Source organism: Cedecea colo (genome assembly GCF_011808225.1).
Lineage (GTDB): Bacteria > Pseudomonadota > Gammaproteobacteria > Enterobacterales > Enterobacteriaceae > Dryocola > Dryocola colo.
In genome coordinates this window covers 576,559-691,060 of sequence record NZ_SOYS01000001.1, presented here as the reverse complement: position 1 = coordinate 691,060, position 114,502 = coordinate 576,559, and the positions used below count along the sequence as shown (strand labels likewise).

General features: G+C 54.4%; 108 protein-coding genes and 6 pseudogenes (2 of these 114 running past the window's edge). 58 read left to right on the top strand and 56 right to left on the bottom strand.

All coding sequences use genetic code 11. The annotated features are described in order from the left end of the window. Window positions 1-365, bottom strand: partial view of a pyruvate:ferredoxin (flavodoxin) oxidoreductase gene (nifJ, locus tag E2L00_RS03120; protein WP_167606836.1) — the start only. 3,166 nt of this gene lie to the left of the window's left edge; 365 of the gene's 3,531 nt are visible here — the first part of the coding sequence; the start codon lies at window positions 363-365; its stop codon lies off the left edge, out of view. 279 nt (window positions 366-644) lie between these two features. On the opposite strand from nifJ, the gene E2L00_RS03115 reads away from it, so the two are divergent. Then, window positions 645-929 (top strand): putative hemolysin, encoded by a 285-nt coding sequence (locus E2L00_RS03115; RefSeq protein ID WP_167606833.1) that lies wholly within the window; start codon window positions 645-647, stop codon window positions 927-929. 5 nt (window positions 930-934) lie between these two features. Here the strand turns inward: E2L00_RS03115 and hslJ are convergent, their stop codons facing one another. Next, window positions 935-1,360, bottom strand: a complete 426-nt coding sequence (gene hslJ, locus E2L00_RS03110) for a heat shock protein HslJ (RefSeq protein ID WP_167606830.1) — start codon at window positions 1,358-1,360, stop codon at window positions 935-937. Window positions 1,361-1,472: 112 nt separating this feature from the next. Continuing rightward, complete coding sequence (locus E2L00_RS03105; protein ID WP_167606828.1) at window positions 1,473-2,462, bottom strand: 2-hydroxyacid dehydrogenase; 990 nt, start codon at window positions 2,460-2,462, stop codon at window positions 1,473-1,475. 213 nt (window positions 2,463-2,675) lie between these two features. Here E2L00_RS03105 and E2L00_RS03100 point away from each other — a divergent pair, with 213 nt between their 5' ends. The 3 genes from E2L00_RS03100 to E2L00_RS03090 are packed head-to-tail and all read left to right on the top strand — an operon-like array spanning window position 2,676 to window position 5,843. After that, entirely contained in the window at window positions 2,676-5,318 is a 2,643-nt protein-coding gene (locus E2L00_RS03100; RefSeq protein ID WP_167606825.1) for a YdbH family protein, read from the top strand. Next, on the top strand, window positions 5,315-5,506 hold the full coding sequence (locus E2L00_RS03095) for a YnbE family lipoprotein (RefSeq protein WP_167606822.1): 192 nt from the start codon (window positions 5,315-5,317) through the stop codon (window positions 5,504-5,506). The genes E2L00_RS03100 and E2L00_RS03095 overlap by 4 nt, the downstream gene beginning before the upstream one ends. Window positions 5,507-5,519: 13 nt before the next feature. Further along, on the top strand, window positions 5,520-5,843 hold the full coding sequence (locus tag E2L00_RS03090) for a YdbL family probable chaperone protein (RefSeq protein WP_167606819.1): 324 nt from the start codon (window positions 5,520-5,522) through the stop codon (window positions 5,841-5,843). Between the two features lie 40 nt (window positions 5,844-5,883). Here E2L00_RS03090 and E2L00_RS03085 read toward each other — a convergent pair whose 3' ends face one another. Both E2L00_RS03085 and ydfG read right to left on the bottom strand, forming a co-directional pair. Next, window positions 5,884-6,570, bottom strand: a complete 687-nt coding sequence (locus E2L00_RS03085) for a GntR family transcriptional regulator (RefSeq protein ID WP_167606816.1) — start codon at window positions 6,568-6,570, stop codon at window positions 5,884-5,886. Between the two features lie 93 nt (window positions 6,571-6,663). Then, complete coding sequence (gene ydfG, locus E2L00_RS03080) at window positions 6,664-7,413, bottom strand: bifunctional NADP-dependent 3-hydroxy acid dehydrogenase/3-hydroxypropionate dehydrogenase YdfG (RefSeq protein WP_167606813.1); 750 nt, start codon at window positions 7,411-7,413, stop codon at window positions 6,664-6,666. A gap of 199 nt (window positions 7,414-7,612) precedes the next feature. Here ydfG and dcp point away from each other — a divergent pair, with 199 nt between their 5' ends. After that, entirely contained in the window at window positions 7,613-9,658 is a 2,046-nt protein-coding gene (gene dcp / locus E2L00_RS03075) for a peptidyl-dipeptidase Dcp (RefSeq protein ID WP_167606810.1), read from the top strand. 200 nt (window positions 9,659-9,858) lie between these two features. On the opposite strand, the gene E2L00_RS03070 is transcribed toward dcp, so the two are convergent. Next, window positions 9,859-10,221 carry a hypothetical protein gene (locus E2L00_RS03070; RefSeq protein WP_167606807.1) on the bottom strand — a complete coding sequence of 121 codons (363 nt, stop codon included), beginning with the start codon at window positions 10,219-10,221 and terminating at the stop codon, window positions 9,859-9,861. Between the two features lie 445 nt (window positions 10,222-10,666). Between E2L00_RS03070 and E2L00_RS03065 the strand changes: the two genes are divergently transcribed. Further along, window positions 10,667-10,939 (top strand): hypothetical protein, encoded by a 273-nt coding sequence (locus E2L00_RS03065; protein WP_167606805.1) that lies wholly within the window; start codon window positions 10,667-10,669, stop codon window positions 10,937-10,939. 358 nt (window positions 10,940-11,297) lie between these two features. Next, window positions 11,298-11,717: an SGNH/GDSL hydrolase family protein gene (locus E2L00_RS03060; protein ID WP_167606802.1), complete on the top strand. Its 420-nt coding sequence runs from the start codon at window positions 11,298-11,300 to the stop codon at window positions 11,715-11,717. A 341-nt stretch (window positions 11,718-12,058) separates the two neighbouring features. Here the strand turns inward: E2L00_RS03060 and E2L00_RS03055 are convergent, their stop codons facing one another. Genes E2L00_RS03055 through E2L00_RS03045 form a run of 3 tightly spaced genes read right to left on the bottom strand, consistent with a single transcriptional unit; the run spans window position 12,059 to window position 18,565 of the window. Further along, a complete protein-coding gene (locus tag E2L00_RS03055) occupies window positions 12,059-14,230 on the bottom strand; it encodes a virulence factor SrfC family protein (protein ID WP_167606799.1) in 2,172 nt (723 codons plus the stop codon). Next, window positions 14,227-17,199, bottom strand: a complete 2,973-nt coding sequence (locus E2L00_RS03050) for a virulence factor SrfB (RefSeq protein WP_167607547.1) — start codon at window positions 17,197-17,199, stop codon at window positions 14,227-14,229. Before E2L00_RS03050 ends, E2L00_RS03055 begins: the two co-directional genes overlap by 4 nt. Window positions 17,200-17,203: 4 nt before the next feature. Continuing rightward, on the bottom strand, window positions 17,204-18,565 hold the full coding sequence (locus E2L00_RS03045; RefSeq protein WP_167606796.1) for an SrfA family protein: 1,362 nt from the start codon (window positions 18,563-18,565) through the stop codon (window positions 17,204-17,206). 194 nt (window positions 18,566-18,759) lie between these two features. Here E2L00_RS03045 and E2L00_RS03040 point away from each other — a divergent pair, with 194 nt between their 5' ends. The 7 genes from E2L00_RS03040 (at window position 18,760) to E2L00_RS03010 (ending at window position 24,600) form a co-directional block, all read left to right on the top strand. After that, window positions 18,760-19,488 (top strand): glutamine amidotransferase, encoded by a 729-nt coding sequence (locus tag E2L00_RS03040; RefSeq protein ID WP_167606792.1) that lies wholly within the window; start codon window positions 18,760-18,762, stop codon window positions 19,486-19,488. A gap of 143 nt (window positions 19,489-19,631) precedes the next feature. Then, window positions 19,632-21,374, top strand: coding sequence for a cytochrome c biogenesis protein DipZ (locus tag E2L00_RS03035; protein WP_167606789.1), 1,743 nt, complete (start codon window positions 19,632-19,634; stop codon window positions 21,372-21,374). A gap of 193 nt (window positions 21,375-21,567) precedes the next feature. Beyond that, the gene (locus E2L00_RS03030; protein WP_167606786.1) at window positions 21,568-23,166 is read left to right on the top strand and encodes an ABC transporter substrate-binding protein; all 1,599 of its coding nucleotides are present in this window, start codon (window positions 21,568-21,570) and stop codon (window positions 23,164-23,166) included. Between the two features lie 81 nt (window positions 23,167-23,247). Next, entirely contained in the window at window positions 23,248-23,481 is a 234-nt protein-coding gene (locus tag E2L00_RS03025; protein ID WP_167606783.1) for a DUF2526 family protein, read from the top strand. Window positions 23,482-23,496: 15 nt separating this feature from the next. Beyond that, on the top strand, window positions 23,497-23,586 hold the full coding sequence (locus E2L00_RS21910; RefSeq protein ID WP_167606780.1) for an NAD(P)-binding domain-containing protein: 90 nt from the start codon (window positions 23,497-23,499) through the stop codon (window positions 23,584-23,586). Window positions 23,587-23,947: 361 nt separating this feature from the next. Continuing rightward, window positions 23,948-24,178 carry a type II toxin-antitoxin system VapB family antitoxin gene (gene vapB, locus E2L00_RS03015; RefSeq protein ID WP_167606777.1) on the top strand — a complete coding sequence of 77 codons (231 nt, stop codon included), beginning with the start codon at window positions 23,948-23,950 and terminating at the stop codon, window positions 24,176-24,178. Window positions 24,179-24,201: 23 nt separating this feature from the next. Next, window positions 24,202-24,600: a type II toxin-antitoxin system VapC family toxin gene (locus E2L00_RS03010; protein ID WP_167606775.1), complete on the top strand. Its 399-nt coding sequence runs from the start codon at window positions 24,202-24,204 to the stop codon at window positions 24,598-24,600. A 262-nt stretch (window positions 24,601-24,862) separates the two neighbouring features. On the opposite strand, the gene E2L00_RS03005 is transcribed toward E2L00_RS03010, so the two are convergent. The 3 genes from E2L00_RS03005 to E2L00_RS02995 form a co-directional block, all read right to left on the bottom strand. Then, on the bottom strand, window positions 24,863-26,509 hold the full coding sequence (locus E2L00_RS03005) for an HNH endonuclease (protein ID WP_167606772.1): 1,647 nt from the start codon (window positions 26,507-26,509) through the stop codon (window positions 24,863-24,865). A gap of 56 nt (window positions 26,510-26,565) precedes the next feature. Further along, a complete protein-coding gene (locus tag E2L00_RS03000; protein WP_167606769.1) occupies window positions 26,566-29,553 on the bottom strand; it encodes an MAC/perforin domain-containing protein in 2,988 nt (995 codons plus the stop codon). Window positions 29,554-29,624: 71 nt separating this feature from the next. Next, complete coding sequence (locus E2L00_RS02995; RefSeq protein WP_338031882.1) at window positions 29,625-33,035, bottom strand: autotransporter domain-containing protein; 3,411 nt, start codon at window positions 33,033-33,035, stop codon at window positions 29,625-29,627. A gap of 550 nt (window positions 33,036-33,585) precedes the next feature. On the opposite strand from E2L00_RS02995, the gene E2L00_RS02990 reads away from it, so the two are divergent. Beyond that, window positions 33,586-34,428, top strand: a complete 843-nt coding sequence (locus E2L00_RS02990; protein ID WP_167607545.1) for an NAD(P)-binding domain-containing protein — start codon at window positions 33,586-33,588, stop codon at window positions 34,426-34,428. Between the two features lie 25 nt (window positions 34,429-34,453). Here E2L00_RS02990 and E2L00_RS02985 read toward each other — a convergent pair whose 3' ends face one another. After that, window positions 34,454-34,636: a hypothetical protein gene (locus tag E2L00_RS02985; RefSeq protein ID WP_167606762.1), complete on the bottom strand. Its 183-nt coding sequence runs from the start codon at window positions 34,634-34,636 to the stop codon at window positions 34,454-34,456. Between the two features lie 27 nt (window positions 34,637-34,663). On the opposite strand from E2L00_RS02985, the gene atzF reads away from it, so the two are divergent. From atzF to eamA, 11 genes and pseudogenes are all read left to right on the top strand, one after another. Then, the gene (gene atzF / locus E2L00_RS02980; RefSeq protein ID WP_167606759.1) at window positions 34,664-36,460 is read left to right on the top strand and encodes an allophanate hydrolase; all 1,797 of its coding nucleotides are present in this window, start codon (window positions 34,664-34,666) and stop codon (window positions 36,458-36,460) included. Between the two features lie 9 nt (window positions 36,461-36,469). Further along, the gene (uca, locus tag E2L00_RS02975; RefSeq protein WP_167606757.1) at window positions 36,470-40,090 is read left to right on the top strand and encodes an urea carboxylase; all 3,621 of its coding nucleotides are present in this window, start codon (window positions 36,470-36,472) and stop codon (window positions 40,088-40,090) included. A 100-nt stretch (window positions 40,091-40,190) separates the two neighbouring features. Next, the gene (locus E2L00_RS02970) at window positions 40,191-40,877 is read left to right on the top strand and encodes a GntR family transcriptional regulator (RefSeq protein ID WP_167606754.1); all 687 of its coding nucleotides are present in this window, start codon (window positions 40,191-40,193) and stop codon (window positions 40,875-40,877) included. Between the two features lie 19 nt (window positions 40,878-40,896). Next, the gene (urtA, locus tag E2L00_RS02965; protein WP_167606751.1) at window positions 40,897-42,168 is read left to right on the top strand and encodes an urea ABC transporter substrate-binding protein; all 1,272 of its coding nucleotides are present in this window, start codon (window positions 40,897-40,899) and stop codon (window positions 42,166-42,168) included. A gap of 155 nt (window positions 42,169-42,323) precedes the next feature. Next, window positions 42,324-43,889 (top strand): urea ABC transporter permease subunit UrtB, encoded by a 1,566-nt coding sequence (gene urtB / locus E2L00_RS02960; protein WP_167606748.1) that lies wholly within the window; start codon window positions 42,324-42,326, stop codon window positions 43,887-43,889. Continuing rightward, a complete protein-coding gene (gene urtC, locus E2L00_RS02955) occupies window positions 43,889-44,962 on the top strand; it encodes an urea ABC transporter permease subunit UrtC (RefSeq protein WP_167606745.1) in 1,074 nt (357 codons plus the stop codon). The genes urtB and urtC overlap by 1 nt, the downstream gene beginning before the upstream one ends. Beyond that, window positions 44,962-45,759 carry an urea ABC transporter ATP-binding protein UrtD gene (gene urtD / locus E2L00_RS02950; RefSeq protein WP_167606742.1) on the top strand — a complete coding sequence of 266 codons (798 nt, stop codon included), beginning with the start codon at window positions 44,962-44,964 and terminating at the stop codon, window positions 45,757-45,759. The genes urtC and urtD overlap by 1 nt, the downstream gene beginning before the upstream one ends. 184 nt (window positions 45,760-45,943) lie before the next feature. Then, window positions 45,944-46,642: an urea ABC transporter ATP-binding subunit UrtE gene (urtE, locus tag E2L00_RS02945; RefSeq protein WP_167606739.1), complete on the top strand. Its 699-nt coding sequence runs from the start codon at window positions 45,944-45,946 to the stop codon at window positions 46,640-46,642. Between the two features lie 48 nt (window positions 46,643-46,690). Next, window positions 46,691-47,440: pseudogene (locus tag E2L00_RS21520) on the top strand (GNAT family N-acetyltransferase); the annotation flags it as partial. Between the two features lie 33 nt (window positions 47,441-47,473). Beyond that, window positions 47,474-47,920 carry a GNAT family N-acetyltransferase gene (locus E2L00_RS21515; RefSeq protein WP_338031889.1) on the top strand — a complete coding sequence of 149 codons (447 nt, stop codon included), beginning with the start codon at window positions 47,474-47,476 and terminating at the stop codon, window positions 47,918-47,920. Window positions 47,921-48,199: 279 nt separating this feature from the next. Further along, window positions 48,200-49,093 (top strand): O-acetylserine/cysteine exporter, encoded by an 894-nt coding sequence (eamA, locus tag E2L00_RS02935; protein WP_167606733.1) that lies wholly within the window; start codon window positions 48,200-48,202, stop codon window positions 49,091-49,093. A gap of 38 nt (window positions 49,094-49,131) precedes the next feature. Here eamA and marB read toward each other — a convergent pair whose 3' ends face one another. Genes marB through marR form a run of 3 tightly spaced genes read right to left on the bottom strand, consistent with a single transcriptional unit; the run spans window position 49,132 to window position 50,219 of the window. After that, complete coding sequence (gene marB, locus E2L00_RS02930; protein ID WP_167606730.1) at window positions 49,132-49,338, bottom strand: multiple antibiotic resistance regulatory protein MarB; 207 nt, start codon at window positions 49,336-49,338, stop codon at window positions 49,132-49,134. 51 nt (window positions 49,339-49,389) lie between these two features. Then, window positions 49,390-49,764 (bottom strand): MDR efflux pump AcrAB transcriptional activator MarA, encoded by a 375-nt coding sequence (gene marA, locus E2L00_RS02925; RefSeq protein ID WP_167606727.1) that lies wholly within the window; start codon window positions 49,762-49,764, stop codon window positions 49,390-49,392. Window positions 49,765-49,784: 20 nt separating this feature from the next. Next, window positions 49,785-50,219, bottom strand: a complete 435-nt coding sequence (marR, locus tag E2L00_RS02920) for a multiple antibiotic resistance transcriptional regulator MarR (RefSeq protein ID WP_167607542.1) — start codon at window positions 50,217-50,219, stop codon at window positions 49,785-49,787. A gap of 220 nt (window positions 50,220-50,439) precedes the next feature. Here marR and E2L00_RS02915 point away from each other — a divergent pair, with 220 nt between their 5' ends. After that, entirely contained in the window at window positions 50,440-51,108 is a 669-nt protein-coding gene (locus tag E2L00_RS02915) for a MarC family NAAT transporter (protein WP_167606724.1), read from the top strand. 9 nt (window positions 51,109-51,117) lie between these two features. Beyond that, window positions 51,118-51,357 (top strand): DUF2164 domain-containing protein, encoded by a 240-nt coding sequence (locus E2L00_RS02910; protein ID WP_167606721.1) that lies wholly within the window; start codon window positions 51,118-51,120, stop codon window positions 51,355-51,357. A 296-nt stretch (window positions 51,358-51,653) separates the two neighbouring features. Here the strand turns inward: E2L00_RS02910 and E2L00_RS02905 are convergent, their stop codons facing one another. Then, window positions 51,654-52,850 (bottom strand): sugar transporter, encoded by a 1,197-nt coding sequence (locus E2L00_RS02905; protein ID WP_167606718.1) that lies wholly within the window; start codon window positions 52,848-52,850, stop codon window positions 51,654-51,656. 200 nt (window positions 52,851-53,050) lie between these two features. On the opposite strand from E2L00_RS02905, the gene E2L00_RS02900 reads away from it, so the two are divergent. Beyond that, window positions 53,051-53,842, top strand: coding sequence for a PhzF family phenazine biosynthesis protein (locus tag E2L00_RS02900; RefSeq protein WP_167606715.1), 792 nt, complete (start codon window positions 53,051-53,053; stop codon window positions 53,840-53,842). A 114-nt stretch (window positions 53,843-53,956) separates the two neighbouring features. Then, window positions 53,957-54,430, top strand: a complete 474-nt coding sequence (locus tag E2L00_RS02895) for a GNAT family N-acetyltransferase (RefSeq protein WP_167606713.1) — start codon at window positions 53,957-53,959, stop codon at window positions 54,428-54,430. Between the two features lie 7 nt (window positions 54,431-54,437). Here the strand turns inward: E2L00_RS02895 and ptrR are convergent, their stop codons facing one another. Next, window positions 54,438-55,319, bottom strand: a complete 882-nt coding sequence (gene ptrR, locus E2L00_RS02890) for a putrescine utilization regulator PtrR (protein WP_167606710.1) — start codon at window positions 55,317-55,319, stop codon at window positions 54,438-54,440. A gap of 102 nt (window positions 55,320-55,421) precedes the next feature. Here ptrR and E2L00_RS02885 point away from each other — a divergent pair, with 102 nt between their 5' ends. The 9 genes from E2L00_RS02885 (at window position 55,422) to E2L00_RS02845 (ending at window position 65,382) form a co-directional block, all read left to right on the top strand. After that, on the top strand, window positions 55,422-56,813 hold the full coding sequence (locus tag E2L00_RS02885; RefSeq protein ID WP_167606708.1) for an aldehyde dehydrogenase family protein: 1,392 nt from the start codon (window positions 55,422-55,424) through the stop codon (window positions 56,811-56,813). A gap of 99 nt (window positions 56,814-56,912) precedes the next feature. Continuing rightward, window positions 56,913-58,535 (top strand): methyl-accepting chemotaxis protein, encoded by a 1,623-nt coding sequence (locus tag E2L00_RS02880; protein WP_167606706.1) that lies wholly within the window; start codon window positions 56,913-56,915, stop codon window positions 58,533-58,535. 105 nt (window positions 58,536-58,640) lie between these two features. Next, window positions 58,641-59,147 (top strand): DUF1003 domain-containing protein, encoded by a 507-nt coding sequence (locus E2L00_RS02875; protein WP_167606704.1) that lies wholly within the window; start codon window positions 58,641-58,643, stop codon window positions 59,145-59,147. A 275-nt stretch (window positions 59,148-59,422) separates the two neighbouring features. Further along, window positions 59,423-60,202, top strand: coding sequence for an IclR family transcriptional regulator (locus E2L00_RS02870; protein WP_167606701.1), 780 nt, complete (start codon window positions 59,423-59,425; stop codon window positions 60,200-60,202). Between the two features lie 22 nt (window positions 60,203-60,224). Then, window positions 60,225-61,430, top strand: a complete 1,206-nt coding sequence (gene rhmD, locus E2L00_RS02865; RefSeq protein WP_167606699.1) for an L-rhamnonate dehydratase — start codon at window positions 60,225-60,227, stop codon at window positions 61,428-61,430. Window positions 61,431-61,516: 86 nt separating this feature from the next. Beyond that, window positions 61,517-62,803 (top strand): MFS transporter, encoded by a 1,287-nt coding sequence (locus tag E2L00_RS02860; RefSeq protein ID WP_167606696.1) that lies wholly within the window; start codon window positions 61,517-61,519, stop codon window positions 62,801-62,803. A gap of 15 nt (window positions 62,804-62,818) precedes the next feature. Further along, complete coding sequence (gene yfaU / locus E2L00_RS02855; RefSeq protein ID WP_167606694.1) at window positions 62,819-63,622, top strand: 2-keto-3-deoxy-L-rhamnonate aldolase; 804 nt, start codon at window positions 62,819-62,821, stop codon at window positions 63,620-63,622. 119 nt (window positions 63,623-63,741) lie between these two features. Continuing rightward, window positions 63,742-64,266, top strand: coding sequence for a GNAT family N-acetyltransferase (locus tag E2L00_RS02850; protein ID WP_167606692.1), 525 nt, complete (start codon window positions 63,742-63,744; stop codon window positions 64,264-64,266). Window positions 64,267-64,446: 180 nt separating this feature from the next. Beyond that, complete coding sequence (locus tag E2L00_RS02845; protein ID WP_167606689.1) at window positions 64,447-65,382, top strand: zinc-dependent alcohol dehydrogenase family protein; 936 nt, start codon at window positions 64,447-64,449, stop codon at window positions 65,380-65,382. Between the two features lie 42 nt (window positions 65,383-65,424). Here the strand turns inward: E2L00_RS02845 and dsbG are convergent, their stop codons facing one another. From dsbG to E2L00_RS02830, 3 genes are all read right to left on the bottom strand, one after another. Then, on the bottom strand, window positions 65,425-66,192 hold the full coding sequence (dsbG, locus tag E2L00_RS02840) for a thiol:disulfide interchange protein DsbG (RefSeq protein ID WP_167606688.1): 768 nt from the start codon (window positions 66,190-66,192) through the stop codon (window positions 65,425-65,427). Between the two features lie 18 nt (window positions 66,193-66,210). Next, window positions 66,211-67,185, bottom strand: coding sequence for an MDR family oxidoreductase (locus tag E2L00_RS02835; RefSeq protein WP_167606686.1), 975 nt, complete (start codon window positions 67,183-67,185; stop codon window positions 66,211-66,213). 126 nt (window positions 67,186-67,311) lie between these two features. Continuing rightward, a complete protein-coding gene (locus E2L00_RS02830; RefSeq protein ID WP_420808825.1) occupies window positions 67,312-67,848 on the bottom strand; it encodes a TetR/AcrR family transcriptional regulator in 537 nt (178 codons plus the stop codon). A gap of 139 nt (window positions 67,849-67,987) precedes the next feature. Between E2L00_RS02830 and E2L00_RS02825 the strand changes: the two genes are divergently transcribed. The 6 genes and pseudogenes from E2L00_RS02825 to E2L00_RS21905 all read left to right on the top strand — a co-directional run. After that, window positions 67,988-68,482 (top strand): GNAT family N-acetyltransferase, encoded by a 495-nt coding sequence (locus E2L00_RS02825; protein WP_167606685.1) that lies wholly within the window; start codon window positions 67,988-67,990, stop codon window positions 68,480-68,482. A gap of 115 nt (window positions 68,483-68,597) precedes the next feature. Beyond that, window positions 68,598-68,882: a VF530 family protein gene (locus tag E2L00_RS02820; protein WP_167606683.1), complete on the top strand. Its 285-nt coding sequence runs from the start codon at window positions 68,598-68,600 to the stop codon at window positions 68,880-68,882. Between the two features lie 135 nt (window positions 68,883-69,017). Next, a complete protein-coding gene (locus tag E2L00_RS02815) occupies window positions 69,018-69,365 on the top strand; it encodes a hypothetical protein (protein ID WP_167606682.1) in 348 nt (115 codons plus the stop codon). A gap of 95 nt (window positions 69,366-69,460) precedes the next feature. Continuing rightward, window positions 69,461-69,745 (top strand): type II toxin-antitoxin system TacA family antitoxin, encoded by a 285-nt coding sequence (locus E2L00_RS02810; RefSeq protein ID WP_167606680.1) that lies wholly within the window; start codon window positions 69,461-69,463, stop codon window positions 69,743-69,745. Further along, window positions 69,736-70,218, top strand: coding sequence for a GNAT family N-acetyltransferase (locus E2L00_RS02805; RefSeq protein WP_167606677.1), 483 nt, complete (start codon window positions 69,736-69,738; stop codon window positions 70,216-70,218). Before E2L00_RS02810 ends, E2L00_RS02805 begins: the two co-directional genes overlap by 10 nt. Window positions 70,219-70,269: 51 nt before the next feature. Then, a pseudogene (locus E2L00_RS21905) lies at window positions 70,270-70,500 on the top strand (type II secretion system protein GspD); the annotation flags it as partial. On the opposite strand, the gene E2L00_RS02800 reads toward E2L00_RS21905, so the two are convergent. Together E2L00_RS02800 and E2L00_RS02795 are read right to left on the bottom strand one after the other, a co-directional pair. Beyond that, complete coding sequence (locus E2L00_RS02800) at window positions 70,492-70,989, bottom strand: HXXEE domain-containing protein (RefSeq protein ID WP_420808829.1); 498 nt, start codon at window positions 70,987-70,989, stop codon at window positions 70,492-70,494. The pseudogene E2L00_RS21905 and the gene E2L00_RS02800 sit on opposite strands and share 9 nt — an antisense overlap. A 239-nt stretch (window positions 70,990-71,228) precedes the next feature. Beyond that, window positions 71,229-71,366 (bottom strand): annotated as a pseudogene (locus E2L00_RS02795) (GntR family transcriptional regulator); the annotation flags it as partial. A gap of 70 nt (window positions 71,367-71,436) precedes the next feature. Between E2L00_RS02795 and parS the strand changes: the two are divergent. After that, on the top strand, window positions 71,437-71,880 hold the full coding sequence (gene parS / locus E2L00_RS02790) for a type II RES/Xre toxin-antitoxin system antitoxin (RefSeq protein WP_167606672.1): 444 nt from the start codon (window positions 71,437-71,439) through the stop codon (window positions 71,878-71,880). Continuing rightward, window positions 71,877-72,344 carry an RES family NAD+ phosphorylase gene (locus E2L00_RS02785; protein ID WP_167606669.1) on the top strand — a complete coding sequence of 156 codons (468 nt, stop codon included), beginning with the start codon at window positions 71,877-71,879 and terminating at the stop codon, window positions 72,342-72,344. Before parS ends, E2L00_RS02785 begins: the two co-directional genes overlap by 4 nt. A 349-nt stretch (window positions 72,345-72,693) precedes the next feature. Here E2L00_RS02785 and E2L00_RS02780 read toward each other — a convergent pair. From E2L00_RS02780 to pgaA, 7 genes and pseudogenes are all read right to left on the bottom strand, one after another. Further along, a pseudogene (locus E2L00_RS02780) lies at window positions 72,694-73,482 on the bottom strand (ISNCY family transposase); the annotation flags it as partial. A gap of 433 nt (window positions 73,483-73,915) precedes the next feature. Further along, window positions 73,916-75,220 (bottom strand): PQQ-dependent sugar dehydrogenase, encoded by a 1,305-nt coding sequence (locus E2L00_RS02775; protein WP_167606666.1) that lies wholly within the window; start codon window positions 75,218-75,220, stop codon window positions 73,916-73,918. A gap of 12 nt (window positions 75,221-75,232) precedes the next feature. After that, window positions 75,233-75,658: a DUF2231 domain-containing protein gene (locus tag E2L00_RS02770; protein WP_167606663.1), complete on the bottom strand. Its 426-nt coding sequence runs from the start codon at window positions 75,656-75,658 to the stop codon at window positions 75,233-75,235. A 100-nt stretch (window positions 75,659-75,758) separates the two neighbouring features. Continuing rightward, the gene (gene pgaD, locus E2L00_RS02765; protein ID WP_167606660.1) at window positions 75,759-76,283 is read right to left on the bottom strand and encodes a poly-beta-1,6-N-acetyl-D-glucosamine biosynthesis protein PgaD; all 525 of its coding nucleotides are present in this window, start codon (window positions 76,281-76,283) and stop codon (window positions 75,759-75,761) included. Then, window positions 76,280-77,614 carry a poly-beta-1,6-N-acetyl-D-glucosamine synthase gene (gene pgaC / locus E2L00_RS02760; protein WP_167606657.1) on the bottom strand — a complete coding sequence of 445 codons (1,335 nt, stop codon included), beginning with the start codon at window positions 77,612-77,614 and terminating at the stop codon, window positions 76,280-76,282. Before pgaC ends, pgaD begins: the two co-directional genes overlap by 4 nt. Further along, the gene (gene pgaB / locus E2L00_RS02755; protein ID WP_167606654.1) at window positions 77,611-79,626 is read right to left on the bottom strand and encodes a poly-beta-1,6-N-acetyl-D-glucosamine N-deacetylase PgaB; all 2,016 of its coding nucleotides are present in this window, start codon (window positions 79,624-79,626) and stop codon (window positions 77,611-77,613) included. Before pgaB ends, pgaC begins: the two co-directional genes overlap by 4 nt. Window positions 79,627-79,635: 9 nt before the next feature. Continuing rightward, window positions 79,636-82,098 (bottom strand): poly-beta-1,6 N-acetyl-D-glucosamine export porin PgaA, encoded by a 2,463-nt coding sequence (gene pgaA, locus E2L00_RS02750; protein WP_167606651.1) that lies wholly within the window; start codon window positions 82,096-82,098, stop codon window positions 79,636-79,638. Between the two features lie 520 nt (window positions 82,099-82,618). Between pgaA and tyrP the strand changes: the two genes are divergently transcribed. Continuing rightward, a complete protein-coding gene (tyrP, locus tag E2L00_RS02745) occupies window positions 82,619-83,830 on the top strand; it encodes a tyrosine transporter TyrP (protein WP_167606648.1) in 1,212 nt (403 codons plus the stop codon). 48 nt (window positions 83,831-83,878) lie between these two features. Here the strand turns inward: tyrP and E2L00_RS02740 are convergent, their stop codons facing one another. The 12 genes and pseudogenes from E2L00_RS02740 to E2L00_RS02680 form a co-directional block, all read right to left on the bottom strand. Continuing rightward, window positions 83,879-84,775 (bottom strand): transporter substrate-binding domain-containing protein, encoded by an 897-nt coding sequence (locus E2L00_RS02740; RefSeq protein WP_167606645.1) that lies wholly within the window; start codon window positions 84,773-84,775, stop codon window positions 83,879-83,881. A 9-nt stretch (window positions 84,776-84,784) separates the two neighbouring features. After that, window positions 84,785-85,564, bottom strand: coding sequence for an amino acid ABC transporter ATP-binding protein (locus tag E2L00_RS02735; RefSeq protein WP_167606642.1), 780 nt, complete (start codon window positions 85,562-85,564; stop codon window positions 84,785-84,787). Further along, entirely contained in the window at window positions 85,548-86,474 is a 927-nt protein-coding gene (locus E2L00_RS02730) for an amino acid ABC transporter permease (RefSeq protein ID WP_167606639.1), read from the bottom strand. Before E2L00_RS02730 ends, E2L00_RS02735 begins: the two co-directional genes overlap by 17 nt. Before the next feature lie 9 nt (window positions 86,475-86,483). Next, the gene (locus E2L00_RS02725; RefSeq protein WP_167606636.1) at window positions 86,484-86,993 is read right to left on the bottom strand and encodes a GNAT family N-acetyltransferase; all 510 of its coding nucleotides are present in this window, start codon (window positions 86,991-86,993) and stop codon (window positions 86,484-86,486) included. A 10-nt stretch (window positions 86,994-87,003) separates the two neighbouring features. Continuing rightward, window positions 87,004-89,276 (bottom strand): annotated as a pseudogene (locus E2L00_RS21505) (NtaA/DmoA family FMN-dependent monooxygenase). A 65-nt stretch (window positions 89,277-89,341) separates the two neighbouring features. After that, window positions 89,342-90,463 carry an amidohydrolase gene (locus tag E2L00_RS02710; RefSeq protein ID WP_167606627.1) on the bottom strand — a complete coding sequence of 374 codons (1,122 nt, stop codon included), beginning with the start codon at window positions 90,461-90,463 and terminating at the stop codon, window positions 89,342-89,344. Between the two features lie 10 nt (window positions 90,464-90,473). Continuing rightward, on the bottom strand, window positions 90,474-91,502 hold the full coding sequence (locus E2L00_RS02705) for an MsnO8 family LLM class oxidoreductase (RefSeq protein WP_167606624.1): 1,029 nt from the start codon (window positions 91,500-91,502) through the stop codon (window positions 90,474-90,476). A 121-nt stretch (window positions 91,503-91,623) separates the two neighbouring features. Beyond that, complete coding sequence (locus E2L00_RS02700; RefSeq protein ID WP_167606621.1) at window positions 91,624-92,889, bottom strand: type II toxin-antitoxin system HipA family toxin; 1,266 nt, start codon at window positions 92,887-92,889, stop codon at window positions 91,624-91,626. Beyond that, window positions 92,886-93,221, bottom strand: coding sequence for a helix-turn-helix domain-containing protein (locus tag E2L00_RS02695; protein WP_167606618.1), 336 nt, complete (start codon window positions 93,219-93,221; stop codon window positions 92,886-92,888). The genes E2L00_RS02700 and E2L00_RS02695 overlap by 4 nt, the downstream gene beginning before the upstream one ends. A gap of 328 nt (window positions 93,222-93,549) precedes the next feature. Continuing rightward, window positions 93,550-95,220, bottom strand: coding sequence for a methyl-accepting chemotaxis protein (gene tsr, locus E2L00_RS02690; protein WP_167606615.1), 1,671 nt, complete (start codon window positions 95,218-95,220; stop codon window positions 93,550-93,552). Window positions 95,221-95,349: 129 nt separating this feature from the next. Further along, complete coding sequence (locus E2L00_RS02685) at window positions 95,350-95,922, bottom strand: PadR family transcriptional regulator (protein ID WP_167606612.1); 573 nt, start codon at window positions 95,920-95,922, stop codon at window positions 95,350-95,352. 10 nt (window positions 95,923-95,932) lie between these two features. Beyond that, a complete protein-coding gene (locus tag E2L00_RS02680; RefSeq protein WP_167606609.1) occupies window positions 95,933-96,697 on the bottom strand; it encodes a siderophore-interacting protein in 765 nt (254 codons plus the stop codon). Between the two features lie 268 nt (window positions 96,698-96,965). On the opposite strand from E2L00_RS02680, the gene E2L00_RS02675 reads away from it, so the two are divergent. Further along, the gene (locus E2L00_RS02675; RefSeq protein ID WP_167606606.1) at window positions 96,966-97,181 is read left to right on the top strand and encodes an HP1242/YdcH family protein; all 216 of its coding nucleotides are present in this window, start codon (window positions 96,966-96,968) and stop codon (window positions 97,179-97,181) included. A gap of 78 nt (window positions 97,182-97,259) precedes the next feature. On the opposite strand, the gene yqfB is transcribed toward E2L00_RS02675, so the two are convergent. Continuing rightward, window positions 97,260-97,574: a N(4)-acetylcytidine aminohydrolase gene (gene yqfB / locus E2L00_RS02670; RefSeq protein WP_167606602.1), complete on the bottom strand. Its 315-nt coding sequence runs from the start codon at window positions 97,572-97,574 to the stop codon at window positions 97,260-97,262. Between the two features lie 65 nt (window positions 97,575-97,639). Between yqfB and E2L00_RS02665 the strand changes: the two are divergent. Next, window positions 97,640-97,944 (top strand): annotated as a pseudogene (locus E2L00_RS02665) (Rrf2 family transcriptional regulator); the annotation flags it as partial. 199 nt (window positions 97,945-98,143) lie between these two features. Here E2L00_RS02665 and E2L00_RS02660 read toward each other — a convergent pair. The 6 genes from E2L00_RS02660 to ydcS all read right to left on the bottom strand — a co-directional run bounded on the left by E2L00_RS02660 (window position 98,144) and on the right by ydcS (window position 103,802). Next, window positions 98,144-98,317, bottom strand: coding sequence for a GhoT/OrtT family toxin (locus tag E2L00_RS02660; protein WP_167606596.1), 174 nt, complete (start codon window positions 98,315-98,317; stop codon window positions 98,144-98,146). Window positions 98,318-98,443: 126 nt separating this feature from the next. Continuing rightward, a complete protein-coding gene (gene patD / locus E2L00_RS02655) occupies window positions 98,444-99,868 on the bottom strand; it encodes an aminobutyraldehyde dehydrogenase (RefSeq protein ID WP_167606592.1) in 1,425 nt (474 codons plus the stop codon). Window positions 99,869-99,886: 18 nt separating this feature from the next. Next, window positions 99,887-100,693, bottom strand: coding sequence for an ABC transporter permease (locus E2L00_RS02650; protein ID WP_167606589.1), 807 nt, complete (start codon window positions 100,691-100,693; stop codon window positions 99,887-99,889). Then, window positions 100,683-101,585, bottom strand: coding sequence for an ABC transporter permease (locus tag E2L00_RS02645; protein WP_420808828.1), 903 nt, complete (start codon window positions 101,583-101,585; stop codon window positions 100,683-100,685). Before E2L00_RS02645 ends, E2L00_RS02650 begins: the two co-directional genes overlap by 11 nt. Before the next feature lie 43 nt (window positions 101,586-101,628). Beyond that, window positions 101,629-102,642 (bottom strand): ABC transporter ATP-binding protein, encoded by a 1,014-nt coding sequence (locus E2L00_RS02640; protein WP_167606586.1) that lies wholly within the window; start codon window positions 102,640-102,642, stop codon window positions 101,629-101,631. 14 nt (window positions 102,643-102,656) lie between these two features. Then, on the bottom strand, window positions 102,657-103,802 hold the full coding sequence (ydcS, locus tag E2L00_RS02635; protein WP_167606583.1) for a putative ABC transporter substrate-binding protein YdcS: 1,146 nt from the start codon (window positions 103,800-103,802) through the stop codon (window positions 102,657-102,659). Between the two features lie 302 nt (window positions 103,803-104,104). On the opposite strand from ydcS, the gene E2L00_RS02630 reads away from it, so the two are divergent. Further along, window positions 104,105-104,491: a VOC family protein gene (locus E2L00_RS02630; protein WP_167606580.1), complete on the top strand. Its 387-nt coding sequence runs from the start codon at window positions 104,105-104,107 to the stop codon at window positions 104,489-104,491. A 42-nt stretch (window positions 104,492-104,533) separates the two neighbouring features. Beyond that, window positions 104,534-104,962, top strand: coding sequence for a TOBE domain-containing protein (locus E2L00_RS02625; protein WP_167606577.1), 429 nt, complete (start codon window positions 104,534-104,536; stop codon window positions 104,960-104,962). A 27-nt stretch (window positions 104,963-104,989) separates the two neighbouring features. Here the strand turns inward: E2L00_RS02625 and E2L00_RS02620 are convergent, their stop codons facing one another. After that, window positions 104,990-106,402: an aminotransferase-like domain-containing protein gene (locus tag E2L00_RS02620; protein WP_167606574.1), complete on the bottom strand. Its 1,413-nt coding sequence runs from the start codon at window positions 106,400-106,402 to the stop codon at window positions 104,990-104,992. Between the two features lie 146 nt (window positions 106,403-106,548). Here E2L00_RS02620 and E2L00_RS02615 point away from each other — a divergent pair, with 146 nt between their 5' ends. From E2L00_RS02615 to E2L00_RS02600, 5 genes are read left to right on the top strand one after another with little or no spacing between them, the layout of a single operon-like run. Next, window positions 106,549-107,943, top strand: a complete 1,395-nt coding sequence (locus E2L00_RS02615; protein WP_167606571.1) for a cytochrome ubiquinol oxidase subunit I — start codon at window positions 106,549-106,551, stop codon at window positions 107,941-107,943. Continuing rightward, on the top strand, window positions 107,943-108,956 hold the full coding sequence (gene cydB, locus E2L00_RS02610; protein WP_167606567.1) for a cytochrome d ubiquinol oxidase subunit II: 1,014 nt from the start codon (window positions 107,943-107,945) through the stop codon (window positions 108,954-108,956). Before E2L00_RS02615 ends, cydB begins: the two co-directional genes overlap by 1 nt. Window positions 108,957-108,961: 5 nt before the next feature. Further along, on the top strand, window positions 108,962-109,084 hold the full coding sequence (locus tag E2L00_RS21900) for a DUF2474 domain-containing protein (protein WP_167607537.1): 123 nt from the start codon (window positions 108,962-108,964) through the stop codon (window positions 109,082-109,084). Further along, window positions 109,081-109,293, top strand: coding sequence for a hypothetical protein (locus E2L00_RS21500; RefSeq protein ID WP_236127670.1), 213 nt, complete (start codon window positions 109,081-109,083; stop codon window positions 109,291-109,293). The genes E2L00_RS21900 and E2L00_RS21500 overlap by 4 nt, the downstream gene beginning before the upstream one ends. Beyond that, window positions 109,290-109,619, top strand: coding sequence for an SMR family transporter (locus E2L00_RS02600; RefSeq protein ID WP_167606564.1), 330 nt, complete (start codon window positions 109,290-109,292; stop codon window positions 109,617-109,619). The genes E2L00_RS21500 and E2L00_RS02600 overlap by 4 nt, the downstream gene beginning before the upstream one ends. A gap of 38 nt (window positions 109,620-109,657) precedes the next feature. Here the strand turns inward: E2L00_RS02600 and E2L00_RS02595 are convergent, their stop codons facing one another. From E2L00_RS02595 to cybB, 5 genes are all read right to left on the bottom strand, one after another. Then, the gene (locus E2L00_RS02595; protein ID WP_167606561.1) at window positions 109,658-110,776 is read right to left on the bottom strand and encodes an S-(hydroxymethyl)glutathione dehydrogenase/class III alcohol dehydrogenase; all 1,119 of its coding nucleotides are present in this window, start codon (window positions 110,774-110,776) and stop codon (window positions 109,658-109,660) included. A gap of 32 nt (window positions 110,777-110,808) precedes the next feature. Further along, on the bottom strand, window positions 110,809-111,084 hold the full coding sequence (locus tag E2L00_RS02590; RefSeq protein ID WP_167606558.1) for a metal/formaldehyde-sensitive transcriptional repressor: 276 nt from the start codon (window positions 111,082-111,084) through the stop codon (window positions 110,809-110,811). 339 nt (window positions 111,085-111,423) lie between these two features. Beyond that, a complete protein-coding gene (locus E2L00_RS02585) occupies window positions 111,424-111,963 on the bottom strand; it encodes a hypothetical protein (RefSeq protein WP_167606555.1) in 540 nt (179 codons plus the stop codon). Window positions 111,964-112,032: 69 nt separating this feature from the next. Beyond that, the gene (locus tag E2L00_RS02580; RefSeq protein ID WP_167606552.1) at window positions 112,033-112,566 is read right to left on the bottom strand and encodes a hypothetical protein; all 534 of its coding nucleotides are present in this window, start codon (window positions 112,564-112,566) and stop codon (window positions 112,033-112,035) included. A 142-nt stretch (window positions 112,567-112,708) separates the two neighbouring features. Further along, complete coding sequence (cybB, locus tag E2L00_RS02575; protein WP_167606549.1) at window positions 112,709-113,245, bottom strand: cytochrome b561; 537 nt, start codon at window positions 113,243-113,245, stop codon at window positions 112,709-112,711. Window positions 113,246-113,436: 191 nt separating this feature from the next. Between cybB and gap the strand changes: the two genes are divergently transcribed. Continuing rightward, a complete protein-coding gene (gap, locus tag E2L00_RS02570) occupies window positions 113,437-114,438 on the top strand; it encodes a type I glyceraldehyde-3-phosphate dehydrogenase (protein WP_167606546.1) in 1,002 nt (333 codons plus the stop codon). Window positions 114,439-114,490: 52 nt separating this feature from the next. Here gap and E2L00_RS02565 read toward each other — a convergent pair whose 3' ends face one another. After that, window positions 114,491-114,502: the 3' portion of an ABC transporter ATP-binding protein gene (locus E2L00_RS02565; RefSeq protein WP_167606543.1), read on the bottom strand. 1,047 nt of this gene lie beyond the right edge of the window; 12 of the gene's 1,059 nt are visible here — the last part of the coding sequence; the start codon falls outside the window, past its right edge; it ends in the stop codon at window positions 114,491-114,493.

Here is a 114,502-nt window from a genome sequence, read left to right as displayed (position 1 = left end):
TCGCCAAAAATAGAGAGCGCGTGTGTAGCCACGGTGCGGGCGGCCACGTGCAGAACAAACGGCGTTAGCTGCCCGGCCAGCTTGTAGAGCGTGGGGATCATCAGCAGCAAACCCTGCGATGAGGTAAATGAAGTGGAAAGGGCGCCGGTTTGCAGCGCGCCGTGCACGGTGGCGATTGCCCCGGCTTCCGACTGCATTTCTACCACGCGAGGCGTATCGCCCCAGACGTTCTTGCGGCCATCGCCGGACCAGGCATCCGCCTGCTCGGCCATGGTTGAACTCGGTGTTATCGGGTAGATGGCAATAACTTCACTGGCGCGAAACGCCACGGAGGCGACCGCACCATTGCCGTCGATAGTGATCATAATTGACCCTTACAAAGCGCTAAAATAAAAGGCTCGCATTACGGCGGCGGCCCTGAATAATGCTTTAAGTTTAGCAAAGGCCAGAAAGCGCGATTTTCGCTTTTGTGTGCTCGCCGTTGCCCGCGCGCAGGGTGGCTGGTGGGAATTATCTGAAGTTTTATGCCAAACAGTGATCCATTTCGCAAAAACAAACACTTTTTCTTGCTCGCGGCTCTCGACGTAGCGCGGAGATGGCGCTTATGATTCCTGGGGTTTGCAACGTTCAGGGGGAGAAGAGTAATGCGCGCTGCGTTTTTAGCCGGGTGTGCCGCTTTGTTGTTATCGACAACGCTTTTATCGGCATGCAGTAATAATGAACCACCTCAACAAGCCACTGCCGCGCATGTCCAGCCGGGAATGAGAGCTGCTATGTCAAATCAGGGACAGGCGAGCTGCGCCATGATTGGTGGAACGCTGAGCGTTGCTCGTCAGCTTGACGGGTCGGCAGTCGGGATGTGTGCTATGCCCAACGGCAAACGCTGCAGTGAAAACGCGCTTGCCGCCGGATCCTGCGGAACCTTCTAACGGAATCAGTTGCCCAGATCGGCCAGTTTATACACTAACGTATGCTGGCTGGTTTTCAGCGTTAACTGCTGCTGTGCCAGCTCAACCTTCGCGCCTGCGGTCAGCATATCGTTGATCGTGCGATCGAGCTCGTTAAGCTGCGGTTCAGCACACAGCATCATGGTCATTCCCAGGCCTTTCGCCTTCAGGATATTGTCGGCAAGCGTTGCCTGGCCCATAAAGCGGTTACACATGCTGCCGGCGATATGCATATTTTCCCCGAAGCTCAGCTCCGGCATACGCCTGATCCCTTCCAGGGGCTTACCGTCCACGCTTTGTAAAATATAGCGATGATGCTGCAAATCTTGTGCGGTAACGGTTCCCGTAGCAGCGGATTGCGCGCAACCAGCCAGAACCGTTGCTGCCAGCATCAGCGAAGCTAATTTTTTCATTCCTTCTCCCTAAGTTATTTATTACATCAATGCGTTGTCGCCACTTTGGCAAAAAGTACATCAGGCTGCGGTAAGGATAACCTTACAAGCTAAGCGCTATCCGCCGTAAGCATTAATTGACCTGATTAGCACAAGGTTCGCCGCTTTCAAGCTGGCGCAAATTTTCAAGCGTCGTTTCGGAAATACTGGTCAATGCTTCGGCCGTCAGGAACGCCTGGTGTCCGGTAAACAGCACGTTGTGGCAGGCGGAAAGGCGACGAAATACGTCATCCTGAATGACGTCGTTAGATTTATCTTCAAAGAACAGATCGCGTTCGTTCTCGTACACGTCCATGCCCAGCGCGCCAATTTTCTGCGTCTTCAGCGCTTCGATAGCGGCCTGAGAATCGATTAAGCCGCCGCGGCTGGTATTCACGATCGTCACGCCGTCTTTCATCTGGCTAAAGGCGGTGCGGTTGAGCAAATGGTAATTTTCCGGCGTCAGCGGGCAGTGCAGGGAAATAACGTCGGCCTGCGAGAAGAGCGTCGGCAGATCGACATATTCTACGCCCATATCCAGCGCCGCCGCGCTTGGGTAAGGATCAAACGCCAGCAGGCGCATACCAAACCCTTTCAGGATACGCAGCGCCGCAAGGCCAATTTTACCGGTGCCGATGACGCCTGCGGTTTTACCGAACATGGTAAAACCCGTTAACCCTTCAAGCGAGAAGTTAGCATCACGGGTGCGCTGATAGGCCCGGTGTATGCGACGATTCAGACACATCATCATACCGATGGCATGCTCGGCTACCGCTTCCGGAGAATAGGCCGGCACGCGCACAACGGGCAGGTCCAGCTCTTTCGCCGCCTCTATATCCACGTTGTTAAAGCCCGCACAGCGCAGGGCAATAAACTTCACGCCCAGTTTTTTCAGCTCTTCGAGCACCGGACGGCTGCCATCGTCATTAACGAAAATACATACGCCATCGCAGTCATGGGCGGTTTTGGCGGTTTTTTCCGTTAACAGGAAGTCATAAAATTCAATATCAAAGCCATATTTCTGGTTAACATTCTCCAGATACTTTTTGTCGTACTGTTTTGTGCTATACACCGCCAGTTTCATAAGACTTTTCTCCAGAATAATTTAACGTAAAATTACCATGCTTAAAATTTTCTTACCATTATTAAAAATAAGTTTTGATAAGCGCGAGAGGCCCGCCGGTTATCGCTCATCTAAGCTTAGTCGATGGCGTTGACTTCACGCCCGGCCCGAATCATGACAGAATCATTGCATATTTCGGCATAAATTGTCGCTGAATCAGGATATTAACCGCCCATGAAGGGTAAATATAAAGCTATTATTGCCCTCGCGCTGATACTTATCTTGCTCCCGCTGACGCTGCTGTTGACCATCGCCAACTGGCTGCCGACGCTTGCCGGCATCTGGCTTCCGCAGGGCACGCGAATTGCCATGGAGGCCAGCCCGCGCCTGAGCCGCGGGGCGATTATTATTCCCGATCTTCGCTATCTGGCCGGGGAGTGCGAACTGGCAAACCTGAAAAACGCCAGGCTAAGTCATCCGAGCCGCTGGCGGCTGCATGTGAATGAACTCACCCTTAATCCTGACTGCATCAGTAAAATACCTGCCGATAATTCCAGCCCAGCCGCGCCGCGCACGCTTGCCCAATGGCAGTCCATGCTGCCCTATACGCTGCTGACTATTGATAAAGTGAACGTCACGCCGTGGCAACGGTTTGCCGGTGGGTTGCGTGTCTCGCTGACGCCAGCCCGGCAAGAGGTGCATTACGCCGGTCCGCTATTAACCCTTGATGCAAATCTGCAAGGCCAGAAGCTTGAGCTACAGCAACTTAAAATCAGCGCGTTCGAAGGCATGGATCCGATTGAGCTGGTCGGCACAATCACGCTTGCGCTGGTGCCGAACGGTTTGCCGGAGCAGGGACGCATCACCACCGCGCTGCGCATTCCACAGGATCCTGCGCCTGTTAACGCAGTGCTTGACTGGTATGAAGACGAGGGCGCTTTAACGCTGCGCAAATCAGATGGTGACGAACCGCTGGTTTCGTTGCCCTGGACCATCAGCCAGAAGATCTTCGAAATCAACGGCGGACATTGGTACTGGCCTTATCAAGGATTGCCGTTGCGTGGCGGCATCGCCCTGCGCGTGGACGACTGGCAGCAGGGGCTGGAAAACGCCACGTTTAGCGGACGCATGAATGTGGTAACCCAGGGCCGCGCCGGCAAGGGCAACGCGGTGCTGAACATCGGGCCGGGCAAACTGAGCATGACAAACAGCGCTTTGCCGCTACAGCTAACGGGCGAAGCTAAACAGGATGCGCTCGTTTTCTATGCGGTACTGCCCGGCGAGTTAAGCGGCGTCCTGACCGATCCGCAGCTGCTGTTCAGGCCAGGCGCGCTGCTGCGCTCCCGTGGCCGGGCAATTGATTCGCTGGATATCGACGAAATCCGCTGGCCGCTGGCTGGCGTGCGCCTCACGCAGCAGGGTGTAGACGGGCGTTTACAGGCCATTATCCGCGCTCACGAAAATAAAATGGGCAACGTTGTCTTACACCTTGATGGCAAAGCCGACAATTTCCTCCCCGATGCCGGACGGTGGCAGTGGCGTTATTGGGGCAACGGAGCGTTCACACCGATGAACGCTCGCTGGGATGTGAGCGGCAAAGGCGAGTGGCGCGACAACGTTATTGAACTGACCGCGCTTTCGACGGGGTTCGACAAGCTCCAGTACGGCTCGATGCTGATGGACAAGCCGCGTCTGGTGCTGGAAAAACCCATTCACTGGCAGCGCGCAGAAGGTCGTTCCTCCTTTACCGGCGCCCTGTCGCTGGATGCCGGTAGCACGACGTTTACCGGCGGCAGCACCTTGCCTGCCTCCACGCTGAAATTTAGCGTTAACGGCGAAGATCCCTCTTCGTTTCAGTTTAAGGGCGATCTCCATGCCGGTAAGATTGGCCCGGTGCGCGTGACGGGCCGCTGGGATGGCGAACGTCTGCGCGGTAACGCCTGGTGGCCGGAACAGACGTTAACCGTTTTCCAGCCGCTGATCCCGCCGGACTGGAAGATGGATCTGAAAGGCGGCAATCTTTATGCACAAATCGCTTTTTCCGCCGCGAGCGGGCAAGGCTTCGAAGCCGGCGGGCACGGCGTAGTGAAGGGTGGGAGCGCATGGCTGCCGGATAACCAGATCAACGGCGTCGATTTTGTTCTGCCGTTCCGCTTTAGCGAGTCGACCTGGCACCTGGGAACGCATGGCCCGGTTACGTTACGTATCGGAGAAGTAAAAAACCAGGTGAGCGCGCAAAACGTTACCGCCGACCTTGAAGGCTGGTATCCGTGGAGCGACACGCGGCCTCTGGCGCTAAGCAACGTGAGCGTTGATATACTGGGCGGCAAAATTCTCATGCAGCAGCTCCGTATGCCGCAGCGGGACGCCGCGTTGCTTCGGCTACAGAATATTTCTTCGAGTGAGTTAATCACGGCAATCAATCCCAAACAGTTTACGATGTCCGGGCGCGTTACCGGCGCGCTGCCGCTGTGGCTTAACCATCCGCAATGGATTATCAAAGATGGCTGGCTCACCAACCCGGGTCCGCTGACGTTTCGCATGGATAAAGATATGGCCGACGCCATCGTTGCCAATAATATGGCGGCGGGCGCGGCCATAAACTGGCTGCGCTACATGGAGATCGCGCATTCGTGGACGAAAATTAACTTAGATAATCTGGGCGTGATGACAATGAGCGCCAGCGTAACGGGGATAAGCCACGTGGAGGGCAAGAAAAACACCGTTAATCTCAACTATACCCATCAGGAAAACCTTTTTACGCTGTGGCGGAGTTTACGCTTTGGCGATAATTTACAGGCCTGGCTGGAACAACACGCCGCACTGCCGGAGGCGCGCTGTCAGACATCCGGCAAAGCATGTGAGGAAAGACAATGAAAATATTTATCGCCGCAGGACTGGCGGCCGGAACGCTGGTGCTTTCGGGCTGTACGCCGCGCATTGAAGTTGCCGCGCCGAAAGAACCCATCACCATCAACATGAACGTGAAAATCGAGCATGAAATTCATATCAAGGTGGATAAGGATGTGGAAAATCTGCTTAAAAGCCGCAGCGACCTGTTCTGATGAGGGGTGACTAATGAAAACCGTAATCAAAGGCGCGCTGATTTGCATCCTGATGTTCAGCCAGCCGCTGTGGGCCATAACGCTGAACGAGGCTCGTCAGCAGGGGCGGGTAGGGGAAACGCTGAGCGGCTACATCGCGCCCGTCAGGCAGGATAAAGAAACGCTGGCGCTGGTGAAAAGCATCAACGAGGCAAGGGCGTCGCGTTATCAGCAACTGGCCGACAGCAATAATATTTCCGTGGATGAAGTCGCGAAGCTTGCCGGGCAAAAGCTGGTAACGCGTGCGCAGCCGGGCGAGTACGTGCGCGGCATCAACGGGCAGTGGATGAGAAAATAATCAGGCCCACGCTGAAATCGCCAGCATGGGCGAGCCTGCTTTACTCTTCGCTAAACCAGTCGCTGTTTTCCTGGCGGATCAACAGAATTGACTGGCTAATCTCATGCAGATGGCGGTGCATGGCCTGATCCACAGCATCTTCATCGTGTTTCCTGAGCGCTTCAAAAATAGCGTAGTGCTGCGCCAGCAGCATTTCCGGCGGGGAAACATGATCGAGACTCATATAGCGCACGCGGTCCATCGTCGCTTTGATGTTTTCAATGGTATCCCAGGCCAGGCGGCAATCGGCCACCAGCGCCAGTTGCTCATGAAACTCATCATCGAGCTGGAAAAAATCGTCCAGTTGGTTACGTTCAATGGCAACGCGCTGCTGATTTAAGAGCTGCTCAAGCATATACAGGTGGCTTTCTGTCGCCATGCTTGCGGCCCGCTTTACCACGGCGCGTTCAATAGCCTCGCGAAGAAAACAGCCATTCTTCACATGATTGACGGAAATCTTATTCACGTACGTGCCGCGCTGGGGACGAATCTGTACCAGCCCCGTTTCCGCAAGCTTAATAAAAGCTTCCCGCACGGGCTGACGGGAAACGTCAAAACGAACGGAAACTTCTTTTTCAGAAAGCGGGGTGCCGGGCGGAATTAAACAGCGGACGATGTCGCGGCGCAGAATACGATAAATTTGCTGGTTAACGGGCAGCCCAGGATTGAGAACCGAAGATGAAGGCATGACTTTATTTCTTATTTAGAAAACCTATGCAAATTTAACACTTATTTGCGAAATCTCCCATACCCGGACAGCCCGCCGGGCAGGGAAAGGGCGTTATTCTTCGCGGTATACGCTAAGCCCGGCAAAGGTCTGGCTCACCGGCATCATTTCAAGCGTGTTGATATTGACGTGTTTTGGCAACGTCGCCACCCACCAGACGGCTTCCGTTATATCTTCCGGCGTCAGCGCGTTGGCATTTTCGTAGGTTTTATCCGCTTTGCCGTCGTCGCCTTTAAAGCGCACGTTAGAAAACTCGGTGCCGCCTACCAGACCCGGTTCGATATCGGTCACGCGAACGGCCGTTTTATGCAGGTCGGTGCGCAGATTCAGGCTGAACTGGCGTACAAACGCCTTGGTTGCGCCATAAACGTTGCCACCGGCATACGGCCAGCTTCCGGCGGTAGAGCCGATATTGATAATATGCCCACGGTTGCGTTCCACCATGCCCGGCAGAACGGCGCGGGTCATATATACCAGGCCTTTATTATTGGTGTCGATCATCGTTTCCCAGTCGTCGGGATCGGCCTTATGCGCCGGCTCCATGCCCAGCGCCAGACCTGCGTTATTCACCAGGATATCAATATCACGCCATTCGGCAGGAAGCTGCTCCATTGCCTGTTCGATGGCGGCGCGGTTACGCACATCGAGCTGTAGCGTCAGGATGCTGTCACCCAGCTCCTTTTTCAGCTCCAGCAGACGCTCCTGGCGACGGCCGGTTGCAATCACTTTATGACCATGCTGTACAAAACGACGGGTGATGCTTTCGCCAAAGCCAGCGGTGGCACCGGTTACCATAATAATCATGTCACTGTTCCTCAACGCTTTTACGTCGTAATACCTTAGCATGCCGGGAAGGGCTTACGATAACTGAAGTTGTAAGAGTCGCACAGAGCGCTGTCCCATATCAGAAGATGACGCTCCCGCTTATCCGCCCTACAATCAATAAATCACGATTCGTCAGGGGACTTTTCCCTTCTTGTTGACCTTATTTCAGGAGCACAGGATGTTGTCAGACAATCCGTTTTACCACGTCAGTTTATTGCCGTACCAGGCTCCGCGTTTCGATCAAATCAACGACGACCATTATCGCCCGGCGTTTGATGAAGCAAAGCGTCGCAAACTCGGCGAAGTGGCGCTTATCACGCAGAATCTCGACGCGCCAGGCTTTGAAAATACTTTCCTCGCGCTGGAGCAAACCGGGCAAATGCTCTCCCGCGTCACCAGCGTCTTTTTTGCTATGACGGCGGCGCATACCAACGATTATCTGCAACAGCTTGATGAAGAGTTTGCCAGCGAACTGGCAGAACTTGCCGATGAGATCCGCCTGAACGAAGCGCTTTTTGCACGTATCGACACGGTATATCAGCAGCGCAACACGCTGGATCTGGATGCCGAATCCCTGCGCCTGGTGGAGGTTATCTGGCAGCAGTTCAAGCTGGCGGGGGCCACCTTAAATAACGAACAAAAAACTCGCCTGAAGCAGCTTAATAAAGAAGCGGCGCAGTTAAGCAGCCAGTTTAATCATCGCCTGCACGCGGCGGGTAAAGCGGCCGGACTGGTGCTGGATCATGCGCATCAGCTTGAGGGCTTAAGCAGCAGCGAAATCGCCGCGGCTAAACAGGCCGCAGTGGATAAAGGCTTTGCCGATCGCTGGTTGATTCCACTGCTGAACTTCACGCAGCAACCCGCGCTGCAATCACTAACCGACCGTCAAACGCGTGAAGATTTGTTTAACGCAGGCTGGGAGCGCACGCAGAAAAACGATAGCAACGATACTCGCGCTATTGTCGCAAGGCTTGCGGTTTTGCGTGCGGAACAGGCGCAGCTGCTGGGCTTTGAAAATTACGCGGCCTGGAAAATTGCCGATCAGATGGCGAAAACGCCGGACGCCGCCCTTACTTTTATGCGCAACATCGTGCCTGCGGCAACGGCCCGCGCGCAACGCGAACTGGGCGATACCCAGCAGATTATCGACGAGCAGAAGGGCGGATTTGAGGTAAAAGCCTGGGACTGGGCATTTTACGCCGAGCAGGTTCGGCGTGCAAAATATGATCTCGACGAAGCGCAGATCAAGCCTTACTTTGAACTCAACAGCGTGCTGGATAACGGTATGTTCTGGACGGCAAGCAAGCTGTTTGGCCTGAGTTTTGCCGAGCGGTTTGATATCCCGACTTACCATCCCGACGTGCGCGTATGGGAAATTTTCGATCAAGACGGGCGCGGCATGGCGCTGTTCTACGGCGACTATTTTGCCCGCGACAGCAAAGGCGGCGGCGCATGGATGGGGAATTTTGTCGAGCAATCGACCCTGTTTGCAAACGATCCCGTTATTTACAACGTCTGCAACTATGTAAAACCGGCGGCCGGTGAACCGGCGCTGATTTCGTGGGATGACGTGGTGACGCTGTTCCATGAATTTGGCCATACGCTACACGGCCTGTTTGCCACGCAGCGTTACGCCACGCTTTCCGGCACCAACACGCCGCGCGATTTTGTTGAGTTCCCGTCGCAAATCAATGAACACTGGGCGCGCCAGCCAGAAGTCTTCGCCAACTATGCCCGCCACTACCAGACGGGCGAACCCATGCCTGAGCAACTGCGTGAAAAACTTTTCACGGCAGCCCAGTTTAATAAAGGCTATGACATGACGGAGCTGCTCGCCGCAGCATTGCTGGATATGAACTGGCACAGCCTTGCGCCGGGAGCGGACGTGGTCGATGTGGTGCAATTCGAAACTAACGCGCTGGAAAAAGAGAAGATTAATCTACCGCAGGTGCCCCCTCGTTACCGCAGCAGTTACTTCGCGCATATTTTCGGCGGCGGCTATGCGGCAGGTTACTACGCCTACATCTGGACGCAAATGCTGGCTGACGACGGCTACCAGTGGTTTGTGGAGCAGGGCGGGTTAACGTCGCAAAACGGGCAGAAATTCCGTGAAGCGATTTTATCACGCGGAAACAGCAGCGATCTGGCTCAGCTTTATCGTGACTGGCGCGGCCACGATCCTTACAGCGAACCGATGCTGAAAAATCGTGGTTTAAGCGAATAATTATTAAGGGTGATGTTGGTCAGAAATATTAAATTTACATTCTGAGCGCCATCGCCCTAAACATAATGCTATTATTTCACAACGCAGGTCAGTTTATACTGTGGTGCCAGCACGTAATTTCAGGTCGTAACCATTGTTCAAAAATTTGCACTACCATTTTATTATATAACTGACTAACGGGCATAACGTATGCATTTAGGCTAACTGACCCGGCCCTGAAAGATGAAACTCTTAAGCAACACTGTTAATTCAGCAGGATCACGAAAAAGCACAGACTGATAGTCTGTGCTCTCTTCAGCATCATTAGTGGTTTTTACCACCCAACTCTCTTCCCCTCGACCCAGGTCCATTCCCACTGTAACTACCGCTTCCTGAACCCATAGAGCCACCCCAGATACCACTTGCAATAGAACCGCTACCATAAGGGTTGTTATGATATGCTGAAACAGTTCTATCCAAAAGAGACGGACTGCCCCTATCATTGCCACTATTGCCACCGGAACGAGAACCGCCATTTTCTGCTGACCGGTGACCACTTCCATCCTTATCAGCCCAACCACCATAGACCTCATTAAACTGACTGCTTAAAATCTCTTTCATAATCTATTTTTCTTATATCTATTACCTGTTCCATTAATATTTTTAAGCTCGATTATGTGCGCACTTTTATTTTATACGCTAAGGCGTGAGTCACTTAAAAACATAAAATCTATATTCTGCTACACTGGTCACGAAATAAAAGTTTGATTTCCCTTCTTTAGTGTGATTATTCTTTAGACAGGATGTATAGTACCATAAAGAATTATTAACTATTCTTGAACAGGATTTAGCAAGCCATGTACAGGCATTAACCGATGAGAGTAAACACTGCTTGTGCCGCTTTATTAAAACTTGTCTGCCAGCTAACTGACTGCAATGCACACAATATTCTTTAATATTTAAAATATGATAGCATCTGATGAGTAAGGACGTTCTGGATTGAGGGGTAGTATTTATGAGGGACAAGGTATGAATAACTACATCGTTTTTATTAAAGACAAAAAATCAAAAGTGATCATAGCGGATCGGGTAACACGCGCGCTTACCAGCGAACTGAAAAGCAAGGGGTTTGCTAAATATCCCTATATAATAGCAGCGGATAATGAAAAAGATGCCGTGCAGAAATTAAATAAAGAGGGCAAGGAACATCTTAATGCCCTGTCTGAATATTCCGGCAATGTCTTCTTCTACTGTGCCATTTTAGTTGTCGGTTTGGTTATAGCGTTTATCCTCTCACGCTGATCCGTGTTTGGTAATAACAACCGAAGCATCACTTAACCGGTTAGTTAAACTTTACTCACTGGTTTATTCAGACTTTATCATTGGCGAAGAGCGGCTCCGTCGCGTCACTTTTTTAAGGTGTTAAACGCTTACTGGCGAAGTATCTTTACTGAACTTGTAGGCCATAACGGATTTTGTGAGTGGAAAAATCCTGCCCTGGCGCTTTCCGCCATGCAGCTATGCCCTCTGGTGTATCAAGACGGCTCTTCCTCGACCATGGTCGCTGGCAATAACTATCCGGAACTCAATCTTTCACCCCATTCATGAAGTTATAGAAAAAGAGTTTAATAACCATTAAATTATTAAGTGGAGTTAGTTTATGTCTCTTTATGTTGGTTCAAGTTTTTTACCAGCTTGCATCAGTAGTCAGACAATACATAAGATACATTTGTCTGATACTTGCCCGACACTGAGCTTATGGGAAAAAATTAAAGATTTTTTCTTTAATAATCATCATAATCAGGCAATAGATTGCCTTTTTAAGCTTTGCCATCCTCACCCGGACATATCCAAACAGGAAGTGGATGACCTGTTTTTTCAGCTTCGAGAACTGGCGGCACCAGGGTACAAAAATAATTTTATTGTTGAAGGAAACAGTTCGTTAGAAAAGTGTTATTACCGTATCACAAATAAAAATGGAGACGATATTTTGTCAGTTTTTCATGGGAATATAAGAGTCAATGGTTCTGAATCTTCATGGGATCAGGCAATGTGCTTACCCCGAACCGTCTTCCCTTAGAATAATGACTGAAAGCATGTTATGGTGTATTTAATCGTTATGGACGAAAAAGTCCCGTTCATATCCTCAACATGTCAGCTCCATGGGCGGTAAAGTCCGTTTCTCTTGATGAAAACAGGGAGCGCTTTAAGCTGGAGTGTTATTCCATTATGGAAAGCTGAATACGAGTTTCTAAACCATGCTTTTAAAATCAGAGATTACAAGACCCATCAAGGTACAGGCCTGCACGCCGTGAGCGAGGAATTTGCTCACATTCGCCCGGCTAGCTACCGGCGAATATCATTTCGCCTACCCCGAGGAACATAGGGTGCAAAAGATACCGCCGGGCAATTGTGCTTCGGTTAAATTTCGGCCTGGTCAGCGCCCAACAGCTTGCGCAGCTTCTCCCGATGCAGGTCGCTAATATCATGCGGATGGCGATAGCCGATGTTCTCAATCGCGCGGGCATATAACGCCACCAGCCAGTCGTAAACGTAGCTTGCATTGCCGCGAGCAGGCGTTTCACTCAGCTTAGTCAGGCGCTTAGACGCTTGTGCCTGAGCTGCTGGGGCAAATACCGTTGCACCTTTGTTAACGCGGCTGGCCGGGCGAGCGGACTGCGGCACGCTGGCGTAGCCGAGCCAGTTGACGAAATCGCCTAATACGTTGCTGGCGCAGGTGATTTCCTGGGCCATACTCCCGTCGCCGGATTGCAGCGACGCATTAAGCAAGGCCGGTAAATTCAGACGATAGCTGGCGACAATCAGCAGATCGCAAAGCGCATGGAGCTGGGGAATATCCAGCCCAAAGAGCTGTGCTACCTCCGGTCTTTGCGCAAGGCCTCGCAGATGCGTAACCCATAGCTGATGCACTTCAAGCGCATAGCTTACGGGATTAACGTCGGGCAGATCCTCACCTGCATCGTCGGCAAACAGATCGATATCCAGCTGGAAGCCCGCCGGCTTTTTGGTTAGCTGCTGATGGTGGCGCTGCCAGCATTGCTGCAGGGCATGGCGCTCCGGCACCAGATTTGCCAGCAGTTCGCCGTGTAGCGCGGCGTTTGCCTGTAGGGCACGAACCAGACCTTCGGCCCGCTGGCGAGCCGCGTCGGGCGCGATATTGTGTGCGGTACTGAACCGCTGGAACATCTCAAGGGTTTGCGCTTTAAGCGCGCTTTGTAGCAACGCGGTGCGTTGGACGCGACGTTCGCTGTTCATGGCATCGGTTAGCCATTCCAGCAGGCGATGCATATTGCGGCTGTCCAGCGCCTGTAACGTTCCCCAGCGTTTTCCCGCCTGGCCGATTAAACGCTGCACGCCATCGTCCACGCTCACACCCTGGGTAAAACGGGCATCGAATGGGGTAATCGTCCAGATCAAACCTGGCAAAGTAGCCTGGGCGCCTTGGGTGTTATCCACCCAGCGGGCAAGGCGTTTACCGGCGGTTTTTACCTCTGCACGCTCGGTTGCGGCGTTGCAGACCAGCAGCGTATCTGGCTCCAGACGGTCACTGTAGTAATCGATTTGCGCCAGCGGAATATCGATGATATCCACGTTGCTGAACGCGGGGGTATTGCTTAACGTCAGGCAAACTTCCGCGCAAAGCGCCAGCAAATCCTGCTGCGCCAGGCTAACGGGCGAGCCCGTCTCGTCGTTGAACAGCGGGCAGAGCATCACATCAGCCTGCAATTCCGGCTCATCGGGCGTCGCCGGGATCAGAAAACCTTCGGCAGGAAGCAGGAAGGTGTCAACCAGCAAGCTGGCCGGCGCGAGGAAGCGGGTCGTTTCGCCAATATGATGCAGCGTATCGCTCAGATGCTGCCACTGAGCCGTTAAAGCAGCGTCATCTCCCCACAGCATGGCCAACAGCGAAACGCGATCGGCTGGCGTTAACCAGGGGATCAGATCGGCCATCTGCTGCCAGAGCGCGTCGTCGAGATGGTGCTGACGACGAACCTGCGCATGATAACAGCGCGCAATGTCGGAGACCTGCTGGCTGGACATTCCCGCTATAACCTGTGCCTGGCGTCGGGTTTGCAGCTCGGCAAGGCGTGCGGCAATCACGCTGGATTGCGCGATACGTGGTTCAGGCTGGGCGTGATATTCGCGAATTATCCGCTGCGCCACGTCGCTTTCGCTAAACAAAGTCAGCAGCAGCGGGAAATTCTCGCTAACCGGGGTATCTTTAGCGGTAAAACGAACGGCAAGCGTAGTAGCGGAATGACCCGGATTAATATGCGTCAGGTAATCCAGCGTTTTTTCACCGAGCGTAATCTCAATGCGCCCGGCATGATTCGCCAGCAGCGCGCTGAGTAAATGCTGTTTACCGGCAGCGGAACGCCCGTATAACCCCAGCGTTAACGGTTGATCAGACAGCGCATCAAGCTGATGCTGACGGCGCTGCAACGGCAATAACCGCGCCAGCAGGCTATCGGCTTCGTTTTCCAGCAACGGTGCATGAGCGCGGGTATCCTGAATCCAGTTCGCAAGATTATGCAGCACGATTTTTTGTTGACTCACGGTTGGCTGACTCATTTTTGATAGACGCTCCCGCTGTCAATCCAGTAATGGCTTGCGCCGCTGTAGCTGCCGGCGAGGGTATTAAGTTTAAAACTTAGCTGGTTGAGCGGCACTTTGCTGCCGTCCTGCAACCAGGCTTCCGCTAACACGAAAGCATTGGCGTCGCGCGTTTGCTGCAGGCGTACGTTCAGCACGCCGTCGCCCGCGATGGATTTCGCAAGGGATGCCGAGTTAATCGCCAGCGTATAAAGCGGCGTGGCGGGCCAGCGGGCGTTGTCCAGCTGTCGGAAACCGAGGCAGGCATTGCCGCGTAGCGGGAAGTGCAGACGGGTATCCAGCGTGGCTTTCGGATTATCGAGATCGATATCGCGATACCAGACGTTTTCTTCGCTCAGCACGTTATTGCCGTCGAGCATCCCGAGGTAGCGCACGGTGGAATAGGCCTGAATATCAGCAGCCTTAAAGTTAAAGCCGGGCAGGCGTAAATCCATCGCCAGGCTGCACAGCATAGCGCCGACGGCGGCGGTAGATTTTGGATTGCCAATGCGGCCCTGCTGGCTGAACGGATACCATTCGTGGGTCTGGTAGTTATCAAGCCAGACGATACGGTTCACCGGCACCGGCTGGAGATGGCGCAATAAAGCCTGCACGCCGGGCAAACAGGCAGGACGGCCGGTGACCAGTAAAACGTCGCAGCAGTAGTGGCTGATGACTTCGCACAGCGCCTGTAGCGGCGCGGTGAGGGTAAATTGCCCGGCCATCAGCGCTTCTTGCAAAGCAGCAAGCTCCACCTGAATCGGTACGCTGAACAGATCGAACGCCGGTGCGTCAGCGGGCAGTGCATGCTGCACGGCCTGCTGGACATAGTTAATGACGTTATCCGTCGGGCGTTTTGGTAACAGCTCGCCAAAGGTGGCTTCAAGCGTCGCCTGACGATCGTCCGGATCGCTGTTTTCCCAGTAGTTCAGCACGGCGTGGCCGAGCGGGATAAACAGCTGCAACGCAGTTTGCTGACGCAATGTGCCGCGAGTGTCCATGCGGCCCGACTCGCCAAACAGCGTGGTCATCAGTCCGGTAACGTCAGCCACGCCCGCCTGGTGAATTTTCGCCTGCAAAGCAGGCAGCACGCAGCGTTGAATTACATCCAGCAGAATGTCATCACCCGCTACTTTGAATCCTTCGCGGAACAGCAGACGTGGCGCAATCTTCACGTTGCTGCCCACGCCGTCATCGAGCTGATACTGCGTGATTGCCATGTCCGTCGTGCCGCCGCCAATATCGATAGAGGCAACGCGCAGGGTTTTGCCCTCTGGCTCATCGTTGCTAAGCATTCGATCCGGGCGAGCCAAACGACGGAAGAACGTCCCGCTTTGTCCGGCGTAATTCACTATCGCTTCGTTATACAGCCAGACGAGCTGCCCGCAGGTGGCTTCGTCCCATTCCATATGTACGCTGGGCACCGGCACCACGCTTTTCTCTTTGTCGCGCTCAAGCGTAAAACCTTCATCCGCCGGATGCCATTCCATCGCTTTCCATACCAGACCCACGGCTTCGCGCATCCTCTGGCTGAACAATTCGCGTTCCTGTTTTGGCATGGCGGAAGGCAGGGTAAGGATCAGATTGCGTAGCTGGCGAGGGGCGTTAAGGTGGCCCATGCTCTGGCGCGAACCGACGCTGTTAATTTGCATCAGCGCCTGTGCCAGCAGCTCGCATAGCATCAGCGTCATCAACGAACTGCGGCTGTACTGCGGTGAGAAGACGGGCAAGCGTTCATCCATCGGCAGGCCATACAATGGCTGGCCGTCGTCGTTCATCAGATTCATCAGCGGGAAGGCGGTAGCGAGCGGTTCGCGCTGGGTTTTTACGCCCATCTGGCTAAAGCGCCAGTCCTGACTTGCCGGCGTTTCATCCCACAGATAGCGACGCGGGCTGGAAATGCCGCTCGCGCCTTCCGTGCCAAGACGTTCGCTCGCCATTCGACGCGCTTCGCTGCCCACGCGGGCAATCGACGGCCAGACGAACGCGTCATCCCGGCCGCTTTCCACGGAAAAATGCTGCTTGCCGAATTTGGCTTCTGAGAACTCAAGGCGGCTGGTAAACATCGCCTCGTTGATAAACTGCGGTTCGCTCAGGGAGCGGATTTGCAGTTCTGCCGTCTGGCGCAGGCCATCGTTGGCTTCGCCATGGTCTTCGATAAGCACGCCGCAGGTATGGGTGTTGCCCACGTCCAGCACCAGATCTACCGGGATAGCGGGGGATTGCAGGGTGGCGGCGACTATTTTCACTTCCGGCACGGCAAGCTGGGCGCCCAGCATCTCAAGAATATTAAGATAGTGTCCCTGATATTCGAACATCTTCATCGCGGTGGCAATTTCACGTTCGGTACGTGATTCATGGCGCGTGACGTAGTGCGTGAACACCTCGCGCAGCCAGCCGTCTACCCAGGTCTGGTCGAGGAAATCATGGATTTCCTGGTTCTGCCAGGCAAGCGCAAACCGGGCGCCGTTACGGACATCGTTTTGCGTCGGCGCAAGATGGGTAGCGGCGGCGTCATCCGCATAAATTTTGGTATCCAGCGCGATGCTTACGCGCACCGTATTCCCGGCGGGATCCGGTGTTTCAAGACAGCGGATCTGCACCCGCGCCCAGTTATCCGGCCCGCCGACAAAAGTACGCGGCGGGTTAAAGCGCTGAAACGGCAGCGGCAGCCAGGTTTTATCCAGCACCTTCAGCGAGTGGCCGAGGGTAAGGGTGCTTTCCGGCTTCACGACTTCCGGCGCGCCGCCTTCGTCGTCAGGCAGGGTAAATCTGCCGGGCACCACGTCATAATCAAGACGCAGCAGCGGGCCGTTAGCGGTTTTACGCACAAAACGCCCGGTGTGCGGCGCGTTTGGTTGTGGGGCGAGGCCAAAATCCAGGAACTGGATGCCGCTGTCTTTGATGAGCGTAACGCTCGGCTTGTAGTGGAACAGGTTGGCAAGCATCAGGTTAGTCACTCACTTTTTTAAACGTTACCGGCACCACCGTGTCGTTTTTGTAGCGTCCGCTGCACTCGGCCACGCCTTTATCGCCCGGCTTGCAGGAAATCTCCGGCATCGGATAGCGTGAACCATCGCTGCAACGAGCGCTGCCGCGCGTTTTGATCATTAATATGCCGGACGAATGCAGGCCGGAGAAAACATCGACCTTACAGGCAATATTATCGCCGTGGACCAGGCGCGCGGTGCCTTTATTGTTGGCAATCTGATAGCGCAGGCTCGGCGGCTTGCCGGTAATCGGATCGTTGACATCAATCAGCACGCGCCATGTGCCGTTGAGGAATTTTGTCGACCCAATTTTTATCGCCTCGGCAGGCAGAATGAGCGCATTTTTCGCCACGCCCGCTGGTGCAGCCGGGGCTGATTCAGGAACCGGCGGCTTCACTACGGCGGCTTCGGTTAACGGTAGCGTTGATTTTTCAACGACGGCAACAGGCGCGGCGGCCACGATCTGAACGGCGGCAGGCTTAATCGACTGTGGTTCAGGCGCCGCTTTCGCTACGGCTAAAGGTGGCTGAGCAGGGGCCGATAAAAATTTATAGGCAACAGGTGTGGCAATAAGCGCCAGCGCAGCGGCGGCGACCGGCAGGAGCCAGAGACGCGACGTTGACTTCGTGGCGGCGACCGGCTGCGGCGCAGGAGCAGGTTCGGCGATTATCGTTTCTGGTTGCGGGGTAACGACGCGAGGCTGAGCGGTATAAACTAGCGGTTCGTCCGGCTCGCTAAGGGCCGTTTCTTTTACCGCAACAGGTTCTTCTGCCATCTCAGGCTCAGCTTTTGGCTGCGGCGGTTGCGGTTGCGCAATGAAGGCAATCGTCGGTTCCGGCGCTTCAGTCACGCGCAGGCAATCCAGCACATCTTCGCGCGCGTCCTGGTTGAGATTGACAAAGCCCCAGAAGGTGATGACCGGTTTGCCATCCACCAGATAAACATGCTGGCTGCCGGGAAATTGCAGGGCATTTGCGAGCAGCGAGCCAAACAGTTGAATGGCGGTTTTTTCCGCCTGCTGGCAGCGCTGGATAAGCGTCGCGACGTTCGCCTGGCAATTATCCAGGTAGCGCAGCGCTTTTTTACGCTGTTCGCTGCTTGCGGCGGCCCAGCTCAGCACGCTGCCTTCAAACGGCGCATACCAGTCTACCCGGTCGCCTTCGTCGTTGGGCTGTGGAATGGCGAGGCTGTCCGCCACCGCATGCTGTTTACGCAGGCGTAAGGTTTCGCGTATCTGTAAAGCCGAGTCGAACACTGCCTGTCCGTTTTCGCCCAGCGCCAGGAAATCATCCAGGCATCCGCTGCGCAATAATGTTTTTGCCACGTCTGTCATCCCGCTGTTAACGACTCATTTCGAGCCATCTTCACGTATTACATTCTACCGACTCCTGCATTAAGCAAACGGCGGAAGAGACGACAAATATTTCTAATCATTGGGGGATTGCGGTTAAGTCATTGGGTGAGCGGCGGGTTTTGTGCTACTCATAAATCTCTCTTCGAGGTAAAGGATGGGAAGATATGCCGGAACAACTGCCGTTATTACTGGTTCAGATGGGGCATCCGCCAGAGGATGTGCGTACTGCGGTGGGCGAACAGCCGCAGTGGTTCTTTGCAGCGCTTGGCGAGGTTGGACCTGTACAGGTTGTTTGCCCGTTTGAAGGCGAACCGCTGCCGGTCGTCGGCACATTCCGCGCGGCGGTGATCACCGGCTCCTGGGCAATGGTAACGGACCATGCGCAGTGGAGTGAGCGAACCGCTGAGTGGACGCGGGAAGCCGTGCTTGCCGGAGTGCCCGTGCTCGGCGTGTGTTACGGGCATCAGCTTATGGCCTACGCGCTGGGCGGCGTGGTGGATTATCATCCGCAGGGAAGCGAAGTGGGGCAGATTGCCGTTATGCTTAATGCCGCAGCACGGCGTGACCCGCTATTGCACGACCTGCCTGATACGTTCGACAGCTTCCTTAGCCACGAACAAAGCGTGATTACGCCGCCGCCAGGCGCAGTTGTGCTTGGCGCATCCGGCCACGATCCGCATCAAATCATTCGTTATTCCCCAACGGCGCTGTCGGTGCAGTTCCATCCGGAATTTACCGCAGCGGTGATGAGCAGAATTATCACCAGCCGCAGCGAAAGGATCGCCATGATGGGAAAAGATCGTGACGTGCTGCTCGCCAGGGTAAGCGATACGCCTGTTTCACGGTCAATTTTGCAGAAGTTTGTGGCGAATACTGCCGGTAATGCGGGCTGAAATGACGGATCGATACGTTTGATGGCCTGCCTTACAGATAACCTGTCACGAAATTGTTAACTTTCCGGGAGGATTCGGTAAGCAAAACCTGTCTATCTTCATAGCAGATGAATAAACCTTGCGGGCTATCCGGGACGCTGACTATGTTAGTGATAATTCTTGCTTATCTTGGTGGTCTGCTGACTATCGCCAGCCCGTGCATTTTACCGGTGCTGCCTTTCGTCTTTGCCCGTTCCGACCAGCCCTTTGCGCGCACGGGCCTGCCGCTGCTGACTGGCATGGCGTTAACCTTTACATTGTTTGCCACCCTCGCCGCCGTTGGCGGCGGCTGGGTGGTTGCGGCTAACCAGTATGGCCGCTACGCCGCGCTGGCTCTGATGGCGCTCTTTGGCATCACCTTGCTGTTCCCGCAGGTCGCCGAACGGGTGATGCGCCCGCTGGTGTCGGCAGGCAATGCGCTTTCCAACCGGATAGCCGCCGGTCGTCCAGCGGGCGCGGGCAGCTCCTTTTTACTGGGAATTGCCACCGGCCTGCTTTGGGCTCCCTGCGCGGGGCCGATTCTTGGCCTGGTGCTGACCGGCGCTGCGTTACAGGGTGCCAGTACCGGCTCCACTTTACTGCTGCTGGCCTATGCCGCCGGGGCCGTCACCTCTTTAGCGCTGGCGTTGTTGATAGGCGGAAAAGTATTCACGGCTATGAAGCGTTCGCTCGGCGTGGGGGAATGGATCCGCCGCGCCCTGGGAGCCGCCATGTTACTTGGCGTGGCGGCCATCGCTCTGGGACTCGATACGGGCGTGCTGGCGCGGCTTTCTACGGTATCTACCGGCGGCATTGAGCAGTCGCTGTTGCACAAACTGGCCCCTCATAAAGCGCCGGACGCACAGGCTCCTGCGGCGGCGTCTGCAAGCGATTCGGCTGTAAACCTCTCCGATCGGGGAAGGATGCCGCCGTTAACCGGTGCCGTACAGTGGCTGAACTCGCCGCCTCTGAGCGCGCAAGCCCTGCGGGGTAAAGTCGTGCTGGTCGATTTCTGGACCTACTCCTGCATCAACTGCCTGCGCGCCTTACCCTATGTGAAAGCCTGGGCGGAAAAATATCACGACCGGGGTCTGGTGGTGATAGGCGTGCATGCCCCGGAATTTGCTTTCGAACGCGACGTTGGCAATGTGGCGAAAGCGGCGAAAAAACTCGGCATTACTTACCCGATTGCCATCGATAACGAGTATAAAATCTGGCGCGCCTTTGATAACCAGTACTGGCCTGCCCACTACTTTATCGACGCCAGAGGAGATATTCGCTACCAGCATTTTGGCGAAGGGGAATATGACCAGTCCGAACGCGTTATTCAGCAGCTGCTGCGTGAAGCCGGGGCGAAGGACGTCAGCGGCAATCTGAGCGCCGTTTCAGCGTCGGGCGTGGAACAGGCGGCGAGCGGCATGGACGACATCTCACCGGAAACCTATCTGGGCTACGGACGAGCAGAGAATTTTGCCTCCGGCAAGGTTACCGGCGACAGGCCAGCGGATTACAGCAGGCCGGTGGCGCTGCCGCTGAACGCGTGGGGACTGGAAGGGCGCTGGACTATCGGCATGGAGAACGTCACGCTTAATCACGCCGGGGGGAAAATCCTTTATCAATTCCACGCTCGCGATCTTCATCTCGTACTTGGTCCAACAAACGGCAAGCCCGTTCATTTTAAAGTGCTGCTGGACGGCAAAGCGCCGGGGAAAATGCACGGCACGGATAGTGATGCCGCGGGTAACGGAACGGTGAGCGAACAGCGGCTGTATCAGCTGATTCGTCAGTTTGACGGCCGCGGCGAACATACCTTCAGCATTGAGTTCGCAGAAGCCGGTGTGAAAGCGTATGCCTTCACGTTTGGCTAACAGAAGCTAACAAGCCGTGCAAGCGCCAGGATAGCGCTTTATGCGGAGACTGCCGCACATTTAAGCAAATTCAGCTAAAAATGAATAACATGATAGCCGTTTGTTATTTGCCGCAGGCGTGCTGGTGTGCTGTTATTAAGACTCAAAATAATAAGTATGCAAACCACCCGGCAAGCAAATAAAAGGCAAAAATATGTCCACAGGGAAAACACTTCTCGGGCTGCTGCTTAGCACCCTGCTACCCGCAGGCGCTGCGACGGCGGCCGCCAGTAATACGATTGTTTACTGCTCCGAAGCCTCTCCGGAATCCTTCAACCCACAAATCGCCAGTTCTGGCCCAACGTTTGTTGCCAGCTCGCAAACGCTGTATAACCGCCTGGTCGATTTTAACAAAAGCGATAATATGCCGGTGCCGTCGCTGGCGACCGAGTGGAAAATCAGCCCGGACGGGAAAACCTACACCTTTACCCTGCGCAAGGGCGTGAAGTTCAACAGCAACAAATATTTCAAGCCAACGCGTGATTTCAACGCCGATGACGTTATCTTCTCCGTGATGCGCCAGAAAGACGCTAATCATCCGTATCACAAAGTGTCGCAGGCCAGCTACGAATACTTCAACGATGTCGGCCTCGACAAGCTGATAACCGACGTGAAAAAAATCGACGACTACCATGTCCAGTTTACGCTGAGCGAGCCGAATGCCGCGTTCCTCGCCGACTGGGGTATGGACTTCGCCTCGATTTTATCAGCGGAATACGCGGATGCGATGCTGAAAAAGGGCACGCCTGAACGGGTGGACACCCAGCCAATCGGCACCGGACCTTATGTGTTGCAGGAATATAAGGTGGATTCGCTGATCCGCTACGTGGCGAACCCAAATTACTGGAACGGTGAAGTGCCGACCAAACATCTGATCTTCTCGATCACGCCAAACGTGCAGACGCGTCTGGCAAAATTGCAGAAGAACGAATGCCAGATTATCCCTGCGCCAAGTCCGGTGCAGTTTGACGCAATTAAGGCTAACAAAGATCTCGCGCTGCATGCCATTGATGGCCTGAGCGTTGGCTATCTGGCATTTAACACCGCCAAAAAACCGTTTGATAACGTGCTGGTGCGCCAGGCGCTGAACTATGCGGTGGACAAAAAATCCATTATCAACGCCGTCTTTATGGGTTCCGGAACGGTAGCGAAATCACCGATTCCGCCGACCATGATGGGCTATAACAAAGATCTGAAGGATTATGCTTACGATCCTGAAAAAGCCAAAGCGCTGCTGAAACAGGCAGGCCTGGAAAAAGGTTTCGACACCGATTTGTGGTCCATGCCGGTACAGCGTCCGTACAACCCGAACTCGCGACGCATCGCCGAAATGATTCAGGCAGACTGGGCGAAAGTGGGCGTGAAAGCCAAAATTGTCACTTTCGAGTGGGGCGAATATCTCTCCGGGATGCGTAAAGGCGAGCACGCTTCAGCGCTGTTCGGCTGGATGTCTGATAACGGCGATCCGGATAACTTTGCGGATACCCTGTTAGGCTGCGGCAGCATCGAAAGCGGCTCTAACGTCTCCCGCTGGTGCGACAAGCGGTACGATGCGCTGACGCAGAAAGCGAAACTAACCAGCGATCCGGCCGCGCGCGCCAAACTTTACGAGCAGGCGCAGGAGATTTTCTACCAGCAGGCTCCATGGATCCCGCTGGCGAACGGCAAAACCTTCTATGCCACGCGCAGCAACGTAACGGGGTACAGCGTCAGCCTCAGCGGCAGCGACTTCTCAAAAGCTAAGCTGAACTAAAACCCGCTGGATGGCGCTGCGTTTATCTACCCTAATCCGGGGCCAGGTAAATGAAACGCCATCCACCAAAAGGAGAAACTCATGGCACATCTGGACGACGTCATCACTCGCGTAGACGCAACCATCAATAAAAACGTCATCGAATATATGAACGAACTGCTGATCGAACTGAGTGACGATGCGCAACTGAGCCGCGAAGATCGTTACACCCAGCAACAGCGCCTGCGTAACGCTATTGCGCACAAAGGCCAGCATCAAAGAGAAGAGGCGGAAGAACGCCGCCAGGCCCTGACTAAAGGCGGCACCATTTTGTAATAAACGGGAGTTAGTATGCGTATCGGATTTATCGGGCTGGGTGGCATGGGTCAGCCAATGGCCGAAAACCTGCTTAAAGGGGTCCGCTTGGAAAACGGAAAATAAACCACGCTAAGACTACTTTTTAGCCAAAGTGATTTTATTTGTCTCCCGAACGCCGGGGCTACGGCGTTTCTGTGTCCTAAACCGAGCGATTATGTACACCATGTCGGAAAGTAAGCAAAACCTTTAACGGACACTCAGATCGTTCCGTACATCCCTTACAGTCAGGGGCTCTCGCTCAATGGAACGAAATCAACCGTTAAGCTCAAGACGCTTAACGTAGGACAATTTCCTTTTTCCAAGCGGCTCCCAAGAAGAGAGAAAAAATAGGTTTTAAATATACATATGCATATGCTTAACATATGCTGATACTATATCCATGTGGGAAGCATTCCCCGGTACACACAGTATTTGAGGTAAAACCATGCGCACTGTATCTATTTTTAAAAACGGCAATAACCGCGCCATACGTCTGCCACGCGATCTGGATTTTGATGGCGTCAGTGAGCTTGAGATTATCCGGGAAGGCGACAGCATCATCCTGCGGCCGGTCCGGCCGGCTTGGGGCTCGTTTGCGGAACTGGAGAAAGCCGATGCGGATTTTATGGCAGAGCGTGAGGACGTTGTCAGCGACGAAGGAAGATTTGACCTGTGAAAAAGACCCGCGAACGAATTTACATGCTCGACACCTGCATCTGCTCGTTCATCATGCGTGAGCAGCCGGAGGCCGTGCTAAAGCGCCTGGAGCAGGAAGTGCTGCGCAGCCACCGCATTGTGGTGTCAGCCATTACCTATGCGGAAATGCGTTTCGGCGCCACCGGCCCGAAGGCCTCCCCGCGTCATATTGCGCTGGTTGACGCGTTTTGCGCCCGCCTCGATGCCATCCTGCCGTGGGATCGTGCCGCGGTGGACGCAACCACCAACATCAAAGTGGCACTGCGACAGGCCGGGACACCGATAGGCCCGAACGACACGGCGATCGCCGGTCATGCGATTGCGGCCGGCGCCATTCTGGTGACCAATAATACGCGGGAATTTGAGCGGGTTCCGGGGCTGGCGCTGGAAGACTGGGTATAATAATCCCAGGCATTAATTGCAGGATATTAAAAGAATGAATGAACTGAAAATTGATAATCCGGCTCAGCGGCTGCTGGACATTCTGTAAGAGGGTAAATCATATTCACCTAATGAGAACTGTCGCACGGTATGGGTCTTGCTTCTGCAGGCCCAGAAAAATAATGAGCAGCATCTTCTTTCCCGGCTTGCCCGGGTCACGCAGAAAATCTTCAGGGGGGTATTCCACTCGCTCAGCCAAATTTCTGATTCTGTCAGTCCCGAACTAATTTTTTAAATTCAGCTTAAACCTGTTAAAGTTTTTGTTAAAATCTTCCGGCAACCAGAACTCGCTTAATGATTTGGACAGAACACCTATTTTCTCAATGACGCCCGCTGTGTCAGCCTCGTCTGCTTGATTTTTAATGTGTTCTCGCAGGACGTAAGCCTGCATGCCTTTAGCTATCTCCAGCGGGGCGGAAGAATGGGTAAAACTCGGAATTATCAGATTTTCCAGCCCTGTTTTTCTTTCCGATGCCTGTCTGTATCTGATACGTCCATCGAGAAAATCCATGGTGAGTATCTTTTTACTTTTGTTATTATTGCATCCCTGACAGACTGCCAGCAGGTTCTGACTCAGATGGTAACCTTCATCTTTCAATTCAGCGTCTATATGGTCTATCTGGAAAGAACTCGCAGGGTAAAAACCCAGGCAATAAAGACAGCAATGAACCAGAAGGAATTTATCACGTTTAAACACCTGCTTTGATGAAATGAATTTTCGGAGATTTTTCCCTTTCAGATATGGAGCATCACCGCTTTCTTTTTTGAGGGTAAGCGGTTTTTCTGGGGTCACATCCGCAATATCTTTATTTTTTCTACCTCTTAAATCATAGTCATACATATATTCCTCGTCAGCGGCATCTTCATCTTTGTCGCCGCCTTCCTCAGCCAGGTTTACCAGGGGTAAAGATGCGTTCTCGGGTGGCATTGTGCCTGCATCAGCGTCTAGCACAACCTGTTCCTGGTTCATTATTTTTTGTTCTTTTGGCATATTCATCAGAATACGTTCAACCGTTTTAAGTACGGATGCGAGGCTGAGGCTGTCGAATTGCACCGGACCTAGATATTTTTGATGCGAAAGAATGGCAGAGTCCAAAGTTATACTTGTTAATTTATTCTTGCTTTCATTAACCAGATATTTTGTAAAGCGTAATATACTTTCGAATTCGACAGTGGCTTCCTTATCATCAATTTTATGATAGCCGTTTAAGGCGGAAGGTGGTGAAGTAGCCTGATTGACGCTTATTTTCTCTGAAAGCCAGATGACAGCATCATTCAGGTTTACTTCTTTTTCACCGATAAAAAATGACGTCCAGATTTTATCCCTCTTTAGAATCCCCCCCAGTGATTCGGGAGTGACTGCGATATTTTGCGGATCCCAGTAGAATCCTCTTATGCAATATATAGCTTGATAAGCGGGAAGTGTATTCAGAATATCCTCGACTATCTTCAGGGACTTTCTGAACATTACCGGATCAGCCCCGGCTGCTTCAAAATTATCTATAGCCTGATTGATTCTGACCGTGTCAAGCTTGTTACCCTTCGATGCGTTGCAGCTATTGCAGCAGAGACAAAAGTTTTCTGGATTATATATACCATTGTCCAGCAAAGTATCGATATCCATATTGATATTTTTCAGGAAAAGATAACGTGCATACGTTTTAAACGGAATAATGTGATCGACAGCGGCATGCTCGTAATTAATGTGCTTATTGCAGTACGGGCATGCCGGCGCCTCGCCTGTCTTTTCATAGAAGAAGGCAAGCTTTTCCAGTAACCCTTTTCTTTCATCAACAGAAAACCCTTTTTTTGGATTTTTGTCTTCATTGAATTCATTTATTTTAAACAGGTAATTCAGAAGCAAACGCATGGGTGTCCTCTTGACTGAAAAAGTCAGTGACAGCCCTGGGGCTGTCACTACGGAAACTATTTCTTCAGCAGCAGCTTTGGCGCAATGCGCGCCTCAGTCTCGTTATAATCAAGTCCAAGACCGACGATGGCAGACCCACTGCTCCTCATTATTTCTTTGCCTACCGACACATAGCCCGGCTTCCACAGTCTGAGGGTGCTGGTATCGGAGTGTGCACCGATCCAGTCGCTTTCTTTCCGCGATTTATATTCAAAGCAGAGGACGTTTTTCACGCCCGGGCGGATGGACAGGCGCAGCGAGTATATGGGCCAGTCGGGCAGGTAAACCATGGCGGTCTCAACGTACACCGGTGACAGGTCCTTAAACAGCTGATTATCGTTGTCGGGGGCGCCCAGGTGTTGAATATTTTCTTCCCCTCCGGCCGCCCTCTGCGTTTTTAACCGCATCTGTAAGGCCCAGCCCTCGCCAAACCCCAATCCTCCCACGTTAAACATTTTCCGATCTACAGCGTAGAGGCTGATTTCACGTATGTACCCGTTAATGACCAACTCCCTTGAGTCCACCGTGAACACTTCCTCTTTCCCTGCAAATGCCTGACCGGTCAGCATGTAATATCCCGCGTCACTGACGACCTGGTTTTCTGAAATTTCCTCTATTTCCCACGCGGTATGGGTATCAGGTTTCTGTTCGGAAAGGAACACGGGCTGGCTTTGGTCAAACGGAAGGCTCAGTGACATCATCTTGTCTGCAAGCGGCCCGCTCGCAGGCATCAGATGATGGTTGACATCATTTTTCCAGCGCTGGGTCAGCAACGCATCATATGTCGTGGCGGTAAGATAAGGGGACTCGGCAATATCCGTCGAAGACAGATAGATATCCTTTCCTGTTGCAGTTTTCAGACAGGAGATAATATTTCCCACTGCGTCTTTTTGCCACAGCTGATGCAGCTCACCTCTGTAGGGTTGCCCACAGACAGTATAACGTTTCCCGTCTATCAGCTCTTTCTGGTTTGCCCCCTCCAGAACTGATAGCGCCAGCATCTTGTCCCTACCTGTAAACCGGACCCTGCTTTCAGCGATAACCGGCGGCCTGGCGGCAGTGACCTCTTTTTCCGAGAACTCCTGCAGGGTCCACAGTTGCGTCAGATCCGACCCCGGCTTCTGTTTTGTCAGGATCAGTTTTTCACTGCTGTCTGCCGTCAGAACAAACCGGTTTTCAGTATCCGATAAAGCGGTATTGATAATCTCACCCGCTTCTGTGCATTGCCACTGCTGAAGGGGTGAGGAGCCTGCTTTTTTTACCAGGACTTCATAGCCTGAATCTTTCTTTAACGGGCCGGCGGTTAGGGCAAAAGCAATATCTTCTCGCCGGCCTGTCGCCCCGGGTTTTACCTTGAGGTAGCTGATGATTTGCCCTTCTGCTGTCAGATGCCACATCTGCACCTGACTGAGGGAAGGGTGAGACAGCAGGGCTGCATCCCCCTGCCGCGGGGGAGTCAGCCCCAGCGATACCGCGGCTGGCTTGGCAAGACTCTGAATACCAAAATAAATCTCCCGCGCTTTTGAACCCGCTCTTTTTGCATATTCTCCAAAGAATAAAAACGAGGCATCCTCTTCATTCAGCAGAGAACGTTTATCACTGGCGCGCGAAAATTTTTCAAGCACGCTCCATGCCTCATCTCTGAGCGCATCCGGCAGCAGGCTGACGGTGGGTACTAAATTTTCACGCTGAATGGCAGACCAGCGGCGATAATCCGCCAGAGAATCCGCCCACAGGCTGGCATTCTGAACCGTAGAGCCCTCCCCTCCGACCGCCTGAAAAATAATGCGCTGAGCTTCCATTGCCGTTTCATCTGAGGCGGACATCTGGGCAGACTTTTCATATTTGAAACCCGCGTCGCCGCTGGCAACCGGGTGAGAGAAACTGGCTTTGACAGCTACCGCAAAACGCTCGGTCAGGTCGGTGGTCTGTTCTTCCGTCGTAAGCTGCTTCTCCTCGGTCGCATACAGGCGCCCCCCCACCCGGGTATTTACCGGCACAAAATGACCGAACGTATCGAGAACCTTTTTCAGCCGTCTGAACCGAGCTTCCAACGCCTCGTCGGCCTTCCGATCCATCAGGTCTGCGTCTGTTCCTGTCAGCACCTCGTCTTTGGCCGACTCCGATGAGTCTGGAACAGACATTCTCAGGGCGGCCCGGCAGGCCCTGATAAATGCGTGGCTGGCACACACTTCTGAATCATCGAAGGATAATTCGATCATGGGCAGATAAAAACTGGCCGTCGTGTACTGCGTCCTGTTTATTCCCCCGCTGGTGACACGACTCTGGCTCGCCGATCCGTACTCGGATCCAACCGCAGCGCTTTTAATCGCACCCATCGCGACATTCAGCGATAAGCTGAGATTGGTCACCCCGTTTTTCTGCATCTGATGGACGGATTCATTGCTGGTATGGTTATTTTCAAAATAACCTGAGAGGTTAGGTCGGCGGTAAAACAGCGTGGCGGGAACGCTCTCACGGTCCTCATCAGCCACGGGCGACAGATCGTCAGGACGCTTCAGGACTTCGCGAAACCCGGACTCCACGGTATTCGCCGAGTTCTGGTCAATGACCACCCCCCGGTAAAACCCGATACGATCCAGCAGGTCATTTCGCTGCGCGGTATTCAGGTCGTAAAAATCGTGCAGGGGGTTCAGGGTCACGCCCGTTGCATTCATCAGGGCAATGGCATCCCGGCTGGAGAAATTTCTGTCTCGTGAGGCCAGCTCCTTCATTTCCTCAAACAGTTTCGTACTCAGATCTGGCGTACTGACCCGGACAGCATTCAGTAGCGCGGATCGCCTGTCGGCAGTCTCTCTTTCGTCAGCCTTTTTGCGTTCTTCCGCGTCTCTCTCCGCTTTACTGAGCCTTATCATCTCATCACTGTTTTGTAATCTGGCCAGCCTCTCCTCTGGAGTTCTGCCATTACTGTCTTTATGCGGAATATAAGCGGTAATATCTGGCTTACGGTTTTCTCCGTCATTGCTGTCTTTTTCCGGCACCATCTTACTGAACTCCCTCTGGAAGTGATGAAATTGCGTGATGCAGGACCGGTGGGAGCCTGCTTGTCCGGTCGTCACAAACCGATATTGACCCGGATCATCACCATCTGTTCGCGGGTACGCCGGGCGTCCAGCCCCAGCGTGCCCTGATAGGCAATGCCCGGTGTGATGTTGTACGGCAGAAGAAAATCAATGCCGGTGCCGACCGTCATCGCCTGCCGGCTCGCCTCCGTCAGCGCCACGCGCCAGGTGTCGTCAGCGGTATCCGCATAACCGACCCGCGCGGTGCCGGTGTCGCTGAGCGTCTGCGCATACTCAATGCGCCCCTGCAGGCGCAAAACGCCCCAGCGGGCCGGCACAGTGCGTTCGCCACGCAGTCCGGCGGACGTCACGACCTGCGCAACCGCCTGTGGTGCGTAGGCAAGACTGTACGCACCGGCTCCCGACTCGCTGAATCCCGCCAGCCACGTGCGGGTGTACTGCAGACGGCCGTAGGGTGAAACCAGGCTGTCGGGCGCACGAAATTCATAACCCGAGGTCAGCGACGTAAAGACCTGACGCCCCGATCGGGAACCGCGGGCCACAGCGTCGGAATCGGTTACTGCACGTCGGCTGTCAAAGTTCAGCGAGCCGTGTCCCAGCAAACCGTCTACAAAGAAGGAACCCGGGTGATAGCTGCCGTAAAGGGCGGCGCTGAGCGCGCGCCCGTTCGTGCGGGTGCCGTTGTCACCAATGTCGCTGACGTCGCGGCCGAAGCCAATGCCCGCTCCGCCGGTAAAGGTTCCGGTAAAGCGGAAGTCGGCCCCGGTGGTGACGCCCACGGTGGTGTGACTGAAGCGCACCCCGTCCGCCTTGTCGCCGCCAAAATCAACATAGCCCCCGGTCCAGTACGACAGCCGTCGCGCCTGCTGTCCGGCGGCGAAAGGCAGTTCGGGAGCGTCAGGCCGGCCCTGTAGGTCATTCAGGCCCGATTTTTTCTGCTGCCAGGCCGTTGTCCACATATTCCGATCAGCGTCGCGCTCAGGCCCGGAGGAAGGCATGGAAAAGTGGACGCCGGTCATGTCAGAAGGCAGGTCATCCCCGCGATGCAGCTGCTCCAGGCGGTCGCTGAAGTTACGCAGCTGCGCGCGGGAAAAATTCTGTGCGGCCTGATACTGCGCGCTCACCAGTCCGATGACGTCAGCATCCTTCGAAGGGTCGGGGCGCGCGGTAATAGTCAGGGTTACCCGGGCCGGTGACGTTGAGCCGGCGGCGCTGGTCAGAACATATCGGAGCGTGAGGGTTCCGCTGGCCTGCGCGGCGGCGGTGAACAGCAGCTGATAGTCGGCACCGGAAGCCTGGACTGCTGCCTTACCCAGACTGCTGTCCGGCTGCTCCTGCAGCCGGGCGCCGGTGAACGGACCGCCGGTCGCCCCGCCGGTCAGGCTGACAGTGACCGACTGCCCGGCGGCAACCGTGGCGGCGTGGTCAGCCGCGGACGGTGCCTCCGCGCCAGTTTCCAGCGAATATGCCGCCTGCAGAGCTTTGCCGGTGGCATCGGTCACCAGAACGCTGAATGTACTTCTTCCGCTGACCAGAGGGGTTCCCGAAAGCTCGCCGTCGGTAAAAGTCAGTCCACGCGGCAGGGCGCCGCTCAGCTGCCAGCGATAGGGCGCGGTGCCGCCCGTGACGCTGAGGGCCTGAGAGTATGCCTGCCCGGCTTTCCCCTCAGGCAGGGCGCCGCCCGCGGGCTGGAGCTGCAGAGCGGCAGGTGCGGCGGCGCTGACGGCCAGCGAGTAGCTGGCCGTGCCGCTGCTGCCCTGGCTGTCAGCGGCGGTGACCTGGAAGCTGTAACTGCCCGCCGCAGACGGCGTTCCGGCCAGCACACCCGTTGCCGTGTTCAGCGTGAGACCGGCGGGCAGGGTGGTGGCACTGAATGTATAGGGTGCGCTGCCGCCCGAGGCTCCCAGCGTCTGGCTCCAGCTACTGCCCGCCGTGGCCGCAGGCAGTGCGCCACTGCCGGGTGACAGCGTCAGCAGCACCGGCGTCACGGTAAGCGACACGCGGGCGCTGGCGGAGGTGCCGCTACCGTTGGTGGCAGTATAAGTAAAACCGTCGCTGCCCGCATAACCAGTGGCCGGGGTGTAGGACACCGTCACACCCGAGACGGCCAGGCTGCCGTGAGCCGGCGGGCTCACGATGCTGACCGAGCTGGCCGTCCCGCCGGAGAGACTGAGCGTGACTGGATTGTTGCTGCTGTTGGCAACCACGGTAGCAGTGCTGTCGCTGGCCACCGGCGAGGCGGCGCTCACGACCAGCGTATAGCTGGCGCTGCCGGTAGCACCGTTAGCATCCGTTGCGGTTACCTGGAAGCTGTAGCTGCCTGCGGCAGAGGGTGTTCCGGACAGCGTGCCAGTAGTTGCGTCGAGGGTTATCCCGGCGGGCAGTGCGGTGACGGACCAGGTCCAGGGCGAGGTGCCGCCGGAGACCGTCAGACTCTGTGACCAGGCGCTCCCCACGGTGGCAGCGGTGAGTGCGCCTGATGCCGGAGTAATCGCCAGAACCGGAGGAGTGACGGTCAGAGACACGGTGGCATCGGCAGAGGTGCCTCCGCTGTTAGACGCATTCCAGATAAAACTGTCGCTGCCGGAATAACCGGCCGCGGGCGTATAAATAACCGTGGTTCCACTGATCACGGCGCTGCCGTGAGCCGGAGTGGAGACAAGCGTCACTGACGTTGCCGCTCCGCCACTCAGGGAGAGCGAAATGACGTTGTTCGTACTGTTAGCGGCAACGGTGGCGGTGCTGCCTGACGAAACCGGGACGGCTTCCGCACGGGTGACGCTGAGCGTATACGCCCGGGTCGTACCGTCCTGCGCCGTGACGACGACGGAAATACTGGTCGTGCTGCCGGATGCCAGGCTGACGGTCTGGGACGCCGAGCCGGATGTCACGGCGGTGCCGTCCACGGTGACGGTGGCGTGGCTCTCAGTGACAACGGGCGTTACCGTGACGGATGAAACGCTGCTGGCGACAGAGGCGCTGTAACTGCTGGTTGAGGCGCTGAACGACGGTGAGAGCGTGCCTGACGAAAGCGAGAGGCCGGAAAGGGTGGCATCGCCGGAGGCCACCGATGCGCTGGTGCAGTTGAACACCAGATTGCTAATCTGGCCGTTCGACGTCTTGGCCCGCAGGGCGACGCCGTTAGCCTCCAGGCTGCCTGACGGTACGGTGATGGTGACCGTCTGAGCGTTGCTACTGGTGGCGTCGTCGGCGGCATTATAGGTCTGGAAACTGCTGAGGTTGTAACGCGCGATGCTTACGCTGTCGGCGATCGACGCGTTCCCGCCGTATGCCGCACCGCTGTCGGTAAAACTCAGTGTCAGGGCATCACCGGCCGCAAAGTCAGACGCCGGGTAGCTGTTTGGGCTGAAGGAAAGGCTGGAAGATCCCGACAGGGCATTTACTGCGGCGCAGCCACTGGACAGGGCGAAGGCGGCTGGCACAGAGCAAAATATTACAAAAGCAGTCGTCAGGCCGACAGTTATCCGCCCGAAAAAATTGGCACAGCCCATGGTTCACCCGGAAGCATTTTGCTAGATTGTTTTAAGATTTATCCTATTGGGTAAATTATCATGAGATATTTCTTTCACAAATACTGCCTGATGAAAGTAAGCGTTTACGCCCCATTCCTGCGCATGAACAGTTAAATCCCCTTAATTTTACGCATGTAAAAGCGATAAATTCTGTTAAAGATAAAGGTTTTCGACTTAAACAACTGTGATCGATGCATGGCCTGAACACGTATATCGAAGGTTATCAGGCCGGGCACCGGCTGGATGAATTAAAAATTCACTACATATTTTCGGCAGTTTATTAACACACGAAAATACTAACCCTCCCCAGGAAATAAACCGATGAATAAAGATGATTTCCGGCGGTCAGCCGGCCTATCTGCACAGCTTACGGAGAAATGGTTTGAACCCTTGCAGGCCGCGATAATCGGCATGAGTGCAACAACATAAGCCTGCTTAAAAAACAGGCTTAACGTGGGATATTTTCCGTTTTCCAAGCGGACCCCTTAAAGCAGGTTATGCAGTCGCGGTGTGGAACCGTTCCGCAGCGCCAGCCGAAGCCCTGAAAGCGCAGGGCGCACGCGTTTGCGCATCTCCGGCAGACTTTACCGATTGCGAAGTGCTTATTTCCATGCTGGCCGACGATGATATCAGCCGCGACGTGGTTATCGGGCAGGGCGCGCTTGCCGCACTACCGCAGGGCGCTGTCTGGATCAATATGGCGACGGTTTCGGTGGCTTTTACCGAAGAGATGGCGGCTAAAACCAGCGCCCGCAGTTGCCGCTACGTGTCGGCGCCGGTGCTGGGACGCGTTGACGTTGCCGCCGCCGGAAACCTGAATATTCTCACCGCAGGCAACAGCGAGCTGCTGGATGAAGTGCAGCCGATTTTTGCCGTGCTGGGCAGTAAAACCTGGCGTTTTGGCGATAAGCCTGAGCAGGCCGCAGCCGTTAAGCTTGCCGCAAATTTCATGCTGGCGAGCGCCATTGAAGCAATGGGGGAATCGGCGGCGCTGGTCGGGGCTTATGACGTAACCCCTGCTGATTTCCTCGGCATGTTAACCAGCACGCTGTTTGCCGCACCTGCCTATAAAAACTACGGCGCGATGATTGTGGAAAATCGTTATACCCCGGCCGGGTTTACCATGAAGCTGGGGCTGAAAGATGTGCGTCTGGCCCAGCAGGCGGCGGAAAGTAAACATGTGCCGATGGGGATTGCGGGCGTATTACGCGATAATTATCTTGATGCGCTGGCGCACGGCGATGAACATCTCGACTGGGCAGCGTTAGCCACGGTGTCCGCCCGCCGCAGCGGTAAGGCTTAAATAAATCCCGTCAGCAATGGCGGGATTATTTTATTGGCCGGGCAGATAACTCTGCGCCATTCGTTAATTGCACCATCACAGAAATATAATCAAATATTACGCGCCATAACGGTGCAAATATACCATAAGGAAAACAAATATCTATTTTAACAGCTTGATAATAAAACACATTAAATAACTGGCATTGTAATTGCTTTATTGATTCCATCTTGTATACCAGATGGGATGCCAGTTTATGCCAGTATCAACTTTGTCCGAGTGGGTTTTAAACTATCGTCAGCAGCCGCAACGGCTTGTGGCTGCCTATCAGCAGCTGGAAGCTAATTTATCCCACGAAGATAACGCCTGGATATATATTGCGAATAATGATGAAATTCTCTCACAATTAAATACCGTTCTTCATGCAATCGAATCTGGCGAAAAACAAGTCAGCGATTTTCCGTTATTAGGCGTGCCTTTTGCGGTAAAAGATAATATTGATGTGGCAGGCATGCCGACCAGCGCCGCCTGTCCCGCCTTTACCTTCATGCCAGAACACGACGCTACCGTTGTCGCTCGTTTAAAAGCCGCAGGCGCGGTGGTGATTGGAAAGACAAACCTTGACCAGTTTGCTACCGGGCTGGTGGGCACCCGTTCTCCGTTTGGGGCGGTAAAAAATGCGTTTAATCCGCATTACGTCAGCGGCGGTTCCAGCTCCGGCTCGGCGTCTGTGGTAGCGCGTGGTCTGGTCTGTTTTGCTCTGGGTACCGATACGGCAGGCTCCGGCCGGGTGCCTGCCGGATTTAACAATATTATCGGCCTGAAACCAACGAAGGGCTGGTTTTCCACCAAAGGCGTGGTGCCAGCCTGTCGGCTGAATGACTGTGTTTCCGTGTTCGCCTTAACCGTTGCCGATGCGCAGGCCGTGGCAGAGGCGGCGGGCGGTTACGATCCGCAAGATCCTTACTCTCGTCAGAATCCAAAAACTGCTCCCGCACGCTTTAGCGAAAAACCGCGTTTTGCGATCCCAAACAAACTGGAATTTTTTGCTGATAGCCAGAGCGAAGCCGCATTTGCCAGCACGCTGGCACGCCTGGAACAGCAGGGCGCTGAACTGATAGCGATTGATTTCTCTGCGTTTAATCAACTGGCAGAACAACTTTACTACGGCGCATGGGTAGCCGAACGCACCGTAGCCGTGGGTGAAATCTTCAAAAATCAGCCTGAAGCGATGGACCCAACGGTGCGCAGCATTGTGGCAAGTGGCCTGCATTACACGGCCTGCGATGCCTGGCAGGCGGAATATACGCGTGCCGAACTGGCGCAGAAGATTAACGCGCAGCTTGCTGAGTTCGATGCGCTGGTGGTGCCGACATCCCCGACCATTCATACCATCGCAGAAATGGCGCAGGAGCCGGTGCGGTTTAACTCGCAGTTTGGCACCTACACTAACTTCACCAATCTTGCCGATCTTTGTGCTCTGGCGCTGCCGGGCGATTTTCGCGATGACGGCTTGCCGGCGGGTATCACGCTGATTGCCCCGGCCTGGCACGACCAGGCTCTGAGCCGCTTCGGTATGGCCTGGCAGGCTGCTGTCAATCTGCCGTTAGGCGCAACGAACAAATTACTCCCCGCATCTGGTGCAGAAAAACTCTCGTCAAATCATGTGCGTGTCGCCGTGGTCGGCGCGCATCTGCGTGGCATGCCGCTTAACTACCAGCTCACCACGCGAAACGCGGTCTTTATCGAAGAATCACGTACTGCTGCCTGCTACCGGCTGTATGCGCTGGCGGATACGCAGCCTGCCAAGCCAGGTCTTGCCAGAAGCCATCAGGGACAGCCGATAGCCGTTGAGCTCTGGGATATTCCGCTGGCGCGCTTTGGCGAATTTGTCGCTGAAGTTCCGGCTCCCCTTGGGATTGGCACGCTGTCGCTCGAGGACGGTAAAAGCGTGAAAGGGTTTATTTGTGAAGCGTCAGCGCTTGCTGACGCGACGGACATTACCGCGTGGGGCGGCTGGAAAGCCTGGCTTGCCCGTCACCACAGCGCCTGAGGAGAGAATATGTTTAGCTCAGTGTTAATTGCCAACCGCGGCGAGATTGCCGTTCGCACGATCAAAACCCTTAAGAAAATGGGTATCACCAGCGTGGCGGTCTATTCCGATCCCGACGCCAATGCACAGCACGTAAAAGACGCAGATATCGCCATTGCGCTGGGCGGCGAAAAAGCGGTGGACAGCTATCTGGATATCGCAAAGATTCTGGCCGCTGCAAAAGAGAGCGGCGCGCAGGCGATTTTTCCCGGCTACGGTTTTCTTTCCGAACGCGCTGAATTTGCCCAGGCTTGCGAAGACACAGGCATCTTTTTCATCGGCCCTACCGCCGATCAGATCCGTGATTTCGGCCTTAAACACCGCGCACGCGAACTGGCGTTTAAGGCCGACGTGCCGATGACGCCGGGCACCGGTTTGTTGCTCACCTTGCAGGAAGCGCAGCTTGCCGCCGCTGAAATTGGTTATCCGGTGATGCTGAAAACCACCGCAGGCGGAGGGGGAATAGGGCTTACGCGCTGTGATGATGAAAGCTCGCTGCTTGACGCATGGTCAAGCGTAAAACGCATGGGACAGCAGTTTTTCAGCGACGATGGCGTGTTTATCGAACGTTTTGTTGACCGCGCCCGCCATCTCGAAGTGCAGATCTTTGGCGACGGTAAAGGTAAGGTGGTGGCGCTGGGCGAACGGGATTGCTCTTTGCAGCGCCGCAATCAAAAAGTCGTTGAGGAAACGCCTGCGCCAAACCTGCCGCAGTCCACGCGCAAAGCGATACACGCAGCCGCGGTTGCCCTTGGCGAATCGGTCAATTACCGCAGCGCTGGCACCGTGGAATTCATCTACGATGCCGCTCGTGACGCGTTCTATTTCCTCGAAGTGAATACCCGTTTGCAGGTGGAACACCCGGTTACGGAAATGGTCACCGGGCTTGACCTGATTGAATGCATGCTGAAGGTCGCCGCAGGCGTGCCGCTCGACTGGCAACGGCTTACGCAACCGCCAAAAGGCGCAGCCATCGAAGTGCGAATCTATGCCGAAGATGCGCTGAAAAACTTCCAGCCATGTCCGGGCGTGCTGACCGATGTCGCTTTCCCGGACGATGTGCGCGTGGACGGCTGGGTCAGTACCGGTAGCGAAGTGAGCGCATTTTACGATCCGATGATCGCCAAAGCGATCGTTTATGGCGACGATCGTCAGCAGGCGTTAAGTAAACTGAACGCCGCGCTTGCAGCCACGCGTTTGCACGGCATCGCCACCAACCTCGATTACCTGCGTCAGATTGTGCAACTGGCTGAATTTAAAGCAGGCGTGATGTGGACGCGCCTGCTGGACAGCGTCGTGTATCAGGCTCACGCCGTCGAAGTGCTGGAGCCGGGCACGTGGAGCAGCGTGCAGGACAGCCCGGGCCGTCTCGGTTACTGGGATATAGGCGTACCGCCGTCCGGGCCGATGGACGATTACGCTTTCCGCCTGGCGAACCGCATTGTCGGCAACCATCCTTCTGCCGCCGGCCTGGAGTTCACGCTTCAGGGGCCGACACTACGTTTTCACAGCGCGGCAACGATTTCGCTGACGGGCGCGCCGTGTCCGGCAACCCTCGACGATGCGGAGGTTCCTTACTGGCAACCGATTATTGTTAAAGCAGGCCAGACGCTGAAACTTGGCCGCGCGACTTCCGGATGCCGCACCTATCTCGCCGTGCGCAACGGTTTTGACGTGCCGGTTTATCTCGGCAGCCGTTCCACTTTTGCGCTGGGACAGTTTGGCGGGCACGCCGGACGCACCTTACGAGTTGCAGACGTGCTGGCAATATCCCAGCCTTGTTTACCCGCCTGCACCACGCCTGCGCCGATTTCGCTGCCGCAGATGCCGGAGCCTGCGGTTATTCCGCAATATGGCGATCTGTGGGAAATTGGCGTGCTGTACGGGCCTCACGGCGCGCCTGATTTCTTCACTCCGGAATCTATGCAGGCCTTCTTTGACGCTGAATGGCAGGTTCACTACAACTCGAACCGCCTCGGCGTGCGCCTGGTCGGCCCGAAACCGGAATGGACGCGTGCTGACGGCGGTGAAGCCGGGCTGCATCCTTCCAACGTTCACGATTGCGAATACGCCATCGGCGCGGTGAATTTCACCGGCGATTTCCCGGTTATTCTGACGCGTGACGGCCCAAGCCTGGGCGGATTTGTCTGCCCGGTCACCATCGCAAAAGCAGAGCTGTGGAAAGTCGGGCAGGTGAAGCCTGGCGATCGCATCCGCTTCCACGCGATCGCTTTCGAACACGCGCAGTCGCTGGAGATAGCCCAGCACGTGGCCGTGAACAATCTATTGCACGTAGCTACCTTGCCTGATTTGCATCCTTCGATAACGCCAGCCACAACGTCCAGCGCGGCCATTCTGGCGGAGCTTGCCTGCGAAAGTGATTTGCCAGCGGTGGTTTATCGCCAGGCGGGCGATAACTACGTGCTGATCGAGTACGGCGATAACGTGCTGGATCTGGCGTTGCGCCTGCGCGTTCATCTGCTGATGAAAGCCATCAGACAAAGCAATGTGAACGGCATAGCAGAACTTTCTCCCGGCGTGCGCTCGCTTCAGGTGCGCTACGACAGCCAGCATATTTCCCAGTCTCAGCTTCTCACGCTGTTGCTGAGCCTTGAGAAACAGCTTGGCGATGTGACGAAGCTGAAAATTCCGTCGCGCATTGTGCACTTGCCGATGGCTTTTGAAGACAGCGCTACGCTTGCGGCGGTGGAACGTTACAAAGAAACCGTGTGCGCCGACGCGCCGTGGCTGCCGAATAACGTCGATTTTATCCAGCGCACCAACGGACTGGCGCACCGTGACGAAGTGAAGAAGATAATCTTCGATGCCAGCTATCTGGTGCTGGGCCTGGGCGATGTTTACCTCGGCGCGCCTTGCGCGGTGCCGCTCGATCCACGCCACCGTTTACTCAGTTCGAAATACAATCCGGCGCGTACCTGGACTGCCGAAGGCACCGTTGGGATCGGCGGCATGTATATGTGCATCTACGGCATGGATTCCCCCGGCGGTTATCAACTGGTCGGACGCACGCTGCCTATCTGGAACAAGTTCCTGAAAAATGAACAGTTCAGCGATGAGCCATGGCTGCTGAAATTCTTCGACCAGGTGCGTTTCTATCCGGTTACAGAAGACGAACTGGCTACCTTCCGCACGGCATTTCGTGAAGGACACGCGCAGGTGCGCGTCGAAGAAGTGGAGTTTGATTTCGCCGCCTACAACGCATTTCTTACGCAGAACGCTGACGACATCGCCGGTTTCCGCGAACGCCAAAAAAACGCCTTTAACAGCGAAGTCGCCCACTGGAAAGAGCAGGAAAGCGTGGCAGTTGAAAGTGACATGCTCGCAGAGCAGGAAGCTTGTGCAGATCGGGAAGGACGGCTGGTGAGCGCGGATCTGAACGGCAATATCTGGAAGATCCTCGTCGAAGCGGGCCAGACGGTGAAGCAGGGTGAACCGCTGATCGTAGTGGAAGCGATGAAAATGGAGCTGATGGTTTCCGCACCCTGTGACGGCACCGTTATCCGCATCAGCTGCCAGCAGGGACGTCCGGTTGGGCCCGGAGATGCGCTGCTTTGGCTGGACGCGGTGTGAATATTGGCCTGAAGGCGGATCGCGCCTGGCTTATCCACCCTGTATGTAAATTCAGCGTTCTGTAGGGCGAATAAGCGCGGCGCCGTCCGCGCGGGAAAAAATGAAAACTACTAAAAAGCCAGAAGGCATAGCCGAGCGTGTATACCGGCTTCTGAAACAGGAAATCTTCGATTTCCAGCTATTACCCGGCGACCGCTTCAGCGAAAACGACGTTGCGGTACGTATGGCCGCCAGCCGCACGCCGGTTCGCCAGGCGCTGTACGCGCTGGAACAGGAAGGTTATGTCGAGGTGCAGCCCCGCAGCGGCTGGCAGATTAAAGCGGTGGATTTTGACTATCTCGAATCGCTTTACGATTTACGCATTGTGCTTGAGCTGGAGGCGGTGAAACGGCTGTGCGCGCTGCCGCAGGAAGTATGGCCGTTGCCGTTACAGATGCTGAAACAGTTGTGGATTGATTCGCCGCAGCTCCCGGACGGTACGGACGTGGCGAACCATGACGAGGCGTTTCATACAACGCTGGTTGAGGCGGCAGGAAACCCGGAAATGGCGCGGGTGCACCGGGATATCACCGAAAAAATACGTATTGTGCGGCGGCTGGATTTTACCCAGCGGCCACGCGTGAGCGCCACCTATCACGAGCATGGGCAGATCCTGCTCGCCATTTTGAACCGACAGCTTCAGGAGGCGCAATCCCGTCTACATGACCATATAGCCGTAAGTCAGAAAGAGGTTCGTTTGATAACGCTTCATATGCTCCACCTTGCACGAAACACACAGCGTCTTTAACTTTTCAGGAGTAACAATTATGCAACGTCGCACCTTTATTAAAGCTTTTGCGCTTTCCGCGTCGGTTATCAGCATGGGGTTGGCTTTTAGCGCGCAGGCTGCCGATACCATCAAAGTGGGCATTATGCATTCGCTCTCCGGCACGATGGCTATTTCTGAAACGCCGCTTAAAGACGTGGCGCTGATGACCATTGCCGATATCAACGCCAAAGGCGGCGTGCTGGGGAAACAGCTCGAACCGGTCGTTGTCGATCCGGCGTCAAACTGGCCGCTTTTTGCTGAGAAAGCGCGTCAGCTACTGAGCCAGGATAAGGCGGCGGTGGTGTTTGGCTGCTGGACATCCGTATCGCGTAAATCCGTGCTGCCGGTGTTTGAAGAGCTGAACGGACTGCTGTTCTATCCGGTGCAGTATGAAGGCGAAGAGATGTCGCCAAACGTATTTTACACCGGCGCTGCGCCAAACCAGCAGGCGATCCCTGCGGTGGAATACCTGATGAGCGAGGATGGCGGGGCGGCGAAACGCTATTTCCTGCTGGGGACCGACTACGTTTATCCGCGCACCACGAACAAGATCCTGCGCGCTTTCCTGCATTCCAAAGGCGTACAGGATAAAGATATTCAGGAGGTCTATACCCCGTTTGGCTACAGCGATTACCAGACCATCGTTTCCAACATCAAGAAATTCTCCGCCGGTGGTAAAACCGCGGTGATCTCCACCATCAACGGCGATTCCAACGTGCCGTTCTATAAAGAGCTGGCAAACCAGGGCCTGAAGGCAACTGATGTGCCGGTGGTGGCGTTCTCCGTAGGTGAAGAAGAGCTGCGCGGCATCGACACCAAACCGCTGGTTGGCAATCTGGCTGCCTGGAACTACTTCGAGTCCGTGGATAACCCAACCAACAAGCAGTTCGTTGCGGAATGGAAGGCTTACGCCAAAGCGCACAAGCTGCCGAACGCCGACACGGTGGTGACTAACGATCCGATGGAGGCCACCTACGTTGGTATCCATATGTGGGCGCAGGCCGTTGAAAAAGCGGGCACCACCGACGTGGATAAAGTACGGGCGGCCATGGCAGGACAAACCTTTAAAGCACCTTCTGGCTTCACGCTGACCATGGATGCCACCAACCACCATCTGCACAAGCCGGTAATGATTGGCGAGATCGAGGGCAACGGCCAGTTCAACGTGGTGTGGCAGACCGAAGGTCCGGTTCGTGCCCAGCCGTGGAGCCCGTTTATTGCCGGGAACGATAAGAAATCTGCCGAGCCGGTGAAGACGGCCAGCAACTAGTTTCATATTTTCACCCCGGCCCTCTCCCTGGAAGGAAGAAGGGGAAACGGTATCTAAATTTCTCTCCCCGGTGGGGGAAACTGGTGCCCGATCTTTCCTTCTCTCCTTTGGGGAGAGCGTCAGGGGAAGGGGAAACCAACTTTAAGGAGACGTCCATGAAGCTCATAAAATGGCTGCTGATCGTAGCCTGGCTACTGCCGTGTTTCGCTCGCGCCGGAGAGGCCGAAGTTTTTGCGGCGGCGAACCGAGTGGAGCAGGCGAAGCTGCTGCAAAGCTGGGCGGCAGCACCTGACGTGGCCCGCCTCCCGTTGCTCAACGCGCTTACTCAGGAAAACCTGGTCACCGATGAGCAACATCACGCGTTCGCGCAAACAGAGACAAAGCTTACTCCGCTTGGCGAAGCCAGAGAGCCGGTCGGTGAGGTAAAAAAACTTCGCCTCACTAACCGTCTGCGTATTCTGACGGGTAGCGCGCTGGCAAGCCATCGCCTTTTAAGTGACAACGTCACAATTCGCTTACTGGCAGCAAAAGCCTTACAGCATGACGCCGCACCTCAGATGCTTCCTGTTATTTCTCAGAGGATTAAATCTGAACAGGACGATAAAGTGCGCACGGTTCTTAAGGACGCTCTGGCTCGTCTCCAGCTTGCAAGCCCGGACAGGAAAGTGCGTCTTAGCGCCGTCGAACTTCTTGGGCATTCCGCCGATCCGGATACCCAGGCGCTGCTGAAACCGCTGGCAGATGCGCAAAACGAACCTGACGTGCAGGTACGCGAGGCGGCAGGCGAAGGACTGCAAAAAATCCGCCACCGGCTGATGCTGGGCGACATCCTCGGCCAGGCGTTTATGGGGCTTTCTTTAGGATCGATTCTGTTACTCGCCGCGCTTGGCCTGGCGATCACCTATGGTTTGCTGGGCGTTATCAATATGGCGCACGGCGAAATGCTAATGCTCGGTGCTTACTCCGCGTGGCTGGTGCAGACCGCTTTTCAACAATATGCCCCGGCCTGGTTAACCTTTTATCCGCTTGTTGCCCTGCCGGTAGCCTTTGCTGTCACCGCGGGTATCGGCATGGCGCTTGAACGCACGGTTATTCGCCATCTTTATGGCCGACCGCTGGAAACGCTGCTGGCAACCTGGGGCATTAGCCTGATGCTTATCCAGATTGTGCGTATGGTGTTTGGCGCACAAAACATGGAAGTAGCTAACCCCGCGTGGCTTTCCGGCGGCGTGCAGGTACTGCCGAATCTTATCCTGCCGTGGAACCGGCTGGTAGTGCTGGGTTTTGTGATGCTGGTGCTGCTGTTTACCTGGCTGCTGCTGAACAAAACGCGTCTGGGCATGAACGTGCGGGCCGTTACGCAAAACCGTGCGATGGCGGCCTGCTGCGGCGTGCCAACCGGGCGCGTGGATATGCTGGCGTTTGGCCTCGGCTCCGGCATTGCTGGCCTGGGCGGCGTGGCGCTCTCGCAGCTCGGGAACGTTGGCCCGGAGCTTGGTCAGGGCTACATCATCGATTCGTTCCTGGTGGTGGTTCTTGGCGGTGTGGGCCAGCTTGCCGGCAGCGTGGCCGCCGCGTTTGGGCTGGGCATCTTCAACAAAATACTGGAGCCGCAAATCGGCGCGGTGCTGGGCAAAATCTTAATCCTTGTGACGATTATTCTGTTTATTCAGAAGCGTCCGCAGGGCCTGTTTGCGCTGAAAGGGAGGATCGTTGACTGATGAGCCAGCCGCTGACGTTAACCCTTACCCGCAAAGCGCCACGTTTGAGCGCGGCGCTGGGTACTTTATTGCTTGTTGTGATGCTGACGCTACCGTTTTTGACGCTGCTGCCAGCCGGTCATCCCTGGGCTTTGTCCACCTACACGCTGACGCTGGTCGGCAAAATACTTTGCTACGCGACCGTCGCCGTGGCGCTGGATTTGGTGTGGGGGTATGCGGGGCTGCTCTCCCTCGGACACGGCATTTTCTTTGCCCTGGGCGGTTACGCGATGGGCATGTATCTGATGCGTCAGGCCGCAGGGGACGGGCTACCGGAATTTATGTCTTTCCTTTCCTGGAGCGAATTACCCTGGTTCTGGTGGGGCACGCAGCATTTTGCCTGGGCAATGGCGCTGGTTGTGCTGGTGCCGGGGCTGCTGGCGCTGGTGTTTGGTTTTTTTGCCTTCCGCTCAAAGATCAAAGGCGTCTATTTCTCGATTATGACCCAGGCATTGACCTACGCCGGCATGCTGCTGTTTTTCCGTAACGAAACCGGCTTTGGCGGCAATAACGGCTTTACCGGATTTACCACCGTTCTGGGCGTATCCATCACGGCAACGAGTACGCGTATCGGGCTATTTATCGCCACCGTTTTACTCCTGCTAGCCAGCCTTGCCGTTGGTTTTGCACTTGCGCGCAGTAAGTTTGGCCGCGTGCTAACCGCCGTGCGCGATGCTGAAAACCGTCTCGTGTTCTGCGGCTACGATCCGCGTGGTTTCAAATTGCTAGTCTGGACATTATCTGCCGTGCTTTGCGGGCTGGCGGGCGCGCTTTATGTCCCGCAGGTAGGGATTATTAATCCAGGTGAAATGTCGCCGACCAACTCTATTGAAGCCGCCATTTGGGTCGCGCTTGGCGGACGCGGCACGTTGATCGGCCCAATCCTCGGCGCCGGTCTTGTGAACGGTGCAAAAAGCTATTTCACCATGGCCGTACCGGAATACTGGCAGCTTTTCCTTGGTCTGATTTTTATTATCGTGACGCTGTTCCTGCCGCGCGGCGTGATTGGCCTGCTGCGCAAAGGAGAGAAATAATGCAACCTGGCGAACCGCTGTTTACCCGTCAACACCTGACCGATAAATATCGCGACCGGACCGATCCGGTATTGATGCTTGAAAATATCAACGTCAGTTTCGATGGCTTTAAAGCGCTGACGGATCTTTCACTCAATATCGGCGTGGGGGAGTTGCGCTGCGTGATTGGCCCGAACGGCGCGGGTAAAACCACGCTGATGGACGTAATTACAGGAAAAACCACACCGCAAACCGGCAGGGCGTTTTACGATCAGTCCACGGATTTGCTGCGCCTGGCGCCAGCCGATATCGCCCGTAAGGGCATAGGGCGAAAATTCCAGAAGCCTACCGTTTTTGAGGCGCTGACGGTGTTTGAAAATCTTGAAATTGCACAAAAGGCGGATAAATCGGTATGGGCGAGCCTGCGGGCCAAACTTAATGCTGAGCAACGCGACCGCATCGATGAAATGCTTATCACATTGCGCCTTGGCGCGGAACGCCATCGGCAGGCTGGACTGTTGTCGCACGGGCAAAAACAGTTTCTGGAAATAGGTATGTTGCTGGTGCAGGAGCCGCATTTACTGCTGCTGGATGAACCAGCGGCAGGCATGACCGATGCGGAAACCGAATACACCGCCGAACTGTTCCGCACGCTTGCGGGCAAGCACTCCCTGATGGTGGTGGAGCACGATATGGGTTTTGTGGAAACCATCGCCGATCGCGTTACGGTGCTGCATCAGGGCCAGGTGCTGGCGGAAGGTTCGCTGCGGGAAGTGCAGGCTAACGAGCAGGTTATTGAAGTCTATCTGGGACGTTAAAATTTTACCCTCACCCCGGCCCTCTCCCTGAAAGGCAGAGGGGGGAAAACGGGCCGTATTCTCCTCATCTTCTGGGAAAGGAGGAAAAATGGTCCAGCTCCCTTTTACCCCAGGGACGAGAGAAACGGTTCAATTCTCTCTTTCCTTTGGGGAGAGGGCAAGCGCAAGCGAAGGAGAAAACCACATGCTACAGGTCCACGAACTAAACCAATATTACGGCGGCAGCCATATCCTGCGCGGCGTCTCGTTTGAAGCCAGGATTGGCGAGATTACCTGCCTGCTGGGACGTAACGGCGTTGGGAAAAGCACGCTGCTGAAATGCCTGATGGGGCTTATTCCGGCGAAGTCCGGCAGCGTAAGCTGGCAGCAGGACAATATCACCACGCGTAAACCGCACCAGCGCGTGCGGGCCGGAATAGCCTATGTGCCGCAAGGAAGAGAGATTTTTCCACGTCTCACCGTTGAAGAAAATCTACTGATGGGGCTTGCGCGTTTTGCAGGCCGTGACGCAAAACAGGTGCCGGAAGAGATTTATCAGCTTTTCCCGGTACTTAAAGAGATGAAGCAGCGTCGTGGCGGCGACCTTTCTGGCGGGCAGCAGCAGCAGCTGGCAATTGGCCGCGCGCTGGCGTGCAGGCCGCAGCTCTTAATTCTGGACGAGCCCACCGAAGGCATTCAGCCTTCGGTGATTAAAGAGATCGGTCAGGTTATTAAGCAGCTGGCCGCAAAAGGCGACATGGCGATTTTGCTGGTCGAACAATTCTATGATTTTGCCGCTGAGCTGGCGGACAGCTATCTGGTAATGTCACGCGGATCGATTATTCAGCGGGGAGCCGGAGAAAACATGGAATCGGATGGGGTTCGGGGACTGGTGGCGATTTAATGGCTGCGCAAAAATATCGGTGCCCCGGACTTTTAGCCGCCTCAATTAATGGCCTATAGTAAGGCACTTATTCTTTATCCCTCCCGGAGATCGGCTTTGACTGGTACAACAAATGAATATCTGCAGCCGACCGGCGCCGCTTTATCTGGCTGGCAGCCTCGTCCGCATCCTCAGCGCGTGGTGCTCGCAGGACGTTATTGTCGCCTTGAACCGCTGGCGCCACCGACACACACGAAAACGCTATGGGAAGCCTGGAGCAAAGCAGAAGACGGCCGCGACTGGACATATATGAGCGTGGGACCCTTCGCCCGCGAGCAACAGTTTGCTGAATTTGTGGCTAGCGCTGCCGCAAGTACGGATCCTTTGCACTTTGCGGTAATCGACCAGCAAACAAATTGCGCGACGGGCACGCTTTCGCTGATGCGCATCGACCCGGCGAACGGCGTGGCAGAAGTGGGATTTGTCGCTTTTGCGCCCGAACTCAAACGCACCGTACAGGCAACGGAGGCGCACTATTTGCTGATGAAGTATGCCTTTGATGAGCTGGGCTATCGTCGCTATGAATGGAAATGCGACAGCCTGAACGGGCCGTCGCGGCATGCCGCTTTGCGGCTTGGGTTCCGCTTTGAAGGCATTTTTCGTCAGGCCGCGGTTTATAAAGGCCGGACCCGTGATACCGCCTGGTTTTCTGTCATCGACAGCGAATGGCCGTTGCTGAAAGCCGCTTTCGAAGCCTGGCTTTGCGACGAGAACCAGCCGCAGGGTAAACAGAGGCAAAGCCTGTCCAGCCTGCGTGAAAAACTGGCTGCCGATAACAACGGTCGTAAAATTATGCTTAGCGTTCGCCCGCTGGTTAAGAGCGATTATTCCGCATGGCTTGCGCTGTGGCAGGGTTATCTGACGTTTTACGATACTCAGCTTAGTGACGCATTAAACCTGCTGACATGGCAGCGCATGCTGTCGGAGGATGAACCGATGTACGCGCTGGGCGCATTCGACGAGCAGCAAAAATTGCTCGGCATTGTGCACATGATTTATCACCGTGGCACCTGGTCATCCGGCGATCGTTGCTATCTGGAAGATCTGTTCACTACGCCACAAGCGCGAGGACAAGGCGTTGGCCGGGCGCTGATTGAAGGTGTTTACCAGCATGCAGAAGCGAAGGGCGCTTCGCGGGTTTACTGGCATACCCATGAGACCAACGCTACCGCGCAAATGCTTTACGACAAGCTCGCGGATAAGCCCGGCTTTATTCAGTATCGTAAGAACCTTGCATAATCAGGGGCGGGTTATTCACCCGCCAGGCACCACCTGCGGTTTTACCGCCCTACTTTTTATTATTGTTTTACATACGTCAGCGCGATGGCGATCGTCAGCACAATAACCAGCATCGAAGGCGTTTACCGGCAATATCACTCCTCGCCAACAGGGCATACTTGTCACAAGAGCACCGGGCGGCACATCTGTATGGCTGCACTTTTCTGCGATCTGTATCTATTAATGTGGCTGTTTTAAGCTTAAGTTTTAACAAATTTATACAATATGACCGGGGCGGGTATGACACGTAAAGATGGACTGCTGGCGATGCTGGTAGTCGTGGTGTGGGGAGTTAATTTTGTAGTGATTAAGATGGGGCTGCACAATATGCCGCCCTTGCTGCTGGCAGGGCTGCGCTTTTTACTGGTAGCGTTCCCCGCGCTGTTATTTGTCGCACGCCCCAAAATCCCGTTTCGCTTATTAGCAGCCTATGCCCTGACGATAAGTTTTGGGCAGTTCGCCTTTTTATTCAGCGCGATTAAATTTGGAATGCCCGCCGGGCTTGCCTCTCTGGTGTTACAGGCACAGGCGTTCTTCACGATTATTCTCGGCGTTTTTGTTTTCCAGGAAAGGTTGCAGACGAAGCAAATCGCCGGCATCGCGCTGGCCGTCGTTGGCGTGTTAATCCTGATAGAAGGCAGTCTTGGCGGAGAGCACGTGGCATTACTGGGCTTTATGCTGACGCTGGCCGCGGCGTTTAGCTGGGCGTGCGGCAATATCTTTAATAAAAAAATCATGCAGCTTGCGGCTCGTCCGCCGGTTATGTCGCTGGTGGTATGGAGCGCGCTTATTCCGGTGGTTCCGTTCTTTATTGCGAGCCTGCTGATGGATGGCCCGGCTTTAATGCTGCAAAGCCTGGCGGCAATCGATCTCACCACTATTTTGTCGCTGGTTTACCTGGCTTTTGTCGCCACCATCATCGGTTACGGCATCTGGGGCAGTTTGCTTGGGCGTTACGAAACCTGGCGTGTGGCGCCGCTTTCGTTACTCGTACCGGTAGTCGGCATGGCCAGCGCCGCGTTGCTGCTCGACGAAAGGTTAAGCACCACACAACTGGTTGGTGCGGCGCTGATCATGGCCGGTTTGTATATCAACGTATTCGGGCTGCGGATGCGTAAGGCGGTAGTCAGTTAGCCTGTCGGGTAAGTATTGACGCTACCCGACACGGATAATTACTCGTTACCGTGGTAATAGGGCGCGCCCAGTTGCTCTGACTTATCACCCATGTTGTGGCTGCTGCCACCCTGGCTGTCAGAAGGAGGGATGATCATCCCACCGTGGTTGGCCTGGGTGGCGCTGAAGTTGCCCGGTTGTTCCGCCCATACGTTGCCCGATGCCAGAGCCAGAAGCACGACAGCTGCGGAGACAAAGCGTTTCATGAATTCCTCGTTTACGTCCGTTTGCACAGACGGTTATGCTGCAATTATTGCTTAATGATTGAGCGGGTGGAGATACTTCCCGTCGCCGGTCAGATGCGTAACGCGATATTTATGCGGCGGCACGGAGAAGTAATTTTTGAACGTGCGGGTAAGCGTCTGCTGCGACTCAAACCCATAACGTTCAGCTAAATAGAGAATCGGCTCGTTGCTGTCTTTCAGCTTCAGAGCAATCTCGGTCAGTTTGCGATTGCGGATGTACTGGCCTAATGAATGACCGGTTTCTTTTTTGAACATCCGTTGCAGGTGCCACTTTGAGTAGCCAGAACGCTGGGAAACCTTCTCAAGCGAGAGCGGGGTTTCCAGGTTCTCTTCTATCCAGTCCAAAATGCTGTGTACTGTTATCGCATCGTTGTTGCGTCTGGACATCGTCTCACCTCTTTTCAGGTTTACGGCAATACCTTTTTTAGCAGGTGATAAAGCACATCGACTTCATCTGCCGTCAGGTTTTTTGTCAGTTCTTGGTGCAGATCTTGCCCCACAAGGCTATAGCACTCCTTGCACAACCGTTTCCCCTCAGGCGTAAGCCTGACCAGAACACCGCGTTTATCATTTGGGTTCGGCAAGCGCTCAATCCACCCTTTGCAAAGCAAACGATCGAGCATGCGGGTAAGTGCGCCGAGGTCTACCGACAGCACTTTTTTCAGCTCCACCGGCGTAATACACGCTTCGCAATAGATAGAACAGAGCACCTTAAATTGCGTCGACGTGATGTCCAGCGGTGAAAGATAGTTGTTGAGCAGGCGGTCCTTATGTTGGTTAACCAAGTGAATCAGCCGCCCTAACGGGATCATTTCGTTAAACAGATCGCTTGTGCTTTTCACTATAGTTGCCCAGGCAAGTAGATTAATCACGCGAGATATTATTTCTCGAGCAAGTATAAGTCAACGTGATGATTCGGCAGCGGGCGCAGGATGCCACGAATAGCTAAAACGGTTCAGTTGATAGCTAAGAACCGGTGTCGGAACGCAACATTTAAGAAAAGTTAATGTTTTTGATGCGTATACTTGGCTGGCTTGTTGACTCTGAAACCAGGACATAAAAATGATGGATTTAATAAAGGCCATTGGGCTTGGGCTGGTAGTTTTACTGCCGCTGGCAAACCCGCTGACCACGGTTGCGCTGTTCCTTGGCCTTGCCGGAAATATGAACAGTAAAGCCCGCAACCGCACGGCTCTGATAGCCTCCATGAATGTATTTATCATCATGATGGTGGCGTATTATGCAGGCCAGGTGGTAATGAATACCTTCGGGATTTCGATACCGGGGCTGCGTATTGCCGGGGGGCTGATCGTTGGCTTAATCGGCTTCCGTATGCTGTTCCCCCAGCACAAAGCGCATGTTTCTCCCGAGTCGAAGATCAAATCGGAAGAGCTAAGCGAAGAGCCAGAAGCGAACATTGCATTTGTGCCCCTGGCAATGCCAAGCACCGCAGGTCCGGGGACAATTGCGATGATCATCAGCTCCGCCTCCACGCTCAAACACGGCGTGGATTTTCCTTCCTGGGTTGTACTGGTGGCACCGCCGCTGATTTTTGGGCTGGTCAGCGTGATTCTGTGGGGCAGTTTGCGCAGTTCCGGAGCCATTATGCGGCTTGTTGGTAAAAGCGGGATCGAAGCTATTTCGCGCCTGATGGGGTTCCTGCTGGTGTGTATGGGCGTGCAGTTCATTATTAATGGCGTGGTGGAAATTATTACGGAATGGCCAAACTAAGGATACGCAATGAAAAACGTAAAGCTACCTGACGAGGAATACCAGAGCGTTGTTGCCCACATCGTCGATTATATGGAAGACAAGCACGACCTCCAGCTGGGGCAGTTTGAAGCCGAGTTCTTGCTGGATGAACTGGTTAAGAAAATTGCGCCGCTTTTTTATAATCAAGGGCTTAATAAGGCAATTGACGTTATTCAAAACAACGTGCTGACGCTCGAAGAGCTGCTGGATTTGGAAAAGGAGGTCTGAGCCGTAAGCCGTTGCGGACAGCACCGACCCTGGCCGCAGATCCATGGTTTACAGTGGTCATCCCGCCAGCACGGAGCCTTAGCGATGCTGCTTTTTGGCGACAGGATAAAAGAAGGGCTACCTGAGGTTATCACTGAAGCGGAAGGAATGCCTGAGATGGCATCACTGACGGGCATCAGCGAAGAAGAGGCCGGCCGGTTGGGTGTGGTGCTTCCTGCACCGGGCGGGGCAACTTTCACTCTCGTAGCGAATGAAAGTTGCGGAACGGGTAAGCCGTGTGCCATCCCGCCAGGGCATTAACCGTGGTGCGGCTGCTCTTCAAGCGCCACTGGCCAGCGGCGGAAAATCAGCACCGACCAGATTAACGCTGCCAGCGCCGGGACCGCGCCCACCAGGCCAATGCTGGACATAGAAAAATGCAGGCTGATCTGATTTCCCAGCAGCGCTCCGGCACCAATCCCGATATTGAAAATCCCTGAGAAGAGCGACATCGCCACGTCCGTGGCATCCGGCGCCAGCGCCAGCACTTTTACCTGCATGCCAAGCCCGATCACCATCATTGCGATACCCCAGAACATGCTCAGCACGGTCAGATTAACGTTGCTGGTGGAAGCGGGCAGCAGCAGCGCAAGGCACAGCACCAGCAGCGCTATCGCCCCGCTAATCAGCGACGAAGCATATTTATTACCCAGTTTGCCGAACAGAATGCTGCCGAGAATACCGGTCCCGCCCAATATCAGCAGCAGAAGCGTCGCAAAGTTGGCGCTCAGGCCGGCAACGTTCTGCACAAAGGGTTCGATGTAGCTATACGCGGTGTAGTGCGCTGTTACAACCACCGCTGTCAGCACATAGATGCTTACTAACGCCGGGCGGCGGAACAGTTCCGGCACGCTGCTAAGCGAACCGGAATGTTCGCTTGGCAGCTTCGGCAACAGTTTCATCAGGCAGAACAGCGTCATAGCCGCCACAACGCCAATCGCAAAGAAGGTGGTGCGCCAGCCAAAATATTGCCCAACGATCCGGCCCAGCGGTAACCCTAATACCATCGCCAGCGCGGTGCCGGTTGCAAGCAGGCTTAGCGCCTGCGCTTTTTTACCCGCCGGAGCCATACGAATAGCCAGCGATGCCGTGATCGACCAGAAAATAGCGTGGGCAAAGGCGATGCCGATGCGGCTGATGACCAGCACGGTAAAGTTCCAGGCGAGGAATGAAAGCACGTGGCTGCCGATAAATAACAGGAAGATGCCGATTAACAATCTGCGGCGCTCTACCTGGCTTGTCAGCAGCATAAACGGCAGCGACAGTAATGCCACGACCCAGGCGTAGATGGTGAGCATGATGCCAACCTGCGCCGTTTCCATGCCGAAGCTGCCTGCAATATCCGACAGCAGCCCGACAGGCACAAATTCCGTGGTGTTAAAGATAAATGCCGCGACGGCAAGAGTAACGACCCGCAGCCACGCTGTACGGCGTGGGACCGTGCTTAGTGTCATAAAATAGTTTCGCGTTGTTTAAGAGACAAGGAAGAGAAGGCGATCATAAAACCATCAATCGGGCCACACAACCAATTTTGTGATTTAGATCGCATTTTTTTGTACTGCTGTGAGCGCATAAAAAAATGAATGCGCAAGCCCGGTCTCTCATGGCATGTTAGACGTCATGCGGTCACCCATTACAACATAAGGTTTATGCTATGCAACCAGTTGACTTTTATATGGTAGATGCCTTCGCGGATACCACTTTTGGCGGCAATGCTGCGGCTGTATGTCCGCTCACGGAATGGCTGCCGGACAGCATCTTACTGAAGATGGCCAAACAGCATAACCAGTCGGAAACGGCTTTCTTTGTCACCACGGACGAGGGATTTGAGCTGCGCTGGTTCACCACCCAGGGTGAAATTAATTTGTGCGGCCATGCGACTCTCGCCGCCGCGCACGTTATCTTCGAGTATTTCGATTATCCCGAAGCGACGATTCATTTCTCCACCCGTTTTGTCGGCCCGCTTAGCGTTACCCGCAACGGCGAGTGGTTAACGCTCGATTTCCCGGCGTGGGACACCGAACCGGTAATGCCGCTGCCGCTGCTGCTTGAGACGCTGGGTATCAGCGAATGCAAAGAAGTGCGCGTGGCGCGCGATTATATGGTTGTGCTGGAAACGCAACAGCAGGTTGAGGCTATCCGTGCGGATATTAACGCCATGATCCCGCTGGAAAAGATGGTCTGTATCACAGCACCTGGAGAGGGTGAATATGATTTTGTCAGCCGTTTCTTCTGTCCGGGCGAGGCGGTGCCGGAAGATCCGGTCACCGGATCGGCACACAGCATGCTTATCCCTTACTGGGCTGAAAAACTCGGCAAAACACAGCTGTTCGCCCGGCAGGTATCAGAGCGCGGCGGCGATTTACGTTGTCAGCTATCAGGCGACCGCGTGCTTATCGGCGGGAAGGCGGTGACGTATCTGATTGGCAAAGTGCTGCTGCGTTGACTCTCTTCGGCCAAACGCGACGCAGGACAGATGCTGCATAAATAAAAGCTATGACAGGTGTTATTTGTTGTGTGCTACAACGAATGACATGACAAATTTATTACGAGGCGGGAAGTGTATTCCATTAACATTGAATCCGTTTTTCAAAAAGAGGTGGAACAACTGATCGCGGCGCTGGACGCATACCAGCACGCACTCTATCCGGCGGAAAGTAATCATTGCACCGATTTAACCAGCCTGGATGGCGAGAAGTTGATTTTTATGGTGATAAGGGATCGGGCTGACGTTGCGGTGGGCTGCGGCGCGATCCTTGTTGATAGCGTTAACCGGGTCGGTGAAGTCAAACGCATCTACATTGATGAGCAACATCGCGGACAGCGCCTCGGCGAAAAACTCCTGGCGGTTCTTGAACAAGAGGCCCTTCAGCAGTCATGCCGCTTACTTCGACTGGAAACAGGGATAAAGCAACATGGCGCAATAACACTGTATCAGCGCCAGGGTTATCAGCTGGTTGAAGCCTTTGCGCCTTATAAACCAGATCCGTTAAGCCTGTTTATGGCGAAGGATCTCCCGCCGGTAAAGCTATAATCCGACATTAGTCAGCGTGCTTTGATGCGCTCCAGTCAGGTTCAAGCAAAGCCATAAACGCCTCAAGCTGGCGGGTCTTCGCGCCTTTGCGCCAGATAAGCCAGGTCTTCAGATAGCGCCAGTCGGGCGGTAACGGCCAGGCGCTCGCCTGATGGCTGCCGGGCATGCTTTCAAGCATGCTGCGCGGCATTAAAGCCAGTCCCGCTCCGGCAATAACACACGCCAGCATGCCGTGATAGGACTCCATTTCATGAATTTTCCCCGGTATCGCCTGGTCGTGATGAAACCAGCTCTCAAAATGGCGGCGGTATGAGCAGTTTGCGCGAAACGCATAAAGGTTTGCGCCGTTCACCTGCTGCGCGTGCGTTACCGGAGCGTGATCGGCAGGCGCCACAATCACCATTTCTTCTTCATACACGGCCAGGCCCTCTAACGCAGGATGTAACACCGGGCCATCGACGAAAGCGGCCGACAGCTTTCCTTCCAGTACGCCGTCAATCTGGTCGCCGGACGGGCCGGTAGAAAGCGAAAGCTGAATCTTCGGGTAGCGTTGATTAAACCGCGCCAGCACGCCGGGTATCCTGACGGCGGCGGTACTCTCCAGCGATCCCAGGACCAGCATGCCCTGCGGCTCGTTGCCGGCAACCACCATTCTTGCTTCGTCCACCAGTTCAAGGATGCGTTTGCTGTAATGCAAAAAACTGTGTCCGGCGGGGGCAAGTTTCAGGCGCTGGTTTTCACGAATAAACAGGTCGACGCCCAAATCCGCCTCAAGCTGCTTAATGCGGGTAGTGAGGTTAGAAGGCACGCGATGCACCTTCTGCGCGGCGGCGTTGATGCTGCCGGTTTCCGCTACTGCGGTGAACATTTCAAGCTGCACAAGATCCATTGTTTATTCTCATTTCGTGAATAACTGAATCACTATTATTCATTTTTCATCGGCTGGCCTCAAGCGTAAGGTAAGCGGACATTCAGACTATGGGGCGACAACATGCATTCTGTTACGGCGCAAACTCACGCGATTTCCTTAAACCCGGCAAACGGTCAACGGCTTGCTGCTTATCCTTATGTATCTGACGCTCAGCTGGATGCGGCGCTGGCTAAAAACCACGGAGCTTTTGTAGCCTGGCGGCAGGTCTCCGTAATGCAGCGAGCGCAAAAGCTCAGAGATCTGGCCGCAGCGTTGCGCGATAACGCCGAACCGATGGCGCAAATGATTACCGCTGAAATGGGCAAGCCGATTGTTCAGGCGCGGGCAGAAGTTATCAAGTCAGCCAGTCTGTGCGACTGGTACGCTGAACATGGCCCGGCGATGCTGAGCACAGAAGCTACGCAGGTAGAAGATAACAAGGCGGTGATTGAATATCGCCCGCTGGGACCGGTGCTTGCGGTAATGCCCTGGAACTTCCCGCTGTGGCAGGTGTTGCGCGGTGCGGTTCCTGTATTGCTGGCAGGTAACAGTTACGTTCTGAAGCATGCGCCGAACGTAATGGGTTGCGCTCTGCTTATCGAAGCGCTGTTTAGCAAAGCTGATTTTCCCGCGGGCTTATTTGAAGTGATAAATGTGACGCCAGCGGGCGTGAGCCGGGCGATAAAAGATCCACGCATTGCCGCTATCACCGTGACCGGCAGCGGGCGAGCGGGTGCAGCGATTGGTGCCCAGGCCGGAGCGGCGCTTAAAAAATGCGTGCTTGAGCTTGGCGGTTCCGATCCGTTTATCGTGCTGAATGACGCGGACCTTGATGAAGCTGTCAAAGCGGCAGTAGCAGGGCGCTTCCAGAATACCGGACAGGTTTGCGCGGCGGCTAAACGGTTTATCGTTGAGGACGGCATTGCCGCGGCCTTTACAGAAAGGTTTCTTGCCGCCACGCAGCAAATGCACACGGGCGATCCAACCCTTGAGGCGACCCAGCTTGGGCCAATGGCGCGTTACGATCTGCGCGATGAACTTCACGAACAAGTTACGGCGTCACTTAATGCGGGCGCTACGCTGCTGCTGGGCGGCGAAAAACTGGCCGGGGAAGGAAACTATTACGCTCCCACCGTGCTTGGCAATGTTACACCGACAATGACGGCTTTCCGTGAAGAGCTGTTCGGCCCGGTCGCGGCGATTACCGTAGCACGCGATGCGGAGCATGCGCTTGAGCTGGCAAACGACAGCGACTTTGGCCTCTCTGCCACGTTGTTTACCGCAGACCAGACGCTTGCCTGTGAGATGGCGGCCCGTCTGGAATGCGGCGGCGTATTTATCAATGGCTACAGCGCAAGCGATCCGCGCGTGGCGTTTGGCGGCGTAAAGAAAAGCGGCTTCGGGCGCGAGCTTTCTCACTTTGGCCTGCATGAGTTCTGTAACGTGCAGACTCTGTGGAAGGATCGTCGATAGCAGAAAGGTGGCGCAGGCTAAGCTGTTCACAAATCTGAAATAGTTCTGTCATTTTCGCCCGGTACACTCGGCCCATTCCTGGTGTTACTAAAGAAAATCATGAACATAAGGCAAATTTTCAGATTATGGAAGACGCCTCGCCGCTCGTTTGGATTACTGAGCGGCGCTGTCTGCGTGATAGCGCTGTTCTGCGTTTTGCAGATCATGTCGACCCTTCTGCTTTCTTCTATTTTGCATGATACCCGCCGTGATGTCCTCGCAAGCGATCGGCGGCACGAACAGCAGATGTTTATGGACAAAGCGCGCAGCTCGCTGTTGATGGCAAGCGATCTGTTAAACCGGGCGGGCATCTACTTCCTGCAGGATAAAGAAACGGGTTCCGTCGGCAGCTGGAACAGCCTGCTGGATGAGTCTCAGTCGGCGCTTAAAGCTTCTCTTGCCGATTTTAACCGCTATCAACAGCTGCGCAGTACCAACGGCCAGCAAGAGCGGCAGCACAGCGAAGCGCTGGTCAGCAGCTATCATTTATTTTTTGATGGCCTGAAAGAGCAGGCGGATGGCCTTGCGCAAAGCAACTCAATCGATGCGTTTTTTGCCGTGCCCGTTCAGGCGTTTCAAAGCGACTTTAACGATCGCTATGCCGGTTTTCAGAATGAAAATGAGCAGCAAACTCGCGATGCCAGCGGCTCGCTGCTGAGCAGCCTCAGCCATGCGCAAAATATGTTTATCGTGGCGCTGGGCGTATTGATGCTGGTGGCCTTCGCCGTCTGGCTAGCCGTGACGCGCTGGGTTATCAAACCTCTCAGAAGCGTAATTGCTCATATTGACGTTCTTGCCGCAGGCGATCTTTCATGTCTGCCGCCTGCCCGAAAACACGTGAACCGTGAGGTGAATCAGCTGAGCGGCAGCGTGGTGGCGATGCAGCAGGGATTACAGGATCTGGTTCAGGAAGTGCGTGACGCCGCAGCAACGATGGCGCTGAATATTAATCGCCTGGCGGAAGGGAATCAGATGCTCTTCAGCCAGTCGGCGCAGCAGGAACAAGAGCTACGGGGAGTAACCGGTCACATCACGGAGCTGGGTTCACGCGTCAAAGAGAACAGCGATTATGCGAAACTGGCTAATCTTCGCGTCGACGAGGCCCGTGAAATCGCCGCCGGGGGCGATCGCATGATGCACAGGGTAAACCTTTCCATGCAGGATATCGTTACGCAATCCGCCGAGATGCGCGGCATTGTAGCCATTATTGACAGCGTGGCGTTTCAGACCAACATTCTGGCGCTTAATGCCGCCATTGAAGCGGCGCACGCGGGCAACCACGGGCGAGGATTTGCGGTGGTGGCAAAAGAAGTCGGGCTGCTGGCGCAGAAGAGTAGCCGGTCCACGCATAATATTAAGACGCTTATCAATAATTCTGTGCAGGGTATTGAACAGGGTTCAAACGCGGTAACGGTGCTTGAAACCAGTTTGCAGAACGTCATCGCCGTGGTGAGTAAACTCAGCGGCCTGCTGAGCGAAATCTCTGCGGCCACGCTCAACCAGGGCGAGAGCATTCATCACGTGACGAAACGCATTGCCACGCTTAATGAGGTGGCGACCCAAACGAATCAGCTGATCCGCGCAACATCGGGTTCATCAAGGCTGCTGCGCGACGAATCTTCCCGCCTGGAAAGCGCCGTGGCACGCTTTCATCTGCCGCCAGAGCACGGTTACACCTTGTAAAACTTTATTGAGGATATTAACGGCGTGAAAGCGCCGTATTCCTACTGTTTTCGCTGTTTGTATACCAGACTTTATTCACCCTCTATTTGTTGCGAATGTACCATTATGGACAGTGAATCACGTCGTCAACTCAGCGAATTACGCAGGCAAAGCAAGCAGGAGCATGAAGAACTGCTGGCTGACCCCGCAGAATGTGAACCAGAAACTACGTTTGGGCAGCGAATGGCGGATGTGATAACAGGCGGTATTGCCACCTGGACATTTATCCTGGCGCAGTCCGCCATTATTATTGTCTGGACCACCTATAACCTGTTCTCCAGAAAATCGGGGTTCGACCCTTATCCGTTCGTTTTATTAAACCTGTTCCTGTCATTCCAGGCGGCCTATACCGCGCCGGCGATTATGATGAGCCAAAAAAGACAGAATATGAACGACAGCCGCAGGGCTGAGATAGAGTCCAACGTTAACGTTAAAACCGATCTTGAGCTTTATGCGCTGCATGAAAAAATCGATATGATGAAGGATAAAGATATTGCTGAACTGAAGCACACCGTTAGTGAACTACTTGAAGAGTTGAAAAAGTTACGGCCCCCGACGACCAACAGCGCCTGACCGTTCCTCACGCCACCCCGGACCGTCTTCACCCGCCTGCGCTTGCGGAAGCTCACGCCAATTCGCAGGCGGGCACCAGGTTAAACCTTTTGTAAGCCAGCGGCTGAGTACAACCTGTTGTACTTTCCATAAAAGAAACTGCGCGTTTTATCACATTTATTCATTCTGAAAATCTTCATGAGGCGACAGAACGACGAAGTTTGACCGACTTCACATAAGCATCCTGCTCCCGCCGCCACACTTCTTTCCATCAGACGAGACTGGAGTCCAATCTAATGGAATCAACCAAAGTGCCCGCCCTGACGCGCGCCATTGAGATCATGAATTTCATTGCGTTACGGGGGCCAACCAGTGCGGCAACCCTTATCACCGAATTGGGCATCCCGAAAAGTACGCTCTACCTGCTGCTTGCCGAACTTAAAAAGCATCGTTTTGTCACGGTAGATGCTCAGGATAACTACTGTCTATGGACCAAACTGGTGGAGCTAGCAGGCCACGCGCTGAGCAAAATCGATCTACGCGATATTGCCCGCAACCGCCTTACTCAGTTGATGGAACAGACCGGACTGCTTTGCCATCTTGGTATTATTGATAACGCAAACGCCTACTACATTCTCAAAATCGAATCCTCTGCCACCATCAGCGTGCGCTCGCATGAAGGGAAGAGCCTGTCGCTTAGCCGCTCCGGCATTGGCAAATGCCTGCTGGCATGGCAGCCGTCGCCGCTGCGCGAAACTATTATCGCCGGACTGGACTACAGCCCCAGAACGCCAACGTCGATTACCACACCCGAACGTATGGTGGAAGAAATCAGCAAAATTCGCCGTCAGGGATGGAGCTACGATCGCGGAGAGGACTACGCCGATGTGCGCTGTGTTGCCGCCCCGATATTTAACGGACGCAACGATCTTAGCGCCGCGATTTCCGTAGTGGGCACCCGATTACAAATCAACGACGACAATCGCGACCTGATTGCCAGCCAGACCCTTGCCTGCGCGAAAGACATTTCCCGTTTGCTCGGCTGGCGAAGCCCTTTCGACCTGAAAGCATCATAACTATTACTGAGGAGAGCAGCCGATGACCCTACCTAAAATAAAACAAGTTCGCGCCTGGTATCTGGGCGGTGCCACGGCCGAGAAAGGCAGCGGTGGGGCCGATTACCACGATCAGGGTAATCAGCACTGGATTGATGACCATATCGCTACACCAATGAGTAAATATCAGCAGTACGAGCAGTCGCGTCAGTCTTTCGGGATTAACGTGCTGGGTACGCTGGTGGTGGAAGTTGAGGCCGATAATGGCCAGACAGGTTTTGCGGTTTCCACCGCCGGGGAAATGGGCTGCTTTATCGTTGAGAAGCACCTTAACCGCTTTATTGAAGGCAAGTGCGTCAGCGATATCAAGCTTATCCATGACCAGATGCTGGGCGCTACGCTGTATTACTCCGGCTCCGGTGGTCTGGTGATGAACACTATCTCCTGTGTCGATCTGGCGCTGTGGGATTTGTTTGGCAAGGTTGTTGGCCTGCCGGTCTACAAACTGCTTGGCGGGGCGGTGCGCAATGAGATCCAGTTCTACGCAACGGGCGCACGTCCCGACCTCGCCAAAGAAATGGGCTTTATCGGCGGGAAGATGCCGACGCACTGGGGGCCGCATGATGGCGATGCGGGGATCCGTAAAGATGCGGCAATGGTGGCGGAATACCGCGAAAAATGCGGCCCGGATTTCTGGCTAATGCTCGACTGTTGGATGAGCCAGGACGTTAACTACGCCACCAAACTTGCCCATGCCTGCGCGCCGTACAACCTGAAATGGATAGAAGAGTGTCTGCCGCCGCAGCAGTATGAAGGCTACCGCGAACTTAAGCGTAATACGCCTGCGGGAATGATGGTCACCAGCGGAGAACATCACGGCACGCTCCAGTCATTCCGCACCCTGGCGGAAACCGGCATCGATATTATGCAGCCGGACGTTGGCTGGTGTGGCGGTCTGACGACGCTTGTGGAAATTGCCGCTATCGCCAAATCGCGCGGGCAGCTTGTGGTGCCGCATGGCTCTTCTGTTTATTCCCATCACGCGGTTATCACCTTCACAAACACGCCTTTTAGCGAGTTCCTGATGACCAGCCCGGACTGTTCAACGATGCGCCCGCAGTTTGATCCGATCCTGATTGATGAGCCTGTGCCGGTTAACGGGCGCATGCATAAATCCGTGCTGGATAAACCGGGCTTTGGGGTAGAGCTGAACCGGGACCTGAATCTGAAACGACCTTATAACCATTAATCAACCGACGTCACGTTTAGCAGGCTGAAATCCTTCAGTAATTGTGACGTTGTAACCTTTTATCGGCCTCAATAAGGGTAACTGCTATGGATTCCGTTCTGCACAGTGCGGTGAAAAAAAACCGCTTACGTCTGATCCCGTTTATGCTGGCGCTGTACATTCTGGCGTTTCTCGATCGTTCGAATATCGGCTTTGCTAAAGAGACTTACCAGATTGACACCGGGCTGAGTAACGAAGCCTACGCGCTGGGCGCGGGGATATTCTTTGTGGTGTATGCCTTCCTTGGCGTTCCCGCAAATCTGCTGTTGCGTAAATGGGGGGCTCGTCGGTGGATTGGCGGCACAACATTGCTGTGGGGGCTGCTGTCTGCTGTCATGGCGTATGCGGACTCCGAGGCGAAGTTCCTTACCGTGCGCACGCTGTTAGGCGCTGCCGAAGCCGGATTCTTCCCGGGAATGATTTACCTTACCTCGCAGTGGTTCCCGCAACGCAATCGCGCCGCCGTTATGGGCCTGTTTTATATGGGCGCACCGCTGGCCTTAACGCTCGGATCGCCGCTGTCAGGGGCCTTGCTTGAAATGCACGGTTTTATGGGCAGCCCCGGCTGGTACTGGATGTTCCTTATCGAAGGCTTGCTGGCAGTAGCAGCAGGGGTCTTCACCTTCTTCTATCTCGACGATACGCCTGAGAAAGCCCGTTTTCTGACGGCCGAAGAGAAACAGGTGCTGCTGACGCAACTGGCAAGCGAAGAAAAAAAGAAAACGGCCTCTCACTTCAGGGATGCCATCAGCAATGGCCGTGTCTGGCAACTGGCAATTATCTATATGACGATTCAGATTGCAGTATACGGGCTGATTTTCTTCCTACCAACCCAGGTCGCGGAACTGATGGGAACAAAAGTGGGCTTTACCGCTTCGCTGGTCACTGCGATCCCATGGATAGCTGCGCTGTTTGGCACCTGGTACATCCCACGTTATTCCGACAGAACGGGGGATCGCCGTAACGTTGCCGCTTTGACGCTGCTTGCCGCAGGCATCGGGATCGGCGTTTCAGGTCTGGTTAGTCCAGTTCTGGCAATTATTGCGCTTTGCGTGGCGGCCATTGGTTTTATCGCCGTACAGCCTGTGTTCTGGACGATGCCCACGCAACTGCTCTCCGGCACCGCACTTGCGGCTGGTATTGGTTTTGTGAACCTGTTCGGGGCGGTTGGCGGTTTCCTTGCGCCGCTTATTCGCGTCAAAGCTGAAGCCGTTTTTGACAGCCATGCGGCAGGGTTGCTCGCGCTGGCCGGGATCGCCGTTATTGGCGCTTTGATTATCTTCACGCTGCGCGTGGCTAAGCAAACGCCGCTTACCAGCCCGCAGCGCTCATAACACATAAGGACTTCTATGAACACAATTTTATCTAATTCCTTCAGGCAAGGATTACTCAACGGTGAAGTACAGATCGGGTTATGGCTGAGCAGCACTTCTTCCTATCTGGCAGAAATTGCGGCGACGTCAGGCTATGACTGGCTGCTAATTGATGGCGAACATGCGCCCAACACCGTGCAGGATCTGTATCACCAGTTGCAGGCCATTGCGGCCTACAGCAGTCAGCCGGTTATCAGGCCGGTTGAAGGACAGAAAAGCATTATAAAACAGATGCTGGATATTGGGGCACGCACGCTGCTGATTCCGATGGTAGACACGCCGGAGCAGGCGCGTGAGATTGTCAGCGCTACGCGCTATCCGCCAACCGGGACGAGAGGGGTAGGAGCAAGCGTTGCACGTGCCGCGCGCTGGGGGCGCGTAGAGAATTATATGGCGCAGGCAAAAGACGAGCTGTGTGTGCTGATTCAGGCCGAAAGTAAACTCGCGCTGGATAATCTGGATGCGCTGCTTGAGATTGACGGTATCGACGGAATATTTATCGGACCGGCGGATTTGTCTGCGTCACTTGGTTATCCGGACAACGCGGATCATCCCGAGGTGCAACGTATTATCGAACAAAGTATTCGTCGCATCAGGGCCGCCGGAAAAGCCGCAGGCTTTCTAGCCGTGTCGCCGGAAATGGCGCGTAAGTGCATTGCGTGGGGGGCTAACTTTGTCGCGGTAGGCGTCGATACGATGCTTTATACCCAGGCGCTGGATACGCGGCTTGCCATGTTTAAAGACGCGCCTCTTACAACCGGGCAAAAAAACAGCTACTGATGGCACACACAGGCTCAGGGATGAGCCTGTTTTATAAGTATTTCCTCTGACACGCGTTATTGACGCTTTTCATCGCTTCATTCAGATTACTCAACATCTTGTGTCCAGGATTAATTAAGATGACCGATCTGCTCATTCGCGTACTGTCCTTTTCTGATATTGAATCCAGCCTTGCGGAACTTAATGAAGTGCTGATCGACTGCGTAGCAGACGGCGCATCGGTAAGCTTTATGCATCCTTTATCCATTGAGAAAGCAACTGACTTCTGGCTGGGTGTCGCCCGTGGCGTGGCAAACCGGCAACGCATGGTTCTGGTCGCGGAAGATGAACGTCAGCAGATCGTGGGCACCGTGCAGTTGATTATCGACCAGCCGGAAAACCAGCCCCATCGTGCTGACGTGGCGAAGCTGCTTGTTCACCCGCGCGCCCGCCGTCGTGGCGCCGCACAACGCCTGATGCAACAGCTTGAAAACGTCGCGCTACAGGCCGGGAAAACCGTCCTGGTTCTGGATACCGCAACCGGCAGTAGCGCCGAGTTGTTCTATCAAAACAACGGCTGGCAGCGGGCAGGCGAAATCCCTGCGTATGCGCTGATGCCAGACGGTGAGCTTTGTTCAACGACCTTTTACTACAAACACCTGTGAATTAATTGGTACAACGACTTACCTTAATCAAAACGGGGCCTTACTTTGGTAAATTGAGCTGACCAGGTTGCTGAGGATTTGCAGCTGACGCAAAGACAGGGCATGCGCAACTCGCTGGGTCGTTATTGCTAATTTTTACATGTTATAGTGCCTGTCATTCAGTTTACAGGCGCTTTATGCATGGATAATTCTGCTCTCTGGTTCCGCGAATTCGGCCAGCCCGAAGAAGTTCTGGCTCTCGAATATTCTCCTTTAGCGCCGCGCGCCGCTGGCAAACTGCGCGTGCAGATGCGTTATTCTCCCATCAATCCTTCCGATCTTATTCCCGTTACGGGCGCTTATCGTCATCGTGTGGTTCCTCCTCGCGTTGCTGGTTATGAAGGCGTCGGCGTGGTGATTGAGGCCGATAACCCAGCATTCATTGGCCAGCGAGTTTTACCTTTGCGGGGCGAGGGGACATGGCAGCGCTGGCTGGACTGCGATCCGCAATGGGCCGTGCCTGTACCCGGCTCAATTCCCGATGTGCTTGCCGCGCGCGGTTATATCAACCCGCTGGCGGCTTACGTGATGCTAAAAAAATGGCCGGTGCAGGGCAAAACGGTGTTGCTTACCGCCGCTACGTCATCCTGCGCAGGACTGCTGGCGCAATGGGCGAAGCTTCAGGGAGCGAAAGCGGTGTTTGGAGTTTATCGTTCGGACAATCAAATTGCAGCGCTCGAACAAGATGGGGTTATTGCTGTCAGCATCAACGATAAAAGGGGGATGCACTATGCCGCGCAGCAAGCTGAAATTGTCTTTGATGCCGTTGGCGGCGAGCTGGCAACTGCTCTGTTGCAGCATATGCAGCCGGGCACGGACTTTATTTCATACGGCCTGCTCAGCGGGCAGCTTTACCAGATGACGGGCGGATATATTCGCCCGCAGCGCTTCCATTTACGCGATACGCTCGCCGTCACCGCGGCAGAAGTCTGGCAGCGGTGGTTTACCGAGCTATGGGGAATGCTCGCGGTCAGCAAGCTGCCGGAAGTACGCTTGTTTCCGCTCGAAAACTGGCGCGAGGCTTTAGACGAGTTTGCCGTACCCGGCCGGCGCAGCAAACCGATGCTGGTGATGTAGCGCCCAGAGGGCGCTGTAATTGTTAACAAAGTTCCTGGTTATTTACGGTTTATCACCCATCATCGCCTGCAGGGTTTCATCGTCCGGCATCCCCTGATGTTGCTGGAGGCGGCCTTCTTTATTGAGATAATAAATAGAAGGAGTGGCGCTGCCGCCCAGCTCATCCATCAGCGCAAGGTTGTTCTTCAGCGCTTCGGTAATTTGCGGCGTGATGGTTGTCGGAGCTTTAAGCGCCATTTTCCCCAGGCTATTTTCATAATCCGCAAGGGTTTTTGCCGGATCTTCAGCCATCATGATGGCGGCGGCTTTCTGAGCGCTGTCCGGGCGCAGCATTCCTACCATCAGCACGCGTAGCTGAACTTTGCCCGACTTCAGCCAGGGCTGTGCTTTTTGCCAGAACTGCGTGCAGTACGGGCAGTAGGGATCGGCAAAGACATAAACGATGTGCGGCGCGTCTGCTTTACCGGCGGCTATCCAGTGGTTTTTCTCAAGCTTCTGCCACATCTCTTTGGCCATCGGAGCATAAACCCATTTTTCGACCTGCTCATCGCTAAGGTTCTTACCGGCCGCGTCGACCAGATTACCCATGATTGCATGTTGCTTGTCAGGGGTCAGATAGACGGTGGTGCCTTGCCCCTGGTACTGCATGGCGTAACCCTGAAGATTACCCGGCGCTTTAAATTCACCTTTCAGTTCAAAACCCTGCTTTTGCAGGGCTGCAATCGGGGCAGGGAGCGTTGCTTCCGCAGCCAGTACAGCGGTGCTGGCGGTAAGCGCGAGAGAGAAAACCCAGCCTGATACACTTTTCATTAATCGTCCTTATCTCGTTTAGCGGATTTTGACCAGCGTTCGCCCCTGGATCGCGTTGTTCAGAAATGCTTCAGCGACCTCTGGTGCTTTCTCGAGCGTAATTTCCGTTGTTGCGGCCTCATAGAAACTTTCCGGCAGCGCTTTCGCCAGGCGTTCCCATGCGGCCATGCGACGTGCAAAGGGCGCATTAACAGAGTCCACGCCCTGCAAACGAACGTTACGCAAAATAAACGGCATAACGGTGGTCGGCAATTCGAAACCGCCAGCCAGGCCACAGGCCGCCACGCAGCCGGAATAGTTTGTTTGCGCTAACAGTTTTGCCAGCACCGTGCCGCCAACCGTGTCTATGGCGCCAGCCCAGAGCTGTTTTTCCAGCGGGCGGGTTTGCGCAAAATCGCTGCGAGGGACAATGCGAGCGGCGCCGAGTGTTAACAGATAGTCATGTGTGCTTTCGCGGCCCGTGACGGCAGCAACCTGATAGCCAAGCGCATGGAGCAAAGCTACCGCCGTGCTGCCCACGCCGCCACTCGCGCCGGTTACCGCCACTTCACCCGCCTCTGGCGTAACGCCTGCTTCTTCAAGCGCCATCACGCAAAGCATGGCGGTCAGGCCTGCGGTACCGACGATCATCGCTTTACGGGCGGTTAAGCCTGCGGGAAGAGGCACCAGCCAGTCTGCTTTTACCTGCGCCTGTTCAGCCAGGCCGCCCCAGTGATTTTCCCCCACGCCCCAGCCTGTTAAAACAACCTGCTGGCCCGCGCTGAAACGCGCATCTCCGCTGCGGTTCACCACGCCTGCAAAATCAATCCCCGGCACCATCGGAAAGTTGCGGATAATTTTGCCCTTGCCCGTGATAGCAAGGGCATCTTTGTAGTTCAGCCCGGACCAGTCGATATCAACCAGCACGTCTTCAGGGCCTGCGGCAGGGAGATCGGTTTGCTTCACGCTTGCCAGGGTTTTACCTTCAGCTTCTTCGAGCACAATCGCTTTCATTATTTTTCCTCTTTAATCACAAAAGTTAGTCGGTTGCAGGGCGCGTTTGAAAAACGTCCAGAAATCATCCAGCGGTTCCGTGCTGTGGAAAAGTTTTGCGCGCATGACCGCGCCTTCCCAGCCGGTTCAGAAATTCATTGCCAGCGCCGGAGCAGAGTGAATGTCTGGTATCTCACCGCTGTTGATGGCTTCCTGCAGGCAGCGAGCGACGCGCGTTTGCCAGTCAAAAAGAATAGCTTTAAGCACTCCGGCGAACGTTTCCGGCAGCAGGGGAGATTCCTGAAGTAAATTGCCGACCAGGCAACCCCGCGTGAAGTTAAAGCGAGCCATACCAACCCCGGCGGAGCGGACAAAATCATCAATCCTTGTCAGCGCTGGCAGGTCGGCATTCAGCAGGTGCTTATCAAGTTTTTGCGCAAAGTAGTGCTGATAAGCCTCAAGCACGGCCAGGCCAAAGGCTTCTTTGTTGGTGAAGTAATGATAGAAGGAGCCTTTCGGTACGCCGACAGTTCTGACGATGCTATCAACGCCCGTAGAGAGAAAGCCGTTTTCGGTAACCATTACCACGCCTGCACGGATTAGCGCTTCGCGGGTATCCGTAAATGCTCTTTCGCTTTTCGGTGGCCGTCCCCGGCGGGGTTTTAACGCTTCAGTATCTGCCATCAAGATTTAGACCGATCGATTTTTAATTGCCATTACCCTATGCCTGTTTTAGCGATGAAGCAATAAGGCGAGCAAGGAGTTGCAGAATGGATTGATTTCGCTCAGTTTAAGGGTATCAATCGCCTTTTGCGGAGAGAATATGAAAGTCAGGCTGGCATCACCCGATGAGGCGCAAGCGCTGTGGGATATCCGCAATCAGGCGATAAGATATGGCTGTCGCGAAAGCTATGCCGCGGAAGTCATTACTGCCTGGACGCCTGAAATCATGCCGCAGGCTTACCGTAGCGCCGTGGCAAATAATCCTTTTTTCGTGGTGGACGATCCGAGCGGTAACAGCCCGGTAGCGACAGGCTTTCTGGATCTCATGTCCGGTTCGGTAGAGGCCGTGTTTACATTACCGGCATTTCTGGGGCAGGGAATGGCGAGCCGGATTTTGCAGGCGATAAAAGAAGAGGCTATAAAAAGAGGGCTTACCCAGCTAACGCTTTCTTCAACGCCGAACGCCTGCACGTTTTATGAAAAAAATGGTTTTACCGTTATAGAAGAAGCGCTATATCCGTCATCACTGGCAGGCACCAGCCTGCGCTGCATGGAGATGGTCTGCATATTGCCCATTGCCAATGACATAAAGTGAGCGAATTAATGAGCGCGATGGTTCCGTTCTCCGGACTATTGCCAATATTGCACAAGGCTTTTAGAGGCAGTAAGGTGTGCGCAATTTCTATGGTATCGCAGGACAAAACATAACTATGCATTCCTCAAAAGATCCGTTGCACGGCATCACCCTCGAAGCATTACTGACCGTTCTGGTGGATAAATACGGCTGGGCGGAACTGGCGAAGCGCATCAATATCAACTGTTTTAAAAGCGATCCGAGCATTAAATCCAGCCTGAAATTCCTGCGACGCACGCCCTGGGCGCGCAAGGAAGTAGAAGCGCTCTATATTGATTCTTTGTCTGAACAGGCCGCGTCTGAAGAGGCGCCGCCAGCCGATAGCCCATGGGTTAACTGGCGAGCAAAAGCCAAAGAGTGATCTTCCTCAGCAGGCCTTAAGTGTAGGGCGATATCGATTCGGCTGCTGTGCCTGCCGGCGTCGCATCTTTCTCGGGCAAGGCAGATAAACGCTGACTATGCTGAAAGGGAATGAATCAACAGATTGGGAGGAGCAATGTCAGCAAATAATCAGGATTTGATGCCCTACAACCTTTTCTATATCCAGGATCGCTTGCTGGTACAAAATATTGATGGCCACGTCGTGGATATCGGCGGCGCTACCCAACAAGCGGGGCGTTTTCACTGGCATCTTGATGGCAACGACGAGCAGGGCGATCGGAGTGATTCCATTGACGCTATGCTGCGTGACGTAGAGCAGCATCTGAGCTTTCTGTTTCTCGACGGGCAATTTACCAGCCTTGAGGATCTCAGTGAGCGTTATGCCGATAAGCTGGAAAGCGCGCCTTCACGTCAGATTGCTCTGCACGAACTGAGCGATCGCGATGAAGAGGACGTTCGCTAAGTCTGAGGTTTCCCCCTCTGCTTTAATGTATAGCAATCCGTTACCTTCCTGGCTATTATCAGCGTATAGCATTTTGTTACCATAAGGAGGATGTTATGCAGAATACCGTTCGTAAACCCACTCGTGACAAGCAAATTAACGTCCGGGCGACCGAAGAAGAGCGTGCAGTAATCGACTATGCGGCGAGTCTGGTCAATAAAAACCGCACCGATTTCATTATTGAGAAGGCTGTTCATGAGGCCCAGAACATCATCCTGGATCAGCGTGTGTTCGTCCTTGATGATGCTCGCTATCAGGCATTTATTGAACAGCTTGAGGCTCCTGTGCAAAACGTAGAAGGGCGCAAACGCTTAATGGATGTGAAGCCTGAATGGAAATAATCGTTACCGCGCCGGAACTGCTGACAGAAAAGCATATTCTCCAGCCGTTCGACTGCGGAAATGAGGTGTTAAATAAATGGTTGCGCCATCGAGCTATGAAAAACCAGCTCCAGAATGCCTCCCGCACTTTCGTTATCAGTCTGGACGGCACAAAGCGAGTTGTGGGGTATTACTCTATTGCAACCGGCTCAGTCAGTCACGTCGATTTAAGCCGTCGCCTCCGCCAGAACATGCCCGATCCAATTCCCATCGTCCTTCTGGGGCGCCTGGCTGTCGATGTATGTACCCAGGGCCATCGTTTTGGCAAATGGCTTCTTAATGATGCCGTGAGACGTGTATCTAATCTGGCAGATCAGGTGGGTATCAAAGCCATCATGGTGCATGCGATAGACGATCAAGCGAGAGCATTCTATGAGTACTTCGGTTTCGTGCAGTCTCCTGTTGCTGCGAACACGCTCTTCTATAAGATTTGAGTTTTATCCAATTGAGGGAGCGGCAATGACCAATCTTCCGGATAACCATACAGTGGCGTGATTTTTAACGTTCAGCTTCAAATTCGGGCGGCTACGATTGGCCTCAAGATCCATCAACAGCTATCTAACTTTGCAAAGACAGAAACTGGCGTGAATAACACCCGACACTTATCAAACGGGGAGTAAACAGATGTTTCGCTCAAGGATGGCGACATTATCTTGCCTGAAGGCCTGGCTGAAAATAAAGACAGCCAGGCCGATACCGGCCTGTCATTATCCGGCGAACCGGCGCATTTCGGCTTCTGAAAATGGATATTTCGATTGCTTGCTTCTGAGCAAAATAATCGGCAGCAAAAATAGGGCAACCACCGCACCAAAGGTAACGAAGAAGCCGAGCACGAAGTCTCCCGTGCTTGCGAGATTGTTTGTCGTTACGTACCTAATGTAATAAATACCAACGGGCAAGAATAGAAATAGGGTCGTCGCGAGTCCTGGATTGTACAGACGTTTGATCCGTACAGGGACGGCAATACCGTGCGCCAGTACCTGAAATAAGCCCAATCCGACCTGTGCAAGGCCGAGCCAGATAAGACCGGGAAAGGATATGGCCGCGATATAAAAGAAATAGGTCAATAGCGTATTGCTGATCATGCACTGATTGGCGTTTAAGGGATAACGGTCAGGAATATCTTTCTCTCCCATCACCATTAAATTAGTTACCGTTGGAAATCCGCCTGGGTAACCATATTCCTCAACCTGGTGAGCAAGCATCGCCATGAAGCTGAATATCAAGATCGTCTGAATGGGGCTAAATAAACTTCCCCAGAAGCCCATAAAAAACGAGAGGGCAACAAAAATTATTCCTCCCACGAAGTACCAGTTGTGACGGTAGAAATTCAAAACTCGTCTTTTCATACTGGGAGAACTCCAGGCGTTTAGTCATTAAATGATGGCACAGCATTTTTAAAGGGCAAGATAACAGCGATCAGAGACCATCAAGGATAACTGCAAGCGAGGTGGAAATGCATGTCACCGCTTTCTGAATCGTTCGGTTCACTGGAGGCCTGTTCAAGCGCTTCCAGTTGCAACGCTTGGCGCATTTTGACGATATCTTCACCCGTGGGCTGCAGGGCGGCAAACTCGGCGAGCATATCTGCCTGAAATTTGCTCACTGACAACCATTTAGATATAATTAAATTACCAAATGGGAGGTTAATCATGAAAACATTTAGCTTATTCACAGCTCAGACCCAACCGCCACGCTTATGGCAGGTTGCGGGGTTGAACCATTCAGATGGCGTTGCGTTGCTTGGGCAAATTAACGAAGGTCTTGATGGCAAGGTTGCAAACGCGATCATCGACTGGGCCAAGATTACACAAAATGACCTGCGCAAAATGTCCGGCATACCATCCACGACATTCAATCGTAGCCGGAAAGCACGATTTACCGCCGACCAGAGCGAGCGGCTGGTGCGCATCATTCGCGTGCTGGATCGGGCAGTAGAACTGTTCGAGGGTGATAAGGAAGAGGCTCAGAAATGGTTGAATGAGCCAAACAGGGCGCTGAGTTGGAAAGTACCAGCAGAACTCATGGCATCTGAAACCGGCGCTTACGAGGTTATGAAATTGATCACGCGCCTGGAGCATGGAGTGTACTCTTGATTCTCTACAGGCTGACAAAGACGAAATATCTTTCTACAGCCTGGACGGGATATGGCGCTAAAGAGGCTGGGGGGCGCTGGAACAGTATAGGCGTCTCGATGGTATATGTATCTGAAACAGCATCGCTAACGATGCTTGAAACACTGGTACACCTGCATGCGGCGCATATACTTGATTATTTCACGTTGTTGCGTATAGATGTCCCTGATGATCAGATTCAGAGCGTCGATATGAACGAGCTGCCAGACAACTGGGCTGATGAAGACGCGCCGTTTGAGCTTACTGCATACGGTGATGCCTTGTACTATACCAAAGATTCGATAGCGTTGCGTGTCCCCAGCGCTTTATCACCCGTGGAATTTAATTACCTGTTAAATCCTGAACATCCTGAATTCTTCGCGATTATTCAGAAAGCGGAGACTATTCCGTTCCGGTTTGATAGCAGGCTAAAAACAGCCCGTTAAAAATTTTTCCGGGTATGGGAGCCTTTTGGACGTGGCGTAGGATGCTGTATGGCATTCTATGAGTATGGCGGGGATATAACAGAGAAATGAATATAAATGGGATAAGGATGAATAAAAAATATAACAATTACATTGTCTTTCATTTTGCAATCGCAACAATCCATTCTATTGACCCAGGCGTTCTTAGCCAAGGATTAATATTATGATTCGCATAATCAACGGCTTCATCCATTTCGCTCAACGTGATATATCCACTGCCAGACTTAGGCTGCAAACGACATTTTGATAATAAACCAGGGATGTGATTATTGGAGTTTATTATTGGCTGCTTCTACAGAAGAAATTCCCTTTGCAGAGTCAGATGGGCTCGTTCAACGCGGCCTTTGGCAGAGCTGGTATTGGCGCAGATAGTCTGGATATTCAGTTCGTGCATCGCGCGGCCAAACTGGGTATAGCCATCGCCATCGGTGGCATTTTTATTGTTGATTTTAAAGACGCTGGCTTTGTCGCTGTACAGAGCCAGCGGCTTGCCATGTTTTTCCAGATAGCCGCGTGTGGCCTCAAAGTAGGTGAATGTCGATTCTGATTTCACAAAGCGCAGCTGCATCAGTCGGCTCGTCGCATCGTCAACGTAGACCAGAGCAGTACAAGCGGGCGCAAGGTTTTCGAACCGGCGGTGATCACAGCCATCAATCTGGATCAGTTCACCGCAACAGGCACGACGATAGCAAGGTTGCCGAATTTTTGGCGCTCGCTGTTTGCGAGGGACCCAAAGTCTGGCCTTAACCATAAGCGACCGGAGCGTTTCTTTGGACAGATTAACGACATGCAATTCTGCGAGTTTTTCACACGCCAGCGTCGGTCCAAAGTCCGTATAGCGCTCACGGATTATGTTGAGTGCATACCGGGCAAGACCAGTGGGAAGTTAATTATTACTTGGTTTTCCGCGACGACGGTTAGCCATACCAAGCGGACCATGTTCGCGGTAACGTGACAGAAGACGTCGGCACTGACGATCTGAGATGCCAGGACGCTGCGCAGCCCTCTGAGTTGTCAGGCGCCGGTCGATAACGTCCTGAATGATTTTGAGTCGGTTCACTTCATCCAAAGTGAAAAACTCCGCTGCATGAGCCGTCATCAGGATCCATCGAGGGTGAAGCTACGTGACGGACACTTAGCCCAGAACGGACATTACAATTTTGCTGTTACAACCTTGGTGCGTATAATGTATATTATGTTAAATGCGATTTAATGGGTACTAAGTTCATAAGCATTTACAGACTACAATCAATCATTCGCTTATCTCATGCCCACTCTTCTCCTGCCGGCGTTATGTTTGCCGGTTAATTTCTTCATAGGTGAAGTTTTTATAGAGATAACGTCAAATGTTCGAACTTATCCAACTCGAAACCAGTCAGCGCGTCTGAGTGCTGATGGATACATATACTTGCCTGCCACTGTGGTACAACGCTGCGCCAGGATAATTGAAATGTGCCCTGGCTGGCGAGAGATATGATTTACGGCAGGTAAAGCGCCGGAGCTTATCCCGACGCTTTGGTTTTGCTTATCAATTACGGAGCGGCGCTAACGCGCCAGACGGTATCTCCGGCATCATCGGCTATGAGCACCCCGCCTTGTTTATCCATCGCCAGCCCAACCGGTAAACCACGCACCTGTTTCCTGTCGTCCGTCAAAAAACCGGTGACCACGGGTTTTGGTAATCCAACCGGCTGGCCATTTTCGAATTTCACCCACATCACCTGATAACCGTTTAGCGGTTTTCGGTTCCAGCTACCATGCTCGCTGACAAAAGCGCCGTTTCGATATTGCGGCATATTGTCCCCGGTATAAAACAGGAAACCAAGCGGTGCCACGTGGGAACTGATGGCATAGTCGGGTTTAATGGCTTTTTCCACCAGATCCGGTCGCGGGGGTTTCACACGCTCATCCACATGCTGTCCATAGTAGCTGTACGGCCAGCCATAAAACCCTTTTTCCTGTACGGATGTCATATAGTCCGGCACAAGGTCGGAACCGATTTCATCCCGTTCGTTAACGATGGCCCAAAGCTTGCCGCTTTCAGGCTCCCATTGCAGGCCCGTAGGGTTGCGTAATCCATTCGCGTAAATACGGCTGGCGCCCGTGGCCGCGTCAACTTCCAGTATGGCGGCCCGTCTGTCTTCCGCGCCAATACCGTTCTCGGTGATGTTGCTGTTAGAGCCAACGCCGACGTACAGCTTGCTGCCGTCCGGGCTTGCCAGCAGAGATTTTGTCCAGTGATGGTTTATCGGCCCGCCCGGCAATTCAGTGACAACGTCACCGGAGCCGCGAATCTCCGTCTGGCCTTCCTGATAAGGGAATTTAACCAGGCTATCGGCGTTGGCTACCCACAGGGTGTTGCCGATAAGCTGCATACCAAAGGGGGAATTCAGATGGGCAATGAAAATGTGTTTCTGCCATTTACCCCCGACGTTACGCAGCAATGTAATACGGTTGCCCCCCTCGCCGCCCTTGCCGGACGACTTTTGCACCATTCCCATAACGATATCTTTAGGACGCGCCGGCGCTTTTTTAACAGGTCCGTTTGCTTCCGCCACCAGGATATCGTTATTGGGCAGCACGTAAACCTGACGCGGATGTTTCAGACCTTCGGCGATTTTTTCAATCTTCAGCCCCTCGGCCACCTTCGGCATTTCACCGTTTTTCCAGGCGACCGCCTCGGGGACCTTCATCGGCGGCAAAAGGAAGTTCTGCGCTTTGGGAATTTCCGGGTCGGGGCCCATCTGTTTTTGCGGATCTATTCGGGAATCATCATCACAACTACTCAGCAGGCTGGCGAGAACGATGGCAAGTAAGGCACGCTTATGAATATTCATGCTGGCTTCTCCTTATGCGGTGCGTTCACGTAGCGCAAGTTGAACATTACTCAGCAGCAGAAGGATCACTACCAGCGTGGAGAGAATGACGCCCATCGGCACCACGGCATAAGCGTCGCGGCTATGGATAAAGGCATTGAAGATGGCAAGCACAATGGCGAGCAGGCTCAGCCAGAAATGGATTTTTACAGGCGAGCTCTGCGGATATTTTGGCCCCGTCCAGACAAGCACCGCGTTGATAATTCTGGGAATAATAGCAATCAGCAGGCCGATCACAATTAACCAGTTGGCCGCATCGTTCCACATCTGGCCGAAGGTTTTCATATACAGAATGTCGAAGATCCAGGCGGCGACAAAAAAACCGAGAGGAATGGGATTTAGCAGTTCATAAAGCGCCACGACCGATGCCGGGCGCCCTGTTGCAAGGTGCGTTTGCATTTCCGTCTCCTTTGCTCTTCCAGATAAGCCGCGTCAAAGATGCGTAATCAGCGAGTTGGCGTACCTGTAAAGATTAGTAAATCCCAGGGATAACGGAGGGTTAATTGTCGATTCTGTCAGCCGCGCCGGAGACAACAGCTTTCGTTTCTGCGCTCAGTTCCGCATGTAGCATTTCAGCAACGTCCGGCGGCGGAAGCAGGTTATCCAGAACGCCTTTGACGACCTCGACGTGGTCAATTTCACCGCTTTCATTATGGAATACGGTCAGCACCCTGCCGTGATTAAGGCCGTAAGCTGCCTGTTCGGTGAGATGCAGGCTGGCTGCCAGCTCCTTTTTTTCCAGCCCCGGCCTGCGGTTACGCCGCTCAACGCGAAATCTGAGCTGATTGTATTTCGCCCAGCCAATCAGCAACAGACCGTTTATCAGCGCCACAAGAACATAAAACGTCACCGTATTGAGCGTCGTCAAGAAGGGCCTGATACCGATAAACGGCGAATGCGCCAGCGCGGTCAGCAGACCGTTATAAATCAGGTATGAAAACCCAATCCAGGCCGCCAGCGTCAGAATCGTATCCATCACGCGGGGAACAAGACGAAGCTCGGTAAATATCAGGGGCTGGTTCATGATTCGATCCTCCCAATGCCGCGATCGGGACTGACCCAGCGAGCCCTGACGCGCTTATGTTTCAGCATGACTTTCGGGAAAGAGACAAGGGTTGTGAACAGGCTTAACATCCAGTAAACCACCGGGAACCAGATTATCCAGAACAGCGAGGCGGAAATCCCCTTTTCATAGCGCCGTTCGATGAGCAGGCTGACCAGGAACTGCAGGATGCATACCACGCCGAGCATCAGTCCGGTAAACGCCGGTGGGAACAGATGCTGCACGTATAAGTTATCAGGCATCGTCACAAACAGGCCGACGATAAACAGCAGGATACTGATCGCGTAGGCGAAGGCCCAGGCGGTGGACAGGCAAAATTCGATGAACAGCGGCCACATGCGGCGATATTCCCAGGACCACAGGCGGCGCATATTGACGATAAACACCTCCGCGCCGCCCTGCGCCCAGCGCAGGCGCTGCTTCCATAATCCCCTTAGCGTTTCCGGCATCAGTATCCAGCACAGCGCTCGCGGCTCGAAGAATACCGACCAGTGGCGCAGCTGCAGCTTCCAGCTGATATCAATATCCTCGGTGATCATATCCGGGCTCCAGTACCCCACCTCGGCCAGCGCGCGGCGACGAAAAGCGGCAACCACGCCGGAGACGGCAAAAACCTGCCCGTAGACACGCTGGGTGCGCTTGATCAGGCCGATAATCGACGAGAACTCACCTACCTGTACTCGCCCAATCAGCGTTGAGCGGGTACGAATACGCGGATTGCCGGTCACGGCGCCCACGCGTGGGAAGCGTAAAAGTGGCGCCACCATATAAGCAACCGCGTCGCGGTCCAGCAGCGCGTCGCCGTCGATACAAACAAGGAAATCACTGCGGGCCGCTGCCGCGCCGGTTTTGAGCGCCACGGCTTTGCCCTGGTTTTCGGCCAGATGAATCACCCGCAGCCGTGGATATTCATTAGCCAGCTGGTCCAGCACCTCGCCGGTGTTATCTTTAGAACCATCGTTGATGGCGATAATTTCGATGTTCTGATAACGCTGTGCGTTTGCGGCTTCAATGGTTTCCCTTGCGTTCACTCCTTCGTTGTAACAGGGGATAATAATTGAAATTAAAGGATCGCCCTCAAGCGTCGGCGGCAGCATTTCCTCTTTCCACTGCCAGTGCCGCTCGCGGTAAAACCAGAAGTAAAGCCCCCCGCTAATCCATAGCGCCGACATAAACAGAGGCCAGAAAAAGACGAAATTCAGCATCACTTCGCCGGTAAAAATGGCAGCCATCCCTAACGGCAGGCTGAACATCAGGCAAAGGATGAGGAAAGCTACGATGCGATCGGTCATTTTTGCGGATACCAGAATGATGAGAATGTAGAGCGGATCTCTGACATCTCAGGTTTATCGTTGATGAAATCGTCGGGATAATAGCCGTAGTTGACCGCGCCGCTTAGCTTCAGCTGACGCATCCACTCAACCAACTGCTTACCGTCGATATCTTCCTGTGTCCCGGTTTTACGCCAGTCCCGCGCCTGGAGTTCAAACACGGTTTTATCAAGCGCGCCGGGATGCTGTGCAACGGCACTCACCAGTTTATCCAGCCATGCATTGGCCTTATCGGCCGGAACGTTTTCCATAAAGGGCATAGCCATCGGCGCCGTCCAGTCGTAGGTGCCAAGGAAATCATTGAGGTTTTGTGCAAACCAGGCCTCGCTTTCCGGCTCCAGTACCGGCAGGGCATAAATATTGCGCGCGGTCTTCACCTGCGGGCCGCGAATATTACGTACCGTCTGCGTAAGCTGCCGGGTAAAGTCGATAAGCGCCCTGCTCTTAAAACGCGTCCAGCGCTCAAAAATCTGCGGATCCTTGCGAATACGGCCAATATCGCCGGGGAAACCTGCGGCGCGGTAAGCCGCCAGCGCATCTGGCGAGGCATCTTCAAAGTCCGTCAGGAAGGCATCGTCATGGAACAAAATTCCCCGGAAGCTGGTATTTTTTGCCAGGTCTTCATAAATCCCGGTGATACGTTTGCGGGCTTCACTGCTCCAGGGCGAAAGGCGCACATACTGTTGCCGGTCCACGGCGCTGGCGCCCGTATCTGGATTCCATTTCATAACGCGGGGAACAGAATCATCCAGATCGAAGGCCAGTACCGGCATCCAGGCGAAAACGTCTACGTTTGCACGGCTCTGCAACTGCCAGGAGACAAAGTTAAATAAATCGGCACGCATCGGCAACCAGCGGTTCGGGAAATACAGCTCGCGAATATTGCCGTCGCCTTTTGGATCGGCATAGGCCTGCAGGAAAACATGCGAGATACGCATGTCGTAAACGCGCTGAATAAGTTTGTCGATGTTTCGACGCTGCTGGACCGGGTCGGCATCGTAGACGTAATCCAGGTCAACATGCATCACGCGCATCGTCCGTGGCTCACGCACCTGCGCCACCTGGCTTGCAAAGCGTTGCAACGACGGGTTATCAGAGATCAGAACGCGCGGAACATCATCCAGATCGGCGGCGTTGGCCAGCCCTTCGTTAAGGGTAAACGCCATCCGATAACCGTGCTCATTGGCAATTTGCAGCGTAGTTCCGCTGGCTGCGCCGTATGGCCAGACCCAGGCGCGCGGAGGTTTTCCGGTCACCGAGGTTATTTTCTGCGTGATCAGATTTACATCTTTACTGATGCGCTGATAAAACTCCTCGTCCGTCTCATACTTGCCGGTGGCTTTATTAAATTCACGGTTTGCCACAGCAGGCTCTTTGCTGCCTTGTGGGTTGGCCTCTGCCCCATAATGGGAAGCCCAGGTATGCGCCCCAATTTCAACCAGCGGTGACTGGCCCAGCTTGCGCACCATGTCCCAGGTGGCAAACTTGTCGCGTGGCGTCATTAAGCCGCCGAAATCCACGGGTTGGTTGGCTGGCGCATCGACCCAGCTCCCTACCGGCGCCCACAGCGCAGGCCAGTTATAGGCTTTAAGCAATGGCCAGACGCGCGTGTAAAAACTGCTGTAGCCGTCATCGAAGGTTAGCAGCACCGCTTTTTCCGGCAGCACAATTTTGCCGTCGTGCGCATCCAGAATTTGCTGCACGCTGACCGGGTGATAGCCGTTATCGCGCAGCCAGGCTATCTGATCGCTAAGCGCGCTGGTTCGTACCGCAAGATAACGCTGGTCGGCGACGTCATCTTCGACATCATGGTAAGCAAGAACTAAAAAGCTGTTTTTAGGCCAGGCATGATCCGCCGTGAGCGGCGCTCTGTCCGCCGGCGAAACATATCGTGGTGCCTGTGAGTTTCCACAGGCGGTGATCATTATCCATCCGACGATTAAAATTGCGGCCCGCAGCCATCTGTTAAACATGCGCTGTCCTTAAAACCTGACATTCAAATCAAAAGCAAGCGAGATATTCCGCTCACGTTTACCGTCGTAAGGGCGTTTATCCCAGGTCAACATCACCCCGCCGTCCACGACGTTATTCCACTGAATTCGCTGCCCGTACCCCAGTTGGGTAATTACGCCGCTGCCCTGGTTCTGCTGCCAGTAACTGCCCACGGCCCCGGTAACCTGCTGGCTCCAGACCGTGTCGTAGTGGCGATAAAGAATATGATCGGCGCTTAGGGCCGGTACGACGGCGAAATCGCTTTTCGGGTTGTAATACGGCACATCTTCCTTGCTGTTAGTGCTGCCGCCGATGCCGGGAGTGAAGTCCAGCGTAAAGTGCGGCGTGGTCCACAATCTTTCCTTGCCGCTCAGGCCGTATTCGATTCGGTCGTTACCGTCGGAGAAATGAGAGGCAGCGAACGATAGCTGATACTCGCGTCGCTCATTTTGATACCAGCGGATATAGCCATCGCCGCCGTTGGAGCTGACGCCGTTGCGCAGCGCTCGTAGTGGCGTGCTCCTGGCGAGCCGTTCCACATTACCGCCGATGCGCCAGTTATCACTGAAGTCATGCCAGCCGGACAAACGTCCGCCGATTTTTTGCCCGTCGCCATAGTTGCGGCCAGAGATTTCCATTTCCGCCCAGTAGTTACGAGAGGTCCATTCGGCGCCCGCGGCCAGATCGCGGCTGATGCCCTTTCCTTCTTCGAACTCACCGGTGGCAAAGTTGAAGCCGGTGAACAACCGCCAGTTGTCGTTAATCGGCGGGCTATAAATCGCCGAGTTGAGGATAAAATCGTGCTCACCGCTGACGGGGCTGTCGGAAGCGATACCCTGCGATCCGCTAAGACGCAGCTCAGACTTTTTGTGAATATCGCGCATGCGCGCCAGCCGCAGGGTTGACGTGTCATCCGGGCTGCGCGCTATGACGTCATCGGTCAGCTCGTCAGCCTGTTTCCATTCCTGTAGATCGAGGGCGACATAGGCCTGCTGGCGCTCCAGCTCCATATTGCTGGGCTCTATTACTTCAGCAATCTTCAGTTCCTGTTCTGCCTTACGCGCCAGTCCTCTGGCTTCAAGTACCGAGGCGTAGGTAATGCGTAATCCCTGGTTTCCCGATCCGGTTCGCGCCAGACGCTCTGAATGTTTTTCAGCCGCAGGCAGATCGTTGCTGGCGACTTCATACTGCGTCAGCAGCGTCTGGCCCAGCAGCCAGGTATCATTCGGCTGCGGGGTTGGAGAACCATAGACGCGCCGCAGGTACGGGCTGTCTTTGATGAGCTCGTCAACCTGGCGCTTCGCCGCATCGAAGTTTTCATTATCAAGGTGGGCAAAAAACAGATCCTGATGATCGTCCGCTGACAGCGGCGTTACCGCGACGGGCCCGTGCGGATAATAGATACTCATCAGCATCTCTTCGGCTTTAGCGGGCTGTTCTTCGTCAAGCCAGGCGGTTGCCACCCAACGTTTAGCATAGGAAGGCACGTTGCCGCCGTCCGCCATGAGCGATTCGTATTCCGCAATGGCCTGCGCGTTACGTTTGCGAACCACCAGCGCGCCAATACGGTCGATTCTGGCGCGACGAACATCGCTTTGCGCATCCGGGTTATTTTTCCAGGCGGCAAGCAGTTGGTCATAACGGGCCAGCGCTTTATCCGCCACGATAAACCGTTCTTCTTCATTACGCGCTGGCGTAAACGCGGCACGGACGATTTCCGCAGCGGCATCAAGTTCAAGTCGACGCTTCATTGGATCGGCGTCCGCAAGGTTCTCCGACATATCAAGCGCCGGGCCCGCTACCCGGTTAGCCGACAACGCGGCAACCAGCGTATCCTGCGAGTTTTTATTTTGCGGCGCTTCCGTTTCGGCCCGGCTGGCCGCAAGCAACGCATCCCAGTTTTTACCCTGAGCATGGTAGACGTAGGCAACCAGCGCGTCACGGTCAGGACCCGGCTCACTTTGCGCCCAGCGAGTGGCTTCGGTAATAGCTTGCTCGTTACGTCGCGAATCGGCGAGCGTCATGATCCAGCCGGTACGCGCATCAGCGTTGTCTGGCTCTTCCCGTAAGACGCTTTCCCACACGGCCAGCGATTCGTTCCATTTCTTCTCATTACGGAACGCACGGGCAGCGGCAATTTGCCCCCGTGACGGGATGGCTATCTGATCGTGATAGCGCTGCCAGACACGCAGCGTTTCCTTATTGTTATCCGTCCATTCTGAAACCTGCAGCCAGTCGGCTACCTGATTCGCCGTCAGCGAGGTTTGTTGTTCCTGAGCCTGCAAATACTGCAATAAAGGCGCCCTGTTTCCAGCGCGCGCCTCCATTATTAAGCCATCGTAATCAGGTGTAACGGCATATGCCTGCAACGGAAGAAGAATGCAGACGGTAAATAAACAGGACCCAGATTTTAAATACTTTATCGAATTGGCATGTCGAAGAATGCTGAACATAGATGCCCTTATATCCTTATGCCAGAATAAAAATAAATATTACCGTTAATTTATTGCCGTCGTATGACGGCATGCACAGACAGAGCACGCAAAGGCGAGCCTTCACATGTAGTTACCTTTAAATTAATACTTTCGCATTATTGCTTAAATAGCAAAGGCGTTTCCAAAAAATACGTTCGACGTATAATTTAAAAACGTTAACATTTAGTTAAACACATGGCTACCATATAACAATATATTTGCGCTTAAAAAGTTTTTTCGCCTTGCTTTAGCTCATACTTCTGGAATTCAATGCTGACAAAAAGTTAAATATTTGAATAAAGATCGCGTGTTACATTTAATCATTTAACTTTGTTAGCGCCTCCGCTGTTTACTTTACTTGTTTATGCTATGTATATTAACAATTATCCCTGTAAACTTTTCTATACGAAGCTCGTAATCCTGATTTGACGCCTCTGAGGTTTTCCCTTACCCTGCGCGGCACATTACTATTATTAAAAGCGTAAATTCAGTGGGAAGCGTGAAGAATCGCACTCTCGGCAGTATTTTTATCGTGGCCGGAACCACAATTGGTGCGGGAATGCTGGCTATGCCGTTGGCCTCCGCAGGCGTTGGGTTTGGCGTCACATTCCTGTTGCTCCTCGGGCTGTGGGGGCTAATGTGTTACACGGCCCTGCTGCTGGTTGAGGTTTATCAACATGTCTGTGCGGATACCGGGCTTGGCACGCTCGCGCGCCGTTACCTTGGCCGTCCTGGCCAGTGGCTTACCGGTTTTAGCATGCTCTTTTTGATGTACGCCCTTACCGCCGCTTATATCAGCGGGGCCGGTGAATTGCTGGCGGCGAGCCTTAGTCAGTGGATGTCTACCAGCATTTCTGCCTCTACGGGCGTGCTGCTATTTACGTTGGTTGCCGGAAGCGTGGTCTGCGTGGGTACGCAGATGGTGGATATGTTTAATCGTGTATTGTTCAGCGCCAAGATCGTCCTGCTGGTAGTGATGCTGGTGCTGATGATGCCCCATATTCACCACACCAATTTAGTATCCCTGCCGATTGAGAAAGGCCTCGCTCTTTCTGCTATTCCGGTTATTTTTACCTCTTTTGGTTTTCACGGCAGCGTACCGAGCATAGTCAGCTACCTGAACGGCGACCTGCGCAAGCTGCGCTGGGTGTTTATTACCGGCAGCGCGATCCCACTGGTCGCTTATATCTTCTGGCAACTGGCGACGCTTGGAGCCATCGATTCGGGGGTTTTCCACTCTCTGCTGGCCGAGCGTGCCGGATTAAACGGATTGCTGCAGGCAGTACGCCAGGTTGTGGCGACGCCGCACGTTGAGCTGGCGGTACACCTGTTTGCCGACCTGGCGCTGGCAACCTCCTTTCTTGGGGTTTCTCTGGGGCTATTCGATTACCTGGGCGATCTGTTCCAGCGCAACCGCAACGTCTGCGGGCGTGCCCAGACCGGCCTGATGACCTTCGTGCCGCCGCTGGTCTTCGCTCTGTTCTATCCGCAGGGTTTTGTGATGGCGCTGGGCTATGCAGGCGTGGCGCTTGCGGTGCTGGCGCTGATCGTTCCTTCGCTTCTGGCCTGGAAAAGCCGTCAGCATCACGCTGCGTCCGGTTACCGGGTTGCCGGTGGCCGGCCGCTACTGGCGCTGGTATTCGCCTGCGGCATCGCCGTAATCGTTATCCAGGCGCTGATTGCTGCGGGTGTGTTGCCGGAAGTGGGGTAATGCCGCGTGTTGCGGCGGATAAGCTTCAACGTCATCCGCCACAATACCCTATGGATAGGTAATCCCCGGCGGATTCACCTCGGATGCCGCAACCGCCTCATCCTTCTCTCCCCAACGAGTCAATACCTGCTGGTATTCACCACTTTTGGCTGCGCCATCAAGCGCTGCCTGCAACGCATAAACCAGGCCATTGCCCTTTTTTGTGGTGGTGGCGACAAAAGCCTTCTTTGGCCCTAATCCGACCACGCTGGTTTTGCCCGTCAGCGCCGCCTTGTAGGCGGAAACGCTTTGCGGCCCGAAGAAGACGTCCGCGCGGCCAGACTGAATATAGAGGTTACCGGAAGCATCATCTGTCAGATAGATTGGCTGCGCCGGTGCGCGCCCGGCCTGTTGGTTTTGCTTGTTCCAGCCCAGCAGGATTTTCTCCTGATTGGTGCCGGAGCCTACTATCACTCGCCGCCCCGCCAAGTCTTGCGCTTTGCTGATGGCCTTAATATCGCTCCCTGCCTTTACTGAAAAAGCGAGCGAGTCCACGCGATAGGTCGCAAAATCAAACTTCTCTTTGCGTTGTTCGGTCACGGCGATATTCACCAGCGCCACGTCATAGCGGCCCGAGGTGATGCCAAGCGGCCAGTCCTCCCATGCTGTGGGCACCAGTTTAAGCTTCAGCCCCAGGCTATCGGCGAGCAGGCGTGCAATATCCGGATCGCTCCCGATACGCGTTCTGTTGTCGCTCGCCAGCATCGCCAGCGGCGGCGAATTGAGGGCCGATATAGCGACGGTCAGCGTCCCTGGCTCAACAAATTTAAACGCCGCCGGGAGTTTGCTGATGGCCTGCGGGTTTTTAGCCGTATGAATCGGCCGTTCGTTAGCGTTAAGATCGATGCCCTCGCCTGCCAGCGTGGCGGCGCTAAACAGCATCAGCGCCAGTGCTGCTGATTTCATCTGCGATCCTTAAAGTACTTTGGATAAAAATTGCTGCGTGCGCGAATGTTGCGGATGGTTCAGCACTTCTTCGCTGCTGCCCTGCTCAACGATTTTCCCGTCGACCATAAACACCACCCGATCGGCCACCTCACGGGCAAAACCAATCTCGTGCGTAACGACCACCAGCGTGGTGCCCGAGCGGGCCAGCTTTTTGATGACATCAAGGACTTCACCCACCAGCTCCGGATCGAGTGCCGACGTCGGTTCATCAAACAGCATCACGCGAGGACGCAACGCCAGCGCGCGCGCAATAGCGATACGTTGCTGCTGTCCACCGGAGAGATGGCGGGACCAGGCATCGGCTTTATTGCGCAGGCCCACCACACCCAGCAGTTCGTAAGCGCGTTCAATAGCGGCCTTGCGGTTGAGCTGTTTGTGGGCAATGGGCGCTTCAATCAGGTTTTCAAGCACCGTGAGATGCGGAAACAAATTGAAATTTTGAAAAACGTAGCCCACGTTGATGCGCTGGCGCAGGATCTCTTTTTCCTTCAGCTCATAAAGCTTGTCCTTCGCCAGACGGTAGCCAATGTAGTCGCCGTCTATCTGAATAAACCCTTCGTCCACGCGCTCTAAATGATTAATCGCACGCAGCAGGGTGGATTTCCCCGATCCGGACGGCCCGAGAATGACCGTGACCGAACCCGGCGGCAGTTCGAGGGACACATTATCCAGCGCTTTATACCGACCAAAATATTTACTGACGCCGGTAATGGAAATATGCCCCGGCTGATTAAGGGACTGATGCATGTACTGCCTCCTGAGTCTGTAATGCAGGCGGGCCCGAAACGATGCGTGCCGGGCTTTGCTGATTGATGGCCGAACGGCGTTCGCTGCGGGCAAGCCAGCGTTCAACCAGATGCTGGATCAGCGACAGGAAGCTGGTGATCGTCAGATACCAGGCCGCGCCCACCATCAGTAAAGGGATCACTTCCTGGGTGCGGTTGTAGATCATCTGGATGGTGTAGAACAGTTCCGGCATCGCCAGCACGTAAACCATCGCCGTGCCTTTGGCGAGGCTGATGATTTCGTTAAAACCAGCCGGTAAAATAGTGCGTAAAGCCTGCGGCAAAATAATGCGCACAATGCGTCGCCACGCGGGCAGGCCAAGCGCCGCAGCCGCCTCGTACTGGCCGTGATCGACCCCCAGGAAACCGCCGCGAATAATTTCTGCGGTATAGGCGCTTTGTACCAGCGTCAGCCCGACAACCGCCGTGGAAAACTGCCCAAGGACGTTAATCGTTTCGTAGCTGCCCCAGGTGATAGCCGTAAACGGAATACCAAGCGACAGCGTGTCGTACAAATAAGAGAAGTTGTAGAGAACAATGAGCACCACAATCAGCGGCAGCGAGCGGAACAGCCAGATATAACCCCACGCCAGCGCGTTAAGCAACCAGGATGAAGAGAGCCGCGCCAGTGCGAGCACGCCGCCAATTATCACGCTCAGAACGGTGCCGATTAGCGTCAGCAGTAGCGTTTGCGCCAGCCCTTCCAGGATTACAGGATCAAAGAACCAGCGTGCAAACACGCCCCATTCCCAGCGCGGGTTAAAAGCGACCGACTGAATAACGATCGCCAGCACAAACAGCGCCACAATAGCTCCGACTGCGCGCATCGGATAACGTGCCGGTACAACCTTAATGGTGGATGGTGTAGTCATATCAGATCCTCAGGCGGTTTTGCTCTGGCTTGCGAGCGTCAACAGTTTGGTAAAGCGCAGGCGCCCGTCGTAAGGCTCAACGCTGTACTCCTCCGGATCGCGATGGATATCAAACTGCGGCTCGTAGCCCTGGCCCAGATAGAGTTTCACCGCTTCCGGCTGGCGAAAACCTGTCGTCAGGTAAACCTGGCTGTAACCAGCGAGCAGCGCCCTGCTTTCCAGCTCGCGCACAATCCGCCCGGCCAGCCCCTGTTTGCGCAGGGAGGCATGAGTCCAGATGCGCTTAAGCTCGGCGGTATTTTCATCAAAAGGCTTATAGGCGCCGGTCGCGATAATCTCGCCGTCGCGTTCAAGCACAATAAACAGGCCTTGCGGAGCCAGATACCACTCGGTGAGTTCTGCTTCCGCGTCGCGGGAAAAGTAATCGCCGTAACGCGCTTCGTATTCACCAAACAGCCCGGTGATAATGGGCTGTAGCTCTGGCGCTTCGGGGGAAATATCACGGAACTGTTCGCTCATCACTTTCTCCTTAGTCGCCAAGGCCTGCCGGATTGATTTCAGAAGATGGGATCTGCTCAACGCTTTCCCCCCAGCGGCCCAGCACTTTGTTGTAATCACCGTTTTTAATCACACCGTTAAGCGCGGTTTGCACCGGCTCTACCAGGCCGCCGCCTTTTTTCAGCGTCACAGCGATATGCGCAGCCTTCGGCCAGCCGCCGTCTACGCTGCCTACAAGGCGCGTTTTACCGGTCAGCGCCGCTTTCCATGCGCCAATCACGTTCGGGCCAAAGAAGGCATCGGCCCGGCCAGATTGCAGCGCCAGCGTCTGGGCGGCGTCGTCTTTGGTATAAACCGGCGTGAACGGCTTCAACCCTTTCTTCTGATTTTCAGCATCCCACGCCAGCAGGATGGATTCCTGATTAGTCCCGGAGCCTACAATGATGCGCAGGCCTGCAATGTCTTCGGCTTTTTCAATTGCCTTAATCGGGCTGCTTGATTTCACATAGAAGCCAAGCGAGTCTTTGCGGTAGGTGGCAAAGTCGAATTTTTCTTTGCGCTCTCTGGTGACGGTAATATTGCTGATAGCCGCGTCGTACTTACCGGAGGTGACGCCCAGCGGCCAGTCTTCCCATGAGGTTGGCACCACGTTCAGCTCAAGGCCGAGGCTGTCTGCCACAAGGCGGGCGATATCTACCTCGCTGCCGAGCAGCGTTTTATTATCGTCGGCAAAGACGGTGAGCGGAGGCGAATTGAGCGCCGCCACCGCCACGGTAAATTTACCCGGCACGGCAAAACGATAATCTTTGGGTAACTCAGCAATAGCCTGCGGATTTTTAGCGGTATTGACCGGGGTTTTATTGGCTTCGAGGCTTACTCCCGCGCCGTTAATCGTGACGTCCTGCGCCAGCACGGCGGTCGGGGAGAATGCCAGAGCAACGGCTAAAATGAGCGATGATTTCTGCATAGCGTGTTCTCTTTTATAAGTTATTGTTGTATGAACTGATTTACCGGGGCGGACAGGCCCAGGCTTTCGCGCAGGGTGGTGCCGGGGTATTCCTTACGGAACAGCCCGCGGGCCTGCAACACCGGAACCACTTCATCCACAAAACGTGGGAATGTATCCGGCGTGCCGCCCTGGATGATAAAGCCGTCGGCGGCGAAACTTTCGAACCATGCCTGCAATCCGTCGGCTACCTGCTGCGCCGTGCCGGAAAAGCGTGGACGCGGCGTCGCTGATTCCAGCGCGACCTGGCGCAGTGTCAGGTTACGTTCACGGGCATTGCGTTTGATTTCGTCTGTCGTACTGCGAAAGCTGTTCTGCCCGAGATCGCTAATATCCGGGAACGGCGCGTCCAGCTCGTACTGGCTAAAGTCATGATGCTCAAAGTAGCGCCCCAGATAATTAAGCGCGTCCTCAACGGAAACCAGCGCGGCGGTAGTCTGATACTGGTTTTCCACATCCTGTGCGTCAGTCCCTACAATCACGCTGACGCCCTGGAAAATATGCAGCTCTTCAGCCCGGCGGCCGTGAGCGGCAAGCTGGCTTTTCACATCGCGGTAAAAATATTGCGCTTCTTCCAGCGTTTCATGATGGGTAAATATGGCATCGGCATGGCGTGCGGCTAATTTTTTGCCGTCGTCCGAAGCCCCTGCCTGAAATATGATGGGTCTGTCCTGCGGCGTACGGCTAATATTCAGCGGACCTGCTACTTTGAAGAAGTCGCCGTGGTGATTAAGCGTATGTAATTTATTTGCGTCAAAGAATTTGCCGCTTGCCTTATCCCGAATAAAGGCGTCCTCTTCCCACGAATCCCATAGTCCTTTGACGACGTCCAGATATTCATCCGCAATGCGATAACGCAGCGCGTGTTCAGGATGTTTATCGCGGGAGAAATTTTTCGCCGAGCCTTCCAGCGGAGAGGTCACCACATTCCAGCCCGCACGCCCGTGGCTCAGATGGTCAAGGCTTGCAAACTGCCGCGCGACGGTAAACGGCTCGCTGTAAGAAGTTGATAACGTCCCTACCAGACCTAAATGCGTGGTCAGGCTGGCCAGCGCTGATAGCAGCGTCAGCGGTTCAAAACGATTCAAAAAATGCGGGATGGATTTTTCATTAATATATAAGCTGTCAGCGACAAATAAAAAATCCAGCTTTCCCTCTTCGGCCTTCTGTGCGGTACTTTTAACAAACTCAAAATTAATACTCGCATCGGCAATGGCTGCCGGGTGTCGCCATGCAGACATATTTCCCGATGCGCCGTGTAATATAGTGCCAAGTCGTAATTGCCGTTGTTCAGACATTATTTATCCTCATCTTCAGGGCGCAAGATCCCCGGGCCGTTATTTCCCGGGTCTACCGTTCTGGATTAGCTTTCGAGTAAAGCCTGTTCGGCGAGCGAAGCGAAATATCGTGCCGCATCTTCTATTAATGTTTCATTCGGGTTATATGCCGGATGGTGCAGGCCATAACTGCTGGCGCTGCCAATGCTGACAAACGCGCCGGGAATAGCGTTGAGATAAACCGCGAAATCTTCGCCGCCCATATGCACATCGGCGGTCCGGGTGTGATATCCGACGTCGCGTGCCACGCGGGTGGCAAAAGTGGCCCATTTTTCATCGTTGACGAGAGTCGTAGGACCAGCAAACCATTCCACGTCTATCTGAGCGCCAAAAGCACTGGCAAACCCGCTCGCAAGTTCACGGATACGCTTTTCCACCTGACGCTGAACCTCCGGCTGATGGGTGCGCACCGTTCCCTCAAGTTCCACCGTTTCCGGCAGCACGTTCCAGGTATTACCGCCCTGAATACGCGTTACGCTCACCACGACCGATTCCAGCGTACTGATATTGCGGCTGGCAACCGATTGCAGGGCCGTCACTAGCTGGCTTGCCAGCACAATCGAGTCGTTACCTTCATGAGGGCGTGCCGCATGTGCGCCTTTTCCCTTTACGCGAATAACGAAGCGATCGACGTTGGCGTAAAACGCGCCGCCTCTGGTGGCGAACGATCCTACGGGTAAACCCGGTTCGTTATGCATGCCAAAAATAGCGCTGACGCCTTCGAGCGCTCCGGCTTTAATGATGGCCCTGGCGCCGGTAAAATTCTCTTCTGCGGGTTGAAAGATAATCCTTACCCTGCCCGGCAATTGATTTTCATGTTCTTTAAGCAACAGTGCCGCGCCGAGCATGACGCTGCTGTGTACATCATGCCCGCAGGCGTGCATCACGCCGGGCCGCCGTGAACGAAAAGGAACGTCGCTTGTTTCAACGATTGGCAGCGCATCAATATCTGCACGCAGCGCGATAACCTTCTCTCCCTTTCCCACTTCGGTTACCACACCCGTCGTGAGCTGATAAGGCAATAAGCGTAACCCTGCGCCTTCAAGCCAGTGGCGAATACGTTCGGTGGTCTCCACCTCCTGACCTGAAAGTTCCGGATGCTGATGCAGCTCGCGTCGCCAGTCGATTAATTGTTGCCCGAATGTCATACCGCTCCCCTTACCAGGCTTCATGTTCAGCGACAAAGTCAGCGGTTACCGTTGCCGGGCGACTCCCGGCCAGCAAACGTAGCGACAGGATGCGGGCCTGGCGTTCGGCAATCGGCGTATCGATAATGAATTCGTCGATGCCAAACTCCTGCTGTAAAGCCGCAAGCTGCGCGTGTACGTTTTCGGCGGTGCCTTTGAGCAGCGAAAGTTCGCGTCGTTCAATGCGTATGGCCGGGCTACCCGCCTGGCGCGCGAATGCCTGCGCCATGGCTTCGCTCGCCACGCTCGCGCGCTGGCCGTTTTCCAGTTCGACGGCCCAAATTTCCACCTGTGTTGCGAGCTCGTCTGCTTCTGCGGCGGTACTGGCGACAATAGCCTGCACGGCCACAATAGCGTCGCGCTGGCTTCGTTCACGCCATATACGCAGCACTTTACCCAGCAATGCTTTGTCGCCGTTGAGATGGGCGGCAAAGACAAATTCCCAGTCGAGCTGTGCGGCAAGCAACGCGCTTTCCGGGCTTGCACCAAGCAAAAACCGCCCTGCGCTCTGTCGGGGAATGGGCGTCGCACGTAGCGCATCTTCATCCTCTTCCGCCGCAGGCAGTGACAGCCAGTTATCAAGCTGGGCAAGCCGATCGGCAAAGGATGCTTTCTCGTCCTGATGCAGCCCGTTCTGTAAGGCGCGGGTGGAAAGTGGCAGACCGCCGGGAGCTTTGCCCACACCAAGATCCACACGACCCGGAGCAATAGACGCCAGCAAATTAAAATTCTCTGCCACTTTGTATGGACTGTAGTGTTGCAGCATCACGCCGCCGGAGCCGACACGGATATGCCGGGTCTGACCAATAATCCAGGCGATCAGCAGTTCAGGTGAAGGACTGGCGAGGCGTGATGTGTTGTGGTGTTCGGCAATCCAGAAACGGTGATATCCCCAGCTTTCCGCCTGTTGCGCAAGGCTGAGGGTGTGCTTTAACGCATCCGCTGGCGTTTCATTTTTAGCGACCGGGCTTTTATCCAGCAGACTGATTCGGTAGGACATGTCACGCACTCGATTTAATTAACATGCCGTCATTAATAAAGTGTCGTGCCGTTTATGAGAAACAATTATTTTACCTTTGGTTAGTTAAAAACCGGCAAAGAAAAGCCATAGTTTGTGTGGGTTACCTCCGTAACCCGCTCAGATTTTCGTTGATGCGACCGGCCACAACGCGTATCTCATTGCGGGGGATGTCATCCGCCAGTTCATTTGCCACGGTGATAAATCCACAGGCAACCTCTGCGACTTCTTCGATGATCGGCTTCATAACGCTGGCGTTGATGCCCGCGTTTTGCGCCGCCTTTAACAGTATTGAGCGCGTAATGCGCGTGCCGTGCCCCATGACTGCGGACTGATGTTCGCCTCCCGGCCCGTCCTGGAACGTTAAATCGTAAGCCGGGGAAACTTTCCATTCTCCTTCCTCGTTCAGCACAAACGAGAAGTTCTTCGCGTGATCGTCACGGTTATTCATCAACACGTTAAAGACCATGCGGCGAGCCTGAACCTCTCTTTCTTTAACGTCTCGGGTAATAAGGCTGGTTGCTCTGAGGATTTGCGTATAGTCCAGGCCCGGCAGGCGAAAATCTGCGTGTAGCGCCCCCGCCATGCTTAGAACAGGAATACGCATGCCTGCTTGCCTGTCAAAGCGGCGCACGCCGAAGGCGGCCAGCCCGCCATCAAGCCTGAAATACTGGCTGACCGGAAACTCAATACCCGCCCGCCTGGCCATGCGGGCATAAATTTCTTCCATGGCGCATACCCAGGCTTCTTCCTGCGCTGACGGAAACTTAACCAGCCAGGGCTCGCAGCCAGCAACCGGCGTGGTACCCATATCACCGGTAATAGCGTTGTATTCAACTACGGCTTTAGGCCGCGCGCCGTGCGGGGATCCGCCCAGACGAACCAGCTCACGTAACGCATCGGAATGCTGACCCGTGACTTCCTGCCGAACTTCCTGCGCCAGCTCCCGCAGATTGTGAATGTTGTATTCATCATCCTGTTTATCCGGCAGGCTTAGCAAAGGACGATAAGTCAGCGCACCCATGGTGTCTTCACCCAGCAAAGCCAGACGGTCAAGCACGGAGACGCTGGCAGGTTCAAACTGGTTTCGCCGCAGCAGCCTGTCCATAAGCAGACGCCCCCAGCCATCAGGAAGCGAATCGGCCACAAAGCCGGGTAGCCGTTCCTGATGCGGCTCGAAATCAGCGTAGGTTTCCGCACTCAGCGGAAGCTGGAGCGGTGAAAATTCAATGCCCCGATCCAGCGCTTCTGCGCTGAACTCAAACAGCCAGCGGCCCCGGACAGTTCCTTCAGCCAGCCTGCCCAGCGCCCATTCTTCGCCCCATCCACGATAGATAACTTCTAAATTACGTAACGGTTGATAGATCATGAATTACTCTCCCGGGCGATTTTCCTGGGGCGTGTGGCTTTGCGGGCGCGCTGGCGAGCAGGCGCCCGTAACGCTTCGAGTTGGGCTATCGTTAACGGCTGGGGTACGAAAAGAGATTGCAGCTCTTTTTCCAGCCGCAGGGCATAAACCACCTTCATGAAGTTTTCCAGCGAACCTGTTCCCTGGCCTTCGAGTTTTTTCAGCGCGGAAACAGAAATACCGGCTTTTTCGGCAAGCGTTTTCTGCAGCAAATTACGACGCAGACGCTGGTCGCGTAGACGGCGGCCAAGCTCGGCAAGCAGTTCAGCTTCTGTGTACAGGTTAAGAGCCACAAATACACCTCTTATATTGGTAAAGCGGGGATAAGGGGTTTCTATGAAGCTCTAATGATAGCACACAAGCAGCGGTGCCGGAGAAAGATAAGAGCGCCGTAAGAAGCTCTTAATGACGTAAAAAAGCAATAAGGGCTGCAAAAGCAGCCCTTATTGCTGACAAAGAAGAAAAAAGCGTGATTTTTCCTTCTTTGTGATTATCAGCCGGAAATCAATCCGTTGATTTTCCTTATTTTTTATTCGGTTGTATAGGTTCAACCTGCGGTGGATGAGAGTTTGTCATCAGTCTGAAGGGCTGCAAAAGCAGCCCTTATTCAGCAAGAGAAAATTAGAAGGTTTCCCAGTTTTCATCCGTGGTGCTGGTTTGCACAGGTTTACGCGGCGCAGCGGTGGAGGCTGCGAGCTTTGGAGACTTCAGCTCGCGTTTCTCTTTAACGGCATTATGCGTAATACGAAATACTGATACGGCCTGCGTCAGACGGCTGGCCTGCTCTTCAAGCGCGGCGGCAGCGGCGGCGGACTCTTCCACCAGGGCGGCGTTCTGCTGGGTTACGCGGTCCATTTCAGAAACGGCCAGCCCTACCTGGTCGATGCCACGACTCTGCTCATCGGAAGCAGAGGCGATTTCGCCCATGATATCGGTTACACGCGTAACGGCATTCACGATTTCTTCCATCGTTTCACCCGCACTTTCCACAAGCGTGGAACCGGTATCAACTTTGTTGACCGAGTCTTCAATCAGACTCTTAATCTCTTTTGCCGCCTGGGCGCTACGCTGTGCCAGGTTACGCACTTCGCCCGCCACAACAGCAAAACCACGACCCTGCTCACCGGCGCGAGCGGCCTCAACGGCGGCGTTCAGCGCCAGAATATTGGTCTGGAATGCGATGCCGTCGATAACGCTTGTGATATCAGCAATTTTTTTGGAGCTGCCGGCGATATCGTTCATGGTACGCACGACGTTATCCACCACTTTGCCGCCCTTCTGTGCGGTTTCAGAGGCGCTTAATGCAAGCTGGCTTGCCTGACGGGCGTTTTCGGCGTTTTGCTTAACGGTCGCCGTGAGCTCTTCCATGCTGGCCGCGGTTTCTTCCAGCGAAGCCGCCTGCTGCTCGGTACGGGAAGAGAGATCGTTGTTGCCCATGGAAATCTCGCTTGCGCCGCTGTAAATAGCGTCCGCGCCGTTACGCACATCGCCCACGGTGGTAACCAGTTCGGCCTGCATGTTTCTCAGGCTGTCTGCCAGTTGCCCCATTTCGTTGGTGCCTTCTACCTCAATTTTGCGCGCCAGATCGCCGCTGGCAATATGACGAATATTCGCAATCAGGCTGTTTAACGGCGCGAGAAGCGTAGTTTTTATGCCCAACCAGACGATAACGATCGCCACCAGCACGACAAGCAGGATCGCTATCAGGAGCCAGATAGCCATGTTGTAGGAGCTATTATTATCATCAACGGCCAGCTGATAGAGACGGTCGTTCTGATCGAGGTAACTGACGTACTGCTGCTCAAAACCATCCTGATATTTCTGAGTGGGCTGGTCAAAGAATGCGTTGATTTTACCCGCGCCCAGTAACTGGATAAGCTCGGCAAGCGCACCGTGGTAAATATCGTAGTTACGCTTGATCTCCCGCGTCGCCTCGTCGCTTTGACGTGGGTCGCGAGGAAGAACTTCATAAGCGGCCCATTGCTCTTCGGCACGCTTCAGAGAAACGCTGGCGCTTTGCATCAGTTCGTTTACCGTCGAGCCGCTGCCGGTGTTGGTGGTATCCATCATATAGCGGATCCCGGCACGGTTAAGGGTATTACGGGTTTGCAGCAGTGCGACCCAGCTGCCATTCAGCGTGGACTGCTGCTGGCGGATGGTTTGCAGAACGGTGAAATTTTCCTTGTCATTTTTCAGGGCGTTAAAGAACAAACCGCCAGACGTTAATTGTAAGAGACCGAATAACCCCAGCACAAAGAACAGGCTGGTTACCACTTTTATACGATTTAACATGGGTTTCCATTCTAATTACGACAGATACACGGGATATATCGGCGTGTCAGGAAATAACTTTATGCTTATTGTTTCTGTTAAACCGAGAAAATAATGCGTCGTCCCGATACCGGGACGACGGACGAAAGGTCAGCTACGTTCGATGTCTTTCGCAGCCTGATCGAGAGTATCGATAATTTTATACAGCGTCTCTTTCGGGATATCGCCCTTAGCCAGCTTTGTATTAAGCGCAAGCTTAAAATTATGGATTGCACGCTGCACCTCGGGGATACGGCGGTTATCACCCAGCACGCCAAGCGAAGCCAGGCGGTTTATGACAGCGGTGACGTCTTCTCGCTGCTGTTCGAGTGACGTTTTACCTTCTTCCGTCAGCTGCCAGATTTTTTTACCCCCCGCAGAATCCGCAGCCCGGATAGCGCCCGTCTCTTCAAGCAGCGTCAGGTTAGGATAAATAATACCGGGGCTTGGCACATACTCTCCGCCGGCCAGCGCTTCAATGGATTTGATTAACTCATAACCGTGCGCGGGGCTTGCGGAAAGAAAATTTAGCATCAGCAGGCGAATATCTTGCGCGTCAAATAGCCTTTCACGGCGTGGACGTCCCCGGCCTTCTGCATGGCCGCCGTGATGTCCGTGTCCGCCGTGAATACCCTGTTTTTCATGTTTTTCACGGTGCGTATGTAATAAATGGTGAGTGCGCATAATTAATCTCCTATTTATTGTGCCAGTAGGCCACGGCACGCACGTAATCCGCGTCCAGAGTATGGGAGGCCAGCAGGCCATCGTTAAGGCGTTTTACCTCTTCGCCTTCGCCGGTTATCCATATGAAATAGTCCTCAGCGGGAACAGCGAGATTTTTTAGCTTCCCGGCAATCGCTTCGCCATCAAGCCATTCAATCTTAGCGCCGGTAAACTCGCTCAGGTACGACCGGGTTCCGCTGTGACGGCTATTCACCAGCACCTGCGGGATAATATTTACGGGCAGGGACAGCAGGCGGCGGCGCACTGCCGGTAAGCCGCTTTCGTCGCAGACATAAAGTTGCCAGCGATAGTCGGTTGGGATAACAAGCGATCCGCGAGGCCCGCCGATTATGAGCGTGTCGCCCTCTTTCGCCGCCGTTGCCCAGTTGCTCGCCACGCCGCCGTCGTGAATGTAAAAGTCGATAGTCAGTTCGTTGCTCGCGGCATCAAACGCCAGCGGCGTGTAGTCGCGCGAGACCGGACGCGGCCCGTCACCCCACTGGATGCCTTCGCTGGTGATTTCTGGCAGTACAAGTTTGCCGTCGCTGTCCGGGAAGAACACTTTGACATGGTCGTCAAAGCCCAGGGAGGTGAAGCCAGCAAGCTGTTCGCCAGTAAACACAATACGGTAGAAGCATTCAGCGACCGTCTGTTTGCTTTTAACGGTTAACTCTCGAAATTTCAGCTCGTTTTTGACGCGTTTCGGTAATTTAGATTTGCTTTGTTGTGGGTTCATAGGGTGCTCTTTTTGGTTTTTAAAATATATCACAGACATGTTTTAGCACACGTAAAACGGCTTGTCTTTATCAAATTGCGGGGTTAACGAATAGAGAAACGAGGAGAGGTAACCGTTGCGGCATCCCGCTACCGGGATCGCAAATTGACAAACCCATACGATTCAAAGCTTCCCTTTCGCCCCGGCACGTAACTAGACTGGCTATGGCATTATTGAAGTACGCCTGGTCACACTCCATCCATCGACTCACCGTCCAGGGAGGTTTGAAATGTTTCCTGAATACCGCGAACTGATCGCCGAGCTAAAATCCGCCAATCCCCGCTTTCTCAGCCTTTTCGATAAACACAATCAGCTCAACCATGAAATTTTGCGCAGGGAAGGCCCGCAAGGTACGGGTTACAATGAAAAGGTTATGCAGATGAAAAAAGAGAAACTGAGGCTGAAAGACGAACTTTATCAGATGTTAAAGCAGGCCAGCCGGTAAGCTTTTTCGAGGAAGGGACGCTTCCCTTCCTCGTGGTTTTTACCCCGCTCCGGGGAAATTTCGCAGCTGGGTTCTATATTAATCCGCTATTACCCGTTCAAACGAGATAACGTACAGCTCGTTAAGGCCCGGATAAATTTCGCCAATCACTTCCTTGAGCTGCGGCAACGTCATGTTTTCCTGGCGGGCGTGCTCCTCTGTCAGCTCGCTAAGCATCACGGGCACCACGCTTTTCACGTCGATAGTGCAGAAAAAAACATCGTCTTCATACCGCCCGACGCGTAAACGCTGTCCCGGACGGAAATGGGATTCTGCTTCATCACGTAGCGTGATGGTTTTGCGGCCTGTAACGATGTCAGCCTCAAAGCGCTGGAAAAAAGTAATGTCGTTCATGACGGCTTCCTGTGAAATTTATTCGGGATGCGTATATCTTACCGTTGCTCAGACAAATGTCGCCACTGGCGCGCCTGCCGGAACAGATAACCGTGCTGGATATCGTCGTCGCCATCAACGGCCAGAAGAGTATGCAATGGGATCCGCCAGCGTCTCGCCGCGTGAATCCCCGCCCGAGTGGGGCTGCGAAGGGATCTGCGGCATTCGCGCCGCGATGAATACCGCCCAGCAATGCACGGAAGAAGCGCTGGCGCAGCATACCATCCTGGGTTTATCCCGCCGCGTGTTTCGTAAAGCTCCCGATGCGTTCGTGGTGGAAGTGCATGACTGGATCCGCGGCAGACGCACTGCGGGGATTAAGCATCTGTAACCAGATTTCCAGCCAATAAAAAAGGCCATCCGATGGAGATGGCCTTTAGCGTTTTAACTGAAGTTACTCTTGTGGAACTGAGTCAATCTGATAGTCACCTCCGTTTCATCGCTGTACTGAGCTCAACATACCCTTCTCATCCGGCAAGAAACAAAACCTGTCTCACATTTTTTGCACAGGCCCGCCTGACGACTTCTGCTCAGAACAGTGAGAACATCAGCGCAACGGGAAAGCTCATCGGCCAGGTCGCGCCCACCAGCACAGAACTTAACAGTTTGATTCGTTTACTGTCGCGGGCGAGAAACCAGGTAATAAAGGCAGAGATTAACGACATTAAGGCGTAAAAAACCAACATATGTTGATAAAGCGTCATACAAATTTTTACAAGCTGATAAGGAATTTAGCAAATTATGCTCTTTTTTTATGAAGTAGATCAAGTTTTCAACAAGCGGCGAGGCGAGTGGCGTGTACGCTTACCCGCCTTTCGATAGCAAGTCGCCTAATGCTTAATCATCACGTGCCGGATTACGGTGTAGTCCTCAAGCCCGAACAGGGACATATCCTTGCCGTAGCCCGAGAGCTTCTGCCCGCCATGCGGCATTTCGCTGACCAGCATAAAGTGCGTGTTAACCCAGGTGCAGCCGTATTGCAGCCTGGCGCTCAGGCGATGCGCGCGCCCTACATCCTGCGTCCAGACAGATGATGCCAGCCCGTAAGGAGAATCGTTCGCCCAGTCCAGCACCTGCTCTTCGTCGTTAAAGGATGTCACGCTCACTACCGGGCCGAAGATCTCTTTCTGGACGATATCATCTTCCTGTTTTGCTCCGGCAAGCAGCGTCGGCTGGAAGTAATATCCCGGCCCTTCAACCTTCGCTCCGCCCGTCACGACTTTGATATGCGCTAAGGCTTTGGCGGCATCCACCGCTTTGCTCACCCGCTCAAGATGCGCCTGAGAACTCAATGGTCCAAGTTCCGTAGATTCCTCTGCCGGCGCGCCATATTTCAGGCTTGCGACGGCCGCAGCAAGCTTTTCGACCAGCTTGTCGTAAATGCCTGTTTGCGCGTAGATACGGCAGGCCGCGGTGCAGTCCTGCCCGGCGTTGTAATAGCCAAAGGTGCGCACGCCTTCTACTACGGCATCCAGATCCGCATCGTCAAATACGATAACCGGCGCTTTGCCGCCCAGCTCCATATGCGTGCGCTTAATTGACGGCGCGGTGTGGCTGATGATGTGCTCACCCGTGGCGATAGAGCCGGTGAGCGAAACCATACGTACTTTTGTATGCCCGGTCAGCGCATCGCCTACCGTCTGCCCGCGGCCGAACAGCACGTTCAGCACGCCCGCCGGAAAAATATCTTTCGCCAGTTCGGCAAGCTTCAACGCGGTCAGCGGCGTAATTTCCGAAGGTTTGATAACCACGCAATTTCCCGCTGCGAGCGCGGGGCCAAGCTTCCAGGCCGCCATCATCAACGGATAGTTCCAGGGAGCAATAGAGGCCACGACGCCTACGGGATCGCGGCGAACCATCGAGGTGTGCCCGCTCAGATATTCTCCGGCGGCAAGGCCATTCAGACAACGGCTTGCCCCGGCAAAAAAACGGAATACATCCACAACCGCCGGGATCTCATCATTCAGAGCGCAGTGCTGTGGTTTACCGCAGTTAAGCGATTCCAGCCGGGCAAACGTTTCCGCGTTTTGTTCAATCACGTCGGCGAGCTTTAAAAGATGCTCGGCGCGCTCTTTTGGCGTGGTTTGCCCCCAGCTTCGGAAGGCCGCGTCCGCCGCGAGCACCGCATCGTTAACCTGCTCTACGGTGGCTTCTGCTATCTCCAGCAGCACCTCACCGGTGGCCGGATTATAAACCGGCAGCTTTTCACCCAGTCCTTCCACTAACTGGCCATCGATCAACAGTTGGCTTTGCATAGCGATACCCTTCTCAAGTTATTTCCCGCTGCCCGCAACGTCATCTCCGCCGCGGCTCAGCCAGTACGCCCCTAAAATAGGAATGGTGGTCATCAACATTACCAGCAGAGCGACCACGTTGGTCACGGGCACTTCACGCGGCCTGCCGAGCTGATTAAGCAGCCACAGCGGCAAGGTACGTTCATGTCCGGCGGTAAAGGTAGTGACGATAATTTCATCAAACGACAGCGCAAAAGCCAGCATGCCGCCTGCCAGCAGCGCCGAACCCAGATTCGGCAACATCACATAGCGGAAGGTTTGCCAGCCGTCTGCGCCCAAATCCATCGACGCCTCAATCAGGCTGTAAGAGGTGCGTCGAAAACGTGCAATCACGTTGTTGAAAACAATCACCACGCAGAAAGTGGCATGCCCCGTTACGATGGTGAGAAATCCCGGCTCAATGCTCAGCGTTTTAAACGCGGTAAGCAGCGCGATACCGGTGATAATGCCCGGCAGCGCAATGGGCAGCAGCATCAACAAAGAGATGGCGTTCTTGCCGAAAAATTCGCGTCGCCAGAGGGCTGCAGCGGCCAGCGTGCCGAGGATCAAAGCAATTATAGTCGCCAGCGCGGCAACCTTAAGTGACAACGTCACGGCAACAAGGACGTCGCCCCGCGCCGCCGCAACGCTAAACCAGCGCAGCGTCAAACCCTGCGGTGGAAAGCTGAAAGCTGCCTCTTCGGTGTTAAACGCGTAAAGCGCGATAATGAGCAGTGGAAAATGCAGAAAGATCACTCCGCCCCAGGCGGCAATCTTTAGCAGCAGCGGCGCGCGTTCAGAGTGCATCGAAGGCCCCCAGACGTTTAACGATCGTCAAATAAATGGCGATCAGCACAATGGGCACCAGCGTAAAAGCCGCCGCCATCGGCATGTTGCCAATCGCCCCCTGCTGGGAATAAACCATATTGCCGATGAAATATCCCGGCGGCCCCACCAGCTGCGGCACAATGAAGTCGCCGAGCGTTAAGGAAAAGGTGAAAATTGACCCCGCCGCCACGCCCGGAATGGCGAGCGGAAGAATAACGTGGCGGAACGTTTGCGTTGGCCGCGCGCCCAGATCCGCAGAAGCCTGAAGCAAAGAAGGCGGTAGCCGCTCAAGCGCTGCCTGGATCGGCAAAATCATAAACGGCAGCCAGATATAGACAAACACCAGGAAACGTCCTAGCCCCGAGGTGGACAGCGTGTTGCCGCCCACGGCGGGAAGCGTCAGTATCGCGCTCAGCACCGGCTCCAGCCCAAGATGCTGTAAAAACCACTGCGCCACGCCATCGCGCGCCAGCAGCAGCGTCCAGGCATAAGCCTTGACGATGTAGCTCGCCCACATCGGCAGCATCACTGCGATATAAAAGAACGCCTTTAGCTTGCCGCTGGTGTAGCGCGCCATGTAATACGCCATCGGAAAGGCCAGTACCGCGCTTGCCAGCGTGACGGCTATCGCCATGATGAGCGTGCGTAAAATAATGTCGTAGTTGGCCGGGTGGAAAAGCGCCGTCAGGTTTGCCAGCGTCAGATCCGGCGTCACCGACATGGTGAAATCGTCGAAGGTATAGAAGCCCTGCCAGAGCAGCGTCAGCAGCGATCCAAAATAAATCACGCCGAACCACAGCAGCGGCGGCAACAGTAGCAGCGCCAGCCAGAACGCCGGGCGCTGCCAGAGGAAGGTGGCCAGGCGACGCATCAAACGTCGCTCGTTCCGGGCGGCGGGAAGGCTCATATCCATTTCATCCTTCTCCGTGCAGCGGCACCATAGCCGCACGCGGCCAAGCCGCCGTTACCTGTTGCCCAATCTGATAGCGCTCATCAGCGATAAGCCGCTGCGGATTAGCCTCGCTGACCAGCAGCTTTTCACCTCCGGCCAGACGCAATTCCAGCCGCGTGGCAGCTCCCTGGTAATGGATCTCCTGCACCGTCCCAGCGGCCTGAATCTCCCCTTCACTGTCGATAACAATATGCTCCGGGCGCAGTGAAAATAGGCTTTGCTGACCGCAGAGCTTCGCCGCCAGTTCGGGCGCGATAACGTTCGAGGTGCCGACAAAGCTGGCGACAAACGCCGTGCGCGGCTGCATATAAAGCTGGCGCGGCGTATCGACCTGCTCAATGCGTCCGTTATTGAACACCGCCACGCGATCGGACATGGAGAGCGCTTCGCTCTGATCGTGGGTGACGAAGATAAAAGTGATGCCCAGTTCGCGCTGGAGTTTTTTCAGCTCGCCCTGCATCTGCTCGCGCAGCTTCAAATCAAGCGCGCCAAGCGGCTCATCAAGCAGCAGTACGCGGGGACGATTAACCAGCGCACGCGCTAAAGCCACGCGCTGACGCTGCCCGCCAGAAAGCTGCGACGGTTTGCGGGCATGAACAAATCCGAGCGCAACCTGCTCAAGCGCCGCCTGGGCCGCGGCCTGCCGGGTTTTCTTATCGATACCTTTCACCATCAGCCCATAAGCGACGTTTTCCAGCACCGTCATATGCGGGAACAAGGCATAATCCTGAAACACCGTATTCACATCGCGCTGATACGGCGGCACCTCCTGTGCCGGCTGGCCGAACAGAGAGAGTGTGCCGCTGGAAACCTGCTCAAAACCGGCAATCATCCGCAGGCAGGTGGTTTTGCCCGAGCCGGAAGGCCCAAGCAGCGAGAAGAACTCCCCGTCGGCGATATCAATGGACACGCCGTCCACGGCGCGCACATCACCATAAACCCGCGAAACATTATGAAACTGAACGGCGTAAGACATCCCAACCTCCGGGTTTAACGGCCGCCCATAATGGCGATGTAGTCCTGCGTCCAGCGGCTGTAAGGGACAAACTTACCGCCGCTGGCCACGGGCGTTTTCCAGAACATGATTTTGTCGAAGAAGTCGTAGCCGTTGGTTTCACAGCCTTTATCACCCAGAAGCTGGCTCGCTTTGCACCCCTGAGCGACAACCGGCAGCGAGCCAAACCACGCCGCCACATCCCCCTGCACTTTTGGCTTAAGCGACCAGTTCATCCATTTATAGGCGCAGTTCATATGCTTCGCATCGGCATGCAGCATGGTGGTATCCGCCCAGCCGGTGACGCCTTCTTTCGGGAACACGGTGGCAATGGGCTGGCCTTCTCCTTTCAGGGCGTTAGCCTGATAAGGCCAGGCGCTGGAGGCCACTACGCCCTCATTTTTGAAATCGCTCATCTGCACGGTGGTATCGTGCCAGTAGCGATGGATCAGGGCATGCTGATCGCGCAGCACTTTCAGCACCGCCTGATATTGATCTTCGGTGAGCTGATACGGATCCTTGATGCCAAGCTGTGGCTGAGTGGCCTTGACATAAAGCGCCGCATCCGCGATATAAATCGGGCCGTCGTAGGCCTGCACGCGGCCCTGGTTTGTTTTGCCATCCGGCAGATTTTGTTTTACAAACAGCACGCCCCAGCTATCCGGCGGCGTCGGGAACGTTTTGGTGTTGTACATCAGCAGGTTTGGCCCCCACTGATAAGGCGTGCCGTAGACTTTCCCATCGACGTTAAACCAGGAGCCTTTCTCCAGACGGGGATCGACATCCTTCCAGTTCGGGATAAGCGCTGTATTAATCGGCTGAACGCGTTTTCCCATGATAAGGCGCAGCGACGCATCGCCCGAGGCCGTCACCAGATCGTAACCGCCTTTCGCCATCAGGCTTACCATCTCATCGGAGGTGGCCGCCGTTTTGACATTCACCTTGCAGCCGGTTTCTTTCTCAAAACCGGTCACCCAGTCATACTGTTTATCGGTATCGCCCCGTTCGATATAGCCCGGCCAGGCGATGATATCTAACTGTCCTTCGCCTTCGCCAATCTGAGTGGGAAGCCCCGCCGCCTGCGCTGAGAGCACGGTCAAACAGAGGGAGGAAAGGGTCCACAGAGCCTGTTTTGTACGCATTGCTGGTACTCCTGTCTGAAAGATAAAAGCGGCGCGCGGCTGGATACAGGCGCGGAAGCACGAAAAAATCCCCGTAAAAAAACAATAGTCTGCGCCAATATGACGAGCATGGCGGCAGGCGTAAATTTCGTCAGGTTGTGATAGACCGCGCAGTAAAACTGACCGGGACTCTTAGCAGATTTAACCGCTCCAGGGTACCGTAAGGGATGATTTTTCAAGCGTAGACAGCATATGAATGCGCCGCTTCCGTAAGCGGCCTGTTTTAGGTAATTATAAAAATTTCATATGGATGGAGGTGGAAAGTGCAGGTTGCTCATATCGCGTTATGGACCAACGATCTGGATCGTGCCGCCAGTTTCTGGCGTCAGCATTTTAACGCTACCCTGGGTGAGGCTTATCATTCAAAACGGCGTGCAGGCTTTGTCTCGCGCTTCGTCACCCTGGAGAATGGCCCGGCGCTTGAACTCATGACGCTGCCAGGCCTGGTTGATAAGCCGCCTCGTGAAGACAACCGCACCGGCTGGGCGCATATCGCCATAAGCCTGGGCTCCGTCGAGGCCGTCGACAGACTGGCCGCAGCGCTCAAATCATCTGACGCCCTGGTTCATGCCGCACGCTGGACCGGCGACGGTTTTTACGAAGCCGTGATTGCCGACCCGGATGGCAATCTGATTGAGATCACATCCTGATGTTCTACGCTTAAGACTAACTTTTATTCTTCCGGAGGCTCTATGACCATCTCTTCTCGCAACCAGTTAACGGGCAAAGTCAGCCACATTGCCGATGGCGCGATAAATGACGAAGTAGAAATCACGCTAAACAGCGGAGGCAAACTGATAGCCGTTGTTACGCGCAACAGCGTGCAGGCGCTGGATTTGAAACCCGGCAAAGAGGTTATCGCTCTGATCAAAGCTCCCTGGGTCACGCTGGCTACCGAAGATTGCGGCTATCAGTTTTCCGCACGCAACCAGTTCGCAGGCTCCGTACTTTCGCTGTTGAGAGGCGCGGTAAGCACCACGGTAAATGTATCCGTCGACGGTGGAACGGAACTGACCGCTGTTATCACTAACGAAGCCGTCGATGAAATGGCGCTGAAAAATGGCAGCCGCTTAATCGCGCTGATTAAGGCATCTTCCGTTTTGCTGGCGGTGAAGAAGTAATAACGGACGGCAGCAAGCGATCCGCCTTTATGCTTTACGCTGTGATTCAATCAAATGTGACAACGTCACTATGGCCTGCTGTTCTCTTTCGCCCCAGGCCCATGAGGCGTTGAGACGAAAATAGTTATCCCAGGCGCGGCCGGTAGTAAACATTTTCCCCGGTGCGATACTGATTTTATGCGCGATGGCCTGTTCGCTGAGCAGGCTTGCATTCATATATTCCGGCAGTTCAAGCCATAAAAAATAGCCGCTTTCGCTGCGATGGATTTTTACCTCCGCAGGCAAAAGCGTATGCAGCGCCTGCCACGCCTGTTGTTTACGTTCCGCCAGCGTTCTTCTTAAGCGCTTCAGATGGGTGTCGTAACGTTTGGTCGCCAGATAATCTACCAGCGCCAGCTGCATGGGCGAACTGGTGGACAGCGTGCTCATTAACTGTAGCTGTTGGATGCGCCGCGCATGCCTGCCTGCGGCCACCCAACCAATACGAAAACCTGCGACAAGACATTTTGAGAACGACGAGCAGTGCAGCGTCATTCCCTGCTCATCCCATGCCCGGGCGGGCAACGGACGTTCACGCCCGTAATACAGCTCGCTGTAAACGTCGTCCTCAATCAGCGTGACGTTATGTTCCTGCAGGAGCGAAACAAGCTGGCGTTTTTTCTCCGGCGAAAGCGTCACGCCCAGAGGGTTCTGGCTGTTGGTCATCAGCCAGCACGCCTTCACGGGATAATCGTTCAGGGCTTGCTTCAGGGCCGTAAGATCGATGCCGTTTTCCGGGTCAGTCGCTACCGAAAGCGCCTTAAGACGCAGGCGTTCCAGCGCCTGAAGCGCGCCGTAAAAACACGGATTTTCCACTATTACCCAGTCGCCTGGCTCGGTCACGGCCTGCAGGCTGAGGTTTAACGCCTCCAGAGCACCCGCGGTGATAACAATCTCATCGGGGGAAACCTGCATTCCCTGCTGCGCATAGCGACGGGCGATGGCGTGGCGCAGGGCTTCGTTACCCGGAGGCAGGCTTTCAATAACGCTCATGGCCGTGGCCGTTTTGCTGACCGTGGCAAGCGACCGGTTTAGCTGCTGCAAAGGAAACAGGCGCGGATCGGGAAACGCGGAGCCAAACGGCACCACGGAAGCATCACAGCTTGCCTGCAAAACGTCAAAGATATAGGTGTTGATATCTACGGCCTCGTCGCGCATCACTTTTACTGGCGCAGGCGTAGCGCGGATAACCGGGCGCGGCGCAACGTAATAGCCGGATTGCGGGCGCGCTACAACCACACCCTGGCTTTCCAGCACCTGATACGCATGCCCCACGGTCATAAAACTCATGCCGCTGTGGGCAACCTGTTCGCGCAAAGACGGCAGGCGATCCCCCGGCAACCAAACCCCCAGCGCTATCTGGTCTATAATTTGTTGCGCCAGCCGCTGATACTTTTTCATTGATCTCTTGTCCGTAACTATATCACCCGGTTAAAAATACGCTTTTTTCATTAACTGTTATAGTCAAATAAGCGTTTACTGTTTCTGACCCTGACTGAGGCGAGGGACTACCATAGCCGGGTCGTTTATGTGCCGTGAGGTTATGTATGTTTGGTTTAGATGCTTTTCACCTGGCAAGGATTCAGTTTGCTTTTACTATCTCCTTCCACATTATTTTCCCCGCCATCACCATCGGGCTCGCCAGCTATCTGGCGGTACTCGAAGGGCTATGGCTGAAAACAAAAAATCCGGTTTACCGTTCGCTCTATCACTTCTGGTCAAAAATTTTTGCCGTTAACTTCGGCATGGGCGTGGTATCCGGCCTGGTGATGGCCTATCAGTTCGGCACTAACTGGAGCGGGTTTTCACAATTCGCCGGCAGCATTACCGGCCCGCTGCTGACGTATGAAGTGCTGACCGCGTTCTTCCTGGAAGCCGGTTTCCTTGGCGTAATGCTGTTTGGCTGGCAGCGCGTCGGGCCTGGCCTGCACTTTTTAGCCACCTGTATGGTTGCGCTTGGCACCCTCGTCTCGACATTCTGGATCCTGGCTTCCAACAGCTGGATGCAGACGCCGCAAGGGTTTGAAATCGTGAACGGCCAGGTCGTGCCGGTGGACTGGTTTGCGGTGGTGTTTAATCCCTCGTTCCCCTATCGCCTGCTGCATATGTCCGTTGCCGCCTTCCTCAGCAGCGCCTTTTTTGTCGGGGCTTCTGCCGCCTGGCATCTGCTGCGCGGTGACAGAACGCCGGCCATTAAGACGATGTTTTCCATGGCGCTGTGGATGGCGGTTATCGTTGCTCCCATACAGGCGGTCATCGGCGATATGCATGGCCTGAATACCCTGGAGCATCAGCCTGCAAAAATTGCGGCTATCGAAGGCCACTGGGAAAACGTGCCGGGCAAGCCGACGCCGCTGCTGCTGTTTGGCTGGCCTGATATGGAGCAGGAACGCACGCGCTACGGGCTGGAAATTCCGGCGCTGGGCAGCCTTATCCTCACGCACAGCCTGGATAAACAGGTGCCGGCGCTAAAAGGATTTCCGAAAGAAGACAGGCCAAACTCAACCACCGTGTTCTGGTCATTCCGCATCATGGTCGGCCTCGCTATGTTGATGATTTTGCTTGGCCTGATAAGCCTGTGGCTGCGTTACCGTCGGCGACTTTATGAATGCCGCCCGTTCCTGCATTTTGCATTATGGATGGGGCCGGCGGGGCTGATTGCCATTCTGGCCGGTTGGATAACCACCGAAATGGGCCGCCAGCCCTGGGTGGTTTATGGTTTGATGCGCACCAGAGATGCGGTATCCGCGCGCAGTGACTTGCAGATGAGCCTCAGCCTGCTGGCGTTCCTGGTGGTCTATACGTCCGTGTTCGGCGTAGGTTACCTCTATATGATCAGGTTAATCAAAAAAGGCCCGCAGCCGTTTGATGACCATCCAACTGACGGCACTCCGGCCCGTCCGCTTTCGGCAGCGCCTGACCGGATTGAGGAGAAACGCTAATGGGCATCGATCTTTCCATTATCTGGTTTGTGATCATCGTCTTTTCCACGCTGATGTATATCGTGATGGACGGTTTCGATTTAGGCATCGGTATCCTCTTCCCGTTTATTCGCAATAACGCAGATCGCGACGTGATGGTAAATACCGTCGCCCCGGTCTGGGACGGCAATGAAACCTGGCTGGTCCTCGGCGGTGCCGGGCTGTTTGGCGCCTTCCCGCTGGCGTACGCGGTGATTATTGATGCGCTGACCATCCCGCTTACGCTGATGCTGATCGGGCTGATTTTCCGCGGGGTGGCTTTTGAGTTTCGCTTTAAAGCAACGCCTGCGCATCGCCCGTTCTGGGATAAGGCGTTTCTTAGCGGATCGATTCTGGCCACCTTCTGCCAGGGCATCGCCGTCGGAGCGGTTATCTCCGGGTTCCCCGTTGCGGGACGCACCTTCGCGGGATCGCAGCTTGACTGGCTGACGCCTTTTAATCTGTTTTGCGGCCTGGGGCTGGTTGTGGCCTATGCCCTGCTGGGCGCAAGCTGGCTGGTGATGAAAAGCGAAGCTTCTTTACTGGCTAAAATGCGCGAACTGCTGAAACCGCTGCTGCTGGCGCTGTTGGTTATTATCGCCATTATCAGTATCTGGACGCCGCTTACCCATGCGCAAATCGCCACCCGCTGGTTTAGCCTGCCCAATCTGTTCTGGCTGCTGCCGGTTCCTGTGCTGGTACTCCTGTGCAGCGTCTGGTTATGGAAAAGCGCGACCTCAGAAACCGGCCTGCACAGTACGCCGTTTGTGCTGACGCTGGTGCTGATATTCCTGGGCTTTAGCGGCCTGGGTATCAGCATCTGGCCACATATCATTCCGCCTTCCGTGACGCTGTGGCAAGCGGCGGCGCCGCCGCAAAGCCAGGGCTTTATGCTGATTGGCGCGCTGTTTATTATCCCAATAATTCTGGTCTACACCTTCTGGAGCTATTACGTGTTCCGCGGCAAAGTGCAGCACGGGGAGGGTTATCATTGATGAAAATGAAGCAAACAAGTAAGCGTCTGATGTGGATGGTGGTGCTGTGGAGCGGCAGCGTACTGGCGCTGGCCGCGGTGAGCATGGTGTTCCGACTGCTGATGAATGCCGCTGGCTTAAGGTCCTGAGTAATATTCGCGATAGCTGGGCGCTTTTTATTAACAGCGCCCTTCCCAGGGACGAGGCGGAGCCCGAGTTTGCGCAGCAGCTGCTGCTTTGCCGACTGGCGGCAGACGGCCTGTGGTTTGCCACCCTGTGCGACTATCACAATATTACTGAAACACAGCGCCAGTCGCTGATTAACCAGCTGATAAAGCTTACGGAAAAAATGAAATGACCTACACCTGGCTGATGATTGCTATCGTTGCGGAAGTGATTGCCACTACCTCGCTGAAGCTTTCGGAGGGATTTAGCCGCCTCTGGCCAGGCGTGGCGACCATTGTGTTCTACGCTGTGGCTTTTTATTGCCTTGCGCTGACCATGCGCACCATTCCAACCGGCGTGATTTATGCTATCTGGTCCGGCGCAGGAATTGTGTTGATCGGTGCAGTGGGATGGCTGTTCCTTGGCCAGAAGCTGGACTGGCCAGCGCTGGCAGGTATGGCGCTGATTGTTGCAGGCGTGCTGGTGATTAATCTGTTCTCAAAATCCGTCGCCCATTAAGCGAAAGCTGCCGCCCGGAGGCGGCAGCGATGAACGGCTTAGTTCTCGCCGAAATGGATAATCGTACGAATCGATTTTCCTTCGTGCATCAAATCAAAGGCTTCGTTGATTTGCTCCAGCGGCAGACGATGCGTGATAAACGGGTCCAGATTGATCTTGCCGACCATCGCATCTTCTACCATGCCCGGAAGCTGAGAACGCCCTTTCACACCGCCAAATGCGGAACCGCGCCATACGCGGCCGGTCACTAACTGGAACGGACGCGTTTTGATTTCCTGGCCTGCGCCCGCAACGCCGATGATCACGCTCTCACCCCAGCCTTTATGGCAGCATTCCAGCGCGGAACGCATAACGTTCACGTTACCGATACATTCGAAGCTGAAATCCACGCCGCCGTCGGTCAGTTCAACAATCACATCCTGAATAGGCCTGTCGTGATCTTTTGGATTGATGCAGTCGGTTGCGCCCATTTCGGCGGCGAGTTTAAATTTTTCCGGGTTGGTGTCGATAGCCAGAATACGGCCGGCTTTCGCCTGCACCGCGCCCTGGATCACCGCAAGGCCAATGCCGCCCAGGCCAAAGACCGCAACGGTGTCGCCTTCTTTTACTTTTGCGGTGTTATGCACGGCGCCGATACCGGTGGTGACGCCGCAGCCCAGCAGGCAAACTTTATCCAGCGGAGCCTGTGGGTTCACTTTCGCCAGCGAGATTTCCGCAACAACGGTGTACTCGCTGAAAGTGCTGGTCCCCATGTAATGGTAAATCGGTTCGCCGTTATAAGAGAAACGCGTGGTGCCATCGGGCATCAATCCCTTGCCCTGGGTAGCGCGAACGGCCTGGCAAAGGTTGGTTTTACCGGATTTACAGAACTTACACTCGCCGCATTCTGCGGTGTACAGAGGAATAACGTGATCGCCCGGTTTCAGGCTGGTGACGCCTTCCCCTACTTCTACAACAATACCGCCGCCCTCATGGCCCAGCACCGCCGGGAATACGCCCTCCGGATCGTCACCGGATAAGGTAAACGCATCGGTATGACAAACGCCCGTATGGGTAATTTTTACCAGCACTTCGCCTTTTTGCGGCGGCGCCACGTCAATTTCTACGATTTCCAGCGGTTTGCCCGGACCGAATGCTACTGCTGCACGTGATTTCATTTTGTTTTTCCGTCGTCAGGTGAGAGTCATAGTTATTTTAGATAAGAGCGAAGTAAATGGCCGATTTCTGCCATCCGCAGCGCGCGCTGTTCTTCGGACGTGTCGCCCGCGACCAGCTCATCTTTCAGGTGGATTTCCATCATTTCGCCCATCAGGCCATTGGCGGCCCCGCGAACTGCGGCGATTTGTTGCAGGATGGCGATGCAGGGATCGCCATTTTCCAGCGCGCGCTCCAGCGCTTCCGTCTGGCCGCGAATACGCCTTACCCGCGTCAGAATGCGTTTTTTATCTTCAGGTGAATGCGGCATAGCGCCCCCTACGTATACTATAGGGGAGTATTGTACGCTATTTTTTAGATTTGATAAGTTTGAATTTTATATAGATCTTAGCAAGTTGAAACGCGGCAGCGCCGGGCATCTGGAGTCGTATACGGCCTTTTAGCTGTTCCTAAAATTGCCTCTGCAAGATTTTTTAAACCATTTTGCCCGGTTTTTTTCGAGAAGCATCCAGAATTGTTCATCCTTTTTTCATCCTGTCCGGTTGCGCATACCCGCGCCTCTCAGTGAATGTCTGCTGTAATGCTTATGGCAATGAAAAACCGCCCCTATAAAAAGTCCAGCAAAATGGGATTCACTTCACGTAGGCGGCTATATCATTTTTTTCAAGGCGTTCTCAAGAACCTCGCCACCTCTCAATGCAATGAGGGTCGAAGCGAACGGAATCTTTCTTCCCAAAATCTCTTTAACTTTTTTAGCGGGCGCTTCCTTATCAACCTTTTGATAATTATCGAGTTTATAGTAGTAAGTATCTTCGGCCTGACCAAAGAATTCAGTTTTTTGCAGTTTACCGTTGGCCACGCCGAAACCAACAATTCCTGTACCGCTTTCATAATGAAAAACCGTATCACCCGCTTTGATTCTCTCGATCTTATATTTCCAGGGCGAGCAAAAAGCAGCAGCAGTTTTATCTCTTAACATCCAGTCATGCGTTTCTTCATGTTGGCTTTTGTTAGTATTTAGCATGAAATGATTAGAGACATGCCCATCCCCCACAAACGAATCTGTCGTTACGTTCATGTCATCTTTTGCGTAACGATCGCGCGCAATGTCTGCTCCATCTCGTAACATAGCCACCAGAACTTCGTGTTTCGATACATCAAGTTCCGCGGCAACGTCACTAGCGAACATGTCAATATCAGCGGACACCTTTATAGTTTGATTAATAACTTCCCTGTATGCCCGGCTAATTACAGATCGTTAACAGTCCCAACCAAGTTGCTCGCGGATAACTTTACGGTAGGGAGTATCAAACTCAGCAGGAACTTTTTTCATATAATCCTGCGCATGCTGTCGTTTTTCTCCCTCAAGGGAACTGAGATAGGCCAGCGCATCTTCCGTACAGGGAATGCGCCCTTCAAGACCATTAAAGCGTGGCGGAAGAGCAGTCCAGATTACTGCGTCCAGCTTCTTCTCTGCCACCCAACGGGCAAGAATGCCTGTCGGCTTGCCGGATAGAATTAAGGAACCTACGCCATCCTCACGGGATGCGGGAATCTGCTCACGCTCACGTAGCGATAAAGCGGCTTGCTGGATAGTATCAGCGCTCAGTAAGGCCCAATAAACCTGAACGAGCGGAGCGTTCATACAAACAACCGTAGCAAGTTCGCCGCCATCTCCCACCCGAGAAAATTCAACCGGCATGGCAGGGCCATCCGGGTGCCACTCGCCGGCCAGGGGTAATTCCCCCGGTTTCCATATTAAAGAGCCCCAGCCAAGACATGCTATTTTCAATTTTTCATCTCCTCATATGCCTATTGTTATCAGCGGCCTGACAAACTAATGGCATTGCACTTTAACCTTAGGATGTGCCTGCGAAAGCGCCAGCCGGTAAGAAGGATATGCAATGTGAACGGCAGTCCCTTGAGCAATACGGCTAACCCCGATCTTTTTTCCCCGGCATCATGCGCAGCAAGGTATTGTCTTTCCAGACGTAATGATGGAACAGCGCGGCAAAGGCATGGATGCCAATAACAAAATAGCCCGTGTTGGCAATCAGCTCGTGGATCTCTTTCACCGTGAACTGCCTGTCTTCATCCAGTTCCGGGGCATGTGGCATCGGGATACCGAGAACCGACCATTCGTGGCCTTTAAAATAGACGGTAAGAAAGCCAAAGACGGGTAATACGATAAACATCAAATAAATAACGGTGTGCACCAGATGCGAGAGACCGGTGATGGCCGGATGCGGCTTTGGCGTAATGGCCGGAGCGCGATATTTAATCCGCACCAGCAGACGCACAACCATCAATACCAGCACGCTCAGCCCGCAGGTAACATGGATAGCGTTAATCGTTGGCCGGTAGCTGCGCGGGAAAAAGCCTTTTAGCTCCATGGCGCAATAGGCCCCGACAATTAAAAGAAAAACCAGCCAGTGAAGCGTTATCTGTAACGGGGTGTATTTGCTACGCATTAAAGGTTCCTGCACTGTGACGACGATGGCACCAGGATAACGGTAAGCCCTCTGAAAATCATCAACATCAGGTGAAAATTACTGACACGCCGGCATCAGAGAGCCGGTTTGCGGCCCTTCTGTTTATGAACTATCACTAGTGATGATTACGGATTTTGCTACTTCCAACCGTAAATAATGGGGTATTCGTCATGAAAAAAATCGGCATTAACGGCTTTGGTCGTATTGGACGCCTGGTGTTGCGCCGGGTTCTGGAAACCCAAAGCGAGGTGGATATCGTCGCGATAAACGATCTTACCTCCCCGAAAGTGCTGGCCTACCTGCTCAAGCATGATTCAAGCTACCGAAACTTCGACGGTACGGTGGATTACACCGAAGATGCGCTGGTAATAAACGGTAAAAAGATCGCGGTGTATGCGGAAAAAGAGGCGAAGAATATTCCCTGGGGGCAAGACGGCGTTGAAATTGTGATTGAGTGCACCGGCTTCTATACCTCCGCAGAGAAAGCCAGCGCGCATCTGGACACGGGCGCGAAGAAAGTACTGATTTCCGCGCCTGCGGGCGATATGAAAACCATCGTCTTTAATGTGAACTGCAATACTATTACGCCGGAAGATAAAATTCTGTCGGTTGCTTCCTGCACCACCAACTGCCTGGCGCCAATGGCAAAAGCCCTTCACGACAGCTTCGGCATCAGGCTCGGCACCATGACCACCATCCATGCCTACACGGGTACACAGTCGCTGGTTGATGGCCCGCGTGGGAAAGATCTGCGTGCTTCACGCGCCGCCGCACAAAACATTATTCCTCACACAACGGGGGCTGCAAAAGCTATCGGGCTGGTGATCCCGGAACTTCAGGGCAAGCTGAAAGGCCACGCCCAGCGCGTGCCGACGCTGACCGGCTCGGTCACTGAACTGGTGTCCATTCTTGAGAAAAAAGTGACGGTGGATGAAATTAACGCCGCGCTGAAAAAAGCCACGGAAGGGAATGAATCTTTTGGCTACACCGATGAAGAGATTGTTTCTTCCGATATTGTCGGGACGGACTTCGGCTCGGTGTTTGACGCCACACAAACCGAAGTCACGGAAGTCGGCGACCTGCAACTGGTGAAAACCGTCGCCTGGTACGATAACGAGTATGGATTTGTGACACAGCTGGTTCGCGTGCTGGACGCCGTTGCCAAAGACTAATTTTACTCGCACCCTCTCCCTGAACGGGAGAGGATTTAACCACGCTTAAACCTTAGTTGATCCG

Coding starts and splice junctions, on each gene's coding strand:
- E2L00_RS02870 (WP_167606701.1), top strand. CDS start 59,423: ATGGAATCAACCAAAGTGCCCGCCCTGACGCGCGCCATTGAGATCATG.
- cybB (WP_167606549.1), bottom strand. CDS start 113,245: ATGCGTAGCAAATACACCCCGTTACAGATAACGCTTCACTGGCTGGTT.
- atzF (WP_167606759.1), top strand. CDS start 34,664: ATGCCAGTATCAACTTTGTCCGAGTGGGTTTTAAACTATCGTCAGCAG.
- E2L00_RS02970 (WP_167606754.1), top strand. CDS start 40,191: ATGAAAACTACTAAAAAGCCAGAAGGCATAGCCGAGCGTGTATACCGG.
- E2L00_RS03035 (WP_167606789.1), top strand. CDS start 19,632: ATGTTAGTGATAATTCTTGCTTATCTTGGTGGTCTGCTGACTATCGCC.
- E2L00_RS03000 (WP_167606769.1), bottom strand. CDS start 29,553: ATGGTGCCGGAAAAAGACAGCAATGACGGAGAAAACCGTAAGCCAGAT.
- E2L00_RS02740 (WP_167606645.1), bottom strand. CDS start 84,775: ATGAAATCAGCAGCACTGGCGCTGATGCTGTTTAGCGCCGCCACGCTG.
- ptrR (WP_167606710.1), bottom strand. CDS start 55,319: ATGGATCTTGTGCAGCTTGAAATGTTCACCGCAGTAGCGGAAACCGGC.
- urtB (WP_167606748.1), top strand. CDS start 42,324: ATGAAGCTCATAAAATGGCTGCTGATCGTAGCCTGGCTACTGCCGTGT.
- E2L00_RS03040 (WP_167606792.1), top strand. CDS start 18,760: ATGCCGGAACAACTGCCGTTATTACTGGTTCAGATGGGGCATCCGCCA.
- E2L00_RS02710 (WP_167606627.1), bottom strand. CDS start 90,463: ATGACATTCGGGCAACAATTAATCGACTGGCGACGCGAGCTGCATCAG.
- E2L00_RS03060 (WP_167606802.1), top strand. CDS start 11,298: ATGTCTCTTTATGTTGGTTCAAGTTTTTTACCAGCTTGCATCAGTAGT.
- uca (WP_167606757.1), top strand. CDS start 36,470: ATGTTTAGCTCAGTGTTAATTGCCAACCGCGGCGAGATTGCCGTTCGC.
- dcp (WP_167606810.1), top strand. CDS start 7,613: ATGTTGTCAGACAATCCGTTTTACCACGTCAGTTTATTGCCGTACCAG.
- E2L00_RS02820 (WP_167606683.1), top strand. CDS start 68,598: ATGCATTCCTCAAAAGATCCGTTGCACGGCATCACCCTCGAAGCATTA.
- E2L00_RS02590 (WP_167606558.1), bottom strand. CDS start 111,084: ATGCCGCATTCACCTGAAGATAAAAAACGCATTCTGACGCGGGTAAGG.
- E2L00_RS02775 (WP_167606666.1), bottom strand. CDS start 75,220: ATGAATATTCATAAGCGTGCCTTACTTGCCATCGTTCTCGCCAGCCTG.
- E2L00_RS02830 (WP_420808825.1), bottom strand. CDS start 67,848: ATGGCAGATACTGAAGCGTTAAAACCCCGCCGGGGACGGCCACCGAAA.
- eamA (WP_167606733.1), top strand. CDS start 48,200: ATGACACGTAAAGATGGACTGCTGGCGATGCTGGTAGTCGTGGTGTGG.
- E2L00_RS02685 (WP_167606612.1), bottom strand. CDS start 95,922: ATGCGCACTCACCATTTATTACATACGCACCGTGAAAAACATGAAAAA.
- E2L00_RS02810 (WP_167606680.1), top strand. CDS start 69,461: ATGCAGAATACCGTTCGTAAACCCACTCGTGACAAGCAAATTAACGTC.
- E2L00_RS02860 (WP_167606696.1), top strand. CDS start 61,517: ATGGATTCCGTTCTGCACAGTGCGGTGAAAAAAAACCGCTTACGTCTG.
- rhmD (WP_167606699.1), top strand. CDS start 60,225: ATGACCCTACCTAAAATAAAACAAGTTCGCGCCTGGTATCTGGGCGGT.
- ydcS (WP_167606583.1), bottom strand. CDS start 103,802: ATGCGTACAAAACAGGCTCTGTGGACCCTTTCCTCCCTCTGTTTGACC.
- E2L00_RS02725 (WP_167606636.1), bottom strand. CDS start 86,993: ATGAGCGAACAGTTCCGTGATATTTCCCCCGAAGCGCCAGAGCTACAG.
- pgaB (WP_167606654.1), bottom strand. CDS start 79,626: ATGTTTAACAGATGGCTGCGGGCCGCAATTTTAATCGTCGGATGGATA.
- hslJ (WP_167606830.1), bottom strand. CDS start 1,360: ATGAAAAAATTAGCTTCGCTGATGCTGGCAGCAACGGTTCTGGCTGGT.
- E2L00_RS02615 (WP_167606571.1), top strand. CDS start 106,549: ATGTTTGGTTTAGATGCTTTTCACCTGGCAAGGATTCAGTTTGCTTTT.
- marB (WP_167606730.1), bottom strand. CDS start 49,338: ATGAAACGCTTTGTCTCCGCAGCTGTCGTGCTTCTGGCTCTGGCATCG.
- E2L00_RS03100 (WP_167606825.1), top strand. CDS start 2,676: ATGAAGGGTAAATATAAAGCTATTATTGCCCTCGCGCTGATACTTATC.
- E2L00_RS02735 (WP_167606642.1), bottom strand. CDS start 85,564: ATGCATCAGTCCCTTAATCAGCCGGGGCATATTTCCATTACCGGCGTC.
- E2L00_RS21515 (WP_338031889.1), top strand. CDS start 47,474: ATGCTTAGCGTTCGCCCGCTGGTTAAGAGCGATTATTCCGCATGGCTT.
- vapB (WP_167606777.1), top strand. CDS start 23,948: ATGCGCACTGTATCTATTTTTAAAAACGGCAATAACCGCGCCATACGT.
- yfaU (WP_167606694.1), top strand. CDS start 62,819: ATGAACACAATTTTATCTAATTCCTTCAGGCAAGGATTACTCAACGGT.
- E2L00_RS03105 (WP_167606828.1), bottom strand. CDS start 2,462: ATGAAACTGGCGGTGTATAGCACAAAACAGTACGACAAAAAGTATCTG.
- E2L00_RS02805 (WP_167606677.1), top strand. CDS start 69,736: ATGGAAATAATCGTTACCGCGCCGGAACTGCTGACAGAAAAGCATATT.
- E2L00_RS02705 (WP_167606624.1), bottom strand. CDS start 91,502: ATGTCCTACCGAATCAGTCTGCTGGATAAAAGCCCGGTCGCTAAAAAT.
- E2L00_RS03085 (WP_167606816.1), bottom strand. CDS start 6,570: ATGCCTTCATCTTCGGTTCTCAATCCTGGGCTGCCCGTTAACCAGCAA.
- pgaA (WP_167606651.1), bottom strand. CDS start 82,098: ATGTTCAGCATTCTTCGACATGCCAATTCGATAAAGTATTTAAAATCT.
- E2L00_RS03005 (WP_167606772.1), bottom strand. CDS start 26,509: ATGCGTTTGCTTCTGAATTACCTGTTTAAAATAAATGAATTCAATGAA.
- marA (WP_167606727.1), bottom strand. CDS start 49,764: ATGTCCAGACGCAACAACGATGCGATAACAGTACACAGCATTTTGGAC.
- E2L00_RS02835 (WP_167606686.1), bottom strand. CDS start 67,185: ATGAAAGCGATTGTGCTCGAAGAAGCTGAAGGTAAAACCCTGGCAAGC.
- gap (WP_167606546.1), top strand. CDS start 113,437: ATGAAAAAAATCGGCATTAACGGCTTTGGTCGTATTGGACGCCTGGTG.
- E2L00_RS02910 (WP_167606721.1), top strand. CDS start 51,118: ATGAAAAACGTAAAGCTACCTGACGAGGAATACCAGAGCGTTGTTGCC.
- E2L00_RS02885 (WP_167606708.1), top strand. CDS start 55,422: ATGCATTCTGTTACGGCGCAAACTCACGCGATTTCCTTAAACCCGGCA.
- E2L00_RS02815 (WP_167606682.1), top strand. CDS start 69,018: ATGTCAGCAAATAATCAGGATTTGATGCCCTACAACCTTTTCTATATC.
- E2L00_RS03095 (WP_167606822.1), top strand. CDS start 5,315: ATGAAAATATTTATCGCCGCAGGACTGGCGGCCGGAACGCTGGTGCTT.
- E2L00_RS02915 (WP_167606724.1), top strand. CDS start 50,440: ATGATGGATTTAATAAAGGCCATTGGGCTTGGGCTGGTAGTTTTACTG.
- E2L00_RS02900 (WP_167606715.1), top strand. CDS start 53,051: ATGCAACCAGTTGACTTTTATATGGTAGATGCCTTCGCGGATACCACT.
- pgaC (WP_167606657.1), bottom strand. CDS start 77,614: ATGACCGATCGCATCGTAGCTTTCCTCATCCTTTGCCTGATGTTCAGC.
- E2L00_RS02675 (WP_167606606.1), top strand. CDS start 96,966: ATGTTTCCTGAATACCGCGAACTGATCGCCGAGCTAAAATCCGCCAAT.
- E2L00_RS02825 (WP_167606685.1), top strand. CDS start 67,988: ATGAAAGTCAGGCTGGCATCACCCGATGAGGCGCAAGCGCTGTGGGAT.
- ydfG (WP_167606813.1), bottom strand. CDS start 7,413: ATGATTATTATGGTAACCGGTGCCACCGCTGGCTTTGGCGAAAGCATC.
- E2L00_RS03030 (WP_167606786.1), top strand. CDS start 21,568: ATGTCCACAGGGAAAACACTTCTCGGGCTGCTGCTTAGCACCCTGCTA.
- yqfB (WP_167606602.1), bottom strand. CDS start 97,574: ATGAACGACATTACTTTTTTCCAGCGCTTTGAGGCTGACATCGTTACA.
- E2L00_RS02905 (WP_167606718.1), bottom strand. CDS start 52,850: ATGACACTAAGCACGGTCCCACGCCGTACAGCGTGGCTGCGGGTCGTT.
- E2L00_RS03010 (WP_167606775.1), top strand. CDS start 24,202: ATGCTCGACACCTGCATCTGCTCGTTCATCATGCGTGAGCAGCCGGAG.
- E2L00_RS02880 (WP_167606706.1), top strand. CDS start 56,913: ATGAACATAAGGCAAATTTTCAGATTATGGAAGACGCCTCGCCGCTCG.
- E2L00_RS02645 (WP_420808828.1), bottom strand. CDS start 101,585: ATGCGTCGCCTGGCCACCTTCCTCTGGCAGCGCCCGGCGTTCTGGCTG.
- E2L00_RS02700 (WP_167606621.1), bottom strand. CDS start 92,889: ATGATCTATCAACCGTTACGTAATTTAGAAGTTATCTATCGTGGATGG.
- urtA (WP_167606751.1), top strand. CDS start 40,897: ATGCAACGTCGCACCTTTATTAAAGCTTTTGCGCTTTCCGCGTCGGTT.
- E2L00_RS02985 (WP_167606762.1), bottom strand. CDS start 34,636: ATGGAATCAATAAAGCAATTACAATGCCAGTTATTTAATGTGTTTTAT.
- E2L00_RS02600 (WP_167606564.1), top strand. CDS start 109,290: ATGACCTACACCTGGCTGATGATTGCTATCGTTGCGGAAGTGATTGCC.
- E2L00_RS02800 (WP_420808829.1), bottom strand. CDS start 70,989: ATGCTTGCTCACCAGGTTGAGGAATATGGTTACCCAGGCGGATTTCCA.
- urtC (WP_167606745.1), top strand. CDS start 43,889: ATGAGCCAGCCGCTGACGTTAACCCTTACCCGCAAAGCGCCACGTTTG.
- E2L00_RS03025 (WP_167606783.1), top strand. CDS start 23,248: ATGGCACATCTGGACGACGTCATCACTCGCGTAGACGCAACCATCAAT.
- E2L00_RS03055 (WP_167606799.1), bottom strand. CDS start 14,230: ATGAGTCAGCCAACCGTGAGTCAACAAAAAATCGTGCTGCATAATCTT.
- pgaD (WP_167606660.1), bottom strand. CDS start 76,283: ATGAACCAGCCCCTGATATTTACCGAGCTTCGTCTTGTTCCCCGCGTG.
- E2L00_RS21910 (WP_167606780.1), top strand. CDS start 23,497: ATGCGTATCGGATTTATCGGGCTGGGTGGCATGGGTCAGCCAATGGCC.
- E2L00_RS03115 (WP_167606833.1), top strand. CDS start 645: ATGCGCGCTGCGTTTTTAGCCGGGTGTGCCGCTTTGTTGTTATCGACA.
- E2L00_RS02770 (WP_167606663.1), bottom strand. CDS start 75,658: ATGCAAACGCACCTTGCAACAGGGCGCCCGGCATCGGTCGTGGCGCTT.
- E2L00_RS02620 (WP_167606574.1), bottom strand. CDS start 106,402: ATGAAAAAGTATCAGCGGCTGGCGCAACAAATTATAGACCAGATAGCG.
- E2L00_RS02625 (WP_167606577.1), top strand. CDS start 104,534: ATGACCATCTCTTCTCGCAACCAGTTAACGGGCAAAGTCAGCCACATT.
- E2L00_RS02585 (WP_167606555.1), bottom strand. CDS start 111,963: ATGTTCGCTAGTGACGTTGCCGCGGAACTTGATGTATCGAAACACGAA.
- E2L00_RS02650 (WP_167606589.1), bottom strand. CDS start 100,693: ATGCACTCTGAACGCGCGCCGCTGCTGCTAAAGATTGCCGCCTGGGGC.
- E2L00_RS02730 (WP_167606639.1), bottom strand. CDS start 86,474: ATGACTACACCATCCACCATTAAGGTTGTACCGGCACGTTATCCGATG.
- E2L00_RS02680 (WP_167606609.1), bottom strand. CDS start 96,697: ATGAACCCACAACAAAGCAAATCTAAATTACCGAAACGCGTCAAAAAC.
- E2L00_RS03065 (WP_167606805.1), top strand. CDS start 10,667: ATGAATAACTACATCGTTTTTATTAAAGACAAAAAATCAAAAGTGATC.
- urtD (WP_167606742.1), top strand. CDS start 44,962: ATGCAACCTGGCGAACCGCTGTTTACCCGTCAACACCTGACCGATAAA.
- E2L00_RS03050 (WP_167607547.1), bottom strand. CDS start 17,199: ATGCTTGCCAACCTGTTCCACTACAAGCCGAGCGTTACGCTCATCAAA.
- urtE (WP_167606739.1), top strand. CDS start 45,944: ATGCTACAGGTCCACGAACTAAACCAATATTACGGCGGCAGCCATATC.
- E2L00_RS02850 (WP_167606692.1), top strand. CDS start 63,742: ATGACCGATCTGCTCATTCGCGTACTGTCCTTTTCTGATATTGAATCC.
- cydB (WP_167606567.1), top strand. CDS start 107,943: ATGGGCATCGATCTTTCCATTATCTGGTTTGTGATCATCGTCTTTTCC.
- E2L00_RS21900 (WP_167607537.1), top strand. CDS start 108,962: ATGAAGCAAACAAGTAAGCGTCTGATGTGGATGGTGGTGCTGTGGAGC.
- E2L00_RS02595 (WP_167606561.1), bottom strand. CDS start 110,776: ATGAAATCACGTGCAGCAGTAGCATTCGGTCCGGGCAAACCGCTGGAA.
- E2L00_RS02875 (WP_167606704.1), top strand. CDS start 58,641: ATGGACAGTGAATCACGTCGTCAACTCAGCGAATTACGCAGGCAAAGC.
- E2L00_RS02640 (WP_167606586.1), bottom strand. CDS start 102,642: ATGTCTTACGCCGTTCAGTTTCATAATGTTTCGCGGGTTTATGGTGAT.
- parS (WP_167606672.1), top strand. CDS start 71,437: ATGAAAACATTTAGCTTATTCACAGCTCAGACCCAACCGCCACGCTTA.
- dsbG (WP_167606688.1), bottom strand. CDS start 66,192: ATGAAAAGTGTATCAGGCTGGGTTTTCTCTCTCGCGCTTACCGCCAGC.
- E2L00_RS03090 (WP_167606819.1), top strand. CDS start 5,520: ATGAAAACCGTAATCAAAGGCGCGCTGATTTGCATCCTGATGTTCAGC.
- E2L00_RS02845 (WP_167606689.1), top strand. CDS start 64,447: ATGGATAATTCTGCTCTCTGGTTCCGCGAATTCGGCCAGCCCGAAGAA.
- tsr (WP_167606615.1), bottom strand. CDS start 95,220: ATGTTAAATCGTATAAAAGTGGTAACCAGCCTGTTCTTTGTGCTGGGG.
- E2L00_RS02660 (WP_167606596.1), bottom strand. CDS start 98,317: ATGACGCTTTATCAACATATGTTGGTTTTTTACGCCTTAATGTCGTTA.
- patD (WP_167606592.1), bottom strand. CDS start 99,868: ATGCAAAGCCAACTGTTGATCGATGGCCAGTTAGTGGAAGGACTGGGT.
- E2L00_RS03070 (WP_167606807.1), bottom strand. CDS start 10,221: ATGGTGGTTGGGCTGATAAGGATGGAAGTGGTCACCGGTCAGCAGAAA.